Source organism: Cryobacterium breve (assembly GCF_004402375.1).
In the GTDB taxonomy this organism is placed as follows: Bacteria; Actinomycetota; Actinomycetes; order Actinomycetales; family Microbacteriaceae; genus Cryobacterium; species Cryobacterium breve.
The window spans coordinates 1-114,067 of record NZ_SOGJ01000023.1 but is presented as its reverse complement, the minus strand read 5'-3'; the positions used below and the strand labels follow the sequence as shown (position 1 = coordinate 114,067).

General features: G+C 66.6%; 112 protein-coding genes, 7 tRNA genes and 1 pseudogene (1 of these 120 cut by a window edge). 33 read left to right on the top strand and 87 right to left on the bottom strand.

Translation table 11 applies throughout. The annotated features are described in order from the left end of the window. The 32 genes from gltB to cyoE all read right to left on the bottom strand — a co-directional run. Window positions 1-1,893, bottom strand: the beginning of a protein-coding gene (gltB, locus tag E3O65_RS10480; protein WP_134363672.1) for a glutamate synthase large subunit. The gene continues 2,685 nt to the left of window position 1, outside the view; 1,893 of the gene's 4,578 nt are visible here — the first part of the coding sequence; it begins with the start codon at window positions 1,891-1,893; its stop codon lies off the left edge, out of view. Between the two features lie 122 nt (window positions 1,894-2,015). Beyond that, complete coding sequence (gene lgt, locus E3O65_RS10475) at window positions 2,016-3,011, bottom strand: prolipoprotein diacylglyceryl transferase (protein WP_134363671.1); 996 nt, start codon at window positions 3,009-3,011, stop codon at window positions 2,016-2,018. Window positions 3,012-3,075: 64 nt separating this feature from the next. Continuing rightward, complete coding sequence (gene trpA, locus E3O65_RS10470) at window positions 3,076-3,876, bottom strand: tryptophan synthase subunit alpha (protein WP_198411649.1); 801 nt, start codon at window positions 3,874-3,876, stop codon at window positions 3,076-3,078. Between the two features lie 32 nt (window positions 3,877-3,908). Continuing rightward, window positions 3,909-5,126 (bottom strand): tryptophan synthase subunit beta, encoded by a 1,218-nt coding sequence (gene trpB / locus E3O65_RS10465; protein ID WP_134363670.1) that lies wholly within the window; start codon window positions 5,124-5,126, stop codon window positions 3,909-3,911. Further along, window positions 5,127-5,897 (bottom strand): indole-3-glycerol phosphate synthase TrpC, encoded by a 771-nt coding sequence (gene trpC, locus E3O65_RS10460; RefSeq protein WP_134363669.1) that lies wholly within the window; start codon window positions 5,895-5,897, stop codon window positions 5,127-5,129. Between the two features lie 4 nt (window positions 5,898-5,901). Next, on the bottom strand, window positions 5,902-6,126 hold the full coding sequence (locus tag E3O65_RS10455; RefSeq protein WP_134363668.1) for a DUF6704 family protein: 225 nt from the start codon (window positions 6,124-6,126) through the stop codon (window positions 5,902-5,904). A 99-nt stretch (window positions 6,127-6,225) separates the two neighbouring features. Next, window positions 6,226-6,855, bottom strand: coding sequence for a Trp biosynthesis-associated membrane protein (locus E3O65_RS10450; protein WP_134363667.1), 630 nt, complete (start codon window positions 6,853-6,855; stop codon window positions 6,226-6,228). Continuing rightward, on the bottom strand, window positions 6,856-8,394 hold the full coding sequence (locus E3O65_RS10445) for an anthranilate synthase component I (RefSeq protein WP_134363666.1): 1,539 nt from the start codon (window positions 8,392-8,394) through the stop codon (window positions 6,856-6,858). Between the two features lie 2 nt (window positions 8,395-8,396). Further along, window positions 8,397-8,831: a phosphoribosyl-AMP cyclohydrolase gene (hisI, locus tag E3O65_RS10440; protein ID WP_134363665.1), complete on the bottom strand. Its 435-nt coding sequence runs from the start codon at window positions 8,829-8,831 to the stop codon at window positions 8,397-8,399. 36 nt (window positions 8,832-8,867) lie between these two features. Then, on the bottom strand, window positions 8,868-9,629 hold the full coding sequence (gene hisF, locus E3O65_RS10435; RefSeq protein WP_134363664.1) for an imidazole glycerol phosphate synthase subunit HisF: 762 nt from the start codon (window positions 9,627-9,629) through the stop codon (window positions 8,868-8,870). Window positions 9,630-9,659: 30 nt separating this feature from the next. Then, entirely contained in the window at window positions 9,660-10,499 is an 840-nt protein-coding gene (gene hisG, locus E3O65_RS10430; RefSeq protein WP_134363663.1) for an ATP phosphoribosyltransferase, read from the bottom strand. Between the two features lie 79 nt (window positions 10,500-10,578). Then, window positions 10,579-10,842, bottom strand: a complete 264-nt coding sequence (locus E3O65_RS10425; RefSeq protein WP_134363662.1) for a phosphoribosyl-ATP diphosphatase — start codon at window positions 10,840-10,842, stop codon at window positions 10,579-10,581. A 12-nt stretch (window positions 10,843-10,854) separates the two neighbouring features. Next, the gene (rpe, locus tag E3O65_RS10420) at window positions 10,855-11,523 is read right to left on the bottom strand and encodes a ribulose-phosphate 3-epimerase (protein WP_134363661.1); all 669 of its coding nucleotides are present in this window, start codon (window positions 11,521-11,523) and stop codon (window positions 10,855-10,857) included. 138 nt (window positions 11,524-11,661) lie between these two features. Beyond that, the gene (locus E3O65_RS10415; protein ID WP_134363660.1) at window positions 11,662-13,140 is read right to left on the bottom strand and encodes an RsmB/NOP family class I SAM-dependent RNA methyltransferase; all 1,479 of its coding nucleotides are present in this window, start codon (window positions 13,138-13,140) and stop codon (window positions 11,662-11,664) included. After that, a complete protein-coding gene (gene fmt, locus E3O65_RS10410; protein ID WP_134363659.1) occupies window positions 13,137-14,054 on the bottom strand; it encodes a methionyl-tRNA formyltransferase in 918 nt (305 codons plus the stop codon). Before fmt ends, E3O65_RS10415 begins: the two co-directional genes overlap by 4 nt. Next, on the bottom strand, window positions 14,055-16,124 hold the full coding sequence (locus tag E3O65_RS10405; RefSeq protein ID WP_134363658.1) for a primosomal protein N' family DNA-binding protein: 2,070 nt from the start codon (window positions 16,122-16,124) through the stop codon (window positions 14,055-14,057). Window positions 16,125-16,143: 19 nt separating this feature from the next. Next, entirely contained in the window at window positions 16,144-17,337 is a 1,194-nt protein-coding gene (gene metK, locus E3O65_RS10400) for a methionine adenosyltransferase (RefSeq protein ID WP_134363657.1), read from the bottom strand. 121 nt (window positions 17,338-17,458) lie between these two features. Beyond that, a complete protein-coding gene (gene coaBC / locus E3O65_RS10395) occupies window positions 17,459-18,673 on the bottom strand; it encodes a bifunctional phosphopantothenoylcysteine decarboxylase/phosphopantothenate--cysteine ligase CoaBC (protein WP_134363656.1) in 1,215 nt (404 codons plus the stop codon). A 22-nt stretch (window positions 18,674-18,695) separates the two neighbouring features. Then, on the bottom strand, window positions 18,696-18,953 hold the full coding sequence (gene rpoZ, locus E3O65_RS10390; RefSeq protein ID WP_134363655.1) for a DNA-directed RNA polymerase subunit omega: 258 nt from the start codon (window positions 18,951-18,953) through the stop codon (window positions 18,696-18,698). A 61-nt stretch (window positions 18,954-19,014) separates the two neighbouring features. Further along, entirely contained in the window at window positions 19,015-19,935 is a 921-nt protein-coding gene (gene gmk / locus E3O65_RS10385) for a guanylate kinase (protein WP_134363654.1), read from the bottom strand. Continuing rightward, window positions 19,928-20,842, bottom strand: coding sequence for an orotidine-5'-phosphate decarboxylase (gene pyrF, locus E3O65_RS10380; RefSeq protein ID WP_134363653.1), 915 nt, complete (start codon window positions 20,840-20,842; stop codon window positions 19,928-19,930). Before pyrF ends, gmk begins: the two co-directional genes overlap by 8 nt. Beyond that, entirely contained in the window at window positions 20,839-24,126 is a 3,288-nt protein-coding gene (carB, locus tag E3O65_RS10375) for a carbamoyl-phosphate synthase large subunit (protein WP_134363652.1), read from the bottom strand. The genes pyrF and carB overlap by 4 nt, the downstream gene beginning before the upstream one ends. Next, window positions 24,126-25,319, bottom strand: a complete 1,194-nt coding sequence (carA, locus tag E3O65_RS10370; RefSeq protein WP_174722292.1) for a glutamine-hydrolyzing carbamoyl-phosphate synthase small subunit — start codon at window positions 25,317-25,319, stop codon at window positions 24,126-24,128. The genes carB and carA overlap by 1 nt, the downstream gene beginning before the upstream one ends. Then, window positions 25,303-25,836 carry a PH-like domain-containing protein gene (locus E3O65_RS10365; protein ID WP_134363651.1) on the bottom strand — a complete coding sequence of 178 codons (534 nt, stop codon included), beginning with the start codon at window positions 25,834-25,836 and terminating at the stop codon, window positions 25,303-25,305. Before E3O65_RS10365 ends, carA begins: the two co-directional genes overlap by 17 nt. Beyond that, entirely contained in the window at window positions 25,829-27,178 is a 1,350-nt protein-coding gene (locus E3O65_RS10360) for a dihydroorotase (protein WP_134363650.1), read from the bottom strand. The genes E3O65_RS10365 and E3O65_RS10360 overlap by 8 nt, the downstream gene beginning before the upstream one ends. Continuing rightward, window positions 27,179-28,129, bottom strand: coding sequence for an aspartate carbamoyltransferase catalytic subunit (locus tag E3O65_RS10355; RefSeq protein ID WP_134363649.1), 951 nt, complete (start codon window positions 28,127-28,129; stop codon window positions 27,179-27,181). Beyond that, a complete protein-coding gene (gene pyrR, locus E3O65_RS10350) occupies window positions 28,126-28,710 on the bottom strand; it encodes a bifunctional pyr operon transcriptional regulator/uracil phosphoribosyltransferase PyrR (RefSeq protein WP_134363648.1) in 585 nt (194 codons plus the stop codon). Before pyrR ends, E3O65_RS10355 begins: the two co-directional genes overlap by 4 nt. A 310-nt stretch (window positions 28,711-29,020) precedes the next feature. After that, on the bottom strand, window positions 29,021-30,010 hold the full coding sequence (locus E3O65_RS10345) for a thioredoxin domain-containing protein (protein ID WP_134363647.1): 990 nt from the start codon (window positions 30,008-30,010) through the stop codon (window positions 29,021-29,023). 22 nt (window positions 30,011-30,032) lie between these two features. Then, window positions 30,033-30,452, bottom strand: coding sequence for a transcription antitermination factor NusB (nusB, locus tag E3O65_RS10340; protein ID WP_134363646.1), 420 nt, complete (start codon window positions 30,450-30,452; stop codon window positions 30,033-30,035). Further along, window positions 30,452-31,012 (bottom strand): elongation factor P, encoded by a 561-nt coding sequence (gene efp, locus E3O65_RS10335; protein WP_104100509.1) that lies wholly within the window; start codon window positions 31,010-31,012, stop codon window positions 30,452-30,454. The genes nusB and efp overlap by 1 nt, the downstream gene beginning before the upstream one ends. A gap of 111 nt (window positions 31,013-31,123) precedes the next feature. Then, window positions 31,124-31,573 carry a type II 3-dehydroquinate dehydratase gene (locus E3O65_RS10330; protein ID WP_134363645.1) on the bottom strand — a complete coding sequence of 150 codons (450 nt, stop codon included), beginning with the start codon at window positions 31,571-31,573 and terminating at the stop codon, window positions 31,124-31,126. A gap of 54 nt (window positions 31,574-31,627) precedes the next feature. Next, window positions 31,628-32,578, bottom strand: a complete 951-nt coding sequence (cyoE, locus tag E3O65_RS10325) for a heme o synthase (protein WP_166785723.1) — start codon at window positions 32,576-32,578, stop codon at window positions 31,628-31,630. Between the two features lie 152 nt (window positions 32,579-32,730). Here cyoE and E3O65_RS10320 point away from each other — a divergent pair, with 152 nt between their 5' ends. Then, on the top strand, window positions 32,731-32,904 hold the full coding sequence (locus tag E3O65_RS10320) for a YegP family protein (RefSeq protein WP_134363643.1): 174 nt from the start codon (window positions 32,731-32,733) through the stop codon (window positions 32,902-32,904). A gap of 270 nt (window positions 32,905-33,174) precedes the next feature. Next, window positions 33,175-33,870 carry a signal peptidase I gene (gene lepB, locus E3O65_RS10315; RefSeq protein WP_134363642.1) on the top strand — a complete coding sequence of 232 codons (696 nt, stop codon included), beginning with the start codon at window positions 33,175-33,177 and terminating at the stop codon, window positions 33,868-33,870. On the opposite strand, the gene E3O65_RS10310 is transcribed toward lepB, so the two are convergent. The 16 genes from E3O65_RS10310 to E3O65_RS10235 form a co-directional block, all read right to left on the bottom strand. After that, window positions 33,842-34,693 carry a SixA phosphatase family protein gene (locus E3O65_RS10310; RefSeq protein WP_198411645.1) on the bottom strand — a complete coding sequence of 284 codons (852 nt, stop codon included), beginning with the start codon at window positions 34,691-34,693 and terminating at the stop codon, window positions 33,842-33,844. The two genes, lepB and E3O65_RS10310, sit on opposite strands and share 29 nt — an antisense overlap. A gap of 36 nt (window positions 34,694-34,729) precedes the next feature. Next, window positions 34,730-35,134, bottom strand: coding sequence for a hypothetical protein (locus E3O65_RS10305; protein WP_134363641.1), 405 nt, complete (start codon window positions 35,132-35,134; stop codon window positions 34,730-34,732). Window positions 35,135-35,214: 80 nt separating this feature from the next. Continuing rightward, window positions 35,215-35,631, bottom strand: coding sequence for a DUF779 domain-containing protein (locus tag E3O65_RS10300; protein ID WP_134363640.1), 417 nt, complete (start codon window positions 35,629-35,631; stop codon window positions 35,215-35,217). A 111-nt stretch (window positions 35,632-35,742) separates the two neighbouring features. After that, the gene (gene exaC / locus E3O65_RS10295) at window positions 35,743-37,266 is read right to left on the bottom strand and encodes an acetaldehyde dehydrogenase ExaC (RefSeq protein ID WP_134363639.1); all 1,524 of its coding nucleotides are present in this window, start codon (window positions 37,264-37,266) and stop codon (window positions 35,743-35,745) included. An 80-nt stretch (window positions 37,267-37,346) separates the two neighbouring features. Further along, window positions 37,347-38,714: a GAF domain-containing protein gene (locus E3O65_RS10290; RefSeq protein ID WP_134363638.1), complete on the bottom strand. Its 1,368-nt coding sequence runs from the start codon at window positions 38,712-38,714 to the stop codon at window positions 37,347-37,349. A gap of 87 nt (window positions 38,715-38,801) precedes the next feature. Further along, window positions 38,802-39,908, bottom strand: a complete 1,107-nt coding sequence (aroB, locus tag E3O65_RS10285) for a 3-dehydroquinate synthase (protein ID WP_134363637.1) — start codon at window positions 39,906-39,908, stop codon at window positions 38,802-38,804. Further along, complete coding sequence (locus tag E3O65_RS10280) at window positions 39,905-40,420, bottom strand: shikimate kinase (protein ID WP_174722288.1); 516 nt, start codon at window positions 40,418-40,420, stop codon at window positions 39,905-39,907. Before E3O65_RS10280 ends, aroB begins: the two co-directional genes overlap by 4 nt. 17 nt (window positions 40,421-40,437) lie before the next feature. Then, window positions 40,438-41,643, bottom strand: coding sequence for a chorismate synthase (aroC, locus tag E3O65_RS10275; protein ID WP_134363636.1), 1,206 nt, complete (start codon window positions 41,641-41,643; stop codon window positions 40,438-40,440). A 5-nt stretch (window positions 41,644-41,648) separates the two neighbouring features. Further along, entirely contained in the window at window positions 41,649-42,557 is a 909-nt protein-coding gene (locus E3O65_RS10270; RefSeq protein ID WP_241985600.1) for a shikimate dehydrogenase, read from the bottom strand. Continuing rightward, window positions 42,535-43,782 (bottom strand): endolytic transglycosylase MltG, encoded by a 1,248-nt coding sequence (gene mltG / locus E3O65_RS10265; protein ID WP_134363635.1) that lies wholly within the window; start codon window positions 43,780-43,782, stop codon window positions 42,535-42,537. The genes E3O65_RS10270 and mltG overlap by 23 nt, the downstream gene beginning before the upstream one ends. Further along, window positions 43,779-44,303, bottom strand: a complete 525-nt coding sequence (gene ruvX / locus E3O65_RS10260; RefSeq protein WP_174722287.1) for a Holliday junction resolvase RuvX — start codon at window positions 44,301-44,303, stop codon at window positions 43,779-43,781. The genes mltG and ruvX overlap by 4 nt, the downstream gene beginning before the upstream one ends. Window positions 44,304-44,307: 4 nt before the next feature. After that, window positions 44,308-46,962 (bottom strand): alanine--tRNA ligase, encoded by a 2,655-nt coding sequence (gene alaS, locus E3O65_RS10255; protein WP_134363634.1) that lies wholly within the window; start codon window positions 46,960-46,962, stop codon window positions 44,308-44,310. Between the two features lie 42 nt (window positions 46,963-47,004). Continuing rightward, entirely contained in the window at window positions 47,005-47,235 is a 231-nt protein-coding gene (locus E3O65_RS10250; protein WP_134363633.1) for a YtxH domain-containing protein, read from the bottom strand. Window positions 47,236-47,368: 133 nt separating this feature from the next. Next, window positions 47,369-47,743 (bottom strand): DUF948 domain-containing protein, encoded by a 375-nt coding sequence (locus E3O65_RS10245; protein ID WP_134363632.1) that lies wholly within the window; start codon window positions 47,741-47,743, stop codon window positions 47,369-47,371. 133 nt (window positions 47,744-47,876) lie between these two features. Next, window positions 47,877-48,506, bottom strand: coding sequence for a 30S ribosomal protein S4 (rpsD, locus tag E3O65_RS10240; RefSeq protein ID WP_134363631.1), 630 nt, complete (start codon window positions 48,504-48,506; stop codon window positions 47,877-47,879). Between the two features lie 232 nt (window positions 48,507-48,738). Then, complete coding sequence (locus E3O65_RS10235) at window positions 48,739-50,082, bottom strand: replication-associated recombination protein A (RefSeq protein WP_134363630.1); 1,344 nt, start codon at window positions 50,080-50,082, stop codon at window positions 48,739-48,741. A 265-nt stretch (window positions 50,083-50,347) separates the two neighbouring features. On the opposite strand from E3O65_RS10235, the gene E3O65_RS10230 reads away from it, so the two are divergent. From E3O65_RS10230 to E3O65_RS10220, 3 genes are all read left to right on the top strand, one after another. Beyond that, window positions 50,348-51,055 (top strand): peptidylprolyl isomerase, encoded by a 708-nt coding sequence (locus tag E3O65_RS10230; RefSeq protein ID WP_241985601.1) that lies wholly within the window; start codon window positions 50,348-50,350, stop codon window positions 51,053-51,055. Window positions 51,056-51,146: 91 nt separating this feature from the next. Next, window positions 51,147-52,379: a DUF349 domain-containing protein gene (locus E3O65_RS10225; protein ID WP_134363628.1), complete on the top strand. Its 1,233-nt coding sequence runs from the start codon at window positions 51,147-51,149 to the stop codon at window positions 52,377-52,379. Window positions 52,380-52,467: 88 nt separating this feature from the next. Continuing rightward, a complete protein-coding gene (locus tag E3O65_RS10220; RefSeq protein ID WP_134363627.1) occupies window positions 52,468-53,052 on the top strand; it encodes a hypothetical protein in 585 nt (194 codons plus the stop codon). Window positions 53,053-53,475: 423 nt separating this feature from the next. Here E3O65_RS10220 and E3O65_RS10215 read toward each other — a convergent pair whose 3' ends face one another. From E3O65_RS10215 to E3O65_RS10120, 20 genes are all read right to left on the bottom strand, one after another. Continuing rightward, window positions 53,476-55,749, bottom strand: a complete 2,274-nt coding sequence (locus tag E3O65_RS10215) for a RelA/SpoT family protein (protein ID WP_277870394.1) — start codon at window positions 55,747-55,749, stop codon at window positions 53,476-53,478. Window positions 55,750-55,837: 88 nt separating this feature from the next. Next, entirely contained in the window at window positions 55,838-56,851 is a 1,014-nt protein-coding gene (secF, locus tag E3O65_RS10210; RefSeq protein ID WP_134363626.1) for a protein translocase subunit SecF, read from the bottom strand. Beyond that, a complete protein-coding gene (gene secD, locus E3O65_RS10205; RefSeq protein ID WP_134363625.1) occupies window positions 56,851-58,587 on the bottom strand; it encodes a protein translocase subunit SecD in 1,737 nt (578 codons plus the stop codon). The genes secF and secD overlap by 1 nt, the downstream gene beginning before the upstream one ends. A 67-nt stretch (window positions 58,588-58,654) precedes the next feature. Continuing rightward, window positions 58,655-59,020, bottom strand: coding sequence for a preprotein translocase subunit YajC (gene yajC, locus E3O65_RS10200; protein WP_241985602.1), 366 nt, complete (start codon window positions 59,018-59,020; stop codon window positions 58,655-58,657). Between the two features lie 120 nt (window positions 59,021-59,140). Continuing rightward, window positions 59,141-60,190, bottom strand: a complete 1,050-nt coding sequence (gene ruvB, locus E3O65_RS10195) for a Holliday junction branch migration DNA helicase RuvB (RefSeq protein WP_134364087.1) — start codon at window positions 60,188-60,190, stop codon at window positions 59,141-59,143. A gap of 14 nt (window positions 60,191-60,204) precedes the next feature. After that, window positions 60,205-60,828 carry a Holliday junction branch migration protein RuvA gene (gene ruvA / locus E3O65_RS10190; RefSeq protein WP_134363623.1) on the bottom strand — a complete coding sequence of 208 codons (624 nt, stop codon included), beginning with the start codon at window positions 60,826-60,828 and terminating at the stop codon, window positions 60,205-60,207. After that, the gene (gene ruvC, locus E3O65_RS10185) at window positions 60,825-61,427 is read right to left on the bottom strand and encodes a crossover junction endodeoxyribonuclease RuvC (RefSeq protein ID WP_134363622.1); all 603 of its coding nucleotides are present in this window, start codon (window positions 61,425-61,427) and stop codon (window positions 60,825-60,827) included. Before ruvC ends, ruvA begins: the two co-directional genes overlap by 4 nt. Window positions 61,428-61,431: 4 nt before the next feature. After that, on the bottom strand, window positions 61,432-62,196 hold the full coding sequence (locus E3O65_RS10180; RefSeq protein WP_134363621.1) for a YebC/PmpR family DNA-binding transcriptional regulator: 765 nt from the start codon (window positions 62,194-62,196) through the stop codon (window positions 61,432-61,434). A 148-nt stretch (window positions 62,197-62,344) separates the two neighbouring features. Then, on the bottom strand, window positions 62,345-62,887 hold the full coding sequence (locus E3O65_RS10175; RefSeq protein ID WP_134363620.1) for a DUF1697 domain-containing protein: 543 nt from the start codon (window positions 62,885-62,887) through the stop codon (window positions 62,345-62,347). A gap of 9 nt (window positions 62,888-62,896) precedes the next feature. Beyond that, window positions 62,897-63,490: a pyridoxal 5'-phosphate synthase glutaminase subunit PdxT gene (gene pdxT, locus E3O65_RS10170; protein ID WP_134363619.1), complete on the bottom strand. Its 594-nt coding sequence runs from the start codon at window positions 63,488-63,490 to the stop codon at window positions 62,897-62,899. 10 nt (window positions 63,491-63,500) lie between these two features. Beyond that, the gene (gene pdxS, locus E3O65_RS10165) at window positions 63,501-64,397 is read right to left on the bottom strand and encodes a pyridoxal 5'-phosphate synthase lyase subunit PdxS (RefSeq protein WP_134363618.1); all 897 of its coding nucleotides are present in this window, start codon (window positions 64,395-64,397) and stop codon (window positions 63,501-63,503) included. Between the two features lie 68 nt (window positions 64,398-64,465). Continuing rightward, window positions 64,466-65,029: an HIT family protein gene (locus E3O65_RS10160; protein WP_134363617.1), complete on the bottom strand. Its 564-nt coding sequence runs from the start codon at window positions 65,027-65,029 to the stop codon at window positions 64,466-64,468. A 1-nt stretch (window position 65,030) separates the two neighbouring features. Beyond that, window positions 65,031-66,953, bottom strand: coding sequence for a threonine--tRNA ligase (gene thrS / locus E3O65_RS10155; protein ID WP_241985612.1), 1,923 nt, complete (start codon window positions 66,951-66,953; stop codon window positions 65,031-65,033). A 112-nt stretch (window positions 66,954-67,065) separates the two neighbouring features. Next, window positions 67,066-67,803 carry an HIRAN domain-containing protein gene (locus E3O65_RS10150; RefSeq protein ID WP_166785721.1) on the bottom strand — a complete coding sequence of 246 codons (738 nt, stop codon included), beginning with the start codon at window positions 67,801-67,803 and terminating at the stop codon, window positions 67,066-67,068. 165 nt (window positions 67,804-67,968) lie between these two features. Then, a tRNA-Val gene (locus tag E3O65_RS10145) sits at window positions 67,969-68,040 on the bottom strand. 26 nt (window positions 68,041-68,066) lie between these two features. Then, window positions 68,067-68,140, bottom strand: a tRNA-Cys gene (locus E3O65_RS10140). A 50-nt stretch (window positions 68,141-68,190) separates the two neighbouring features. After that, window positions 68,191-68,262, bottom strand: a tRNA-Gly gene (locus tag E3O65_RS10135). Between the two features lie 169 nt (window positions 68,263-68,431). Continuing rightward, window positions 68,432-68,503, bottom strand: a tRNA-Val gene (locus E3O65_RS10130). 26 nt (window positions 68,504-68,529) lie between these two features. Beyond that, window positions 68,530-68,603 (bottom strand) — tRNA-Cys (locus E3O65_RS10125). Window positions 68,604-68,653: 50 nt separating this feature from the next. Continuing rightward, window positions 68,654-68,725 (bottom strand) — tRNA-Gly (locus tag E3O65_RS10120). A 152-nt stretch (window positions 68,726-68,877) separates the two neighbouring features. Between E3O65_RS10120 and E3O65_RS10115 the strand changes: the two genes are divergently transcribed. Continuing rightward, a tRNA-Val gene (locus E3O65_RS10115) sits at window positions 68,878-68,950 on the top strand. Between the two features lie 75 nt (window positions 68,951-69,025). On the opposite strand, the gene E3O65_RS16715 is transcribed toward E3O65_RS10115, so the two are convergent. Next, window positions 69,026-69,187, bottom strand: a complete 162-nt coding sequence (locus E3O65_RS16715; protein ID WP_166785720.1) for a hypothetical protein — start codon at window positions 69,185-69,187, stop codon at window positions 69,026-69,028. 152 nt (window positions 69,188-69,339) lie between these two features. Here E3O65_RS16715 and E3O65_RS10110 point away from each other — a divergent pair, with 152 nt between their 5' ends. Then, window positions 69,340-70,065 carry a M50 family metallopeptidase gene (locus tag E3O65_RS10110; protein ID WP_134363614.1) on the top strand — a complete coding sequence of 242 codons (726 nt, stop codon included), beginning with the start codon at window positions 69,340-69,342 and terminating at the stop codon, window positions 70,063-70,065. Between the two features lie 129 nt (window positions 70,066-70,194). Continuing rightward, window positions 70,195-71,061, top strand: coding sequence for an SDR family oxidoreductase (locus tag E3O65_RS10105; RefSeq protein WP_134363613.1), 867 nt, complete (start codon window positions 70,195-70,197; stop codon window positions 71,059-71,061). Between the two features lie 161 nt (window positions 71,062-71,222). Here the strand turns inward: E3O65_RS10105 and E3O65_RS10100 are convergent, their stop codons facing one another. From E3O65_RS10100 to zapE, 4 genes are all read right to left on the bottom strand, one after another. Further along, window positions 71,223-71,954, bottom strand: coding sequence for a YqjF family protein (locus E3O65_RS10100; protein WP_134363612.1), 732 nt, complete (start codon window positions 71,952-71,954; stop codon window positions 71,223-71,225). A gap of 484 nt (window positions 71,955-72,438) precedes the next feature. Further along, entirely contained in the window at window positions 72,439-73,884 is a 1,446-nt protein-coding gene (locus tag E3O65_RS10095; protein ID WP_134363611.1) for a flotillin family protein, read from the bottom strand. A 478-nt stretch (window positions 73,885-74,362) separates the two neighbouring features. Next, entirely contained in the window at window positions 74,363-75,634 is a 1,272-nt protein-coding gene (locus E3O65_RS10090) for an ammonium transporter (RefSeq protein WP_134363610.1), read from the bottom strand. A 203-nt stretch (window positions 75,635-75,837) separates the two neighbouring features. Beyond that, window positions 75,838-76,887 carry a cell division protein ZapE gene (gene zapE / locus E3O65_RS10085; protein ID WP_134363609.1) on the bottom strand — a complete coding sequence of 350 codons (1,050 nt, stop codon included), beginning with the start codon at window positions 76,885-76,887 and terminating at the stop codon, window positions 75,838-75,840. Window positions 76,888-77,066: 179 nt separating this feature from the next. On the opposite strand from zapE, the gene E3O65_RS10080 reads away from it, so the two are divergent. From E3O65_RS10080 to E3O65_RS10070, 3 genes are read left to right on the top strand one after another with little or no spacing between them, the layout of a single operon-like run. Continuing rightward, window positions 77,067-77,969, top strand: a complete 903-nt coding sequence (locus E3O65_RS10080) for a sulfurtransferase (protein ID WP_134363608.1) — start codon at window positions 77,067-77,069, stop codon at window positions 77,967-77,969. A 60-nt stretch (window positions 77,970-78,029) separates the two neighbouring features. Then, on the top strand, window positions 78,030-78,467 hold the full coding sequence (locus tag E3O65_RS10075; protein WP_134363607.1) for a SufE family protein: 438 nt from the start codon (window positions 78,030-78,032) through the stop codon (window positions 78,465-78,467). After that, entirely contained in the window at window positions 78,464-79,240 is a 777-nt protein-coding gene (locus E3O65_RS10070; protein ID WP_134363606.1) for a dihydrofolate reductase family protein, read from the top strand. The genes E3O65_RS10075 and E3O65_RS10070 overlap by 4 nt, the downstream gene beginning before the upstream one ends. Here E3O65_RS10070 and E3O65_RS10065 read toward each other — a convergent pair. Next, the gene (locus tag E3O65_RS10065) at window positions 79,161-80,345 is read right to left on the bottom strand and encodes an alpha/beta hydrolase (protein ID WP_166785719.1); all 1,185 of its coding nucleotides are present in this window, start codon (window positions 80,343-80,345) and stop codon (window positions 79,161-79,163) included. The genes E3O65_RS10070 and E3O65_RS10065 overlap by 80 nt on opposite strands. A 111-nt stretch (window positions 80,346-80,456) precedes the next feature. Between E3O65_RS10065 and E3O65_RS10060 the strand changes: the two genes are divergently transcribed. The 4 genes from E3O65_RS10060 (at window position 80,457) to E3O65_RS10045 (ending at window position 85,695) form a co-directional block, all read left to right on the top strand. Then, entirely contained in the window at window positions 80,457-81,047 is a 591-nt protein-coding gene (locus E3O65_RS10060) for a DUF3000 domain-containing protein (protein WP_134363604.1), read from the top strand. Continuing rightward, a complete protein-coding gene (locus E3O65_RS10055; RefSeq protein ID WP_134363603.1) occupies window positions 81,040-82,236 on the top strand; it encodes an HRDC domain-containing protein in 1,197 nt (398 codons plus the stop codon). The genes E3O65_RS10060 and E3O65_RS10055 overlap by 8 nt, the downstream gene beginning before the upstream one ends. A 76-nt stretch (window positions 82,237-82,312) precedes the next feature. After that, window positions 82,313-83,518 carry a thiolase family protein gene (locus E3O65_RS10050; protein ID WP_134363602.1) on the top strand — a complete coding sequence of 402 codons (1,206 nt, stop codon included), beginning with the start codon at window positions 82,313-82,315 and terminating at the stop codon, window positions 83,516-83,518. Further along, window positions 83,515-85,695, top strand: a complete 2,181-nt coding sequence (locus tag E3O65_RS10045; protein WP_134363601.1) for a 3-hydroxyacyl-CoA dehydrogenase NAD-binding domain-containing protein — start codon at window positions 83,515-83,517, stop codon at window positions 85,693-85,695. Before E3O65_RS10050 ends, E3O65_RS10045 begins: the two co-directional genes overlap by 4 nt. Before the next feature lie 410 nt (window positions 85,696-86,105). Here the strand turns inward: E3O65_RS10045 and dxs are convergent, their stop codons facing one another. From dxs to dut, 5 genes are all read right to left on the bottom strand, one after another. After that, window positions 86,106-88,058, bottom strand: coding sequence for a 1-deoxy-D-xylulose-5-phosphate synthase (gene dxs, locus E3O65_RS10040; RefSeq protein ID WP_134363600.1), 1,953 nt, complete (start codon window positions 88,056-88,058; stop codon window positions 86,106-86,108). Between the two features lie 115 nt (window positions 88,059-88,173). Further along, window positions 88,174-91,008, bottom strand: coding sequence for an aconitate hydratase AcnA (gene acnA / locus E3O65_RS10035; protein WP_134363599.1), 2,835 nt, complete (start codon window positions 91,006-91,008; stop codon window positions 88,174-88,176). 218 nt (window positions 91,009-91,226) lie between these two features. After that, window positions 91,227-92,030: a DUF3159 domain-containing protein gene (locus E3O65_RS10030; protein ID WP_134363598.1), complete on the bottom strand. Its 804-nt coding sequence runs from the start codon at window positions 92,028-92,030 to the stop codon at window positions 91,227-91,229. A gap of 11 nt (window positions 92,031-92,041) precedes the next feature. Further along, a complete protein-coding gene (locus tag E3O65_RS10025; protein WP_134363597.1) occupies window positions 92,042-92,662 on the bottom strand; it encodes a DUF3710 domain-containing protein in 621 nt (206 codons plus the stop codon). Next, window positions 92,659-93,135, bottom strand: coding sequence for a dUTP diphosphatase (dut, locus tag E3O65_RS10020; RefSeq protein WP_134363596.1), 477 nt, complete (start codon window positions 93,133-93,135; stop codon window positions 92,659-92,661). The genes E3O65_RS10025 and dut overlap by 4 nt, the downstream gene beginning before the upstream one ends. A gap of 38 nt (window positions 93,136-93,173) precedes the next feature. Between dut and E3O65_RS10015 the strand changes: the two genes are divergently transcribed. Beyond that, window positions 93,174-93,629 carry a DUF3093 domain-containing protein gene (locus E3O65_RS10015; RefSeq protein ID WP_134363595.1) on the top strand — a complete coding sequence of 152 codons (456 nt, stop codon included), beginning with the start codon at window positions 93,174-93,176 and terminating at the stop codon, window positions 93,627-93,629. Between the two features lie 6 nt (window positions 93,630-93,635). On the opposite strand, the gene E3O65_RS10010 is transcribed toward E3O65_RS10015, so the two are convergent. After that, on the bottom strand, window positions 93,636-93,929 hold the full coding sequence (locus tag E3O65_RS10010; RefSeq protein ID WP_134363594.1) for a DUF4193 domain-containing protein: 294 nt from the start codon (window positions 93,927-93,929) through the stop codon (window positions 93,636-93,638). Between the two features lie 196 nt (window positions 93,930-94,125). Here E3O65_RS10010 and sepH point away from each other — a divergent pair, with 196 nt between their 5' ends. Further along, window positions 94,126-95,289 carry a septation protein SepH gene (sepH, locus tag E3O65_RS10005; protein ID WP_134363593.1) on the top strand — a complete coding sequence of 388 codons (1,164 nt, stop codon included), beginning with the start codon at window positions 94,126-94,128 and terminating at the stop codon, window positions 95,287-95,289. A 54-nt stretch (window positions 95,290-95,343) separates the two neighbouring features. After that, on the top strand, window positions 95,344-96,384 hold the full coding sequence (locus E3O65_RS10000) for an FUSC family protein (RefSeq protein ID WP_134363592.1): 1,041 nt from the start codon (window positions 95,344-95,346) through the stop codon (window positions 96,382-96,384). A 340-nt stretch (window positions 96,385-96,724) separates the two neighbouring features. Here E3O65_RS10000 and E3O65_RS09995 read toward each other — a convergent pair whose 3' ends face one another. Beyond that, window positions 96,725-97,288: a YceI family protein gene (locus tag E3O65_RS09995; RefSeq protein WP_134363591.1), complete on the bottom strand. Its 564-nt coding sequence runs from the start codon at window positions 97,286-97,288 to the stop codon at window positions 96,725-96,727. 208 nt (window positions 97,289-97,496) lie between these two features. On the opposite strand from E3O65_RS09995, the gene E3O65_RS09990 reads away from it, so the two are divergent. The 8 genes and pseudogenes from E3O65_RS09990 to E3O65_RS17605 all read left to right on the top strand — a co-directional run. Continuing rightward, window positions 97,497-98,165, top strand: coding sequence for a hypothetical protein (locus tag E3O65_RS09990; RefSeq protein WP_134363590.1), 669 nt, complete (start codon window positions 97,497-97,499; stop codon window positions 98,163-98,165). A gap of 73 nt (window positions 98,166-98,238) precedes the next feature. After that, window positions 98,239-99,024: an oxygenase MpaB family protein gene (locus tag E3O65_RS09985; RefSeq protein ID WP_241985603.1), complete on the top strand. Its 786-nt coding sequence runs from the start codon at window positions 98,239-98,241 to the stop codon at window positions 99,022-99,024. 25 nt (window positions 99,025-99,049) lie between these two features. After that, window positions 99,050-99,553 (top strand): Lrp/AsnC family transcriptional regulator, encoded by a 504-nt coding sequence (locus tag E3O65_RS09980; RefSeq protein WP_134363589.1) that lies wholly within the window; start codon window positions 99,050-99,052, stop codon window positions 99,551-99,553. Between the two features lie 110 nt (window positions 99,554-99,663). Continuing rightward, window positions 99,664-100,818, top strand: a complete 1,155-nt coding sequence (gene pdhA / locus E3O65_RS09975) for a pyruvate dehydrogenase (acetyl-transferring) E1 component subunit alpha (protein WP_134363588.1) — start codon at window positions 99,664-99,666, stop codon at window positions 100,816-100,818. Next, window positions 100,815-101,828, top strand: coding sequence for an alpha-ketoacid dehydrogenase subunit beta (locus E3O65_RS09970; RefSeq protein ID WP_134363587.1), 1,014 nt, complete (start codon window positions 100,815-100,817; stop codon window positions 101,826-101,828). Before pdhA ends, E3O65_RS09970 begins: the two co-directional genes overlap by 4 nt. Beyond that, entirely contained in the window at window positions 101,828-103,231 is a 1,404-nt protein-coding gene (locus E3O65_RS09965; protein WP_134363586.1) for a dihydrolipoamide acetyltransferase family protein, read from the top strand. Before E3O65_RS09970 ends, E3O65_RS09965 begins: the two co-directional genes overlap by 1 nt. A gap of 75 nt (window positions 103,232-103,306) precedes the next feature. Beyond that, on the top strand, window positions 103,307-103,714 hold the full coding sequence (locus E3O65_RS09960) for a hypothetical protein (RefSeq protein ID WP_134363585.1): 408 nt from the start codon (window positions 103,307-103,309) through the stop codon (window positions 103,712-103,714). Between the two features lie 4 nt (window positions 103,715-103,718). After that, window positions 103,719-104,087, top strand: a pseudogene (locus E3O65_RS17605) (hypothetical protein); the annotation flags it as partial. 175 nt (window positions 104,088-104,262) lie between these two features. On the opposite strand, the gene E3O65_RS09955 reads toward E3O65_RS17605, so the two are convergent. Next, the gene (locus tag E3O65_RS09955) at window positions 104,263-104,754 is read right to left on the bottom strand and encodes an FBP domain-containing protein (protein WP_134363584.1); all 492 of its coding nucleotides are present in this window, start codon (window positions 104,752-104,754) and stop codon (window positions 104,263-104,265) included. Window positions 104,755-104,819: 65 nt separating this feature from the next. Then, window positions 104,820-105,401 (bottom strand): TetR/AcrR family transcriptional regulator, encoded by a 582-nt coding sequence (locus tag E3O65_RS09950; protein WP_134363583.1) that lies wholly within the window; start codon window positions 105,399-105,401, stop codon window positions 104,820-104,822. A 116-nt stretch (window positions 105,402-105,517) separates the two neighbouring features. Here E3O65_RS09950 and E3O65_RS09945 point away from each other — a divergent pair, with 116 nt between their 5' ends. From E3O65_RS09945 to E3O65_RS09935, 3 genes are all read left to right on the top strand, one after another. Next, window positions 105,518-106,171, top strand: a complete 654-nt coding sequence (locus tag E3O65_RS09945) for an IMPACT family protein (RefSeq protein WP_134363582.1) — start codon at window positions 105,518-105,520, stop codon at window positions 106,169-106,171. A 121-nt stretch (window positions 106,172-106,292) separates the two neighbouring features. Further along, window positions 106,293-107,333 (top strand): hypothetical protein, encoded by a 1,041-nt coding sequence (locus E3O65_RS09940; RefSeq protein ID WP_134363581.1) that lies wholly within the window; start codon window positions 106,293-106,295, stop codon window positions 107,331-107,333. After that, window positions 107,330-107,692, top strand: a complete 363-nt coding sequence (locus E3O65_RS09935) for a GntR family transcriptional regulator (protein WP_134363580.1) — start codon at window positions 107,330-107,332, stop codon at window positions 107,690-107,692. Before E3O65_RS09940 ends, E3O65_RS09935 begins: the two co-directional genes overlap by 4 nt. Before the next feature lie 23 nt (window positions 107,693-107,715). On the opposite strand, the gene E3O65_RS09930 is transcribed toward E3O65_RS09935, so the two are convergent. Next, window positions 107,716-108,210: a MarR family winged helix-turn-helix transcriptional regulator gene (locus tag E3O65_RS09930; protein WP_134363579.1), complete on the bottom strand. Its 495-nt coding sequence runs from the start codon at window positions 108,208-108,210 to the stop codon at window positions 107,716-107,718. 44 nt (window positions 108,211-108,254) lie between these two features. On the opposite strand from E3O65_RS09930, the gene E3O65_RS09925 reads away from it, so the two are divergent. Both E3O65_RS09925 and E3O65_RS09920 read left to right on the top strand, forming a co-directional pair. Continuing rightward, a complete protein-coding gene (locus tag E3O65_RS09925; RefSeq protein WP_134363578.1) occupies window positions 108,255-109,154 on the top strand; it encodes an EamA family transporter in 900 nt (299 codons plus the stop codon). A 52-nt stretch (window positions 109,155-109,206) separates the two neighbouring features. After that, window positions 109,207-109,788, top strand: coding sequence for a hypothetical protein (locus tag E3O65_RS09920; RefSeq protein ID WP_134363577.1), 582 nt, complete (start codon window positions 109,207-109,209; stop codon window positions 109,786-109,788). Window positions 109,789-110,015: 227 nt separating this feature from the next. On the opposite strand, the gene E3O65_RS09915 is transcribed toward E3O65_RS09920, so the two are convergent. Both E3O65_RS09915 and E3O65_RS09910 read right to left on the bottom strand, forming a co-directional pair. Continuing rightward, a complete protein-coding gene (locus tag E3O65_RS09915) occupies window positions 110,016-111,077 on the bottom strand; it encodes a hypothetical protein (protein WP_134363576.1) in 1,062 nt (353 codons plus the stop codon). A gap of 4 nt (window positions 111,078-111,081) precedes the next feature. Next, window positions 111,082-111,441 carry a hypothetical protein gene (locus E3O65_RS09910; protein WP_134363575.1) on the bottom strand — a complete coding sequence of 120 codons (360 nt, stop codon included), beginning with the start codon at window positions 111,439-111,441 and terminating at the stop codon, window positions 111,082-111,084. Window positions 111,442-112,260: 819 nt separating this feature from the next. Here E3O65_RS09910 and E3O65_RS09905 point away from each other — a divergent pair. Further along, window positions 112,261-112,647, top strand: coding sequence for a PadR family transcriptional regulator (locus E3O65_RS09905; RefSeq protein ID WP_134363574.1), 387 nt, complete (start codon window positions 112,261-112,263; stop codon window positions 112,645-112,647). Beyond that, complete coding sequence (locus E3O65_RS09900; protein WP_134363573.1) at window positions 112,644-113,363, top strand: hypothetical protein; 720 nt, start codon at window positions 112,644-112,646, stop codon at window positions 113,361-113,363. The genes E3O65_RS09905 and E3O65_RS09900 overlap by 4 nt, the downstream gene beginning before the upstream one ends. 57 nt (window positions 113,364-113,420) lie before the next feature. Here the strand turns inward: E3O65_RS09900 and E3O65_RS09895 are convergent. Next, window positions 113,421-114,067 (bottom strand): HNH endonuclease signature motif containing protein (locus E3O65_RS09895; RefSeq protein WP_134363572.1); only part of this gene is annotated, 647 nt, incomplete at its 5' end.

Sequence of the window (114,067 nt, the reverse complement as noted above, 5' to 3'; positions counted from 1 at the left end):
GGACAGGACGAGGAACATCGCGCCGTTCTCGATGGCCGCGTCGGCCTCGGCGCACATCGCGGCGATGCGCGCCGCGAGGGCGTCCGGCCCGTCTTCGAACCGGTAGAGACCGCGGATGGTCGTGGTGGTGCGGCTGCCGGGCGCGATGTCGATGTGCTGGATCTTGGCCAACTCGTCGTTGTCGATCACGGGGAAATCGAGCACGACCTGCCGGGCGTGCTCGGGACCCACCGACAGCAGGTTGCGCTCGGGCCCGAGCCCGAGCTTGAGGGAGGTGACGACTTCCTCGCGGATCGAGTCGAGCGGCGGGTTCGTCACTTGGGCGAACTGTTGGGTGAAGTAGTCGAACAGGAGCCGGGGACGTTCGCTGAGCACGGCAATGGGTGTGTCGGACCCCATGGCACCGAGCGGTTCCCCGCCGAGGCGCGCCATCGGAGCCAGAAGAATCCGAACCTCTTCCTCGGTGTAGCCGAACGTGCGCTGGCGACGAACGACGGATGCCGGCGGGTGCACGATGTGCTCCCGGTCGGGAAGGTCCTTGAGGTTGATCCGGCCGTCGTCCAGCCAGGTTCCCCACGGCTCGCTCGCCGCGAGGTCGGCTTTGATCTCGTCGTCTTCGATCAGCCGGCCGGCCACGGTGTCGACGAGGAACATCTTGCCGGGGCGCAAGCGGCCCTTCCGCACGACGTGGCTGGGGTCGATGTCAAGCACGCCGATCTCGCTGGCGAGTACGACGAGACCGTCGTCGGTGATGAGGTACCGGCCGGGACGCAGGCCGTTGCGGTCGAGGGTGGCTCCGACGAGGGAGCCGTCAGTGAACACGATCGCGGCCGGGCCGTCCCACGGCTCCATCAGCATGGAGTGGTACTCGTAGAACGCTCGTCGGTCCTCGTCGAGATCGGTCTGGTTTTCCCAGGCCTCGGGCACCATCATCATGACGGCGTGCGGCAGGGACCGCCCGGACAGGCTGAGCAGTTCCACCACCTCGTCGAAGGAGGCCGAGTCGCTGCCGCCGGGGGTGACGATCGGCAGCAGTGGCGCCAGATCGCCGAGCAGCTCCGACTCGAGCTGGGACTGACGCGCCTGCATCCAGTTGCGGTTGCCCTGCACAGTGTTGATCTCGCCATTATGGGCGATCATGCGGAACGGCTGCGCGAGTGGCCAGGACGGGAAGGTGTTGGTGGAATAGCGCGAGTGCACAAGGGCGAGCTTCGATACGAAGCGGGGATCGGACAGGTCAGGGTAGAACGGCTCCAGCTGCAGCGTCGTCACCATGCCCTTGTAGACCATGGTGCGACAGGACAGGGACGCGAAGTAGATCGCCAGCTCGCGCTCGGCACGTTTTCGCAGACGCAGGGTCTGCCGGTCTAGCGCGATGTCGCCGAGCAACAGACCGGACTCGGTCATGCGAGCGCTCTGCACGAATAGTTGTTGGATGGCCGGCATGGCCGCGCGGGCGAGGTTGCCGACCTCGTCGGGGCGCACGGGCACTTCGCGCCAGCCCAGAAGGACCAGCCCCTCCTCCTGCGCGATCCGGTTGATCTGGCGCTTGATGGCGCTCCGGGCGGTGGGGTCGGTGGGCAGGAAAACATTGCCGACGGCGTATCGGCCTGCCTCGGGCAGGGTGAACTCGGTCACCGCCCGGAGGAATTCGTCGGGGATCTGGGTGATGATGCCCGCGCCGTCGCCGGTGCCGGCGTCCGAGCCGACCGCACCGCGGTGCTCGAGATTGCGAAGCGCATCGAGCGCGAGGGTGATGATGTCGTGGCCGGCGGTGCCTCGCAACGTGGCGACCATGGCCAGACCACAGGCGTCGCGCTCGTCGGCCGGGTTGTAGAGGCCCTGCGGCTTCGGCACGCTGCTGAAGCGCGCGAAGAGGGGTGTTTGCGGCATTGGACCGTCCTCACGAAGGTAACTGTCAAGTGGGGACGACGTTGGCCCGCTCAGGTAGACATTTGCGCGGCGGCCCGTCATACCGGGTCACAAGCCGTGGAACAGGTTGTGGTTACCTGAGCCTAGAGGCGCGAGTTGCTGGTGCTTGTGGCTGCAACGTTGTTCTCGTCGGCGGGACGCACGGCCTCATCACCGTGATCCGCTAAGTCCGAATCAAACTCTTCAGATTCTACCTCAGGGTCGAGGCCCTTCCACTCCCGGCCGGGTACGTACACGCTCACCGGCAGTCCGGTGTGGCGACGACTCTGCACGACGATCAGAATGATCCCCACCAGAATGGCGGCATAGGCAGCCCACACATTGGTGCGGATACCGAAGAACATCTCGCTCGGATCGACCCGAATCGATTCGAAGAAGCTGCGGCCGAGGCCGTACCAGATCAGGTACACGCCGAAAGCCTTGCCCCACTGGAGGGCGACCTTGCGTTCGATCGCCAGGATCAGGACGACGCCGACGACGTTCCAGATCATTTCGTAAAGGAAGGTTGGGTGAAACAGGGTTTCGGGGGGCAGCCCGATCGGGAAGGCAGGGTTGGCCGCGGAGATCTCCAGACCCCAGGGTAGGTCGGTGGGCAGCCCAAAGAGTTCCTCGTTGAACCAGTTGCCGAGTCGTCCCATAGCCTGCGCCACGAGCATCCCGGGCGCCAGGGCGTCGGCGAAAGCCCAGAAACGGATGCCGGACATCCGGCAACCGATGTACGCGCCGACGGCGCCGCCCAGAAGCGCTCCGAAGATGGCGTTGCCGCCCTCCCAGATCGCAATGACGTCCCACGGGTTGGCACCCTCGTAGAAGTAGTCACCCGGGTGGGTGAGCACGTGGTAGATGCGGGCGCCCACGATGCCGAGCGGAACGGCCCAGAGGATGATGTCGAGGACCACGCCCGGTTCGCCGCCCCGCTTCGTCAACCTCCGGGAGGTCATGACGGTGGCGGCGACGATCCCGGCCAGGATGCAGAGAGCGTAGGCGTGGATGGTGAACGGGCCGAGGGTGAAGGAGCTCCAGTCGGGGCTCGGGCTCGGGATGCTCAGAAGAAAAGACACCTGGGAACTACCTTTCATCGTGACGCCGGGCACTCCGGAATGGCCGAGACCGCCTCGGTCAACATACCTTAGCTGGGGGGGCTTAGCTGGTGGGGCGGATGTCCCTGGCCCCGGCGGCCAGGTCGCGGGCGAGGGCGGCAACGGCCGAGACTCCTCCGTCGGACAGCGCTTTGACCAGCGCGGATCCGACGATGGCGCCGTCGGCGTAGGCCAGAATCTCCCTGACCTGCTCCGGGGTGGAGATACCGAGGCCCACACAGGCGCTCGTGGACCCAGCGGCGCGCAGCCGGTCGACGAGCACCCGGGCAGCGGAGTCGACGTCGCCGCGGGCTCCCGTGATGCCCATGGTCGAGACCGCATAGACGAAGCCGCGGCTCGCATCCACTGCCTGGCGCAGTCGATCGTCGGACGAGGAGGGCGCAGCGAGGAAGACCCGGTCCAGGCCGGTGCGTGTGCTGGCGGCAACCCAGGCAGCTGAGTCATCCGGGATGAGGTCGGGGGTGATCAGGCCGGCGCCGCCGACCGCGAGCAGGTCGTCGGCGAACCGATCGACCCCGTACTGCAGGATCGGGTTCCAGTAGGTCATCACCAGGACGGGCACGTTCACCTGCGCGGTGATCGCCGCGACGGCCTCGATCCCGTGGCGGAGGCGGAATCCGTTGGCCAGGGCCTGCTGGGTCGCCGCCTGAATGACCGGACCGTCCATCACGGGATCGGTGTAAGGCAGTCCCAGCTCGAGGATGTCGACGCCGCTATTGGCGATGGCGACGGCAGCATCAATGCTCTCGCTGAGGGTGGGGAAACCGACCGGCAGGTAGCCGATCAGGGCGCCGCCGCCCTCGGAGCGCCGGCGCGCGATGGTCGCCTCGACCATGCTCGTCATTCCGGGTGCCATGCCGTGGCCTGTCCGGGCGCTCATGACTGTTCCGCGCCTGAGTCGAGCAGGTCGAAATATCGACCTGCGGTTTCCATGTCCTTGTCTCCGCGACCACTGAGGTTCACCAGGATGGTGGCCTCAGGGCCGAGCTGCTTGCCGAGCTCGAGGGTGCCGGCGAGGGCATGCGCCGATTCGATGGCGGGGATGATGCCCTCGGTTCGGCTGAGCAGCCGGAGGGCGCTCATCGCCTCGTCATCGGTGACCGGCAGGTAGGTGACCCGCCCGATGCTGGCGAGCCAGGCGTGCTCGGGCCCCACTCCGGGGTAGTCCAGACCCGCGGAGATCGAGTGCGACTCCACAGTCTGACCGTCTTCGTCCTGAAGGAGGAGACTGCGGGCACCATGCAGGACGCCGGGGCGCCCCTTGGTGATCGTCGCCGCGTGGCGGAGAGTCTCCGCTCCGTCGCCGCCGGCCTCGTAGCCGAACAGGGCCACGTCCGGGTCGTCGAGAAAGGCGTGGAAGATGCCCATGGCGTTCGAGCCGCCGCCGACACAGGCCGTGACGGCGTCGGGGAGGCTTCCGGTGAGGTCCAGGACCTGTTGGCGCGCTTCTTCACCGATGATTTTCTGGAAGTCGCGCACCATGGCGGGGAACGGATGCGGACCCGCGACCGTTCCAAAGATGTAGTTGGTGGTCTCGACGTTGGTGACCCAGTCGCGCATGGCGTCGTTGATCGCATCCTTGAGGGTGCGAGAACCCGTCTTGACCGCGACGACCTCGGCGCCAAGGAGGCGCATCCGGGCCACGTTCAGGGCCTGTCGCTCCGTGTCGACCTCGCCCATGTAGACCACGCAGTCCAGTCCGAAGAGGGCGGCGGCCGTAGCGGCCGCCACACCGTGCTGACCGGCTCCGGTCTCGGCGATCACGCGCGACTTGCCGATTCGCTTGGTGAGCAGGGCCTGGCCGAGCACGTTGTTGATCTTATGTGAACCGGTGTGGTTGAGGTCCTCCCGCTTCAGAATGATGCGGGCCCCGCCGGCATGCGCCGCAAACCGCGGCACCTCGGTGATCAACGACGGTCGACCAGTGTAGGTGCGGTGCAGTTCCATCAGCTCGGCCGCGAAGGCCGGGTCCTGCCGGGCCAGCCCGTACTCGTTGGTGAGTTCGTCGAGGGCCGCGATGAGTGATTCCGGCACGAACCTCCCGCCGAAGTCGCCGAAGTACGGGCCTGCTTCTGTTCTGAGAGACGTTGACATTTAAACCGCCAGGAATTCGGAGAGGGTGCGGATGGGATCGCCCGTGACGAGGGCCTCGCCGACGAGCACGATGTCGGCGCCGGCGGCGCGGTAGTGCGCCACGTCCGCCGCGGTTTTCACGGCGGACTCCGCCACGCGCACCACGCCGGACGGAATCTGGTCGGCGAGCCGACCGAAGAGGTTCTGGTCGAGCTGGAACGTGGTGAGGTCGCGGGCATTGACCCCGACCAGGCTCGCACCGATGGAGACGGCTCGGTCGACTTCCTCTGCGCTGTGAGTCTCGACCAGTGCGGTCATGCCGAGCTGGCGCACGAGGTCGTGCAGTGAGACGAGGGTGGCCTGGTCTAGGGCCGCGACGATGAGCAGCACCATGTCGGCGCCGGCTGCCCTGGCCTCGAAGACCTGGTAGGGCTCGCCGATGAAGTCCTTGCGCAGTACCGGGATTCGCACGGCCGCGCGCACCTGTTCGAGGTCGGACAGCGACCCCAGGAACTTGCGGCCTTCGGTGAGCACGCTGATTGCGCTCGCGCCGCCGAACTCGTAGGACACGGCGAGGGAGGCAGGGTCGGAGATCTCGGCCAGGGTGCCGCGCGACGGGCTGGCTCGCTTGACCTCCGCGATGATCTTGACCCGGTCCGCCGGAGCAAGCACGGACAGGGCGTCGATCGCGGGCGAACGGTCGAGCGCTTCCGCCTCGACGAGGCTGAACGGACGTGAGACGCGACGCTGGTGCGCGTCGGCGACCGCCCCGGCTAGAAGGTCAGACAGCACTCGACTAGCGGCCCTGGTGCGAGGAAATGGTCACGCCGTAGCCGACCTTGGACAGGATCCATCCGACCAGGAGGCCTACCACGAGGAGGCCCGCGGAGGCCCAGACGAGCCAGGGGATTACAAGGAAGAAAGCGACGGTACCGATGGTGATGGCCAAAAGCATGATGGTGACGGCGGTCCAGGCCGCGATCGAATGGCCTTCGCCTGGGTCTACCGATTCGAAGCTCATGGTTCTCCTTTTGTGCGTTGACGGGCAGAACAAGTCTAGCGGCCTCGCGCTTCACCGGCCTGCCCGTGAAGCCGGCTAAACCGGGAATCAGGTCTCGATTCAGCGCGGGCCGGTGGGGTCCTCACCGCGGCTCAGTCCGTCCCAGTCGTCAATGGAGTCTCGCTCCTGGCCGGCTGCGTCTGCGGCGCCCGAATCGTCCGGGTCGGCCGGTGCAAAGCGCACGGCCTGGTACCGCGACGTCGGACCGGGCCAGTGGCGGGCGGTGACCAGCACCGACACGCCCGCTCCGGCGATGACCACGCCGGAGAGGAGGGCGACGAACGGCCACGCCGTCAGCGAGGCCGAGACGACGGCGTCGACGACCGACTCGGTGCCGGCGATCCCAGTCACATCGGTGACGGCGCCGGCGCTGGCCGTGGCCGGGTCGGTAATCGCCAGGAACGCCGACAGGAACACGGACGAGCCGAGCAGCACTCCGAGCACACCCAGAACCAGGCGGATCACGGGACCAGCGATGCTCAGGGCTCCGGCGAGGGCCATCCCGGCCAGAGCGAGAGCCGTGACTCCGGGCGCGGCCGTGGCGCCCGCGACCTCGATGGTCTGCCGGGCCGAACCGGACTGCGCCACCTCGGCGTTCACCCACGGCTGCGTCCAGGCCAGCAGAGCCAGTCCGCTGCCAGCGAGGACGACAAGGATATTCACCAGCTTGACGCGGCGTGCGGATGCCACCTACCGCACCCGTTTCATGGCGTTGGCGACGGCGACCGCGCGGAGGGGCGCCGCTGCCTTGTTCTGTGATTCTTGGTATTCGGAGGCCGGGTCGGAGTCGGCGACAAGCCCGCCACCGGCCTGAACCCGCGCGACGCCGTTCATGATCGTCGCGGTCCGGATGGCGATGGCCAAGTCGGCGTCGCCGGCGAACCCGAAGTAACCGACCACTCCCCCATAGACGCCGCGCTGGGTGGGCTCGAGGGCGTCGATGATCTCCAGGGCACGCGGTTTCGGCGCTCCGGAGAGGGTCCCGGCCGGGAACGTGGCACGGAAGACGTCGATGGCGGAACGGCCCGGCAGGAGGTTGCCCTCCACCGAGGAGACCAGATGCATGATATGGCTGAAGCGTTCGATCCGCATGAACTCGGTCACCTCCACCGAGCCGGCGGTGCACACCTTGAGCAGGTCGTTGCGGGCCAGGTCGACGAGCATGAGGTGCTCGGCGCGTTCCTTGGCGTCGCCCGCGAGCTCGGCTTCGAAGTCGGCGTCGGCCTCGGGCGTCGCGCCGCGCGGTTTCGACCCCGCAATCGGATGCGTGAAGACACGGTCGTTTTGCACCTTGACCAGGGCCTCCGGTGAAGAGCCGACGATCCAGTACGTCTCCTTGTCCGTGGATTCCAGGCTCAGCAGGTACATATAGGGCGAGGGGTTCAGGCTCCGCAGCACTCGGTAGACGTCGATCGGGTCAGCCGTGCAGTCCTGGTCGAAACGCTGCGAGATGACCACCTGGAACACGTCGCCGTCGACGATGTGCTCCTTGGCGACGTCGACCGCGACGAGGAAATCCTCGCGGCGGGTGCGGTGGGTCGGAAATGCGGGCGTGGACAGGTCGACCTCGGCCAGCCAGGCCTCCGAGGGTTCTGCCAGTCGGGCCTGCAGCGCGTCGAGCCGCGCCTGGGCGGCCGCCCAGAGGGCATCCGTCTCGTCGTGGCCGTCATTGAGCACGTTGGCAATGAGCTGGACGGTGCCGTATTTGTGGTCGATCACAACAAGGTCGGCGACGAAGCTGAACGCCTGGCCGGGCACGTCATAGTCCGTCGTCGGCCGGTTGGGGAGACGTTCGATCTGACGGATCGCCTCCCAGCCGATGAAGCCGACGAGGCCACCCGTCAGGGGCGGGTGGCCGGGCATCCGCGGGGTTTCCCAGCGTTCGTAGAGGGCGGCGAGGGCGGCCAGGGGGCCGAGGCCGACGGCGGCGCCGAGGGCACGCTCGGCCGAGAGGCCGTAGTCGAGCCAGCGTGTCTCGTCGCCCTTCTGGGTGAGCACTCCGAACGACGACACCCCCACGAAGGAGAACCGGGACCAGATCCCACCCTGCTCTGCGGACTCGAGCAGGAAGCTGCCCGGCTGCCCAGCGGCGAGCTTGCGGTAGATACCCACCGGGGTCTCACCGTCAGCGAAAAGCTCGCGCACCACGGGGATGACCCGGTGGTCGGCGATCAAAGTCGCGAACTCAGCGGCGGTGGTCGACGCGGTGTTGGAGCTGCTCGGGGCCATGGTCAGTCCTTCTGGTCGTCGGTTGAGTCAGGATCGATGGAGACCCTGTCCGATGACGCGCCGCCGGATACGGGGCGGGCACCGGTCACGACCTCGATGCCGCGCCCGTCGAAGCAGGTGCGCGAGCCCGTGTGGCAGGCGGCCCCGACCTGGTCGGCCTGGACGAGGAGGGTGTCTGTGTCGCAGTCCAGGGCGGCTGACTTCACGTACTGGGCGTGACCGGAGGTGTCGCCCTTGCGCCAGAATTCTTGCCGGCTGCGCGACCAGAAAGTCACGCGGCCTTCGCTGAGGGTGCGGCGCAGGGCCTCCCGGTTCATCCAGCCGAGCATGAGCACCTCGCCGGTGTCCCATTGCTGGATTACGGCCGGCAGCAGTCCGTCGGAGTTGAACACGGCCAGGGCCAGGGCGTCGTCGCGGGTGGAGAGCAGATCGGTCATCGGGGAGCCGTTTCGGGTCGGGTGAAGCAGGGCAAATCAGCGCACGGGCAGTCCGGAGCGCCACAGCTCCGCCTTAACGTCGCCCACGGTGAGCTGGCCGCCGTGGAAAACAGATGCCGCGAGCACGGCGTCCGCCCCCGCCGTGATCGCCGGCGGAAAGTCCTCGACGCGGCCGGCACCGCCGGACGCGACCACTGGAACGGTGCTCAGGTCGCGCATCAGCGTGATCAGTTCCAGGTCGAACCCGGCCTTCGTGCCGTCGGCGTCGATGGAGTTGACGAGCAATTCGCCAACCCCGAGTCCGATGGCGGTGCGCGCCCAGGCGAGGGCGTCCAGGTCGGTTTCCGTTCGACCGCCGTGGGTCGTGACGACGAAACCGGACTCGGTGCGACCGCTGCGCTTGACGTCGAGCGAGAGCACCAGAACCTGCGAGCCGAACCGGTCGGCGATCTCACCGATCAGGGCCGGCCGCCGGATGGCGGCGCTGTTCAGGCCGACCTTGTCGGCCCCGCTGGCCTGCAACCGCGACACGTCCTCGACGGTGCGGATGCCGCCGCCCACCGTGAGCGGTATGAACACCTGCTCCGCGGTGGCGCGCACGACGTCGTAGGTGGTGTCGCGGTTGTCCACCGTGGCAGTCACGTCGAGGAAGGTGAGCTCGTCAGCACCCTGCTCGTAGTAGCGGCGGGCGAGCTCGACGGGGTCACCCGCGTCGCGCAGGTTCTGGAAGTTCACGCCCTTCACCACGCGGCCGTCGGCCACGTCGAGGCAGGGGATCACCCGCACCGAAAGACTCACGATCGTGCCTCCATTGTGTGTCGCCGCCCCTTACAACCGGGCGTTGTGGATGGAGCTGATCAGGATGGCGCGCGCTCCGAGTTCGTAGAGCGCGTCCATGACGTGGTTGGTGTTCAGGCGCGGGATCATGACCCGCACGGCAACCCACTCCGGGTCGTGCAAGGACGACACCGTGGGCGACTCGATACCGGGTGCCAGGAGGCACGCGTCGTCGAGGAGCGCCTGCGGGATGTCGTAGTCCATCAGCACGTACTGGCGGGCCACGAGCACGCCCTGCAGCCGGCGCAGGAGCGTCGCGATCCCGGGTTTGTCGTTCTCGGAACTGATCAGCACCGCTGTGGACTGCAGGATGACCGGGCCGAAGATCTCGAGGCCGGCCTTGCGCAGGGTGGAGCCGGTGGAGACGACGTCAGCGACGGCATCCGCGACGCCCAGCTGCACGGCGGACTCGACCGCGCCGTCGAGAGTGACCAGGGTCACGCTGACGTCGTGCTCGGCGAGGAAGGCCTCGACCAGACCGGGGTAGCTGGTGGCGACGCGGAGACCCGACAGGTCGCCCAGGTCGGTGAAGCGGCCGTGCGGGCCGGCGAACCGAAAGGTGGAGTCACCGAAGTCGAGACTGGCGATCTCCTGGGCGGTGGAACCCGAGTCGAGCAGCAGGTCGCGTCCGGTGATGCCAACGTCGAGGGCGCCGGACCCGACGTAGGTGGCGATGTCGCGGGGGCGCAGGTAGAAGAACTCCACGTCGTTGAGCGGGTCGGAGACAACGAGGTCACGCGGGTCACGGCGCCCGGTGTAGCCCGCCTCGAACAACATCTGCGCGGCGGTTTCAGACAACGAGCCCTTGTTGGGCACGGCGATTCTCAGCATTTCAGCACTCTCTGCGTCTTCAGGCTCTGGCAAAACAAGTCTCACGGGCGTGCCCGGGGGTGGTGCGCTTTCGGAGATGTCACAGGTGGCGGTACAGATCGGCGGGGGTCAGGCCCTTCGCCAGCATCATCACCTGCACGTGGTACAGCAGCTGGCTCATCTCGGCGGCGGTTTCGTCGTCGCTCTGGAACTCGGCGGCCATCCACACCTCGGCTGCCTCCTCGACGATCTTCTTGCCGATGGCATGAACGCCGGCGTCGAGTTCACGAACGGTCCCTGAGCCGTCGGGGCGGGTACGTGCTTTGTCGCTCAGTTCAGCGAACAGTTCGTCGAAGGTCTTCACGTCTCTAGGGTACTAGTGCGCGTGCTGGTGTTCGGTCGCGGCGGCGCGCAGCAAGGCGATCTGCTTCGCCGGGTCCGCAGCATTGAACACGCTGGAACCGGCCACGAACGTATTCGCGCCGGCTTCGGCGGCGATCACGATGGTGTCCTCGGTGATTCCGCCGTCGACCTGAAGCCAGACGTCCAGGCCGGACTTCTTCACGGCATCCGACAGCGTGCGGAGCTTACGCATGGTGGAGGGCATGAAGCTCTGCCCGCCGAAGCCGGGTTCGACGGTCATCACCAGCACCTGGTCGAATTCGGGCAGCAGCTCGAGGTAGGGCTCGATGGCCGTGCCTGGCTTGAGGGCGATACCGGCCCGGGCGCCGATCGAGCGCAGCTTGCGGGCCAGGCCGACCGGGTTGGTGGTGGTCTCCGCGTGGAAGGTGACCGAGAAGGCGCCGGCCTCCGCGTAACCGGGCGCCCAGCGTTCCGGGTTCTCGATCATCAGGTGCAGGTCGAACGGGAGCGGGGAGACCTGCGCGAGGCGATCGACGACGGGTGGCCCGAACGTCAGGTTGGGCACGAAGTGATTGTCCATGATGTCCACGTGCACGAGGTCCGCGGTGCGGATGCGCCCCAGGTCCCGTTCGAGATTCGCGAAGTCTGCGGCGAGGATGCTGGGGTTAATCCGGGTGACCATGCTTTTACCCTACTGCGGGCGGGTGGTCGATATAGGTCCGCGGGCCGGGGAACGAATTCGACGGAGACTTCGCCTGGATCGGCCCCGGACCCTCCGAAAAGGAGGTTTCGGACCAGAATCTCCGTCGAATTGGTTCAGCTACCCCGTGCGCTCGAGCAGGGTGATGAACATGGCGTCCGTGCCGTGCCGGTGCGGCCACAGCTGCACGCTGCCACCGTCGCCGGCCAGGTCGAGCGGGGACGTGCTCAGCTGTTGCAGAACGGATGCCGTGTCGAGGGTCCGCACGCGCCCCGCCCACATTTTCAGCGCGGTCGAGACGATCCCCCGCGTTTCCGCGATGTGCGGCGAGCAGGTGACATAGGCGAGCACGCCGCCCGGCTTGAGCGCGCCGAGAGCTGCGTCGATCAGGCCGAACTGAAGGTCTGAGAGCTCGGCGACGTCCTTGGGCTGTTTGCGCCATCGGGCCTCCGGTCGCCGACGTAGCGCGCCGAGCCCTGTGCAGGGGGCGTCGAGCAGGATTCGGTCGAATTTTTCCGCGTGCTCTGCGCCGAACCGGGTGCCGTCCTTTTCCCAGACGGGCACGTCGGCAGGCACTGCGGCCAGCGCCTTGCGCACGAGTGACGCCCGGGCGGGGACCAGCTCGTTGGCGATGAGGCTGGCCCCGCCGACCAGCGCCTCCGAGGCGAGAAGGGCGGCCTTGCCGCCGGGGCCGGCACAAAGGTCGAGCCAGCGCTCCCCCGGCATCACCGGGCGCACCCGGCTGAGGGCGAGAGCAGCGAGCTGGGAACCCTCGTCCTGCACCCGGAGCCGGCCGCCGCTGTCCTGCATCAAATGCACGGGGTCTCCGCCGGCGAGCACGAAACCGGTGGGTGAGTAGTCGTTGGCCCGGCCGAGCCCGTCGGTGTCCTCGGTGTTGCTGAGACCGGGCAGAATCACCATATTGACCCTGGGGGCGGCGTTGTCGGCGATCAGGAGCTCCTCGAGCTCGGCCTCGCGGTCCTCCAGCCGCAGGGACTGGCGGAACGCGCGCACGACCCAGACCGGGTGCGAGTGCTCGGCGGCGAGGCGGTCGTCGTCAGTGGACGCCTCGCTGAGCACGCGGTCTCGCCACTCGTCGGCGCTGGAGCGGGAGATGGTGCGCAGCACCCCGTTGGTGAAACCGGTGGCGGCGCGGGAGCCGACCTGGCGGGCCAGTTCGACGCACTCGTTCACGGCGGCATGGGTGGCCACCCGGGTGGCGAGCAGCTGGTGCGCGCCGAGCCGGAGCACGTCCAGGATGGCCGGGTCGATCGCGGTGACCGGCCGCCCGGCGGCGTCGGCGATCACGCGGTCGTAGAAGCCCTGCATGCGCAGGGTGCCGTAGGTCAGCTCGGTGGCCAGCGCGGCATCCGCGGTGCTCAGCGCCGCCCGCTTGATGCGGGTGGGCAGCAGCAGGTTCGCGTATGCGTCCGACTCCCGCACCGCTGCGATGACCTCGTAGGCAACCCGACGGGCCGGCTGCACGAGGTCGGCCGGAGGGCGTTCCGAGGTGCGCCCGCCGGGTCGGCGCGAACCCGGCGGCCGGTCACCCTGCGGCCGGCCGGCCTGCTGCCGGGCCTGTGCGCGATCGTCACTCATGAGGCCACCACCTCCGTCGCCGCTACTCCACGCCACCAGTCGATTGCTTTCATCTGTGTCTTTCCGGCTGGTTGCACGGTGACAAGCTCGAGTGGCTCCGTCCCCGTTCCAATCAGCACTTTCTTGTCAATCTCGCGGATCACGCCGGCCGGTTGGGGCTCGGCTCCCTGAGTCAGGGCCACGCCCTGGAGTTTGAGGCGGGCATCGCCGATCACCGTGAACGCACCGGGTTCCGGGGTGACCCCACGCACCCGGTTGAACACCACTCGGGCCGGTTCGGACCAGTCGATGCGGGCATCCTCCAGGGTCAGCTTGGGGGCCAGAGTGACCGGGCCGGACTGCGGAACGGCCGGGAGGCCACCGACCTCGAGGGCGTCGATCACCTGCAGTAGCAGCTGCGCGCCGCTGACGCTGAGGTCGTGCAGCAGGCTGCCGGCTGTGTCAAAGCTGCCGATGGTCTGGCTGAACTGCGCGAACACCGCACCGGCGTCGAGCTCCGGCACCAGTTGGAACACGGCGGCGCCGGTCAACTCATCGCCCGCGATGAGGGCGCGCTGCACCGGTGCCGCGCCGCGCCAGCGCGGGAGTAAGGAGAAGTGCAGGTTGATCCAGCCGAGCCGGGGCACCGACAGGAGCGGTTCGCGCACGAGCCCGCCGTAGGCGACGATGACGCCGAGGTCGGGCTGCAGCGCCGCGATTCGGGCGGTCGCCCCCGCGTCGAGACGGTTGGTCTTGATGAGAGGCAGCCCGCGTTCCGCGGCCGCCTGCGCAAGCGCCGAGGGAGTGAGCTGGCGCCTGCGGCCGACCGGGGCATCCTCCCGGCTGATCACGGCAGCCAGTTCGTGCGGGGACTGGGCCAGGGCGACCAGGCTGGGCACGGCCGCCTGGGGCGTGCCGGCGAAGACGAGTTTCATTTACAGCAGCTCCGGGTCGTCGAATCGTACTTTGAGTGTAGGCGCGGGGCGGAAGGCCGCCCCCTTCGGGCGTCGGCGGCGGGCGGCGTTCCGCACGATCGCGGCCTTGAGCGCACGGGCCACCTCGTCGCCGCTGGCATAGGGCAGCCGCACGATTGCGCGCACCAGAGCATCCTCCGTACCGACCGGGCCGAGAACGTCGACACCATCCATTCCGCTGAGGTCAGCCAGGGCGGCAGCGACGTCGGCGTCGGTTCCGGTGACGGATGCCGCCCTCACGGCAGGCGGGAACTTGAGCTGGCGGCGATCGGCCAGCTCCGACGCCGCGAGCATTTCGGGCTGCCAGGAGTTGAGCGCGCGGGCGACCAGCCCGCCAACACCGACCAGGACCACGGCGGCGCCCGGTGCTGCGAGGGCCGCGGCGTTGCACCACCAGCGCAGGCAGTCCTCTCCCACCCGGAGGGACTCTCGGGCGAGCATCCGTTCGCCGTCGAGCAGCAGGATGGCCCGGTAACCGCCCGTGGGGATGGGCTCGGCTCCCCGGGTGGCGATAACCAGGGCGGGGGCATCGCCCAGGTGCTGCAACGGGTGCTCGCCATCGGCGATGATGATGCGCGCGCCGGGGAATGCTCGGCCCAATTCTTCGGCGGTGCGACCCGTGCCGAGGGTGACGACTCGGAGGGCGCGCCCCTCACAGTGCACGCAGCTCCAGTTGGCGGCGAGGGCGCCGCACCAACGGCACGACGGGGTTGAGTTCTTGGCGGCCAGGGCGAGCGGACCCTGGCAGGTGGTGCAGCGGGCTGCTTTCTTGCAGCTCTGGCAGGCGAGCATCGGAGCGTAACCCGGGCTGGCCACCTGCACGAGAACGGGACCGTGGGCGAGCGCCTCCTTGGCGGCGCGCCAGGCGGCCGTCGGGATGCGAGCGGCACGGGCCTGCTGGTCGGGCTCGGACTGAAAATCGGTGGGGATCACCCGCGGATGCCGGCTCCTCTCGGGGTGCACCGCCGTGAGCCAGCCCAGTTCGACCAGCCGCTGCACCTCGACCGTGCGGGAGTGGCCGAGGAAGACGAGGGCACAGCCGGACTGGCCCTGGCGCACGAGCGCCGCGTCGCGGGCGTGCACATAGGGACTGAGCGGTTCGCCGTGCAGAGGGTCACCGTCGTCGAAGAGCGCGATCAGACCGAGGTTCGCAGCCGGCGCGTACACGGCAGAACGGTTGCCGAGAACGATCCGCGGTGCCGGGGCGAGGGCAGCCAGGAAGGCCCTGTAGCGGTCCGCATTCGGCTGGCGCGCGTCGACACGGCTGACCGAACCGGCCGGGGCAAGCAGATCGAGCGCGGCCTGAACCTGGTCTTGGTCGCGGTAGTCGGGCACGACGAGGATAGCGCTCTGCCCGACGGTCAGGCTGGCCACCGCAAGTTCGGCGAGAGTCAGCGCCCAGTGCCCGACCGTCTGCCCGTCGGGCAGTAGTCGCAGGTCGGGCACCGCGGCGACGCAGAGCCGCGCGTGCGCGGCGACGGCCGTGTCCAGTGTGCCGGTCGGATAGTCGGCGCAGGCCCACCCCGCGGGGGTAGCACAGGCGGCAGGGTCGGCCTGGGTGGCGGCTTCCACGGTCGCTGTCCCGGCCCCCGCCACGTCGGCATCCGCCGCCCGGCCCGCCAGCCAAGCCTTCTCCACCCGCACTTGGCGCGGGGGCACGGCGAGTCGGATGACGTCACTCGCGTTCCCGGAGGCCCGGTCGGCCACCCGCCGGGCGAGCTCCCAGACCTCTGGCGTGAGCACCTGGGCGGCGGAGACCACACTTTCGATCGGGCTCAGCGCACCGCGAAAGTCGCTGCCCGCGTCGAGGCCGGACAGCGCCTCCGGGTCTGCGGCCGGTTCAGCCGGCTCCAAGACCTCGATCAGGTACCCGTCGGCCACGCGGCCCGCCGAGCGCAGCGGAACCCGCACGCGCACCCCCGGTCGGGCGATGCCGGCCAGTTCGTCCGGGATGCTGTAGTCGAACAGGTGGTCGAGCTGCGGCAGCGGCGAGTCGATCAGCACCCGGGCCACGAGGCCTGGACGGGTCATCGACGGCGCCCCTGCCGGGTCACAGTCCGGCAGCGCTTCTCAGCTCGTCGACGCGGTCGAGGCGTTCCCAAGTGAAGTCGGGCAGCTCGCGCCCGAAATGGCCATACGCGGCGGTCTGGGCGTAGATCGGGCGCAACAGGTCCAGGGACTGGATGATGGCCGCCGGGCGCAGGTCGAAGACCGCACGGATGGCCCCGGTGATGTCCCGGTCGGGCATGACCCCGGTGCCGAAGGTCTCCACGTAGAGCCCAACCGGCGAGGCCTTGCCGATGGCGTAGGCCACCTGGATCTCGAGTCGCTCGGCGAGCCCGGCGGCCACGGCATTCTTGGCCACCCAGCGCATGGCGTAGGCGGCCGAGCGGTCTACCTTCGACGGGTCCTTGCCGCTGAACGCGCCACCTCCGTGTCGGCTGGATCCGCCGTAGGTGTCGATGATGATCTTTCGGCCGGTGAGACCGGCGTCGCCCTGGGGGCCACCGATCTCGAACCGTCCGGTGGGGTTGATCAGCATGTTCAGCCCCGACGCGTCGAGGTCGATGCGGTCGAGCACCGGGCGAATGACGAGCTCCTCGACCTCCGCGCGGAGTTGCTCGTTGGACACCTTCGGTGAGTGCTGGGTCGACAGAACGACGGTCTCCACCGTGCGCGGCGTGATGCCGTCGTAGCCGATGGTGACCTGGGTCTTGCCGTCGGGCCGGAGGTAGTCGAGCTCCCCGGACTTGCGCACTTCGGCGAGGCGTTCGGCGAGGCGGTGCGCGATCCAGATCGGGATCGGCATGAGCTCGGGGGTCTCCCGGGTCGCATAACCGAACATGATGCCCTGGTCGCCGGCGCCCTGGCGGTCGAAGTCATCGACGCTGGACTCCTCGCGGCGCTCGAAGGCGTTGTCGACTCCCTGGGCGATGTCGGGCGACTGGCCGCCGATGGAGATCTCCACGCCGCAGGAGCGCCCGTCGAACCAGACGTCGGAGGAGTCATAGCCGATGTCCGTGATGCACTTGCGCACGATCGACGGAATCTCGACGTAGGCCTCGGTGGTGACCTCACCCGCGACGTGCACGAGCCCGGTCGTGACGAGGGTCTCGACGGCGACCCGGCTGTGTGGGTCTTCCGCCAGGAGGGCGTCGAGGATGGTATCGGAGATCTGGTCGCAGATCTTGTCGGGGTGACCTTCGGTTACCGACTCCGAAGTGAAGAGGCGTAGTTCGCGCATCTGGCCCGTCTCTGTTGGTGAACAACGTGTAAAAGAAATGAACGTGCTAAGGGGCCGAAACGGTGGAGCCCGGCCGTTGCCGGCAGCCGGAAACGGCTGTGACCGGATGCCCGGGATCGACTCAGGCGATCAGGTCAAGAATGCGGCCGGCCACCGACATTTTGGTTCCGGAGGCCTCACACACTATATCTCCGCTGCGATCGAGCACCGTGATCTCGTTACGGTCCGAAGCGAACCCCTCGGTCCAGCCCACACGGTTGAGCACCAGAAAGTCACAGCCCTTCCGTGCCATCTTGGTCCGGCCGAGGGCAAGCAGACGGTCCGCGTCCGGTTCCGTTTCCGCCGCGAAGCCGATCAGGACCTGCCCAGGCTGTCCCGCTGCGGCGAGCCCGGCGAGGATGTCCGGGTTGCGGATCAGCTCGAGCAGAAGGGTGTCGCCGGTATCGTCCTTCTTGATCTTGTCGGCGCGCACTGCAGCGGGCCGGTAGTCGGCCACTGCGGCCGCCATGATCACGGCGTCAGCCCCGGCGGCGGCATCCGTGACGGCCGCCTGGAGTTCCAACGCCGTGCCCACGAGCCGCACGTCGGCCGACGCGGGGGCGGCAACCTCCAGGTTCGCGGAGATCAGCGTCACCCTGGCCCCCCGGGCCAGGGCGGCCTGAGCCAGGGCGACGCCCTGCTTCCCACTTGACCGGTTGCCGAGGAAACGCACGGGGTCGAGGGGTTCGCGGGTGCCACCTGCGGTGATCACGACATGCTTGCCGGCGAGATCGGAACGGCGCCCCACGGAGAGGTCGGCCGCGTCGAGGGCCACGAGGGCGGCGGCGACGATGGTGTCGGGCTCTTCCATTCGGCCGGCCCCGGTGTCAGAGCCGGTCAGCTGACCGACACCCGGTCCGACGACGATGACGCCGCGGGAGCGCAGGGTGGCCACATTCGCGACAGTGGCCGCGTTGTTCCACATCTCGGTGTGCATCGCCGGCGCGATCACGAGCGGTGCGGTGCTGGCCAGGATGGCGTTGCCGAGCAGGTCGTCAGCGAGACCGGCGGCCAGCTTCGCGATGGTGTTCGCGGTCGCCGGGGCCACAACGATGAGGTCGGCGGACTGGCCGATGGCCACGTGCCTCACCTCCGCGACGCCCTCGTAGAGGTCCGTGTGCACGGGGTTGCGGGAGATCGCCTCCAGGGTGGGCTTGCCGACGAAGCGCAGCGCAGCAGGCGTGGCCACAACATGCACGGAGTCGCCACGCAACACAAAAGCACGCACGACGTTGACGGCCTTATAGGCAGCGATGCCGCCGGTTATCCCGACGACGATCGTGCGACCTGACGACATCCTGCGTGCTTGGTGGGGTGCGTTACTCGACGATGGGGCGTGAGACGAGCTTGTCCTCGTTGATCTCGCGCAACGCGACGGACAGGGGCTTGTCGTCGACGGTCGAGTCAACGAGCGGACCCACGTTGTCGAACAGGCTGCCCTCGTGCAGGTCCGCATAGTAGTCGTTGATCTGACGAGCGCGCTTGGAGGCGAAGACCACGAGGGCGTACTTGGAGTCGACCTTGGTGAGCAGGTCGTCGATGGGCGGGTCGATGATGCCAGTGAGCTTGGTAGCCATTGGTGTCACTCCTTCAGAGCGGTTTGTGCTGCGATACGCGCAGAATCACGGAAAAAGGGCGCTACGGCAGCAGTGGCGCCGTACGCAGATTCATCAAGTCTACGACCTCACGCGCCGCTTCGCCCACGTCGTGGTTGACGACCCGATAATCGAACTCCCCCTGGGCGGCCAATTCAAGCTTGGCCGTCTCGAGTCGGCGTGCCTGTTCGGCGGGCGCCTCGGTGTCGCGCCCGATCAGCCGGCGCACCAGTTCGTCCCAGCTCGGCGGGAGCAGGAACACGAGTCGGGCCTCGGGCATGGCCCGGCGAACGGACCGTGCTCCCTGGATGTCGATCTCGAGGAGCACGCTGTTCCCTTGGCTCAACGCCTCGCTGACCGGGCCACGCGGGGTGCCGTAGCGGTACGCGTTGTGCACGGTCGCCCATTCGAGCAACGCTCCGGCCTCGACCATCCGGTCGAATTCGGCGTCGTCGATGAAGAAGTAGCTCACGCCGTCGATCTCGCCTGGGCGCGGGGCACGGGTCGTGGCCGACACCGACAGGTGCACGCCGGGGTAGTGCTGACGGATGTACCCGGCGACAGTGCCCTTGCCGACCGCAGTCGGTCCGGCGAGAACGACGAGCTTGGCGGAGGAATCGCCACGCCGGGACGAAGTGCGCGTGGTGAGAAAATCTCGCAGCCGATCGCGCTGATGCTTGCCAAGACCTCCTAGGCGCTTCGACGGTGAGATCTCGAGCTTCTCCATGATGCGGTGCATCTTGGTGACACCGATCGCTGGAATGCTGATCAAGAACTCGGTCACACGCAGGCGCCCCTCGACACCTTCCGGACTCTCGGTGGCGGTGGAAAGCACGTCGAGTGCCGTGCGTTTTCCTTGGGCGATCTGGCCTTTCACACCGGCGCGGGCACGACGGGCCGTCACGGCGGCGCGCGAGGCGGCAACCCGATCGACGTCGGGTGGGGTAGGGCGATTCTCAGCCACGGGCAGCTCCTGCTTCAACTACTCGGCGCGCAATCGCCTGTCTGATTCGGTCGGGGCCGGCCGATAAAACGCTGCGCGATTCACTCACGATAACGCCTTGAGCGTACCCCCCGTACAAGTTCCTCAGATCGGCGACTTGCGCGCCCTGATGCCCGAAGCCGGGAGCGAGTATGGGGGTGAGTCCCAGGGCGGGTGCCGCGGAGAGGTCGAGACCAAACGCGGTGAGGTCGAGTGTGGCGCCCAGGACGACACCGAACGAACCGAATGTGTCGGCCCCGGATCGGGCATTTCGCAGGCTGACGGCGTCGAAGACGGCCCCGGCGACGGTGCGACCGGCCTGCGGGCCTTCGGCGAGCACGGCCCGCTGGACGGTCGCCGCTTCGGGGTTGGAGGTGGCCGCCAACAGGAAAAGGCCCTTTCCTGACCGACCGGCCAGGGTGAAAACGGGGTCGAGTGAGCCGACCCCCATGTACGCGTTCACGGTGATGGCGTCGACCTCGAGAGCCGAGCCCGCACTCAACCAGGCCTCCCCGTAGGCCTCCGCACTGGTGCCGAGGTCGCCGCGCTTGACGTCGGCGATCGTGAGCAGGCCGGCCGCACGCGCATCTGTGAGCACCCGTTCGAGGGCCACGTACCCGGCCGACCCGAAACGCTCGTAGAAGGCCACCTGAGGCTTCACCAGGCCGACCTGACCGGCGGCGGCTGCCACCACCTGACGACCGAAGGACTCGGCGCCCCCCGCCGTGTCGGGAAGACCCCAATCGCCAAGGAGCCAGGAGTGCGGGTCGATGCCCACGCAAACCGGTCCCCGGAGGTCGAAGGCGAGACGGAGCCGGTCGCCGAAGGACGGACGTGCAAGAGCGCCGACCGGACTGGTCGACCCGCTCGTATCAGGCGCGCCGGTCACAGTGCCGCGGTACGGGTGGCGGCGTATTCCTGCAGCGAAGTCACCTCGAAGCCGCCGCGGATGGCGTCGATCGAGGCCACGGCGGCGCTCAGCTCGGCGATGGTCGTGAACAACGGCAGGTCCGCGGCCACTGCGGCGGCGCGGATCTCGTACCCGTCGGCCCGGGCGGTGCGCCCGCCGGGCGTGTTGATGACGATCTGCACCTCTTCGCGGCGGATCAGCTCGACGATCGAGACGTCGGCCTCATCGGCCTTCTCACTGAACTTGGTCACGATCGTTGCGCGGATGCCATTGCGCTGCAGCACCTCGGCGGTCCCCTCCGTGGCGGTGATCGTGTAGCCCAGCTGCTGCAGGCGCAGCATCGGCAGGATGATCGCGCGCTTGTCCCGATCCGAGACCGACACGAAGACGGTGCCGGTGAGCGGGATCCCGCCGTACGCGGCGAGCTGGCTCTTGGCAAAGGCTCGCGGGAAGTCACGGTCGATGCCCATGACCTCGCCGGTCGAGCGCATCTCCGGGCCGAGCACGGAATCCACGACGAGGCCCTCGGGCGTGCGGAACCGGTTGAACGGCAGAACGGCTTCCTTCACGGCGACCGGGGCGTCCATCGGCACCCGCGAACCGTCGATCAGGGGCAACCTGCCCTCGGCCTTGAGCTCGGCGATCGTCTTGCCAACCATGATCAGCGCGGCAGCCTTGGCCAGGGTGATGCCCAGAGCCTTGGCCACGAACGGCACGGTGCGCGAGGCGCGCGGGTTCGCTTCAAGCACGTAGAGCACACCGGCGCCGATGGCGAACTGCACGTTGAGCAGGCCGCGCACGCCGATGCCGCGGGCGATGCTCAGTGTGGCCTCACGCACCCGGTCGATCTCGGCGCGGCCGAGAGTCACCGGCGGCAGGGTGCAGCTCGAGTCGCCGGAGTGGATGCCGGCCTCTTCGATGTGCTCCATCACGCCGCCGATGTAGAGCTCGGTGCCGTCATAGATGGCGTCCACGTCGATCTCGATGGCGTCGTCGAGAAACCGGTCCACGAGCAGCGGATGCGACGGGCCGATGATGCCCTGGCCGGCCATCCGGTTGAAGTAGTCGGCCAGCGACGCGGTGTCGTAGATGATCTCCATGCCCCGGCCGCCGAGAACGTAACTCGGGCGTACGAGCACGGGGTAGCCGATCTCCTCGGCCACAACGACGGCGCCCGCGTGGTCGGTGGCGACTCCGTTGCGGGGTGCCAGCAGTCCCGCTTGGTCGAGGATGCCGGAGAACAGTCCGCGCTCCTCCGCCAGGTCGATTGCCGCCGGGCTGGTCCCGAGGATCGGGATACCCTCGGCCTCGAGGCCCTTGGCGAGGCCGAGCGCGGTCTGGCCGCCCAGCTGCACGACCACGCCGACGAGTTCGCCGCTTTGGCTTTCGGCGTGAATGACCTCGAGCACGTCCTCGAGGGTGAGCGGCTCGAAGTAGAGCCGGTCCGAGGTGTCGTAATCGGTCGAGACCGTCTCCGGGTTGCAGTTGATCATGATGGTTTCATAGCCGGCCTCGGAGAGGGCGAACGAGGCGTGCACGCAGGAGTAGTCGAATTCGACGCCCTGTCCGATCCGGTTCGGGCCGGAGCCGAGAATCACGACCTTCCGGCGGTCGCTGGGAACGACCTCCGTTTCCTGGTCGTAGCTGGAGTAGTGGTACGGGGTGAGCGCGGGGAACTCCCCCGCGCAGGTGTCGACGGTCTTGAAGACCGGGCGCACGCCGAGGATGTGGCGCACCGTGCGCACATCCGCTTCTCCGAAGCCGCGCAACTCGCCGATCTGGGCGTCGGAGAAGCCGTGGTCCTTGGCCGTGCGGAGGATGTCGGTGTCGAGGCGCTCTGCGGCTGCGATCTGGTCGGCGATCTCGTTGATCAGCACGATCTGGTCGATGAACCAGGGGTCGATTTTGGTGGCTTCGAAGACCTGCTCGATGGACGCGCCCTTGCGGAGTGCCTGCTGCACGGTCACGATGCGGCCGTCGGTCGGCACTTCGGCGACCGTCAGCAATTCGTCGACCGAGCGGGACTCGGCACCCCAGTGGAAGGACGAGCCGCGCTTCTCGAGTGAGCGGAGCGCCTTCTGCAGGGCGGACGCATAGCTGCGGCCGATGGCCATCGCCTCGCCCACAGACTTCATGGTGGTGGTCAGTCTCTGGTCGGCGGCGGGGAACTTTTCGAATGCGAACCGGGGAACCTTGACCACGACGTAGTCGAGGGTGGGCTCGAAACTGGCCGGGGTGACGCCGGTGATGTCGTTCGGGATTTCGTCGAGCCGGTAGCCGAGCGCGAGCTTCGCGGCGATCTTGGCGATCGGGAAGCCGGTCGCCTTGCTGGCAAGGGCGGAGGAACGGGAGACGCGCGGGTTCATCTCGATCACGATGATGCGACCGTCGGCCGGGTTGATCGCGAACTGGATGTTGCAGCCGCCGGTGTCGACGCCGACAGCGCGGATGATGTCGATGCTGATGTCGCGCAGCTTCTGGTACTCGCGGTCGGTCAGGGTCAGCGCCGGCGCGACGGTGATCGAGTCGCCGGTGTGCACGCCGACCGGGTCGACATTCTCGATCGAGCAGACGACGACCGTGTTGTCGGCCGTGTCGCGCATCATCTCGAGTTCGTATTCCTTCCAGCCGAGGATGGACTCCTCGAGGAGGACCTCGCTGGTGGGGCTCTGATGCAGGCCGTCGCCGACAATGCGGCGCAGATCGTCTTGCGTGTAGGCGAAGCCGGAACCGAGGCCGCCCATGGTGAAGGAGGGGCGCACGACGAGCGGGTAGCCGAGGTCGCCGGCGAACCCGACGGCCTCCTCGACCGTGTGGGCGATGAACGAGCGGGCGACGCCGGCGCCCACGCCCTGCACCAGCTGCTTGAAGATCTGCCGGTCCTCACCCTTCTGGATGGCATCGAAGGAGGCGCCGATCAGTTCGACATCGTATTTGGTGAGGATGCCGCGCTCGTGCAGCTGGATGGCGGCGTTGAGAGCCGTCTGGCCGCCGAGGGTCGGGAGGATCGCGTCGGGGCGTTCCTTCTTGATGATCGTCTCGAGGATCTCCGGGGTGATCGGCTCGATGTAGGTGGCGTCGGCAAAGTCGGGGTCGGTCATGATGGTGGCCGGATTGGAGTTGACCAGGATGACTCGCACGCCCTCGGCGCGCAGCACGCGGCAGGCCTGGGTGCCGGAATAGTCGAACTCGCAGGCCTGGCCGATCACGATCGGTCCCGATCCGATGACGAGAACGCTGTTGATGTCGTCGCGCTTGGGCATTACTTGGCGTCTCCTGCTCCGGTGGTCGCATTGCGCGCGACTACCACGTCCCTGAACCGATCAAAAAGGTACTCGGCATCGTGCGGGCCAGCCGCCGACTCCGGGTGGTACTGCACCGAGAAGGCGGGGACGTCGAGGCAGCGGATGCCCTCGACCACCTGGTCATTGAGGCTGTAGTGGCTCACCTCCACCCGGCCGAAGCCGGTACGGGACTCGTGTACTCCCTCGATGGGCATGTCCACGGCGAAACCGTGGTTCTGCGAGGTGATCTCCACCCTGCCGGTGGTCTTGTCGAGCACGGGCTGGTTGATGCCCCGGTGTCCGAACGGCAGCTTGTAAGTGCGAAAGCCGAGGGCCCGGCCGAGCAGCTGGTTGCCGAAGCAGATGCCGAAGTAGGGCACTCCAGCGCGCAGAACTTCCTGCAGCAGTGCCACGTGGGCGTCGGAGGCAGCCGGGTCGCCGGGGCCGTTCGAAAAGAACAGGGCCGACGGGTTGAGGGACAGCACATGCTCGGCGGTGACCGACTGCGGCAGCACCAGAACCTCGAAGCCGCGGGCGGCGAGATGGTCCAGGGTGGACGTCTTGACCCCGAGGTCCAGCACGGCGACCGAACCGATCTTCTCGCCCTGAGCTGGCACCGAGAACGGTTCGACGGTGGATACCTCGTCGGACAGGTTGCGGCCGCGCATACCGGCGCCGGAGCGCACCAGCTCAAGTTGCTCGCCGTCGGAGAGGGTGAGGCGGTCGCCCGAGAATATGCCGCTCTTCATGGCACCGGCCGAGCGGATGTGACGGGTGACCGCACGCGTATCGATACCGCTGATCCCCACGACTCCCCCGGCCGTCAGGTCGTCGTCGAGGCTGCGGGTGGACCGGAAGTTCGAGGCGATGCGGGCGGGCTCGCGCACGATGAAGCCGGAGACCCAGATGCGGCGGGATTCCATGTCTTCGTCGTTGGCGCCCGTGTTGCCGATATGCGGCGCCGTCATCAGCACGATCTGCCCGGCGTAGGACGGGTCGGTGAGGGTCTCCTGGTAGCCGGTCATCCCGGTGGCGAAGACGATCTCGCCGAGGGCCTGTCCCCTGCTGCCGTAGGCACGGCCTTCGAAGCGGCGGCCGTCTTCGAGCACGAGCACGGCAGGAGTCGGTCGGTCGGGGGTCGTTGCGTTGCTCACGCTACGCCTCGCTTTCATCACGCGCGACCGGGCGCAGGGCATCGGCCGCAATGGTTCGGATGGCGTCGTTCACGCTGACGCGGTCGGAAGGGTCAAGGATGCGGAAATAGCTGTCGACGATCTGGACCGGGGTTCCGGCCAGGCGCCAGCCGAGCAGCAGCAGGCCGTCGGTCTCAACGGCGCGGTCGATCGCGACGCTGGCGTCTTCGAGCACAGCCACGGCTGAGGCGGGGATGAAAACGGCCTCCTCGCCGGCCAGGGCTAGGATCACGCCGGCGTCGGTCACGGTCAGACGGGCGCGAGCCCGGAAGCCCAGGCCTCGGATGTTCAGGCGTTCGAGTGGCTGGGCGCGCAGGGTTGTGGCGACGTAGAGCACCGCGGCGGAGGCGATGACGCGGGCGGTGTCGAACGGCAGTGGGTAGCCTGCCGGCAGCTCGGCGTCGCGTCGGCCGCGTCGGCGCCAGCCGCGCAGCATGAGTCCGAGCACGCCGAGCAGCACCCCGACGGTGATGACGGTGGCGATGGTCCTAGCCATGGGTGCGCTCCCCGTGTGCGGCGATCTCGGCGGCGGGGCGCAGCACGCCGTCGAGCACGGTGGCGTAGCCGCGGTGGAAGGTGGCCTGTACTCGCCCGGGCAGGGTCATCGCCAGGTAGGGCGAATTGGCGCTCCTGCCGGCCAGATTGCCGCGATCGAAGACCCGGCTCGCGGTCGGATCGTACAGCGTGAGCTCGGCCGGTCCGTCAACGAGAAGCCCCTGCCCCTGGCCGGCAAGGCGACCGATCCGGGCGGGTGTACTGGAGAGAACCCGGGCCACGTCCGTCCAGGAGAGCAGGCCGGTGTCGATGACGGAGGCGTGCACCACGGAGAGGGCGGACTCAAGGCCGACCATGCCATTCGCCGCAGCGTCCCACTCGCAGTCCTTTGCCTCGATCGGGTGCGGGGCGTGGTCGGTGGCCACGATGTCGATGGTGCCGTCGGCTAGTCCGGCGCGCAGGGCATCGACGTCTTCCCGGCGGCGCAGCGGCGGGTTGACCTTGAACCGGGCGTCGTAGCCGACCACGAGGTCCTCGGTCAGCAGCAGATGGTGGGGAGTGGCCTCGGCCGTCACCTGAATGCCACGGGCCTTGGCCCAGCGGATGACGTCGACCGAGCCGGCCGTGGACACGTGGCACACGTGCAGGCGTGACCCCACATGCTCGGCGAGCAGCACATCGCGGGCGATGATCGACTCCTCGGCCACCGCCGGCCAGCCGACCATCCCGAGCTCGCTGGAGAGGGCGCCCTCGTTCATCTGGGCCTTCTCGGTCAGGCGCGGCTCCTGGGAATGCTGGGCGACGACGCCGTCGAACGCTTTCACATACTCGAGGGCGCGGCGCATCAGGAGAGGGTCGGACACGCAGAAGCCGTCGTCGGAGAAGACCCGCACCCGGGCGCGGCTGGTTGCCATGGCGCCCAGTTCGGCCAAACGCTCCCCCGCAAGCCCGACGGTGACAGCGCCGACCGGCTGCACGGTGACGTAACCGGCCTGCTCACCGAGCGCCAGCACCTGGTCGACGACGCCGGCGGTGTCCTGGACCGGTGAGGTGTTGGCCATTGCGAACACACTGGTGAAGCCGCCCACGGCCGCGGCCTGACTGCCGGACAGGATCGTCTCGCTCTGTTCCCCGCCGGGTTCACGCAGGTGCGAGTGCAGGTCGACCAGTCCGGGGAGGGCGATCAGGCCGGATGCGTCGATGACGGTGGCACCGGCGCGGGAGAGTCCGGAACCGATTTCCGCGATGCGCCCGCCGGCGAGGACAAGGTCGGTGCGCGTGCCGTCCGGGAGCGTCGCGCCCCGGATCAGGTACGGCGTGCTGGCAGCGCTGTCGCTAGACATCTATGAATCCTCCCGATCGCCGGACAACAGCAGGTACAGTGCCGCCATCCGCACTGAAACACCGTTTGCGACCTGTTCGCGCACGGTTGAGCCGGCCGAGTCGGCCGCCGCTGAAGAAATTTCCAAGCCGCGATTCATGGGGCCGGGGTGCATCACAATGGTAGTCGGAGCCAAACGGCCGAACCGCTCATCGTCCAGTCCCCAGCGGCGCGAGTACTCGCGGCTGTTGGGGAAGAAGGCGGCGTTCATTCGTTCCTGCTGGATGCGCAGCATCATCACCACGTCGGGCCCGGCGTCGATGGCAGCGTCCAGGTCGAAGCCCGACTCGGCCGGCCAGGCGCTCATGTCCATGGGCAGCAGGGTGGGCGGCGCGATGAACGTCACATGCGCGCCCAGTGTGGTGAGCAGCCACAGGTTGGAGCGAGCCACGCGCGAGTGCAGCACGTCACCGACGATGGTGACCGTGACCCCGTCCAGGCCCTTGCCGCGGGCGGCACTCCTGTGCAGCCGGCGCCGGATGGTGAACGCGTCCAGCAGCGCCTGGGTCGGATGCTCGTGCGTTCCGTCGCCTGCGTTGATGATGCCCGCGTCGATCCAGCCGCTTTCGGCGAGCACATGCGGCGCCCCGGAGGCCGGGTGACGGATGACGACCCCATCCGCGCCCATCGCGGCGAGGGTCTGAGCAGTGTCCTTGAGGCTTTCGCCCTTCGACACGCTCGAGCCCTTGGCGCTGAAGTTGATCACGTCCGCGCTGAGCCGCTTCGCGGCGGCCTCGAAGGAGATCCGGGTGCGGGTGGAGTCTTCGAAGAACAGGTTGACCACGGTCTTGCCGCGCAGGGTGGGGAGCTTCTTCACCTCGCGGTTCGCGACATCCGCCATGTCCTCTGCGATGTCGAGCAGCCGGATCGCGTCGCCCCGGCTCAAGCCCTTGGTGGAGAGGAGGTGCCTCATGACGCGTCCTCCGCAGCTCCGTCGTCAGCGACCCTGCCGTCGAGGCGCCCGCCGTCGATGCTGACGAATTCGTCGCCGTCGACCTCCAGCAGGTGCACGTTGATACGTTCCTCGGTCGAGCTCGGCAGGTTCTTGCCCACGAAGTCGGCCCGGATGGGCAGTTCTCGATGGCCTCGGTCCACGAGCACGGCGAGTTGAACGATGGTCGGGCGCCCGTGGTCGCCGAGTGCGTCGAGGGCGGCACGGATGGTGCGGCCCGAGTAGAGCACGTCGTCGACGAGCACGACCGTGACACCGTCGATGCTGCCGGGCACCTCAGTGCGCGTCGGCGTGCGGGTGCGCGTCTGGCCCAGGTCGTCACGGTACATGGTGACGTCGAGCGAGCCGACCCGCACATCTGACGCGGTGGGCTCGATGCGCGCGATGGTCTCGGCAATCCGCCGGGCGAGAGCGACGCCGCGGGTGGGGATACCCAGTATGACGAGGTTCTCCGCGCCTCGATTGGACTCCAGGATCTCGTGGGAGATCCGAGTCAGCGCTCGAGTGATATCAGCCTGGTTCAACACAGTTCGTGCCATCAACCCGACCTCCTTCCCCGCCTCACCGGACGGCTGTTAAAGGATGTCTTTTTCCGTGGTTCATCGTAGCACCTGGCCGGAGCTACTCCGGTCGGCGCACCTCTCCGCACCCAGGTTGGGCGGTGACGGGGTGAGCGCCCCGGCCGGACCCGTCGGCCTGGTATGCCGGCACGAGGCCGACGAGGTCCAGCCCACAGTGAGCTGCCTGCCGCCGCAGTGGAGACCCGGTTTCGCACCCTGCGCACATACTCGGCCTTGGCGGCACCGAGGTGAGCCTGACGCCGCAGGCGAGCCTGCGCTGGCCCGGCGCGGCTCAGCCGAGCGAGTTGGCCGTGAGGAAGGCAAGGAACTCGGCCGGGTCGGTCAACCCGCCGTAGTAGACGCCGCCGTTGACGAGAACCGTCGGGGTGCCCTGGATCTGGCTGATCTCGGCATCCGCGATCGAGCCGTTCACGGCCTGCTCGGTGTTGGCCTGGGACCAGGCCTGGTAGTCACCGGACGCCATGCACCCAGTGATGTCCGCGGGGCCGTCGGCGAGAGCCGCAAGTTCGGAGTCGGTGAGCCCCTCGGTGTCCTCGGCGGGCTGGTTCGCGAAGAGGGCGGCCTGGAAGGCGAGCAGACTGTCCGGATTGAGAGTGGCCTGGCAGGTCAGCGCGGCAGATGCGCGAGTGGAGTAGTCCGTGCCCTGCGACATCCGATCGAGGAAGGTGAGTGAGTGCAGCCGGAGGGTGATGGTGCCGTCGGAAACGAGGGCGGCCAGTTGGGCGCCGTTCGTCTCCTCGAACTGCCGACAATACGGGCACATCGGGTCGAAGTAGACATCGACGAGCTGCGGCCCGGTGCCGACCGAGAGGAAGCCCTCGTCGAAGCGGGCCGCGCCAACCGTGCCCGTGGCCAGGGTCCCGTTCGACTCCCCTGTCTGCGGCTCGCTCCTCTGCGGCTCGCTGGAGGAGGAGGTCAGGGGCAGGCCGGCAGCGGTTCCGCCTGCCACGGCAAGGACGAGCGGGATCACCGTCGCAGCGAAGACGATGACGATCGCGACCACCAGAACCTGGCTCGCGATACCCACGTAGCCCAGCACCAGGCCGGTGACGGCAAGGCCGTGGCCCGATTCGCCCGTGCGCCGGATCTGGCCCAACGCGATGTGGCCGGTGATCACGGCGGCCAGGGAGACGAAGAAGGCGGACACGAGCGAGATGATCGCCAACGTGTTCGTCTTCGGCCCTACCGGGGTCGGCCGCTGCGCGGAAGCCGGCGGATACTGCTCCAGTGACCGTGTCGGATCGTTCTCGGTGTTCGTCATGCTGCCCCCCTGGCAGGCCGGATTACGCGGATGGTGCGGTTTGGGCGATGCGGCCGAGGAGTCCGTTCACAAAGCCGGCCGAGTCATCCGTCGACAGGATCTTGGCGGCCTCGACGGCCTCGTCGATGGCGACGGCGTGCGGAACGGCGTCGTTGAACAGGATTTCCCAGATGCCGATGCGCAGGATGGCACGGTCGACCACAGGCATGCGCTTCAGCGACCAGCCCTGCGAGTATGTTTCGATCAGTTCGTCGATCTCCTCGCGGTGGTCCACGACACCGTCGATGATGTCCCGGGCATACAGCCACGACGCCATCCGCGCCGGCTCGTTCGCGGCGCGCTGCGCCTCGATCGCGAGCGACTCCGGGATGGTGCTCTGCCGTACGTCGGCGGCATACAGGATGTCGATCGCGCGCTTGCGCGCCTTGGTCCGAGCGCTCACTAGTTGACGCGGCCCAGGTAATCGCCCGTACGGGTGTCGACCTTGACGCGGGTGCCCTGTTCGAGGAACAGCGGAACCTGGATCTGGAACCCGGTCTCGACAGTGGCCGGCTTGGTGCCGCCGGTCGAGCGATCACCCTGCAGGCCCGGCTCGGTATAGGTGATTTCAAGGACGACGGATGCCGGCAGTTCCACGTAGAGCGGGTTGCCGTTGTGCAAGGCGATCGTCACGTTCTGGTTCTCGAGCATGAAATTGACGGCATCGCCCACGACGACAGCCGGCACGTGCAGCTGGTCGAAATCGGACACGTCCATGAACACATAGGAGTCGCCGTCCGCATACAGGTACTGGAAGTCCTGGCGGTCCACGTTCTCGGTCTCGATCTTGGCGCCGGCGTTGAAGGTGCGATCCACGGTCTTGCCCGTGACGACGTTCTTCAGCTTGGTGCGGACGAAGGCGCCGCCCTTGCCCGGCTTGACGTGCTGGAAGTCGGTGACGGCCCACAGCTGGCCATCGATGTTGAGTACGACGCCATTTCGGATATCGGCGGTTGATGCCATGAAAGGTGTTCCGTTCACTTGGTTCAATTAGGAAGGTGCGCGGCCGATTCGGCCTCAAACGAGTGTAGTTGCCCCGCAGCCCGTGCACCAACGACGGTACCGGGCCGCGGATCAGGCCGCCGGCGACAGGGAACGCGTGATGAAGTCGAGGGCCAGCCGGTAGGAGTCGAAGCCGAACCCGGCGATCACGCCGGTTGCCACGGCACTGACCACACTCGTGTGGCGGAATGTCTCCCGGGCGTGCGGGTTGGACAGGTGCACCTCGACCAAGGTGATGCCCGCCTTTGTCACCAGGGCCGCGGCATCCCGGAGCGCGTAGCTGTAGTGCGTGAATGCCGCCGGATTCAAGATGACGGGGATGCGCTCATCGACGGCTTCGTAGAGCCAGTGGATGAGTTCGGCCTCGTCGTCGGTCTGGCGTAGGTCCACCGTGACCCCCTCCGGCGCGGCCAGCGTCAGGGTGGTGCGGAGCTGCTCGAGGTCGGCGGACCCGTAGACGTCGGGTTCGCGGCTGCCGAGCCGCCCCAGGTTCGGACCATTCAGAACGAGGACTGTACTCATCCCCACAGCCTAAGGGAGCGCGTGGGTGCTGCTGGTTAGGCAGGGACGGTCAGGTCAGGGCAGGACCGGACCGACCGAGATCATCAGGCAGTAGACCAGGATCATTACCAGCGAATACCGGAACATGCGCCTCGCCCAGGCCGCGGGATCGGCTGCGCGCAGTCCGACGATACCGAGCCAGATCCAGTATGCGCCGAGCACACCCATCATCGCGGTGTAGACGTAGCCGACGTAGCCGAACACCGGCAGGAGCAGGGTCGAGACGACGAATCCGATGGTGTAGACCAGGATCTGCACGGTGGTGTTCGGGATCCCCCGCACCACGGAGATGACCGGAACGCCGGCACGGGCGTACTCGTCATGCCGGTAGATGGCGATGGAATAGAACTCGGGCATCTGCCAGAGGAAGACGGCCAGGAAGGCCAGCACGGCCCCGACGTCGATGTCCCCGGTGACGGCGACGTAGCCGGCCAGGATGGGAGCAGCACCGGAGACGCTGCCGACCAGGGTGCCATGGATCGACAGTCGTTTGGACAGCATCCCGTAGAGCACGACGTAGACCAGGAAGCCGCCGAGGCCGACGACCACGACCAGCCAGTTCGTCCACGCAACGAGCATCGCCATGCCGAGCACGAACAGCACAGTGGAGAAGATGACCGCATTGCGCACGCCGATGCGCCCGGTGACCGTGGCTCGTTTCTTGGTGCGTTCCATGACCGTGTCGATGTCACGGTCGAGAACGTTGTTGAGCACGGTTGCCGAGGCGATCACGAGGGTGGTGCCCACGCACAGCGCGGCAAACAGAAAGAGGTCCACCTGGCCCCGGGCGGCCAGCAGGAAGCCCGCCGCGGCCGTCAGGGCGTTGCCGTACAGCACGCCGGGTTTGGTCAGGGAGTAGTAGCGGGTGACAGTGTCACGCACGCTGGTGCCGTTCGCCCGTCCGGCGAGCGCCCCGTCGGTGCCGTCCACCCGATTGCGAACGAAGAATGGTGCGCGCACAGTCATGCGAAAAGGGTTCCCATCGGGTTGCCGGACGTATCCAATCATAAGCCGCAAACCCTGTGCGCGCCCCGTGCCTCTATCGGGTGTCCGGCACCGGAGGTACGGTGTGAGAACCGGCCGTCCGGCCGGAACGAGGCCAAGGGCAAGGGTGTGACATGGCCGGCAAATTCGAGGTCTACCGGGATGCGTCCGGTAGCTTCCGTTTTCATTTCGCCGCGGACAGCGGCCAGACCATTCCGTCGCCGGAGCGCTACCGCACGGAGGACGAAGCACGAGAGAGAATTGAGTCGCTCCGTGCGAACATAAGCCCGCGCCGGCCAACCAGCTGACCTGGCACCGGTCCCGTCGCATCCTCCTGGAACAGCTGATCAGGTTGCCCCGGAAACCCCGAGCTGGGCCTTCGGCCCTGTGGCGGAAACGGACATCAGTTCGGTCAAACGCACGACATGGCTCGTCAGGGGCGGGAGCTTCATCCGATGCCGGGCCCAGAGAAAGTGCCGCATCGCCCCACAATTGCCCAGCGGGGGCATACTGACCTCTGATTGCCCGCCGTGCCGCTCCCAGCCAGTGCCCCCCTCCCTCATCTCATCAGGGGAAAAATGTCAGATTACAACAGCGTGACGCACCGGCCCCACACCGAGCACCGCGGGCGCCGACTGCTCCGGGACCTGGTCGTCATCGTCGTCGTGGCCGTGTGGATCTCGCTCCTCACCAAGGCGTTCCTGGTGCGCTCGTTCTACATCCCGTCCGGATCGATGCAGGAAACCCTGCAGATCAATGACCGCATCGTCGTCAACGAGTTGGTCCCCGACCTCATCGGGCTGGATCGCGGCGATATCGTGGTGTTCACAGACCCCGGCGGATGGCTCGCTTCGGCGGAGGGGGTCGCGACCCGGCCAGGGAACCCGGTGACCGACGCCATGGGGTGGCTCTTCGATGCTGCCGGCCTGGGTGACGAGGACGCAACAGACCACCTCGTCAAACGCGTCATCGGCCTGCCGGGTGACCGGGTCGCCTGCTGCGACGCCTCGGGTCGCACAACCGTCAACGGCGAGCCGATCACTGAGCCCTACCTCAAGCTGCCCCCGGGGACCACACGCGCCTCCGAGAACGACTTCTCCGTGACCGTGCCGGCGGAGTCGCTCTGGGTAGAGGGCGACAACCGGTACAACTCGGCGGACAGCCGTCTGCAGACCGACACGCCCAGCCAGGGATTCGTGCCCGTTGGCAACGTGGTCGGCCGCGTATTCGTGGTCAACTGGCCTCTCAGTCGCTGGTCCTGGCTGGACGACTAGCCGCCCGCGCCGGCCACCCGTCGCGCAGCGTCCCCAGCCGGCCTGTCCACGCTGCGCCTGATGGCGATGGATGCCAGCTACCTGTGCACCCTGCTGCGCGAATTCGAACCCACCAGCCCGAACCTGGTCGGGGCACCGCCGGCATCCGCCTCCCGTCATCTTCGGCTTCCTGGTAAGCGGCGGGGAGACGGTGATCTCCGTAGTCATCGTTTGCGCCCTCATCATCGCCCTCGTGCAAGGCGCGCTCCCGACCACCACGCTCACCCTCCTCGTGCGCATGATCCTCACCGGCTCTGATCCGCCCGCGCCCGGATGCCAGAAGTGCCGCCTCGGACTGACCGGCGGATGCCCAGGAACCGTCCCAAACGATCACGGCGAGGGCCGAGGTGGGCAGAGCGACCGACATGCGGGTGAGTCGGGCGACCAGTTCCTCAAAACCTGGGTTGTGGCCCACGAGCACGACGGCGTGCGCCTCGTCGGGCAGTGCACGCACCACGTCCAGGAGCTCCCCGCCCGTCGCGGCGTAGACCCGGTCGTCTATCCGGGACGGCGGGACCGCGGGAAGCTCGGCCGCGACGAGTTCCCAGGTCGCCCGCGCCCGCGCGGCCGGCGACACCACGGCCAGATCGATGCGAGAGACGAGGCGGGCCAGCCGCTCCCCGGCCTGCGGGGCCTGCCGGAGCCCCCGGGCGGCCAGCGGTCGATCGAGGTCCCCTTGCCGGCCCTGCCAGTCCGACTTGGCGTGACGGAGCAGGATCAGGGTGCGCTCAGGCATCCGCCGCTCCGCATGTGCAGGGTTCGACTCGGGGCCGGTGTCGGTCATGGTGTCAGTCTGCCACCGCGCTCTCACCGGGCGCAGTCACCCCACGAGTTCACAGACGCCCTCGTCGTGGGCGACGAACAGTCCCGTGATGCGCAGCAGGCTGCCGAAGGATGCGCGGAGTTCCCGGCCCCAGGCCTGGTCGACCGCGGTCAGGGCAGCCGTTCCCGGGCGCTCGAGGGTGAGGATGACGCTGCCTCCCGGGCCATACTCGGCGAGAATCTGGTTGACCGCGGAGGCCAAGACGGCGACGCCACCCGGTTCGGGACGCAACGGGATGCCGCCGACGGGGATGAGCAGGGGGATCTGCCAGCCGCGGGCGTCTAGAAGCATGAACCAGAGCTGATGGCTGGTCGGGTGGCCGACCAGCTCGAGCACGCGTTCTCGCGCCTGCTCGGTGGTCGTCACGGGGGCGGCGTCCTCGACGCGGAGCGGGGTTGTCATACGAAACAGATTGGCCGTCGGGGCAGCCCGAGCGAGCACCCTGCACAGCCCTTCGAGCACCCTGGTTCTGGGGAGGAGCTCTACGCGAACGTGACCATCAGACGCGACCGGATCATGAAACGCACACCGCGGGGCGCCTCGACGGAAAAGCCGCTCCCCCGTCCCGGAACGACATCCACCGTGAGGTAGGTGTGACTCCAGTACTCGAACTGCTCGGCCGAGATCCAGAAGTCAACCACGCGCGGCGTCGCGCCGGCCACCGCCACATCCAACCGACCGAGGAGGACATCCCTGTCCGAGGTGATGAATTCCCCGGCAGGGAAGCACATCGGCGAACTCCCGTCACAGCAGCCACCGGATTGGTGGAACATGAGCGGCCCGTGTTCGTCCCAGAGTTCCCGGAGCGTTTCGACGGCGATGGGTGCGAGTTCGACCCGAGGAACGGTCTCCCCCGGAACGGTGACGGTGGCGATCACCACGGTCGGCAGCGTGGACATGACTGACTCCCTCTTTCGACAACTGGATGTGCGGAGATTCGCTGGAGCAGAGGCGAGGGCCGTCGTCGCCGTCTCGACCGTCGGCGGCCCCCGCAATGGAAAGCGTGCTGGCTAGAAGAAGCCCTGGGCTGTCTCGGAGTATGACACCAACAGGTTCTTTGTCTGCTGGTAGTGACCGAGCGCAAGCTTGTTGTTCTCGCGTCCGATCCCCGAACTCTTGTACCCACCGAACGCCGCGCCGGCCGGATAGTGGTGGTAGTTGTTGACCCAGACCCGCCCGGCGTGGATGTCCCGGCCGGCCCGGAAGGCCACGTTGCCGTTGCGGGACCAGACTCCGGCGCCGAGCCCGTAGAGATTGTCGTTCGCGATCGAGATCGCGTCCTCGTAGTCGGTGAAGCTCGTCACGGCAACGACCGGGCCGAAGATCTCCTCCTGGAAGATCCTCATGGAGTTGTTGCCCTCGAAGATGGTCGGCTGCACGTAGTAGCCGCCACTGAGGTCTCCGCCGAGATCGACCCGCTCGCCGCCGAGGGCGAGTTTGGCACCCTCCTGCTTTCCGATGTCGATGTAGGACAGGATCTTCTCGAGCTGGTCATTGCTTGCCTGCGCCCCGACCTGCGTGTCCGTGTCCAGTGGGTTGCCCTGGATCGCCTTGCGCGTGCGCTCGACGGCGCTGCTCAAAAAGCTCTCGTAGATCGGCTTCTGCAGCAGCGCGCGGCTGGGTGCCGTGCACACCTCACCCTGGTTGAACGCGAAGAGCACGAAACCCTCCTGGGCCTTGTCGTAGAAGCTGTCTTGCTCCTGGGCGACATCGCTGAAGAAGATGTTCGCGCTCTTGCCACCCAACTCGACCGTGGCCGGGATGATGTTCGCGCTGGCGTACTGCAGGATCAGACGACCGGTGGTCGTCTCGCCGGTGAACGCGATCTTGCGGATGCGCGGGGACGATGCCAGCGGCTTGCCAGCCTCCAGCCCGAACCCGTTGACGATGTTGAGGACGCCGGGCGGCAGGATGTCGCCGATCAATTCGATCAGAACCATGATGGACACCGGGGTCTGTTCCGCGGGTTTCATCACGATCGCGTTTCCGGCGGCCAGAGCCGGCGCGAGCTTCCACACGGCCATCAAGATGGGGAAGTTCCAGGGGATGATCTGGCCGACCACGCCGAGCGGCTCGTGGAACTGGTAGGACACCGTGTCGTTGTCCAACTCCGCGTGGTCGCCGTCCTGGGAGCGGATCGCAGCGGCGAAGTAGCGGAAATGGTCGGCGGCCAGTGGCAGGTCCGCGTTCAGCGGTTCACGGACCGGCTTGCCGTTGTCCCACGTTTCCGCGACGGCGAGCAATTCGCGATTGGCGTCGATGACGTCGGCGATCTTGTTCAAGACGGCGGCGCGCTCGGCGGCCGTGGTCTTGCCCCAGGCCGGCGCCGCCCTGTGCGCGGCATCCAGTGCCAGCTCGATATCCTCGGCGGTTCCTCGGGCGACCTCGGCGAACGGTTTTCCGTTGACCGGGGAGATGTCTTCGAAGTACTGACCCCGGACGGGTTTGACCCACCCGCCGTTGATCCAGTTCTCGTAGCGGGGCTTGAAGGTGATTGTGGAGCCCGGTGTTCCGGGGTTGGAATAGACGGTCATGATCTCTCCTCGTCGACGACATTGTCGGTGGGGTTCACCTGCTGCGAACCTGGCCCGAGCCTAGGAAGAAGAACGTTGCTTCAGCGTTGCGGGAGGTTGCGGGGCGCGGAAACCGAAGCCGCGTGATCCAGTTCCGCTTCAATCCGACTGAGCCGGGCCACCACGGATGCCCGTTTCGGCGACCGGGCCGGCAGCAGTTCCAGGCACGCGCGCCAGACCTCGCTGTCGTAGGTGGCCTCGTCGGTGCGGGCATATTCCAGCAGTAGGTCGGCGGAGGCATCGCTGAGCATGGCCTGCCGCAGCCGCGCAGACACTTCGGTACGGATTGCGACGATCCCGGGCGCGGTCGAATTGGGTAGAACTGGCCCTCGGTAGCACCCCAGCGCCACCCGGTGCGCGCCGCGTTCAAGCGAGGAGAGCACGCGCTGCGCGTCCAGTTCCACGGCTGTCTCCAGACGGTAAGGACGGGACGCGATGCTGATCGTGGGGCTGGTGTGCTCGAGGACCCTGCGTAGCCGCACCATCTCGGCACGCAGGTTGTCGACAGCGTTGGCCTGGTCGGTGAGCAGCAGCGACAACCGGTCCGCCGAGAGCCCGTCGCGGTTCCACGCGAGCAGGGTGAGGATCTCGGCGTGCCGGGGGCTGATCTCCATCGAGCCGGCGGCATTCTCCAGCTTGCCGTGATCACCGCCCAGCACGTTGAGCCGGGCCGGGGCCGCCCGGGTGATCGGCGGAGCCGCCGGCGCCCCGAAAAAACGGGCGACCGTGGTCGGGCCCGCCGCCGCGCTCATCCGCTGGATGCGTAATTCGGCTTCTAGGGCCGCAACGGCCGCCTCAACGAGGGGCAGCGTCTGCGGAGCGACCGCCTCGTCGCCACCCGTCACGTCGATCACGCCGAGAATGGCACCGGAGTGCGGGTCGTGGATCGGGACGGCCGTGCAGCTCCAGGGATGCGCTAGTTCGTTGAAGTGCTCGGCCCGTTGAATCTGAATCCCGTGATCGAGGGCCAGTGCCGTACCCGGCGCGCTCGTGCCGACCCGGCGCTCGGACCAGTCGGAGCCCTCGACGAAAAGCATGCCCTCCGCCCGGCTGCGCACGACACGATCTCCATCGATCCAGAGCAGACGACCGAACTCGTCGCCGATGGCGACGATCAGACCGGAGTGGAAAGCGTGACGGATCAGGAGACTGTGCACCACCGGCAGAACGGATGCCAGCGGGTGCCGGTCGCGCAGCTCCCGCAGCGCGTCGAAGCTGAGTTCGGGCTCGGGGGCGAGCCGGGACGGGTCGAGGCTGAGGGACAGCGATCTCTCCCAGGAGTCCTTCACCACTTGGCGAACGCCGGGCCCGACGAACCGCTCCGTGACGGCAGCTTCATGCGCCTGCGCGAGGCTGCCGAAACTGCGACCGGCGTGCCCGGGCGACCGATCGATCCACGAACTCGTCATGAAACCTCCGAACAGCTCTGGTCAGCGGCGACCGGAGGCGGAGCCCGATCAGGGGCCAGTCTAGGCCTACCGGTTGGACACTGCGGTCTAGGAGCCGATCTCCTGGTACGCGGCGAACAGGAGCGACGTGTCGGGTCCCTCGAGCACTGTGGGCTTGCCGATGTCGTCGAGCACGATGAAACGGAGCATGCCGCTGCGGGTCTTCTTGTCTCGCTGCATGGTCGCGAGCAGGGTGCTCCACCGGCCGACCGGGTACGTGGTGGGAAGGGTGAGCGACTCCAGGATGCGACGGTGCCGGTCGACGGCCTCGTCGGAGAGCCGTCCGCTCAGTCGGGCAACCTCCGCCGCGAACATCATGCCGACGGCGACGGCGGCACCGTGGCGCCAGCCATAGCGTTCGGCGTGCTCAACCGCATGGCCGAGGGTATGCCCGTAGTTCAGGATCTCGCGCAGGCCGGACTCCTTGAAGTCCTCCCCCACAACCCGGGCCTTCATACCGACCGCGAGTTCGAGGACGCGCCGGAACTGCGGGGTGTGCGGGTCGGTGACCGCCGTGACATCCGCTTCGACGATGTCGAGGATCTCGGGAAGCTGAATGAAACCGGCCTTCACGATCTCGGCGAAACCGGCCAGGATCTCGTTGCGCGGCAGGTCGTCGAGCACGTCCAGATCGCAGATGACCGCGGCGGGCGCGTAGAACGTGCCGACCAGGTTTTTGCCCTCGGCGGTGTTGATGCCGTTCTTGCCTCCCACGGCAGCGTCAACCATGCCGAGCACGCTGGTCGGGATCTGAACGAGGCGCACGCCGCGCAGCCAGGTGGCGGCGACGAAGCCGGCCAGGTCGGTGACGGCGCCGCCACCGAAGCCGATGACGGCATCGGTGCGACTGAAATCGGCCTGGCCCATGACCTGCCAGCAGAACGCGGCCACCTCCACCCGCTTGGCGGCCTCGGCGTCGGGCACCTCGGCGATCAGCACCTCGAATTTTCCGAGAAGGCTCTCGCGCAGGGCGACGGCGCGGGCGCCGAGGTGGGAGGTGTGCACGATCAGAACCTTCGCCACCTTCGGGCCGAGCTGTTCGACGACATCGGCGATCAGGCTGCGCCCGATGAGCACGGGGTAGGTGTCGACACCCGCGACCGTGATGACGGTGGTGGCAGGCAGTGTGGATTCAGGCACAGGTGCTCCGGTCATGATTTTTTCTTGGTCCAGTTCACGACGTCATCAGCGATGTCGTCCAGGGGACGGTGCGAGGTGTCGAAACCAATGTCGGCCAACGACTCATAGACAGGCCGGCGCTGGGCGTAGATCCGTTTCCAGTCCGCGATCCCATTCCGGAGGAGAGGCCGTTTGCCGCCACCGATCCGAGCTCCAACGGCGCGAGACGACACGCTCAGGTACACCACGGAACATCCGGCCAGGTCGGCCTGGGTGTGCGCGTCGAGCACGGCTCCCCCGCCGAGCGACACGACAGCCTGCTCGGTCAGTGCCTGAGCCACCGCCTGGCGCTCGAGCGCCCGGAAGTAGTCCTCGCCGTGCTGCTCGAAGATGCCCTTGATCGGGCCGTGCTCTTCGACGATGCGATGGTCGGTGTCAATGAACGGCACGTCGAGCGCTTTCGCCACCCTTCGGCCGATCTTGGTCTTGCCGGCGGCCATGGGACCGATGAAGACGAGGGGCAGGATCGGATGCGTCGCCGCGGTCATAGCGAATTCCGGCGTCTCTAGAGGGAGGCGTCGCTGGACGCGCCCGTCTGGAGGTTAACCGGGATGTTGGCTAGGTAGGAGTCCAGATTGCGGCGGGTCTCCAGGACCGAGTCGCCGCCGAACTTCTCCAAGACCGAGTTCGCGAGCACCAGGGCGACCATGGCTTCGGCGACGACGCCGGCGGCCGGCACGGCACAGACATCCGAACGCTGGTGGTGCGCGGGGGCTGCCTCGCTCGTGGCCACGTCCACCGTGCGGAGGGCGCGCGGGATGGTGGAGATGGGCTTCATTCCGGCGCGCACGCGCAGCACGGTTCCCGTGCTCATTCCACCTTCGGTGCCGCCGGCCCTGTCGCTGACCCGCTGAATGCGGCCGTCGGACTGCACGAGTTCGTCGTGCGCCTCCGAGCCGCGGCGGGTGGTGGTCAGGAAGCCGTCGCCGACCTCGACGCCCTTGATGGCCTGGATGCCCATCAGGGCGGCCGCAAGCTGTGAATCGAGACGGCGGTCCCAGTGCACGAACGAACCAAGCCCGGGCGGAAGGTTATAAGCCAGCACCTCGACGACGCCGCCCAGGGTGTCACCGTCTTTATGCGCCTGGTCGACCTCGGCCACCATCAGGGCGCTGGTCACAGGGTCAAAACACCGCAACGGGTCGTCGTCGAGGGTGTCGACGTCGCCGGGCGCGGGCAACAAGGCGTCGTCGGGCACGCGGACCGGGCCGATCGACAGGGTGTGGCTGACCAGGGCGATCCCGAGCTCGGCCAAGAAGGACCGGGCGACGGCACCGAGAGCGACCCGGGCCGCGGTTTCGCGGGCGCTGGCGCGTTCCAGAACCGGTCGCGCCTCGTCGAAGCCGTACTTCTGCATGCCGACGAGGTCGGCGTGGCCGGGCCGGGGCCTGGTCAAGGGGGCGCCGCGGCCGCGAACGGAGGGTGCCTCTACGGGCTCCGGGCTCATCACCTCGGCCCACTTGGGCCATTCGGTGTTGCCGATCCGCAGGGCGACCGGCCCGCCCATCGTGAAGCCGTGGCGCACACCACCGGAAATAGTCAATTCGTCCTGCTCGAATTTCATGCGCGCACCACGGCCGTAGCCGAGTTTGCGGCGCGCAAGATCGAGACGGATCGCATCTAGAGTGACCGGGATTCCAGCGGGTAAACCCTCGACGATAGCGATGAGTTCGGGGCCGTGGGACTCTCCGGCAGTGAGCCAACGAAGCATGTCCACTATCCTGTCACAGCCTTCCGGGTCAGGGTGCCGCGCATGGTCTCCAGCACCGCGTCCTCGTTCGGCAGAGGCTCGAACGGGTCGCCGGTGAGGAAGATGCGTACCTGGATCAGGGCCTGATGCAGCAGCATCCCCTCTCCCGAGACCGCCGTTCCGCCCGCCACAGCCCACGACCGGGCGAGGGCACTGGGCCAGGGCGCGTAGCTGACGTCAAAGAGCAGCGCCGTTCGACGCAGTTCGGCGGGGAAATCGAATGTGAGCACGGTGCCACCGGGCAGTGTGCTGATGACCAGGTCGCTGACCCGGGTGAGGTCGGCCAGCTCGGTCACGGCGCAAACCGTGACGACGACCCCGAGGCTCTGCCCCAGAGCGACCAGGGCGACCGCCTTGGCGGGGTTGCGCACGATCACCTCGACGGTCTCGGCGCCCAGCTCGGCCGCGGCGACCAGCGCGGATGCCGCCGTGGCACCGGCCCCGAGCAGGGTCACGTGCGCCGCACGCCGCACACCGGCGTCGGCCAAGGCGCGCACCAGGCCCGTCACATCCGTGTTGAACCCCTGTAGCGTTCGCCGGCCGCCGGTCTCACCGAACAGCACCGTGTTGACCGAGCCGGTCTGGTCGGCAACCCGGTCACGCCCGTCCAGGTGCGCCTGCACCTCATGCTTGAGGGGCATGGTCAGGGAGAGCCCGCGCCAATCGGCGCCCAGGGAGCCCAGAAAGTCCGCCAGCTCACCGGCCGGAACGCGCACCGCGTCGTAGCGCCAGTCCAGCCCGAGCACCGAATAGGCGGCGCGGTGCAGTGCGGGAGAAAGGGAATGTCCAATGGGCGACCCCAACACGGCCAAGCGACGGGCGCCGGGCGAGGCACGGGCGTATGTGGCGGGCTCAGTCATATTCGGGGTGCTCATCCATCCAGGCGAGCCACTTCGCCACAGCGGCCTCATGCTCCGCGATGGTGGTGGAGAAGATCGTCTCTCCCGTGTCGAGGTTCCATGACACGAAGTACAGCCAGCTGCCCTCAGCCGGGTTGACGGCGGCATCGATCGCCACGTCGCCGGGATTCGAGATCGGTCCGACGGGGAGGCCGGGGTGCACATACGTGTTGTACGCGTTGGCCGAGTCGGCGCGCTCGGCATCCGTGGTCGTCACCCGGTCGGTGGCCCCGGTGCCGTAGGCCACGGTCGCGTCGGACTGAAGCAGACCGCTCTCCCAGCGGGCCGGATCGAGCCGGTTCAGGAATACCCGGGACACCTTGTAGAAGTCCTCGGTCAGGCCGGCCTCACGCTGGATCAGGGCCGCGAGCACGATGGTCTTCCAGCGGTCGGCCGGGGCGACGCCCGCGGAGTCGAGTGCCTCGAACTGGCGATCGACGAGCATCCGGATGGCGTCGGAGCCCGTGGTCCCCTCTGGGAACGTGTACGTGGCGGGGAACAGGAAACCTTCAAGCGTGGTGGCCTCGGCGGGCAGACCGTAGGGCATGACATCGGCGGCGGCCGCCTCAAGGTCGACGAGCGGGACGCTGGTTCCCTCGGAGATCAACTGCAGGATGGCAACGGTAGCCGTTCCCTCGGGGATCACGACCGTCTGCTCGAGCTTGTTGTCCGCGTCAAGCAGGGCGTCGAGGGCCGCGCGGGCACTCATCTGCTCGGCCAGGCGATAGGCGCCCGGCTGGAACACGGCTTCGGGGGACTCATCGCGGAGCACCTGGTAGAAAGCGTCGTAGCTCTTCACGACGTCCTGGGCGACAAGAGAATTTGCAATGTCCTGCCCGGTGTCGCCGTCGTGGATCATCACCACGACCTCAGCACCGCCGGTGCCGTCGTAGTCAGCCGGCCCCTGCACCATGCCCAACACCGTGCCGATGGGTTCCTGCAGCAGAGCGGCGGCTCCGCCGGCGAGGCCGAGCAGCACCAGGGACACGATCAGGCAGCCCCAGGCGCCGCGGCGGCTCTTCTTCTCCCTGGGCGGCGCGGCATCCAGCAAGGCTCGGCGGCTGGACCGCGTGCCCTTGTCCCGCGACTCGCGCAGGGAGCGCCGCGAGTTGGATGGTTCGGGATCGACCGGACTCTCAGAATTTGCCGCGTCGGACGGTTCGAGCGGAGGTCCGGCGGGACCGGCGGGAGGGATCGTCATCGTTGAGGCTGCCCTTCAGGAGGTGCGCCAGCCGGAGGTGTGGCGGCTGGAAGCGAGTCGGGCCCGAGGTCCACGGCGGTTCCTGCGGGTGTGCCCTGGGTGCGTTCGCTGTCGAGAGCATGCTGCAAGATGATGACCGCGGCAACCTGGTCGACCACGGGCTTCTGGGTCTTGGCCTTTCGCCCCGCGGCACGCAGAACCGACTGGGCCGCGACAGTGGAGAGGCGTTCATCGACCAGGCGCACCGGCACGGCCAGGGAGCGGGCCAACACCTCGGCGAATCCCACGGCGTCAGTGGTGGATGCCGTCCGGTTGCCCGACAGGGCCAGCGGCAGCCCCACGACAACCTCGATCGCATCGAGCTCGGCCACCACTGCGGCGATGCGCGCCACATCCAGGCTGCCGGAGTGATCGCGGTTGACCGTCTCGACCGGAGTGGCCAGCATCCCGTGCGGGTCGCTGCGGGCCAGGCCGATCCGGGCCTTCCCGACGTCGACTCCGACCCGCACGCCATGACGCATGCGCTTAGCCTGCTATGGCTGATCGGACGGCGGCGAGGGCCTTCGGGATGGCTGCCACGTCGGTACCACCGCCCTGCGCGAGGTCGTCCTTGCCGCCACCGCCACCGCCCAGAATGCCGGCGACCTGTTTAGCCAGAGCTCCGGCGCGGTGGCCGGCTTCCCGGGCCGCGGGGTTGGTGGCCACGATGACTACGGGCTTGTCGGCGACGACCGCCGCCAGAGCCACCACGGCTGGCGCACTGCCCAGCTGTGTGCGCGTGGCCGTGACCAGCATCCGCAGGTCGTCGGCGGAGCCTAGCGTGCCCACATTCACTGCCACGACGCTGACGGTGCCCGCCATCGCGGCGGAGGCGACAAGGGCCGGAACCTTGCCGGTGAGCGCCTGGGCCTCGAACGCCGCGATCTTCTTCTCCGCTGACTTGAGGTTCAGCACGAGCTCGTTGATGCGCTCGGGCAGCTGGTCCCGCGGCGTCTTCAGGTTCGCGGTCAGCTGGGAGACGAGCGCGCGCTCCGCGGCCAAGTCCCGGAAAGCCTCGAGGCCCACCAGCGACTCCACCCGACGATTCGTCGATCCGACCGAGCCCTCGCTGACGAGGCTGATCATTCCGATCTCCGCGCTGGATGAGACGTGGGTTCCCGCACATAATTCGCGCGACCAGGGGCCACCGATATCGACGACACGCACCCGGTCGCCGTACTTCTCGCTGAACAGTGCCATGGCGCCGAGCGCCTTGGCCTCGGCAAGGGGCAGTTCCCGGGTGAGCACGGGCAGGTTGTCCCGGATGGCGTTGTTGGAGATCTCTTCGATCTCGCTGCGGGTCGCCGGGGACAGCGCCTGGTTCCAGGAGAAGTCGAGACGGAAGAAGCCGGCCTTGTTATAGGAGCCGGACTGGTGCGCGTTCGGGCCGAGAACCTGGCGCAGGGCGGCGTGCAGCACGTGGGTGCCGGAGTGCGCCTGCCGGGCGCCGCGGCGCCAGTCGGGGTCGACGACGCTGGTGGCCGGGTCCCCGACGCCGACCTCGCCGGACCGCACCTGCACTTTATGGCTGATCAGCCCCTTGACCGGCTTCTGCACGTCGAGGACCTCGAGCTCGTACCCGGTGCCGACGATCAGACCGGCGTCAGCCTCTTGGCCACCGGACTCGGCGTAGAGGGCCGTTTCGGCGAGGATGATCTCCGCAATCTCGCCGGACACAGCACGACCGACGGACAGACCGTCGACGATGATGCCGAGCACACTGGATTCAGTCTGCAGGGCGTCGTAACCGGTGAAGACGGTCTCCCCCGTCGCCCGGAAGGCGCTGTACACCGACAGATCGGCGAGGTGCGTCTTCTTGGCCTTGGCGTCGGCCTTGGCCATTGCGCGCTGTTTGCTCATGAGGGTGTCGAATGCCTCACGGTTGACGCTGAGTCCGGCTTCCTCGGCCATCTCGAGGGTGATCTCGATCGGGAACCCGTACGTGTCGTGCAGAAGGAAAGCGGTGTCCCCCGGCAGAACGACCTGCTCGGCCTTTTTGGTCTTCGCCACGGCGAGGTCGAGCACGGCGCTGCCACTGGCGAGCGTGCGAAGGAAGGTCTCCTCCTCGGCATACGCGGCCTGGCTGATCCGGGCGTAGTCCGCCTTGACCTCCGGGTACGCGCCGGCCATGGCGTCGCGCGACGCCGGGAACAGTTCGGGGAAGGTCGCGGCGTCGACGCCGAGGAGGCGCATGGCGCGCACGCTGCGGCGCATCAGGCGGCGCAGGATGTACCCGCGGCCCTCATTGGACGGCATCACGCCGTCGCTCATCAGCATCAGGGACGAGCGCACGTGGTCGGCGACGATGCGCATCCGCACGTCGTCGTCGTTGCTGGCTCCGTATCGGCGACCGGAGAGTTCCGCGGCCCGATCGAGGACCGGGCGCACCTGATCGATTTCGTACATGTTCTGCACGCCCTGCTTGAGGAAGGCGACGCGCTCGAGCCCCATGCCCGTGTCGATGTTCTTCTTCGGCAGGTCACCGAGGATGACGAAGTCGTTCTTGCTGGTGCCCTCGCCGCGCAGGTACTGCATGAAGACGAGGTTCCAGATTTCGACGTAGCGGTCGTCGTCGGTGGCCGGGCCGCCGTCGACGCCGTAGGCAGGGCCGCGGTCGAAGAAGATCTCGGAGCAGGGTCCGGCAGGCCCAGGCTGGCCCGTCGACCAGTAGTTGGTGTCCATGCCAAGGCGCTGGATGCGGTGTTCCGGCAGGCCGAGGGCACGCCAATAGCGGAAGGCCTCGTCGTCGTCGTCGTAGACCGTGACCCAGAGGTCCTTCTCGTCAAAGCCGTAGCCGCCGTCGGCCTCCGCACTGGTGAGCAACTCCCAGGCATACCCGATGGCTTCTTCCTTGAAGTAGTCGCCGAACGAGAAGTTGCCGTTCATCTGGAAAAAGGTGCCATGGCGCGGTGTCTTGCCGACCTCCTCGATGTCATTGGTGCGAATGCACTTCTGCACACTCGTCGCACGAGGGTACGGTGCCGGCACCAGACCGGTCAGGTAGGGCACGAACGGAACCATGCCGGCCACCGTGAAGAGGAGTGTGGGGTCGTCGCTGACCAGCGAAGCAGACGGGACAACGGTATGTCCACGATCGGCAAAGAAGTCGAGCCAGCGCCCGCGAATTTCAGCAGTCTGCATTAGTTCCGTAGTTCGTTGTAGCGGGAAGAAGAGGGGTGTTGCTCACTTCGTGAGGGTGTCGACGGCGTCTTCGGCACCCGACGTCACATCGCCGATCGCATCTCTCAGTTCGGCCTCGCGCTTCCGGTAACCGTCGGAGATGGCCTCACCGAATTCGCGCGCCTTGGTGTCGAGATCGGCGAAGAATTGCTTGCCCTGTCGCGTCTTGCCGGCCTCGCGGGCGATGAGGAGCCCGGTGGTCACGCCGACGACAAACCAGATGAAATTCTTCATGACAATGCTCCCTGACTGAATGTGGAGACCCTGATAGGTGATGAAACTGTTGACTCTCGGCGGCCCGAGTGTTCCGAACGACCGTCTGACCGGTGAATCCCGGACTCAACCGGCCCCTTGCCAGAGTAGCCGACTAGCCGCGCCGACGACGGGCGCCGCGGGGCCGGACAGACCCGAGGGCCGCACGCACGCCGGCGGAGAAGCCGGCCAGCTTGACCAGGGGGCCGCCGACCGTCGCCGCGACGAGCGCCACCAGGGCGGAGACGTTGCCGGTGACATCCGCCACGTTCGCCGTGATGGCGTCGACCCGGGCCAGCTGGGCGTTGGTCTCCTGAATGGTTTTTGTGGATTCCTCCAGGAGCGGGGTCACGGTGTGCGTCAGGTCACGGATGGACCGGGTGGTCTCATCGAAGACCTGGCCGATCTTGAACAGGGGCACTGCCAGGGCCAGAACCAGCACCAGGAATCCACCCGCGAAAACGAGACCGACGATATCTCCACCTGACATTGACCAACCATCCATTCCAGATTCGGCATACGGGGCACCGGTGCATACGCAAAGAGCGGACCACCCCACGGGTGATCCGCTCTCCAGCGTAGTTCAGTTGCAACGCCAGACGGCGGTGCGGGTGAAAAGGAACCTAGCGGGCCGCGTAGTACTCGACGACGAGCTGGACTTCACAGGTGACGGGGATTTCGATGCGCTTCGGGCGACGCACGAGGCGCGCCTGCAGCTTGTCGATCTCGACCTCAAGGTAGGGCGGGAGTTTCGGCAGAACGTCGACGTGACCGCCGGCGGCTGCAACCTGGAACGGCTCCATAGCCTCGCTCTTGGGCTTGACGTGGATGAGCTGTCCCGGCTTCACGCGGAAAGAGGGACGGTCAACCAACTGGCCGTCGATCAGGATGTGACGGTGCACGATCATCTGACGGGCCTGAGCCGTGGTGCGGGCGATCGCGGAGCGAACCAGGAGCGCGTCGAGACGCGTCTCGAGAATCTCGACGAGGTTTTCACCGGTCAGTCCCTGGGCGCGGCGAGCTTCCTCGAACGCAATCTTGAGCTGAGCCTCGCGGATGCCGTACTGGGCACGTAAGCGCTGCTTTTCGCGGAGGCGAACGGCGTAGTCGGAGTCGGTCTTGCGCTTGGTGCGACCATGCTCACCCGGTGCGTATGGACGCTTCTCCAGGTAGCGTGCGGCCTTCGGGGTCAGGGCGATGCCCAGGGCCCGCGACAAGCGGGTCTTACTGCGGGTGCGTGACTTGGTAGACACGGTGTCCTTTCGATGGAACTGCAAACAAGGGGAAACCAGGGCGTAGGTCTAAGCAGCGAGTCGGCACGGGGCAGACCGGGCGCAGGCCGCACGTCATGGGAGTTCAGAGGGGTGGTGCCACGGGACGCTCGGCTACAGAGCGATACCTATCCAAACGGGAATCGGACGCAGCCGCATGCCGATTCCAGTTGTAGGCAGCCTTCAGGTTAGCACAGTGGCACACCCTGGCCTCCTACCGAGCGCGGATGATCTTGCGCAGCTTGGCGAGTCGGGCGGACACCTCACGCTCATGCCCGTGTTCGGTCGGGGCGTAGTAGCGCACGTCGGTCAGCTCGTCCGGAGGGTATTGCTGGGCGAGCACGCCGAGAGCGTCGTCATGAGGATACTTGTAGCCCTTGCCGTGCCCGAGGCGTTTGGCACCAGGATAGTGCGCGTCCCTGAGCGGTTTGGGTACCCGGCCGGTCTTGCCGTTGCGCACGTCGGCGATCGCGGCGTCCAGGGCCACGTACGCTGCGTTGGACTTGGGTGCGGTGGCCAGGTGCACGACCGCCTGGGCAAGCGGAATACGCCCCTCCGGCATGCCGATGTAGGCTACGGCGTCGGCGGCGGCGACGGCGATCAGGAGCGCCTGGGGGTCGGCCATACCGATGTCCTCGGAGGCCAGCACGATGATGCGACGGCAGATGAAGCGGGGATCCTCACCGGCCTCGATCATGCGCGCGAGGTAGTGCAGTGAGGCGTCCACGTCCGAGCCGCGCACCGATTTGATGAATGCGCTGATGACGTCGTAGTGCTCGTCGCCGTTGCGGTCATAACGCAGCAGGGCGCGGTCGACCGCGAGCGAGACGATTTCGGTCGTGATGACCGGCCTCGTGCCGCCATCCGTCGGCACGGTGGAGGACGCTGCCGCCACCGAACCGGCCTCCAGCGCGGTCAATGCCCGTCGGGCGTCGCCCGAGGCGAGCCGGATGATCGCCGCCCGGGCTTCCGGATCGAGCACGAATCGGTCAGCGAGCCCGCGGGGGTCGGTGACGGCACGGTCGACGACCGTCCCGAGATCCTCGTCGCTCAGTGTCTCGAGGGTCAGCAGCAGGGAACGGGACAGCAGGGGCGAGATGACGGAAAAGGACGGATTCTCCGTGGTCGCGGCCACGAGAATGATGACCCCGTTCTCTACCCCGGGCAGGAGGGCATCCTGTTGGGCCTTACTGAACCGGTGGATTTCGTCAAGGAAAAGCACCGTGGACAGACCGTAGAGGTCGCGGCTCGTGCGCGCTTCCTCCATCACCTGGCGCACGTCGCGCACGCCGGCAGACACGGCAGACAGCTCGACGAAGCGGCGCCCTGAACTGCGGGCGATGGCCTGCGCCAGTGTGGTCTTGCCCGTTCCGGGCGGGCCCCACAAGATGACGGAGACCGCACCCTGCTCCCCGGTCTTGTCACTGGCCAGGCTCACCAGCGGCGACCCGGGGGTGAGCAGATGCTTCTGGCCTGCGACTTCGTCAAGGCTCGTCGGGCGCATCCGGACGGCGAGGGGTGTGGCGCCGCTGCGCAGTCCCGGTTGTGAATCCACCATGAGTCCAGAGTAGTTTGTGCCGGTGACCGGGCCGATCCCCTGACGATCCCGACCATGGGGAGTTTTGTCTGGTTTGGCCGGGTTGCGTAGAGTTCAACGAGGTTCGGGTGTCAGCGCCCAGGCCATTCCTGCTCGATCTGGCCTCCGACGGAGGCCGCCTGGAGGCTACGACGTGGTAACGAACAAGAAGCAAGATCGGGACGCCCGCGAAGCGCGAGTGAGAGTGCGCGCGTTCCAGGCACGGCGAGCCGTGAACGAGCACCAGGTGAAGCGGCGTGCACGGGACAACCTCATCGCCGGAGTCAGCGTGGTTGCCGTCTTGGCCCTGGCCGTCGGCGCCCAGGTCCTGTTCTTCGCGGACGGCCCGGGCAACGCGGAGCCTTCCTCCGCAGCATCGGCCACGCCCAGCGCTTCGTCCGAATCGACCGACAACGCCAACAGCGGCGATGTGCCACCCAGCTCCCTTGCCGAGGACCGCACCTGGTCCGGTACGCTGGCCCTCAACGGCATCCCCCTCGAGATCGAGCTGGACGGCGCCCTCGCCCCGCAGGGCGTCGCGTCGACGATCAATCTGATCAACACAGGCTTCTACCAGGACGTGACCTGTCACCGGTTGACCAACGGCGGTTTCTTCGTTCTGCAATGCGGCGACCCGACCGGTACCGGATCCGGCGGCCCCGGCTACACCTACGGCCCGGTCGAGAACGCCCCCTCCGACAACGTGTACCCGGCCGGCACGCTGGCCATGGCCCGCCAGGGCGAGAACGGGTACAGCATGGGCAGCCAGTTCTTCATCGTTTACGACGACACAACCATTTCTTCAGACGCGGCGGGTGGTTACACCGTCCTCGGCCGGGTGACGAGCGGCTTGGACGAAATCAAGGCCCAGATCACGGATGCCGGCGTCGCCAACGGCTCGTCGGACGGCGCCCCCGCGGTGCCGACGAGCATCACTCAGGTATCAGTTCAGTAGAACCGACAAACAGCGGGCAGGCTTGCAATAGGCTTGATCTGGTATTGGCTCATCCGTGGGCACACACAACGACATCAATAAGGTGAGGCTCTTGACTACGACAGATCAGCAACCATGGGGTCGCGTAGACGAAACCGGCACGGTTTACGTGCGCGAAGCAACAGGCGAACGCGCCGTCGGTCAGTATCCCGACGCGACGCCGGAGGAGGCACTTGCCTACTTCGAACGTAAATACGTCGAGCTCAACGGCCAGGTCACGCTCCTCGAACAGCGCGCCAAGGGTGGAGCTCCTGCCGCGGACATCGCGAAGTCAGTCAAGCACCTGACGGAGACCGTGGCGAACGCCAACGCCGTCGGCAACCTGGCAGCACTGGCCACCCGTCTGGGTGCTCTCGGCGGCGCAGTCACCGAGCTTACCGAGCAGCAGGGCGCCGAAGCGAAGGCTGCGGCCACGGCCGCTGTCGCCGAACGGGCCGCCATTGTCGCCGAGGCCGAGGCGCTTGCAGCCGAGGATCCCGCCAAGACGCAGTGGAAGCAGACCAGCGCCGCTCTCGAGGCACTCTTCGCCAAATGGCAGGCGCACCAGCACGACGCCCCGCGCATCCCCAAGGGTGAGGCCAACGACCTGTGGAAGCGGTTCCGGGCGGCCCGCACCACGATCGAACAGAACCGCAAGGCGTTCTTCGCCGAGTTGGACAGCGCCCACAAGGATGTCCGCAACCGCAAGCAGCACTTGATCGAGCAGGCCGAAGCGCTCGCCCCGAAGGGTGCCGACGGCATTCCGGCCTACCGCAACCTTCTCGACGAGTGGAAGCTCGCCGGTCGCAGCGGCAAGAAGCAGGACGACGCCATGTGGGCCAAGTTCAAAGCTGCCGGCGACGTGCTCTACTCAGTCAAGTCCGAGATCGACGCGCAGGACGACGAGGAGTTCGCTGGCAACCTGACTCTGAAGCTCGAGCTGCTCACCGAGGCTGAACTACTGCTGTCCGAGAACGACCGGGCCAAGGCACGCACCGCGCTGAGCTCCATTCAGCGGCGCTGGGACGCCATCGGCAAGGTGCCCCGCGACTCGGTCAAGTCCGTCGAAGACCGCATGCGCAAGGTAGAAGCGGCCGTGCGCAAGCTCGACGATGATCATTGGAATCGCAACAATCCGGAGACCAAGGCTCGCGCCGAGGGTCTGGCCGGCCAACTGCACGACGCCATCACCAAGCTCGAGGCCGAACTGGTCACCGCACAGGCCGGCGGCGACGCCGCGGCCATCGCGGAAGCCACCGAGGCTCTGGAAACCCGCAAGGCGTGGTTGAAGGCCATCGGCCAGTAGCCGGTATACCACAGCATGCAAACGGGGATCTGTCCACAGATCCCCGTTTGCGTTTCCGCAAGCGTGGCCGTTGCCGCACGCTGAGTCGATGAACTCGCGGCTGCGCTCGGTGCTCTCTTCCCTGGACCTTCCCCTCGCCGAACTGTGCAGCGCCCGGCTTGACGGGGAACTGTTCACCCTGGGCGACTTCTGGTGCCCGGTCGACGAGGTCGACGACAGCATGCGTCGCGCCCGTGCGGCAGGGATGCTACCGGCGTCGCCCCGGGCGATCGCCGAACGGATGACCGCAGCCTGGATCTACGGTCTGGCGTCCGAGCCGCGCCGCCACCAGTTCTGCGTGCAGGTGTCCGCCCGGATGAAACTGGTCCCGTCTCCGCGGCTGCACATCCGCGAAATCAGTTGTCCCGCGGACCAGCTCCAGACCATATCCGGCCTGCGCGTCACGCTGCCGCTGCGCACGGCCGTTGACTTGGCACGCTGGCCCGACGACCCGGCTGACGTATCCACGGTCCCCGACCGCATCCCGCTGATCGCCGCGCTCGTGCGGTACGGGGGTCACACCAGCGTCGCACCCGCGCGCGACCTCTTCTCGGCACCCAACCTGCCGTTCAAAGCACAGGCCCTCGCCCGGCTTGACGAGGTGCAGCGTTACCTGGACTCGCACGAGCCCTAGGCCGAGGCTCTGTCCCAGGCCCAGCTACGAGCGAACTAATTCGACGGAGATTCTGAGAAAAAGTTGAGGTTTCCGCTGAACTCCGGGCCGTTTGGGTGAAGTCTCCGTCGAATTCGTTCGGCGCGTCGGGCGGCCGCGTGGTCAGCGCCCGCTCCGAATGATGCGGCGCAGCCGCCGGGTGCTGTGGCCAACTCAGGAGATCCCAGCAGCCACGCCACGCATCCGTACTGGTTCCGCGCCCGCTCCCGGTATCGAAGCCACCCGTTCGTCGAATCTCCTGAATTGGCCACTCAAGCGAGAGCAACAGAAAGCAGAAGGCATAGAGCAGCGGAGAGCAGCGGAATGCAGAAAGCGGAGAGCAGCAGAGAGCGGCCGGGCACGGCTGTCCGCCGCCGGACACCACAGCCTCAGCCCGCTGGAGAATCAGCCGTCGTTGACGCGATACACGTCGTACACGGCGTCGATCCGGCGCACGGCGTTGAGCACACGGTCGAGGTGGGTGGTGTCCCCCATCTCGAAGACGAACCGGCTGATCGCCAGGCGGTCGGTGGAGGTGTGCACGGTCGCCGACAGGATATTGACGTGGTGCTCAGACAGAACGCGCGTGACGTCGGAGAGCAGCCCGGAACGGTCGAGAGCTTCGATCTGAATCTGAACCAGGAACAGACTCTTGGACGTGGGCGCCCAGTCGACCTCGATCATGCGTTCGGGTTCCTTCAGCAGTGACTGCACGTTACGGCAGGATGCCTGGTGGACGGAGACACCGGCCCCGCGCGTGATGAACCCCACAACCTTGTCGCCTGGAACGGGTGTGCAGCAGCGTGCGAGCTTCACCAGAATGTCGGGCGCACCGCGCACGAGGATGCCGGAGTCGCTGTTCCGGAGTGTCTGCGTTCGACCGTGAGGTGCGAACGGCAAATCGGTGGCGTCGCTTTCCTCAACGCTCTGCAGGGTGGCGACGACTTTCTCCAGGACGGACTGCGTGGACACGTGGCCCTCGCCGACGGCAGCGTACAGCGCGGAGACATCTTCGTACTTCATCACCGCGGCGACCTCGGCGAAGGAGTCCTGGTTCATCAGCTTCTGCAGCGGCAGGTTCTGCTTGCGCATGGCGCGGGCGATGGCATCACGGCCCTGCTCGATCGCCTCGTCTCGGCGTTCCTTGGTGAACCACTGCCGGATCTTGTTGCGAGCCCGAGGGCTCTTGACGAAGTTCAGCCAGTCTTTGCTGGGTCCAGAGTCGGGGTTCTTCGAGGTGAAGACCTCGACGACGTCTCCGGTGAGCAAGGGGCTCTCCAGCGGCACCAAGCGCCCGTTGACCTTGGCACCCATCGTTCGATGACCGACCTCGGTGTGCACGGCATAGGCGAAGTCCACCGGAGTGGCGTCGGCCGGGAGGCCGATAACACGCCCCTTGGGCGTGAAGACGTAGACCTCTTTGGCACCGATCTCGTAGCGGAGGGAGTCGAGGAACTCCCCCGGATCGGCCGTTTCGGCCTGCCAGTCGGAGATGTGCGCGAGCCACGCCATGTCGGTGTCACTCTGTGGGCCGGGACCGGCGCTCTTACCGGTGGTCTGCTCCTTGTACTTCCAGTGCGATGCCACGCCGAACTCTGCACGCTGGTGCATCTCCTGCGTGCGGATCTGAATCTCGACCGCGCGGCCACTCGGGCCGAGAACAGTGGTGTGCAGGGACTGGTAGAGGTTGAACTTGGGGGTTGCGATGTAGTCCTTGAACCGGCCGGGCAGGGGAGTCCAACGGGCATGGATCGCGCCGAGCACCGCGTAACAGTCACGAACCGAGTTGACGAGCACGCGGATGCCGACCAGGTCGTAGATCTCGTCGAAGTCGCGGCCGCGAACGACCATCTTCTGATAGATCGAGTAGTACTGCTTGGGCCGGCCGGCCACCTTGCCCCGGATGCGCGCGGCCTTCAAGTCGTCGACGATCGCGTCGATGACGTGCTGCACGAATTCTTCTCGCTGCGGCGTGCGCTGCTTGACAAGGCTGTCGATCTCGGCGTAGAGCTTCGGATACAGCACCGCGAAGGACAGGTCTTCGAGTTCCCACTTGATGGTCTGGATACCGAGCCGGTGCGCGAGCGGGGCGTAAATTTCCAGTGTCTCGGTTGCCTTGCGCACGGCCGACTCGGCTGGCACAAAACCCCAGGTGCGCGCATTGTGCAGGCGGTCAGCGAGCTTGATGATCAGTACGCGGATGTCCTTGGACATCGCCACGATCATCTTGCGCACGGTCTCGGCCTGGGTGCTATCGCCGTACTTGACCTTGTCGAGTTTGGTCACGCCGTCGACAAGCATGGTGATCTCGTCACCGAAGTCGCTGCGGAGCTGGTCGAGGGTGTACTCGGTGTCCTCGACAGTGTCGTGCAGCAGAGCGGCGGATACGGTCTTCGGCCCGATGCCCAGGTCGGCCAGAATCTGGGCGACCGCGACCGGATGCGTGATGTACGGCTCGCCGCTGCGCCGGAACTGCCCCTCATGCGCCTGTTCGGCGACGGCGTACGCACGCTCGATGACGGAGAGGTCCACCTTGGGGTGGTGCGTCCGAACGGTTTTCAGCAGGGTGTCAACCGCGCCGACCGGCTGGGCCCGGGAGAATATCCGGGGCACCAGGCGCCGCAGTGACGCGGGCGGGAGCGGAGCCGGGGAGGCAGGCGGCGTTGTCAGCTCGGTCACCTGGCCACCTCCATCCGTTTGATCAATTATCACTGCTCCCGGGCAACATCCCTACCACGTCGCCCCGGGCAGACTCCGACTCGCGCCGTTAGGCGCTGACTTCCTCAGCCACCTTCGACGCCGAGCCGGCCTTCGCCCGCTGGGCGAGGACCTTCTGGTCGGCCTTGCGCACGTCCGGCTCCGCGGAGCGAATCTGAGCGTAGAGCGGTGAAGCGATGAAGATTGTCGAGTAGGCACCCGCGATGATTCCGATCAGGAGGGCCAGCGAGATATCCCGCAGGGTTCCCGCGCCGAGCACGAGCGTCCCGATGAAGAGGATCGACGCGACCGGCAACACAGCGACAACCGAGGTGTTGATCGAGCGCACCAGGGTCTGGTTCACAGCCAGGTTCACCGATTCGCCGAACATGCGCGTCTCCGAACCTGCTTCGGACGTGTTCTCACGGATTTTGTCGAACACCACGACCGTGTCGTAGAGCGAGTAGCCGAGGATGGTGAGGAATCCGATCACGGCCGCCGGGGTGATCTCGAATCCAGTGATGCCGTAGATCCCCGCGGTGATGACGAGGTCGTGCATCAACGCCGTCATTGCCGCGAGTGACATCTTCCAGGTGCGGAAGTACAGCGCCATGCCGATAGCGGCGAGCACGAGGAAGATGATGAGTCCGCGCACGGCCTGACCGGTGATGTCCTGGCCCCAGCTCGGGCCGATGAAAGAGGCCGTGACCTGCTCGACCGGCACGGCGTAGGCATCCGCTAGAGCGGCGCGAACCTCACGGGTCTCGCCGCTGGTGAGCTGGTCGGTCTGCACGCGGATACCCGTGGAGCTGACGCTCGACACCCGCGGCGCAGCCTGCGGAACGACCTCCGTCACGGCGTCGGCGCCCGCTGCCTGATCCTGTTCGGCGACTTGAGAGATTTTGAACTCGGATCCGCCAGTGAACTCGATGCCGAAGACGAAGCCGCCACGCAACTGGGGTACCACGATGGCAACGAGGAGCGCAACCACGGCGACCAGGTACCAGGTCTTGCGTCGGCCGACGATGTCGAATGACCGCTTACCGGTGTGTAGATCGTTTCCGAACTGAGCGAAACTGGCCATTAGGATTCCTTCCCATCGGTCGATCGATCCGTGCTGGAACCCACGAGTTCCGCCGCTTTGCGTTCGGCGATGGTCTGACGTTTGGCTGCCTCGCGGCTGGCCGATGACAGCTTGGCGGTCGGTGCGCCCGGCGCCGGCTTGAAAGTGGCCCGGCCGCGGTAGGCGGCGCCCAGTGCACGCGGGTCGAGCCCGCTGAACTTGTGGCCCTCGCTGAAGAATTTGGTGCGCGCGAGCAGCTGGAGCATCGGGTGGGTGAAGAGCATGACCACGAGCACGTCGACCAGGGTGGTGAGCCCCAGAGTGAGGGCGAAGCCCTTCACGTTGCCGACGGCGACGATGAACAGGACTCCCGCCGCGAGGATGTTCACCGCGTCGGACGCGAGGATGGTTCGCAGGGCACGCTTCCACCCGGCTTCCACCGAGGACTCGAGTCCGCGGCCGTCACGGAGTTCGTCACGCACTCGCTCGAAGTAGACGATGAAGGAGTCTGCGGTGATGCCGATCGCGACGATCAGGCCGGCGACGCCGGCGAGCGACAGGCGATATCCCTCCCGCCACGACAGGATCGTGATCAAGAGGTAGGTGATGACGGCGGCTACGGTGAGGGACGCGACCGTGACGAGCCCAAGCAGGCGGTACTGGATGAGCGAGTAGATCACGACCAGGATGAGGCCGATCAATCCGGCGATCAGGCCGCCGGTGAGTTGGCTCGAACCCAGGGTGGCCGAGATGGTGTCCTGGCTCTGCACCGTGAAGCTGAGCGGCAGGGCGCCGAACTTGAGCTGGTCGGCGAGTGCCTTGGAGGAATCCTGGTCGAAGTTGCCACTGATCTGCGCGTTGCCGTCGGTGATGACGGCCAGCGTGCGCGGCGCGGAGATGACGTTGCCGTCCAAAACGATTGCAAACTGGTTCTGAGCCCCGGTGAGTCCGCTCAGTCGTGTGCTGACCGTGGCGAAGTCCTTGGTCCCGGTGCTGTCGAAGACGATGTTGACGACCCATTCACCAGTGGTGGCGCCGCTCTGAGTGGTCCGCTGGCCGTTGGTGGCGTCGGAGACATTCTCGCCACTGGCTTCCACGGGTCCGAGGATGTACTTGATCGATCCGTCGGCCTCGCACGTGATCAGCGGCTCGGCGGCCGGAGCCACATTGGTCGAGTCGATCTTGCTGCAGTCGAAGGCCTCGTACTGGGCCTGGAGAGCGGGGGTGATCCAGTTCAGGTCGCTCCCGTCGGTGGGCACCGCGGTGGGGGTGCTCACCAGGCTGGGGTCGACGGTCGGCGTCGGAGCGGGCGTAGCAACACCATCTTCTCCGACGATGTCCTCACCCACGGCGGCGGCGGAGGGCGCTCCGGCGACGAGGACCGGACGGAACTCCAGCTTGGCCGAGGACTCGATCCTGTTGATGGTGGCGTCGTCTGGCACGCCGGGGATGGATACGACGATATTCTGGCCGCCCTGGGTGTTGATCTCCGCTTCGGAGACACCGGCCGAGTCGATGCGCTGCCGGATGATCTTCACGGCTTCGTTCAGCTGTTCCGAGGAGACGGACTGCCCGGATTCGAGCTTGGGCGCGAGGATGATCTGCGTGCCACCCTCGAGGTCGAGGGCCAGTTTGGGGGTCCAGGATCCGCCTCCGGTGAGAACACCGGCCGTGTTGAGTGCGATCAGTCCGGCGATGATCACACCCAGCCACGTGAGGGAACGCCAGGCCTTCTTGGCCGGGGACGACTTTGCCACCAGAGAACTCAGCTTTCTATGCTCATGCTCATGCCCGCGCCGAGGCGCGGGCATGGAGAGGGATTGGTTATGCGTCGCCCTTTTTGGGCTCTTCGTCGGTGTCTGCAACGCGCTGGCCGAAGTCCGGCTCACCCATGACGGCTGCGCTGTCCTGGTTCAGTTCGGCAACGGACTCGTCGTGAGGCTCGACCAGGATCGGCTCGACCACCCGGGCGATGGTCTGGCGGTGCAGCTCGACGACGGTGCCAGGGGCGATCTCCAGGGCGACCTTGTTCGCTTCTTCGTCGATGGATACGATCGTTCCGTACAGGCCGAAGTTGGTCATGACGTCGGCACCGGCAACCATCTGGGACTGCAGGGCAGCCTGGTCCTTCTGGCGCTTGCGGCTATTGCGGAACATGAAGAACACGAGCGCCGCGAGAACGGCAAGCATGACAAGAGTCAACGGATCCATAAAACTGTGAAACCTTTCGGTAGCGGCACGAGGGCCGAAGTCTGTGCGCACAGGTCCCGGAGGAACCCGCACGGATGGTTCTAGGCGAACCAACTCGAATTATAGGTCATCCAACAGGAGGGGAACTGGCGGCCCGCTCGCCTGGGGCCCGCTCAGACCGAAATGCCGCCACGCCTCCGGGGTGGCGACTCGCCCGCGCGGCGTGCGCATCAGGAATCCGATGCGCACCAGGAACGGCTCCACGACTGCCTCGATGGTCTCGGCCTCCTCGCCAACGGAGACCGCAAGGGTGTTGAGGCCAACCGGCCCTCCCCCAAAACGGGTCAGGATGATGCGCATCACCTCCCGGTCGAGCCGGTCGAGGCCGATGGCGTCGACGTCGTAGAGCTCCAGGGCGGCGTGCACCGCGGCCAGGTCGGCGTCTCCGCCGTGCACCAGCGCGTAGTCCCGCACCCGCCGAAGGAGCCGGTTCGCGATTCGGGGCGTGCCGCGGCACCGGCCGGCGATCTCGGCCAGGGCATCCTGCTCGATCACGAGGTCGAGCAATTTGGCCGCACGCCCGAGTACCTGTTCGAGTTCGTGGTCGGCGTAGAACTCCAGGTGGGCGGTGAAGCCGAACCTGTCGCGGAGCGGGTTGGGTAACAGCCCGGACCGCGTGGTTGCCCCCACGAGAGTGAACGGTGCCAGGTCCAGCGGCACGGAGGTGGCGCCAGCACCCTTGCCGACCATGATGTCGATGCGAAAGTCTTCCATGGCCAGGTAGAGCATCTCCTCGGCGGAGCGGGCCATACGGTGGATCTCGTCGATGAAGAGGACCTCGCCCGGCACGAGTGACGAGAGCACGGCGGCGAGATCGCCGGCGTGCTGGATGGCAGGGCCGCTGGACATCCGGAGCGGCCGGTTGCCCTCGTAGGCGATGATCATGGCGAGCGTGGTCTTTCCGAGTCCGGGCGGGCCGGCGAGGAGGATGTGGTCGGGGGTGCGGCTCTGCATGGTGGCCGCCGTGAGAAGCAGTTGAAGCTGGCCGCGCACCTTCTGCTGGCCCACGAACTCGCCCAGGCTACGCGGTCGCAGGGCACCCTCGAAGGCCAGTTCGGCGTCACCTTCGAGTTCCGGGCGGGTCAACTCGACGCCGGGGTCGCCGGCCAGCCCTTGTGCGCCGCTCACGCGCGGCGCTCCGATGCCTGCTGCGCCGGTCCGAGTCTGGAGAGCACGAGGCGGAGGAGGGCGGCCACACCGATCAGTTCCGGTTCGTTCGACTCGGCAAGGGTCTCGTCGACGGCCTGGGCCGCCACCTTCTCGGACCACCCGAGACCGATCAGGGCCGCCTGCACGTTTGCCGAGGCGCTCGTGGGGGCAGGGCGGGTGGCTGCCGCAGCCGTGGTCGTGACGAACACCTTGCCGGCGAGGGACAGCACGATGAGTTTCGCGGTCTTGGGGCCAATGCCGCTCACCTTGCGGAAAGCACCGTCGTCTTCGGACGAAACGGCTTGGGCGATTTGGCTAGGACTGAGCACCGCGAGCACTCCGAGGGCGGATTTGGGCCCGACTCCGGTGACGCCGACGAGTAGTTCGAAGACCTCGAGTTCGTCGGCGGCCGGGAAACCGTAGAGCGTTAGCGAGTCCTCGCGCACGATCAGGGTGGTGGAGAGCAGAGTCTCGGTGCCAACGCGGAGGGACAGCGCGGTCGATGGGGTGACCTGCACGGCCAGACCGACTCCCCCGACCTCGATCACGGCCACGGAACCAATGGCAGACAGGACAAGGCCACGTACGGAAGCAATCACCGCTTCAGACTACGGGGCACCGACGACACCGCGCTGCGCTCGGCGGCGCGCCACGCCCTTTGGGCCGGCGTCAGCGTGCCGGGAGCTACGCCGGCTGCGCCGGGCAGGGTGGTGCCGGAAGCCCCGCTTCGCCAGGCATGGCAGATGGCGATGGCCAGGGCGTCTGCGGCATCCGCCGGTTTCGGTGCCTCGGCCAGGCCCAGAACCCGCGCCACCATGAGTCCGACCTGGGCCTTGTCGGCGGAACCGTAGCCCGTGATCGCGGCCTTGACCTCGCTCGGGGTGTGCAGGGTGACAGTGAGCCCTCGCTGTGCCGCGAGGAGCAGGGCGACCCCGCTGATCTGGGCCGTGCCCATCACCGTGCTGACGTTGTTCTGTGCGAAGACCCGCTCGATGGCGACGACGGCGGGCTTGTGACGGTCGAGCATGTCCTCCAGCCCCCGGCTGATCAGGAGCAGGCGCTGCTCAAGGGGCAGGTCGGGCGAACTGCGCAGCACCGTGACGTCGACGAGTGTCGCGGAGCGGTTGCCGGCCACGTCGACAATGCCCACCCCGCAGCGGGTCAGTCCGGGATCAATACCCAGAACCCGGAGTGACACCGCCCTACTCGGCTTCGGACTGGAGCTCCGCGATGACCTCGGGCGACACGTCGTAGTTGCTGTAGATGTTCTGTACGTCATCGAGCTCTTCGAGCGCATCGATCAAACGGAACACCTTACGAGCGGTCTCGGCGTCGACCTCGACCTTGAGCTGCGGCACGAACGCGATGTCGGCCGAGTCGTAATCGATTCCCGCCGTCTGGAGGGCCGTGCGGGTCGCGACGAGGTCGTGGGCTTCACTGAAGACCTCGAACTTCTCTCCGTCGTCGGCGACCTCTTCGGCGCCGGCGTCGAGCACGGCGAGGAGCACGTCATCCTCCGTGAGGCCCTTGCTCTTCGGCACGACGACGATGCCTTTGCGGTGGAAGTTGTACGCCACGCTGCCCGGGTCGGCCATGTTGCCGCCATTGCGGGACATGGTGGTGCGCACCTCAGCGGCCGCGCGGTTCTTGTTGTCCGTCAGACACTCGATCATGACGGCGACGCCGTTCGCGGCGTAGCCCTCGTACATGATGGTCGTGTAATCGACCACTTCGCCGGACAGGCCGGCGCCGCGCTTGACGGCACGGTCGATGTTGTCATTGGGAACTGAGGTCTTCTTGGCCTTCTGGATGGCGTCGACCAGAGTCGGGTTTCCCGAGAGATCGGCACCGCCCATGCGGGCCGCGACTTCGATGTTCTTGATCAACTTGGCGAAGGCCTTCGCCCGACGAGAGTCGGTGACCGCCTTCTGGTGCTTTGTTGTCGCCCACTTGGAATGTCCGGACATGAGTCTCCCGTTGTCTTTGGCTGTCGTGACTTGGCTGTCGATTGGCACCGGGGCGCTTGCTGCCGCTGGTCGCTGCACTGCCGTGCCACTGGTCGCTGCACCTTGGAGTGCGCCCCATTCTAACCCGCGATGCCTGATGGGACGGGCTTCACGCGCCCGGGGCTGCGGCGAGCAATTTGTTCAGAGTGCGCAGGTTGCGGGTGGTCGTGGTCGAGCGGTAGCGGGCCTTGCCACTGAGCTTGCTGAACGGGCTGTTGATACCGACCTCCCGGAGCACCTGCCAGTAGAGCACGCTCAGCCCGGGCAGCACCTCCTCCGTGTCCGGGTCCAACGGGCCGGCCGCCTCGATCAGCTCGTCGAGGGCAGATTGCCTCGCCCCGAACACGACGTACGGATGCCATCCCTCCCGCTGCGGGTCGAACGGGAACGCCCGCACCACCGCATCAAGGGTGCCGACACCCACGAGCACGATCCAAGCCTGATAGCCGAAGGCCGTAGAGAGGGCACGTTCGATCCGGAGTTTGAGCGCCGCCGCATCCGTTTCACCCGTTGTGAACAGCACATTGCCGCTGGCCAGGACCGTGCGAACACCGGTGAAGCCGATTTCGCGAAAGACACTCTGCAGATCGGCCATCGCAATGGTGATCCCGTTCACGTTGATCCCGCGCAGGAGCGCCACCCAGTCGGCCATCACCGGAGCCTAGTGACCAAAGTTCGCCGCAGCCACCTTCTGCAGGAAATACTCGTGGAAGCGGAATTCCCCGGTGATCTCCGGATGGAACGAAGTGCCGAGCAGGTTATCCTGCTCAACCGCGACGCAGCGCCCGTCGGAAAGCCTCGCCAGTGCCCGGGCGCGCGGCCCGACGGTCTCCACCACGGGAGCCCGGATGAACACGGCATGCACCGGGGAAGCGCCGAGAACGGGCACGTCGAGATCAGTCTCGAACGACAGCGTCTGCGAACCGAAGGCGTTTCGGCGCACCGCGATGTCGAGGCCGCCGATGGTCTGCTGGCCTGTGATCCCGTCGATGACCCTGTCGGCGAGCATGATCAGGCCGGCACAGGTGCCGTACACAGGCAGGCCGCTCCGCACGGCCCCCGCGAGCGGTTCGGCGAGGCCGAACGCCCGCGCCAGTTTGTCCATCACGCTGGATTCGCCGCCCGGAATCACCAGCCCATTGATGCGGGACAGCTCCTCCGGTCGGCGAATGAGTTCGACCTCGGCGCCGAGGTTCCGAAGAACCGCGGCATGCTCGCGAAAGTCACCCTGAAGGGCGAGAACTCCAACGCTCACGAACGGGTGGTCACCAGCCGCGCTCGGAGAGGCGGTGCGGCGCCGCCAGGTCGGACACGTTGATGCCGACCATGGCTTCGCCGAGTCCGCGGGAGACGGATGCGATCACGCTGGGGTCGTCGTAGAACGTGACGGCTTTGACAATGGCGTTCGCGCGAGCCTGCGGGTTGCCCGACTTGAAGATGCCGGATCCGACGAACACGCCGTCCGCACCCATCTGCATCATCAGGGCCGCGTCGGCCGGGGTGGCCACGCCGCCGGCGACGAACAGCACGACGGGGAGCTTGCCCGTGGCGGCGACCTCGGCGACCAGTTCGTACGGGGCCTGCAGTTCCTTCGCGGCGACGTAGAGTTCGTCCTTGCTCAGGGCGGACAAACGTGCCACCTCACCCTTGATGGTGCGAATATGCTTCATGGCCTCGGAGACGTCGCCGGTTCCGGCCTCGCCCTTGGACCGGATCATGGCCGCACCCTCGGTGATGCGGCGGAGCGCCTCACCCAGGTTGGTGGCGCCACAGACGAACGGAACCGTGAAGTTCCACTTGTCGATGTGGTTGACGTAGTCGGCGGGGCTGAGCACCTCGGACTCATCGATGTAGTCGACGTTCAGGGCCTGGAGGATCTGCGCTTCGACGAAATGGCCGATGCGCGCCTTGGCCATCACCGGGATGGAGACCTCGGCGATGATGCTGTCGATCAGGTCGGGGTCACTCATGCGAGCGACGCCACCCTGCGAACGGATGTCGGCGGGTACCCGCTCAAGAGCCATGACGGCGACGGCACCGGCGTCCTCGGCGATGCGTGCCTGCTCGGCGTTGACGACGTCCATGATGACGCCGCCCTTCATCATGTCGGCGAGTCCACGCTTGACGCGGCTCGAACCAAAGGCGGAAGTGGTTTCAGTCATAGCTTTGATTCTATTCCCTGGGACTTGACGGTTCCGCCCGGCAGGTGCCGGTGGAGAGGTTTATTCGGCTAGTTGCCATCCTGAGGCCAGCCTCCTGCGACTTCGCGTCGCACATCGCCGAGCAGTCGGGGAATAGCCTTCGTGCCGGCGATGATCGGGAAGAAGTTCGAGTCCAGCGCCCAGCGGGGAACGATGTGTTGGTGAAGGTGCTCGGCGATTCCGGCCCCCGCGATCCGGCCCTGGTTCATGCCGATGTTGAAGCCTTCGCAGTGCGACACCGACTTGAGCACGCGCATGGCCACCTGGGTCAGGCTACCGATCTCGGCGATCTCCTCCGGGCTCGCCTCGTCATACGTCGCAATGTGCCGGTAGGGGCAGACCAGAAGGTGTCCGCTGTTATAGGGGAACAGGTTCAGCAGCACGTAGGCGTGCGTGCCGCGGGCCACGATCAGGGCTTTCTCGTCGGTCATGTCCGGCGCCAGGCAGAACGGGCAGGAATCCGCATGCGGCTGCTGGCCGTCCTGGATGTAAACCATGCGGTGGGGCGTCCAGAGGCGCTGGAAGGCATCCGGAACCGCGGCGAAGTCAGACGACTGCTCGAGCCCCTCAAACTCGTCGTCGGGTGTCTCCATCTCAGACCTGGCCCTGTGTCGTGACCTGCGCGCGCGTCTCGATTGCGGCGATGATGCGGTGGATGGCCTCGTCAGCCGGCACGCCGTTCTCCTGCGTGCCGTCGCGGAACCGGAAGCTGACCGCACCGTTGTCACGGTCGTCCTCACCGACGATGAGCTGGAAGGGGACTTTCGCCTTGGTGTGGTTGCGGATCTTCTTCTGCATCCGGTCGTCGGAGTGGTCGACCTCCGCACGCACGCCGGCTGTCTTGAGTCGGGCCACAATCTCATCGAGATACGGACCGTACTGCTCGGAGACCGGGATGCCAACGACCTGCACCGGGGACAGCCACACCGGGAACGCCCCCGCGTAGTGCTCGGTGAGCACTGCGAAAAAGCGCTCGATCGACCCGAAGAGGGCTCGGTGGATCATCACCGGGCGCTGGCGTGAGCCGTCGGGGGCGGTGTATTCGAGGTCGAAGCGCTCCGGCAGGTTGAAGTCCAACTGGATCGTGGACATCTGCCAGGTGCGGCCGATCGCGTCGCGAGCCTGCACGGAGATCTTCGGACCGTAGAAAGCGGCGCCGCCCGGGTCGGCCACGAGCTCCAGGCCGGATGCTTCGGCGACCTCGCGCAGGGTGTCGGTCGCTTCCGCCCACGCCTCGTCGGTGCCGACGAATTTCTTCGGGTCTTTCGTGGAAAGTTCGAGGTAGTAGTCCTCGAGGCCATAGTCGGCGAGCAGTTTCAGCACGAAGTTCAGGGTGCTGGTGAGCTCATCCTTCATGCCCTCACGGGTCGTGTAGATGTGCGCGTCGTCCTGCGTCATGCCGCGCACACGGGTGAGCCCGTGCACGACTCCCGACTTCTCGTAGCGGTAGACCGAGCCGAATTCGAACAGGCGCATCGGCAGGTCGCGGTAGCTGCGGCCGCTGGAGCGGAAGATCAGGTTGTGGAACGGGCAGTTCATGGGCTTGAGGTAGTAGTCGACGCCCTGCCGGGTCATGTGGCCGTCTGCGTCGTATTCCGCGTCGAGCTTCATGGGCGGGAACATGCCGTCGGAGTACCAGTCGAGATGGCCGGAGGTCTCGAACAGGTTCGATTTGGTGATGTGGGGCGTGTAGACGAAGTCGTAGCCGGCTTCGGTGTGCCGCTTGCGGGAGTAGTTCTCCATCTCCTGGCGGATGATGCCTCCCTTGGGGTGGAAGACCGGCAAGCCGGAGCCGATTTCCTCGGGGAAGCTGAACAGGTCAAGTTCGGCGCCAAGCTTGCGGTGGTCGCGTTTGGCGGCTTCTTCCTGGCGGGCCTGGTAGGCGCGCAACTCGTCCTTGGTCGGCCAGGCCGTGCCGTAGATGCGCTGTAGCTGCGGGTTCTTCTCGGAACCGCGCCAGTACGCGGCGGCCAGACGGGTCAGGGAATATCCGTTGCCGATCATGCGGGTGTTCGGCAGGTGGGGGCCGCGGCACAGGTCCTTCCAGAGCGTCTCCCCCGTCTTCGGGTCCACGTTGTCGTAGATGGTGAGCTCCGCGCCACCGACCTCGACCGACTCGTTGTCGGCAGTGTCCGCGGCACCGCCCTTGAGCCCGATCAGCTCCAGCTTGTACGGCTCGGCGGCGAGTTCGTCGCGCGCCTGGGCGTCGGTCACAACACGGCGCACGAATCGCTGGCCCTGACGGATGATCCGGTCCATGGCTTTCTCAAGCGACTTAACATCCTCGGGGGTGAAGGCCTCTTCGACGTCGAAGTCGTAATAGAAGCCGTCGGTGACGGGCGGGCCGATGCCCAGGCGAGCGGCCGGATTGACGGTCTGCACGGCCTGTGCGAGCACATGGGCCGCCGAGTGGCGCAGAATGCTGAGACCATCGGGCGAACCGATCGTCACCGGTTCGACGGTATCGGTGGGAGTCACCGTCGTGGCGAGATCCCTGAGCTCGCCGTTGACGCGCATTGCGACAACGGACCGGTCGGTGAATAGCTCAAAGCCGTCAGCCACGTGTATTACTCCTCAGTATTGTTCGAACCCCTCAACTTTAGCGGCGCGCCCGAGCAGTCCTCTCCGCCTACCCGGTGAGGAGCTCGTCGGGCAGGCTCATCTGCACAGTGCCGTGGCTACTGACCGGCTCGAACAGGTGGGAAAGGGTCTGCGGGGATGCGGCCAGCAGCGTGATCAATCCCGGCTGTGAGGAACCGGACCGCGAGCTGAAGGACACGACCACCGCGTCGATCGACGTGCCGGCATCCAGGACCGCGGCCAGGCCTGCCGCGATGCGAGGGCTGACGTACCCCACGAGTCTCCCCGTGACGGAGTGCACGGCGATAGCGTTCGAGTCCGCCGCGTTGCGAGGCTGCCGCACGAGGCGGAGCGCGGCGCCGGAATGGAGCAGCCCCTCGCGGGCGAGGATGGTCCTGGAATCGACAGCGCGAAGCCAGATGCTCCAGATTCCGAGGGCAGGGAGGCGGGCGTCACCGATGCCCACGAGCTTGCCGGAGGTGACCTCGACGAGCCACAGCACGCCGCCGTGCTCCTGCACGCGGAGCGGCGGCAGGCCCTGCGCATCGGCTACCAGGAGCCGGTTGGCGTCGGTGATCGACAGTCGGTCGCGTCCAATACTGAGGCACGGCGGCGCGGGCCACTGTGGCGGCAGGGTGAGCTGGTTCCAGGCACGTGCCGGGGCATCCGTCGCCCGTCGCTGCGGAATCGCGGGTTCGGCAGCCGAGTAGCCGGCCACGCGCGTCAGCCAAGCGGTGATGGCGAGCACGCACGCCAGCACGATCGCAAACGGGCCGAGTAGTTCCATGGCCAAACCTCCTTGACCACAGTGGTTCAGAACGGACCGCACCGGTATCCCCAGTGTGGTGGACAGCCCCACCGATATACCGGCCCCAGCCATAACCGACGGAGAGCATTCGGTACAGGCCAGATCGGGAACGAAAAAACCCCCGAATTACCGGGGGTTCATCTGTGGGCGATACTGGGATCGAACCAGTGACCTCTTCCGTGTCAGGGAAGCGCGCTACCGCTGCGCCAATCGCCCATTTCCTGAAAATTAATTTCCTGGAGTGGAGGTGGGTACGGGATTCGAACCCGTGTACACGGCTTTGCAGGCCGTTGCCTCGCCTCTCGGCCAACCCACCACTTGGGATTCGTACCAAAAAGAACCGGCCTTTCGGCCGATTCAATTTCGAGCGGATGACGAGATTCGAACTCGCGACCCTCACCTTGGCAAGGTGATGCGCTACCACTGCGCCACATCCGCACTTCGTCAGCGTTATTGCTGACTTGAAAGACTCTAGCCGATTCCGGACGGCCTCACCGCACCGGGAGTAGCGATTCGTCGGGCCAACACCGAGAAACGCCCCTCTGCGCCGGCAAATCCCGCCCTCCGCGGGCAAAGAAAAACCCCCGAATTACCGGGGGTTCATCTGTGGGCGATACTGGGATCGAACCAGTGACCTCTTCCGTGTCAGGGAAGCGCGCTACCGCTGCGCCAATCGCCCATTTCCTGAAAATTGCTTTCCTGGAATGGAGGTGGATACGGGATTCGAACCCGTGTACACGGCTTTGCAGGCCGTTGCCTCGCCTCTCGGCCAACCCACCACTTGGGATTCGTACCAAAAAGAACCGGCCTTTCGGCCGATTCAATTTCGAGCGGATGACGAGATTCGAACTCGCGACCCTCACCTTGGCAAGGTGATGCGCTACCACTGCGCCACATCCGCAACTGCACACATCTCTGCGCGCTTGAAGACTCTAGCGGATACTCCGGTGCATATTCAAACCGGGCAACGACGGCGTGTTGCAGGCTCTCGATGTGCGCCATTCGCCGGCTCTCGACTAGTATCAGAACTCGTGGTTGCAGCTCTGGCCACATGGGCGATTGGCGCAGTTGGTAGCGCGCTTCCTTCACACGGAAGAGGTCATCGGTTCGAGTCCGGTATCGCCCACACTAGAGAAGGCCCCGGAACACTGGGGCTTTTTCCATTTCTCCAGGTGTCCCCGGACTCGACGACACAACCTGCTCAGGCTCGGTTGCCCGAAATCACGCGGGCGAGCCAGACAATCAGGGCGATGACGGCAAGAACGATGCCGACCCAGATGAGAAAATTGAGCGACTCAACGAATCCTCCGGTCACGAGTAGAACGATGGCGACGATGGCAACGATGACGAGGACGACATTCATGGATATCCCGTGCCTTTCATAATTGTGCCTTCAGCGGAGTAACGGTCTGAGACGTCAACGCCGGCGCCCGCCGGTCAGTCCGAGGTGGCACCATTCAGCGGTGATTGCGCCCAGTATAAATCCTTCCGTCAAGGTCATCTAGGCTGACAATCATGGACGGGCTGATCGAACTCTGGGGGCAACTCTCCGCCCGAAATGCACCTTTACCCACGGCCACGGCCTGGCTGACCGTCGTTGCCGCAGCAGTGCTCGTAACGGTGCCGACTCTGTGGAGGGTCAGCCGTCATGTCATCACGATCGTTCACGAGGGCGGCCACGCCGTGATCGCGACGTTGAGCGGTCGCCGGCTCGGGGGCATCCGTCTGCACTCCGACACGTCCGGCCTGACCGTGAGCAGTGGACGCCCGCGCGGCCTCGGCATGGTGCTGACCCTGCTGGCCGGCTATACGGCACCGGCCCTGCTGGGGCTCGGCTCCGCACGGATGCTCAGCCTCGGCTACGACATCGGTCTGCTGTGGCTGCTGTTGGCCGCACTGGCCCTGCTGCTGGTGCAGATCCGCAACTGGTTCGGGCTTTGGTCAGTGCTCGTCACCGCCGGCCTGGTGTTCGGGATCACGTGGTTCGGGTCGCCCCTGGTGCAGAGCGTCTTCGCCCTGCTGATCACGGCGTTCCTGCTCTTCGGTGCCGTGCGTACCGTGGTCGAGCTGCAGCGATCCCGGTCCAGGAGCCGCGGCGGCGCATCGGACGCCGACCAGCTTGCCCGGCTGACCCACCTGCCGGGCGCGATCTGGGTGGCCGTGTTCCTCGCCGCGACCATCGCGAGCACCGGGCTCGCCGCACGGTTCCTCGGTCTGCTGGCCCCCTTCGGAGCTGCCTGATCTGGCCCTGGTGCCGCACGCCGGAGGATCGCAGAGCCGGCGGGCAGGCGAGGGTGTCGTTGTCCAACCGTCGAGTACTCCAGACGTCGGCGACAGGTCTGCACTCATCCTCCGATTTAGGCTGGGAGGATGACTGTATTGGTGACCGGGGCAACCGGCAATGTCGGCTCGCTCGTGCTGAAGCTCCTGCGAGAGGCCAAGATTCCCGCTCGCGGCGCCGTCCGTCCGAGGCCGGGTTCGGCTCGGGGACGCGTCGCCGAGGTCGACCCGGGCACCGTGGCTTTCGATTTCCTTGATTCATCGACGTGGAATGCGGCGTTCACGGGCGTGCAGCTGATGTTCCTGGTGCGCCCGCCCGCGCTGTCGAATGTTCCGCGCGACATCGTTCCGGCTCTCGCCGCTGCCAAACGCGCCGGAGTGAAGCACATAGTGTTCCTTTCGCTGCAGGGTGCGGAGTCGAACTCCATCGTGCCGCACGCGAAGATCGAAAAGTGGCTCCGCGCCTCGGGGCTGAGCTGGACGTTCCTTCGGCCGTCATTCTTCATGCAGAACCTCTCAACGACCCACGTGTCCGAGATCCGGGACCACTCACAGATAGTCATACCGGCTGGAAGAGGTCGCACCGCGTTCGTGGACGTCACCGACATCGCAGCCGTCGCGCTGGAGGTGATCCGCCATCCCCAGGCGCACATCAACCGGGCCTGGACCCTGACCGGCCCGAGTGCCGACACCTACGACGAGGTAGCCAAGATCCTCAGCACGGAGCTGGAACGTCCCATCCGGTACACACGACCCGGCATCGGGCGCTACGCGCAGCATGCCCATCGTGACCTTGCGATGCCGTGGGCGATGGTGCTGGTCACGACGGCCATCTACACTGTTGCACGGCTGGGTCGCGCGTCGGGTCTAACGGACGACGTGCGCGCGGTGACGGGTCGCCCGCCCACGACATTCGCGGAATTCGCCCATCGAGAGCGAGCTGTCTGGAATCCGTGACCGGTTCTGATGGATCGTGCCTCCGGTCCCTGGCGTGGTTCATATCGCCCCGAATCAGATCTCTCCCACAACCCCGACGGTGACAGCGCCCGAAGGCCGGGGACACGCAGACCAGAGCACGCCCACTATTCTGAGGTGAAACTTGGCGCCCCGGCCGCGACTCAGCCGGCCGTGCCGAACCAGGTCGTGACGCCGGGCGAGTAGAGCACGGAATCCGGCGCGCGTCCGGCCAGTCCGGGGAAGCCGGCCACGGAGAGCAGGGTGTCATCGAGGCTCACCAGCTCGGCCTGGAAAAGAACCCACGGCTCGTGGTGATTGCGCAGGTGAACCGTTCGCCCCCGCGTGCGAGTGAAAAGAGCCCAGCGCGCGGTGAGAAAGTCAGCAAGCGGGTCGCCCACGACCGGGCGAGCTGTCGGCCGCACCACGATCTCGGTGTGCGCCCCAGCAGCCAGATGCCGACGGGAGGTGTACTTGTACTCCCCCGCGGAAACCCCGAGCCGGGTGCGTGACCACATGTACGGGATCGAGAAAAGCGCCCGGGCGGCCAGCACTGCGGCGAGCCGAGAGGCTTCCAGCGAGACGAAGACCACGCCGCGATGACCGTTCGCGTCGACGGCGTAGAGGCGCACGTTCACCTCGACGAAAGTGCCGAAATACGGGATGGGCGGGCTGCCGAGGACGGTGGCCCGATCAAGCACGAACGGAATCAACCCGACCCAGCTGGTTCCGTCGAATTCGTCCGGCACGAGCCCCTTCGGGAGCAAGGGCGCCACGAGGTCGGCGTCCACCCGCCAGTGCAGGAACATCAGGTTCGACCAGCGTTGGCTTGAGGAGGCTCTCCCCGCGAGCCGGGGCGCGACCGCCGAGATCGGGTCCAACGCGGCATCCGTCATCTGGCAGTCTCCCCATGTTCGCCGTGCGGTTCAGAGCACCCTGAGGAACTCCGTGCGGTAGATGATACCCGCCGGGGAACCGGTCCCACCGGTCGACGCGGACCTGTTTCCGGAATAGACGCGGTAAAGCTTAGGCTTTTGCGGGAAGCGGAGGAAGGCTGCCGCAGAACCCAGGTTGCGGCAGCTCAGCCAGTTTCCACCATTCTGGTTGGGGACCGGCCAGGAACCGCTATCCGCGATGGGCGCGACAGATCCGTCCGCCCTGTGGATTGCCGCCTCACCCAGCGCACGCCTGGGCACACCCCCGCCGCGGACTCGCATGGGCGCGGCGCCCGACGCCGACTCGCCCCTGGTCCCGCAGCTTCGGGCCAGGGAAGTCAACGGTGCGTGAACCAATTCGACGGAGATGCCGGTCCACAACCGATTTTTCGTCCGGTCACGCGCCGCTCCGGGTTGGATCTCCGTCGAATTAGTTCGAGCCGCGCTACGCCTCGACGGCCGGAGCGGCCAGAGCGTGGTCGACGTCGGCCTGCTGGGCGATCGTGAGTGATGGAGCCGCGTTGGCGGCCTTCGCCGCGGCGGCACCGGCGGCAGCGCCCCCGACGAGGTTGCCGAGCATCTCGCGGATACCGATGCCCATGGTGGACTTGAGCACCCCGTCGACCTCGGTGAAACCCGAGGCGACGTTCTTGGTCAGCTGGCTGGCGCCATCCGTGGAGATCACCGTCAGATTGTCAATGTTCGACATCGGGGCGGCCAGCTCGCGGGCGATCTCGGGCAGCATCTCCACCATTCGCAGCTGGATCAGCGCCTCGCTCTGCTCGGCGACGGCCTCGGCGGACAGCCGCGTGGCGGTCGCCTCCGCGGTACCACGGGCGAGGATCGCGTCGGCCTCGGCCTGACCCTCCGCGCGGAGGGCCTCGGCGTTGGCTATGCGGCTGTCGCGATCGGCGTTCGCGCCGGCGACGGCGGCCTCGGCGGCCGCGATGGCGGTCACCCGGATGCGGTAGGCGTCGGCGTCGGCGATGGCGTTGACCTCGGATTCCAGCTCGGCCTTACGCAGCGATGCGCGCCGCTGGGCGGTCAGCTCCTGCTCCTGCACGATGGCCTGCTGGGCCTTGGCCTCGGCCAGCGGTTTGGCCGCGGCGGCTTCGGCGGCTGCTTTGTCGGTGTCAAGCTGCAGGGCTGCCCTGCGCAGAGCGAGCGTGTTCTGGGCCTCGGCGATGGCCTGCTCGGCGAGGATGGCGGCCTCCTGCGCTTCCCGGTTCGCCGCATGCTCGGCGACCTCGGCCTGACGCCGCACCTTGGCCTGCTCGGCGCGGCCGAGGTCACGGATGTAGTCGTTCTCGTCGGTGATGCCCTTGATCTCGAACGAGTCCACGTCGACGCCCTGGTTGGCCAGGGATTCCCGCGCGGTCGCCAGCACGGAGGAGCCGAGCTCATCGCGTTTCTGGATGATGGTCATCACGTTGGTGCCACCGATCGACGACCGCAGGGATCCCGACAGAACTTCCTGGGCGAAACCGTCGATGTTCTTGTCTTGCCCGAGGAATCGCTGAGCCGCAGCCCGGATCGCCGCCGGGTCGTCGCCGACCTTCACGATCGCGACGGCTTCCACAGTGAGGGTGACGCCGTTCTGGTCCTGGGCGACGGCCGTGATCTCGATCGCGCGGCTCCGGAGGCTGATCTTGAACGCCTTTTGGAAAAACGGGGTGATGAACACGCCCTGGCCGTGCACGACCCGCTGCCCGGATTCCTCCAGGGTGGCGCCGTCGACGATGGTCTTCTTCGACTTCTTGCCGGTGATCACCAAGGCCTCGTCGGGCCCGGCATTCTTATAGACGCTCTTGGCGTAGATCAGGCCGACCAGAAAAACGACGACGCCCAGAGTGATGAGGCCGGGGATGGGGCTGAGCAGGAATTCGAACATGGGGTCCTTCCGATCCGCCGGCACACGACGATCATGCGCGTGGGCCCCGTGCCGCGACGCGCGGGTCACGAGACCCTCGAAGCCTACTGGTTGGTCAGAGAAGGGCGCGCTCCTGCGCGACGGCGACGGCGACGGCGACGGCCCGCGTCAGACTCGTCGTCCACGGAGCAGACGCTCCTCGACAGGCAGGCGCACACCGACAGATGGCCGACAGACGGGACAGAACCCCGCCAGGCTCTCAGCCACCGAGAGCCTGGCAGGGTTCTTCTTGCGGGCTTCGGGTCCCCGGCAAGTTCCGTCAGTGTGGCGCGACCCCCGGAACGCGTCAAGGTTGGGCACCGGGCCGCCGGGCTCCGGCAGTGGGGCGCCGACATGCGCCCGGACGGTGGGCGCATCCGGTCCAACCGGTTGCGCCCACATGCATGGATCGGACTGATCGAGCTGGTAACCGCTCTGCAGCGCGCTAATCGCTGTGCGGTTAGACGGCGTCGAGCGCGTAACCCTCTTCACCGTGAACGATGGTGTCCACTCCGGCCACTTCGTCTTCGTTGTTGATTCGGAAGCCGATCGTCTTCTGGATGACCCAGCCGATGCCGTACGCCATCACAAAGGAGAACACTGCAATGCCGAAGGCCGCGATGAACTGCACCCAGAGCTGGTTCAGGCTGCCGGTGTCGAGGAGGCCGATGCCTGATCCGAAGATTCCGATGTAGAGCGTTCCGATCATGCCGCCGATGAGGTGGATGCCCACCACGTCGAGCGAGTCGTCGAAACCCCATTTGAACTTCAGATCGACGGCGACGGCGCAGACCGCGCCGACGAGGAGGCCGAGAACGATCGCCCAGAATGGGGTGAGGATGTTACAGGCCGGGGTGACGGCGACGAGTCCGGCTACTGCGCCCGATGCGGCACCGATCGAGGTGGGCTTGCCGTCCTTGATCTTCTCGACGATCAGCCAACCGAGAATACCGGCGGCGGGACCGACGAGCGTATTGATCCAGGCGAGGGCGGCGACACCGTCGACGGCAGCCTCGGATCCGGCGTTGAAACCGAACCAGCCGAACCACAGGAGCGAGGCGCCGAGGAGGGTGAGCGGAACGTTGTGCGGCTTGGAGATGCCCTTCTTGAAGCCGACCCGCTTGCCTAAGACCAGCGCGAGAGCCAAAGCGGCCGCACCGGCGTTGATGTGCACTGCGGTACCACCGGCGAAGTCATTGACCCCGAGTGCGGCGGGAGCCCAGCCGTCGGCAAGGTTGAAGACCCAGTACGCGACCGGAAAGTACACGAGAGTCGACCACACGGCAGCGAAGATGATCCAGGCACCGAACTTGGCGCGGTCTGCGATGGCGCCGGAGATCAGGGCGACGGTGATGATGGCGAAGGTGGCCTGGAAGCCGGCGAACGCCAGCCCGTTCAGGTCGGGTGAGAGCGAGCCGTCTTCGCCGGCGCCGAGAAGTCCGCTCAGGCCGAGCAGCTCGGACGGATTGCCGAGGAAGCCGGGGATCAGTGGTGGGCCGAAGACCAGCCCATAGCCGTAGAGCACCCAGAGCACCCCGACGACGCCCATCGCGCCGAAGCTCATCATCATCATGCTGATGACGCTCTTGGCCTTGACCATGCCGCCGTAGAAAAAGGCGACACCAGGGGTCATCAGGAGCACGAGGGCTGCCGCGACGAGAAGCCAGAGGGAATTGAGATTCAGAGTTATTTCATCAGTTGTGGCGTCCAACAGGACTGACAGTTCAACCATGGGCATGGTTACCTCTCTCTAACTAACAGTGAGTGCCGTCGACGTGCACAGGGTGAGCAGTAGATCGTGTCTCGGCGGGTACAGAGTCAGTGTGGAGTTGTCAGGTTTCCGCGAACGCGCGCGGATGTTTCGACCGCGTTACGCGGCAACGGACGGTGTTAACATCGCGTTTCCAGCGGGCAGACCACAGGGCCCCGCCCCGATCAGTCGTGCGGCGGCAGCTCCCCCGTGGTCAGCGCCACCAGGCGGGACTGGGACCGCTGGTACTTCTTGCGATAACCGCCGGAGAGCATCTCCTCGTCGAAAACCTCGTTCAGGGGCTGCCCGTTGGCGAGGATCGGAATCTCCGCGTCATAGACCCGGTCGATGAAGGCCACCAGCCGAAGCGCATCCGTCTGGTCGGTCAGCAGGTACACGTCGGTCAGTGCGATGACGTCGATTCCCTGGATCATCTTGATGTACTTCGACGGATGCACCGTGCTCAGGTGACGGATCAGGCTGCCGAAGTCATCCCGGGTCACCATGGAGCCGCGCTGAAGCAGTGCCGGCACCATCTGATCGAGCTCGTCCCGGGGCACCGCAATCGCGTGGCCCTCGATGTCCCGACGTCGGTAGTCGAGACCGTCGATGCGCACGATCTCGAAGTTTGCGGACATCGCCTGGATCTCCCGGAGGAAGTCGATCGCGGCGAAGCGGCCCTCGCCGAGCGAGTTCGGCGGCGTGTTGGAGGTCGCCGCGACCCGCGTGCCCGAGGCCACGAGCTCGCCCAGCAACCGGGTCATCAGCATGGTGTCGCCCGGATCGTCGAGTTCGAATTCGTCGATGCAGATCAGGCAGGCGCCGGAAAGCTGTTTGACGGTGGCCGCATAGCCGAGCGCCCCCACCAGGGCCGTGTACTCGATGAATGTGCCGAAGTACTTCGGCCCCGGTGCGGCATGCCACAGGGCGGCCAACAGGTGGGTTTTGCCCACACCGAAGCCGCCGTCCAGGTAGATCCCGGGCAGCTCCGCCTTGGGTTTGCGAGTGCGGGAGAAGAAGCCGCCGGGCCGCTGAGGCAGCCACGCCGCTGAAAAGGCGTTCAGACGTTCGACGGCATCGAGTTGGGAGGGGAAGTCGAGGTCGGGGCGATATGACTCGAAAGACGCGTGCTCGAACTGGGGCGGCGGAACCAGCTCGGCCACAATCTCGGATCCAGTGATGCTCGGTGAACGGTCGGCCAATCGTTGCACCTGGCTGAGGGCCTGTGGAGCCATGCTGAAATACCCGGTTTTCTGTGTCGGACGCTGGCCACCCGCGGCGCATCATCGCTGAATAACGACCGCGGATGCGATCAGGACCAAGACCGCGTAGATTCGAAAAGCGGGCCGGTAAACAGCCTAAACCGCGTACATTTGATCCGGTGTCCATTGCACGCTCCCAGGAGGATTCCCCTATGCCCGTTGATCTCGATCCGGCAGCGAAGTTCACCGCCTACGCCCATCCCGAACGGTTGGTCACTACCGAATGGCTTCAGCAGCACCTCGGTACCCCCGGCCTCACGGTGGTGGAATCGGACGAGGACGTGCTGCTCTACGAAACCGGTCACATCCCCGAAGCCGTCAAGATCGACTGGCACACCGACCTCAACGACCCAGTCGAACGCGACTTCGTCGGCAGCGCCGCTTTTGCCGACATGCTCGGAGCCAAGGGCATCTCCCGCGACACCACCGTTGTCATCTACGGCGACAAGAACAACTGGTGGGCGGCCTACGCCCTCTGGGTGTTCACGTTGTTCGGCCACGCGGACGTGCGCCTGCTTGACGGCGGCCGTGACAAGTGGGTGGCCGAAGAACGCGAGCTCACCCGGGACAAGCCCGTCATCACTCCGACGGAATACCCGATCGTCGAACGCAACGACGCCCCCATCCGCGCCTTCCGGGAGGATGTCCTGGCCCATTTCGGAAACCCGTTGATCGACGTGCGCTCCACGGAGGAGTACACCGGCGAACGAACCCACATGCCCGCGTATCCGGAAGAGGGTGCCCTGCGCGGCGGGCACATCCCGTCTGCGGCATCGGTGCCATGGGCCCGCGCCGCGGCGCCGGATGCCTCGTTCCGCACCCGTCAGGAACTCGATGCCATCTACCGGGACGAAGCCGGTCTTTCCGATGGAGACAGCGTCATCGCCTACTGCCGGATCGGTGAGCGCTCCAGCCACACGTGGTTCGTACTGACGCACCTGCTCGGTTTCGAGGGCGTGCGCAACTACGACGGATCCTGGACCGAGTGGGGAAACGCCGTTCACGTGCCGATCGCACTGGGCACCGAGCCGGGTGCGGCGCCCCAGCCCCGCTGAGTCGGCCGGCCCACTGGGTTTCTGGGCTCGCTCGGCCCGCGCATGGCAGAATGGTCGGTGATGACTGCCACCGAATTGCCCGCGAAACTAGCCGAGATCCGCGATGAGTTCCTCGAACTCGAGGAGCCCGACCGCCTGCTGTTGTTGCTCGAATTCGCGGACGAGCTTCCGGCGCTGCCATCACGCTACGCGGACCACCCGGATTTACTGGAGCGGGTCGTGGAATGCCAGTCCCCCGTTTTCATGTTCGTCGAGGTCGACGTCGACTTGGCCGTGCACCTCCACGCAACCGCTCCCCGAGAATCGCCCACGACCCGCGGCTTTGCCTCGATCCTCGCCCAGGGATTGGACGGCCTCAGCCGCCAGGAGGTGCTCAACGTTCCGGACGACTACCCGAACACGATCGGGCTGACGAAGGCCGTGTCTCCCCTGCGCATCCGTGGCATGACCGCCATGCTCGCGCGCGCCAAACGTCGCCTGCGCGAGGGCGCTGCGTGACCCTGACCCGGGTCTTCCCGGAGCCTGAGCCGGAACAGGCCGACGCGGCCGACCTGCCCCGGACCGTCGACGGGCTCGATCAGGCCAGTCGGGACTGGCTGCTGCGACGTTACGCCCCGAAGCCGGGACCATACCTGCGGGTCAATATGATCGCCAGCATGAATGGCAGCGTCACCGGCGCGGACAATACCTCCGATTCGTTGTCAAGCAGGCTGGATCGTCGCATCCTGGGCGTGATCCGGCAACTCGCCGACGTGGTCCTGATCGGCGCCGGCAGTGTGCGGACGGAGGGCTACGTCGTTCCCGCGCGCGCGACCCTGGCGGTCGTCACGGCCAGCGGCGACCTCTCCGGTCACCGACTCGAGCCGCCGGCGGTCCAAGCGGTCGACCGGACGAGCCGCGTCCTCGTGCTCTGCCCGCGGACCGCGGTCGCCCGGGCGGAGGACACCACGGCCGGGTCCGGAGCTGTGATCGTCGCTCTCGACGATGACAATGGCCAGATCACTCCCGCCACCGTCGTCGCGGCCCTGAGCCGCCTGAGCCTCACCCGGATCGTCTGCGAGGGCGGCCCGGTGCTGGCCGGGCAGTTCTTCGCGGCGGACCTCGTAGACGAACTCTGCCTGTCCACCAGCCCCCAGATCGTGCTTGGGGCCCGTGGCCTCCTCGAATCGGCGCAGCCTGGCGCCACCGGATTCAGTCTGCGGCAGCTGCTACTGGACGATCAGGGTGCGGTGTTCGCCCGGTGGGAGCGATCTCGTCCAGCCAGTTCGTGATGGCCTGGTTCCAGCCTTCGCGATCGTAGTTCCACAATTTGGTGTGCCGCGCCACCGCGAACGGTAGAAAGGTCACAATATCGGGGCGGCGCCCGGCCAGGGCGCGTGAGCCGGTCGCGGGCACGAAGCCGTCGTCGTCGCTGTGCATCAACAGCACCGGCAGCTCGAGCTCGGCGGCGCGCGTGACGAAGTCGAGGCGTCCGAAGTCGATCGGTTCGGTCCGGCCGGTGAAGATCCCGCCCCACCGCCGGCCCAACACTTCCAGAGCGCCCCTGGCGACGACCGCGGGCAGGCCGAGCAGTCCGCCGTGGAACTTCGCGACGTCCGCCCAATCGAGCACGGGCGAGTCGAGCACGATTCCGACGATCCGGTCACGAAGCATGGACCGAGTCGCCGTCTGCAGCACAATGGCCCCGCCCATCGACCAGCCCATCAGCACAATCTCGGTCGCGCCGCGGGCAACGGCGAACGCGATGGCAGCGTCGACATCCAGCCACTCCGCGTCTCCGAGGGCGTACCGTCCGCCGCCGCTCATGGGAGCTTCCCCGTCGTTGCGATAGGACACCAGCAGGGACGTGAAACCCGCGTCCCGGAAGACCGGAGTCGCCCGCAGGGTCTCCTGCCGCTGCACGCCCCGCCCGTGCACCTGAAGCACCCAGCGCCCGTCCGGTTCCTCCGCCGGTACCAACCAGGCCGGCGCTGCACCGACGTCGGTCGGAACAAGCACGTCCTCGAAGGCAAGGCCAAGGTCCCAGGGACCCAGATAAGAGTAACCGCCGAGACGGCCGCGCTCGGCCAGAGCCAGATCTCCGTGATCCACACGAAGGATGCGCCGTGTCACTCGGGTCGGCGTCAGGCGCAGGACCTCGCCCAGGTGCGCGTGCCCCCGGTCCTGGGAGAACCAGAAACTGTAGTCACCCTGCAGAACGGAGTCCGCCGTGCACGCCAGCGTGATCGTTCCCGCCACCAGGTCGACGCCCTTGACACGCACATCGTCGGTGCGCCGGCCCCCGGGAGTCACGATCCGGCGGGCCATCACGGTCGCGAGAACACCGCCAGCGATTCCGAGCGCCACCGCCGTCCCCGCAACAGCGATCCCGGTCACAGCCACAATTCGCCCTGGGTGCCGCCCTGAACCCATTCCGTCGCGCATGACTACCTTCCCTGTCCGGCGTGCCTGAGCGACACTGCACGGAAAAAACTCTAGTCTGCAGACGTGCCCGAAACACAACACCAGCCCCCTCCGGAGTTCACCGCCGCCCGCGCATCCATCGAGGGTGCACGCATCCGCGCGGAGCTCGTGGTGAACGAGATTTCCGCCCCGGCGAGCATCGCCCCGAACGCCGTCGCCTTCTCCGCCGATATCAATCCGACTCGTCATGGCGGCAACTCCGACTTGGGGACCGGTCGTTTCATTCTGCTCCACGATCCGGACGAACCCGAAGAGTGGGGCGGTGCGTTTCGCGTCGTCTGTTTCGCGCAGGCTCCGCTCGAAACCGACATCGGGCTGGACCCGTTCGTCGCCGGAGTCGCCTGGTCGTGGCTGGTCGATGCCCTCGACTCCCATGGGGCACGATATACCGCGGCCTCAGGCACCGCGACTAAGATCATCTCGTCAGGCTTCGGCGAACTTGCCAGGCAGGGCGATGGTGCGCAAATAGAACTGCGTGCCTCGTGGACGCCGCTGGACCATAATCTCGCCGCCCACGTCGAAGGATGGGGCGAGCTGCTCTGCATGCTCGCAGGCCTTCCACCCACTGGCGAAGGAGTCAGCATGTTGTCCACACGCCGCACCGGTCGTGCTTGATCACCAGGTAATCGATACCCGGCACGCCTACCTGGCAGCAACGGCCGCCATCAGCGCCGGTACGGGCCCGGTCGGTATCGATGCGGAACGGGCATCCGGCTTCACCTACTCGCAGCGCGCCTATCTGATCCAGATCTATCGGCGGGACGCGGGCACCTTCCTCTTCGACCCGCCCGCGATCGGAGAGTTCCACGAACTCAATGAGGCGCTCCACGACGTCGAGTGGATCTTTCACGCCGCCAGCCAGGACTTGGCCTGCCTACGTGAAGTGGGCCTGGATCCCAAGCACATCTTCGACACGGAATTAGCTGCCCGTCTGCTCGGCATCCCCCGGGTGGGCCTCGGCACTGTGGTGGAGGAGCTCCTGGGCATCCACTTGGCCAAAGAGCACTCCGCCGCGAACTGGTCTACCCGGCCTCTACCGGAGGCTTGGCTCGTGTACGGCGCACTCGACGTCGAGCTGCTCCCTGACCTTCGAGACCGGATGGCCGACATGCTCGCCACCGATTCCAAAAGCGACATCGCCGCCCAGGAATTCGCCGCGGTACTGGCCCGGGAGGCCAAACCCGTCGGCCCCGAACCCTGGCGTCGCCTCTCCGGCGTGCACTCCATCCGTAGCCAGCGTGGCCTCGCAGTCGCACGGGAGCTTTGGCTGGCCCGCGACAGGCTGGCTCAGGACCTCGATGTCTCCCCCGGCCGACTCGTTCCCGATGCGTCCCTGACCGCGGCCGCACGGGCCATGCCCGCGTCCCGGCAGGCGCTGGCCGAGCTGCGCGAGTTCAGCGGGCGAGCGAGCCGCACCGAGCTCGACCGCTGGTGGGGCGCTGTTCAGAAGGGGCAGGCATCGAGCGATTTGCCCTCGCTGCGCGCCAGCGGCGACCTGCTCCCTCCCCCGCGCGCCTGGTCAGATCGCAATCCGGAAGCGGACCTGCGCTATAAGGCCGCTCGCGCCGCGCTGACGGAGGTTTCCGAGGCACTCGCCATCCCACTGGAAAACCTCGTTACGCCCGATTACGTGCGGCGGGTGGCGTGGACGCCGCCGGAGACCGTCGACCCCGCATCCGTTGGAGAGGCGCTCGCCCATCTGGGCGCACGCACCTGGCAGATTGAAGCGACCGCACAACGGATTGCCGATGCCTTTGTGGATGTCCTGCAAACGAACGAGGTCTCCCCGCAAACCAGTTCGTAGGAACCGTCCAACGATTCGACCCTCCCCGGGTGCCCCTTTAGGATCGACCGACACCTGATCGATTGATGGAGGCAAAGTGGCCGATAGAGCAGAAGTCGTGTTTGTAGACGGGGTTCGCACCCCGTTCGGACGCGCTGGTGAAAAGGGAATGTACTGGAACACCCGGGCGGATGATCTGGTGGTCAAGGCCATGATCGGACTGCTGGAACGCAACCCCTCGGTTCCCGGGGATCGGATCGATGAGGTGGCGATTGCCGCCACGACCCAGACCGGTGACCAGGGTCTCACCCTCGGTCGCACGGCGGCGCTCCTCTCCGGCCTGCCGAAGTCGGTGCCAGGATTCGCCATCGACCGGATGTGCGCCGGCGCGATGACCGCCGTCACCACTCTCGGAGCGGGAATCGGCTTCGGCGCTTACGACCTGGCCATTGCGGGTGGGGTCGAGCACATGGGCCGCCACCCGATGGGATCCGGCGTCGACCCGAACCCGCGATTCCTCTCCGAGCGCCTCGTCAGTGAGGACGCCCTCAACATGGGTGCCACCGCCGAGCGCATCCACGACCGCTTTCCTTCCTATACCAAGGAGCGCTCCGACCGGTTCGCCCTGCGCAGCCAGGAAAAGGTTGCCGCCGCCTATGCAGCCGAGAAGATCCAACCCGACCTCATCTCAGTGTCGATCCGCAGCGAGTCCGGCTGGGGTCTCGCGACCCGTGACGAGGCTCCGCGACCGGAGACCACGATGGAAGGTCTCTCCTCCCTGAAGACCCCGTTCCGCCCCTTCGGGCGGGTCACGGCCGGCAACGCCTCCGGGCTCAACGATGGTGCCAGCGCCTGCCTTCTCGCCAGCAGCGGGGCCGCCAAGGAACTGGGACTGACCGTCAAGATGAAGATGGTCAGCTTCGCCTTCGCCGGCGTCGAACCGGAGGTCATGGGTCTCGGACCTGTCCCCTCTACGGAAAAGGCGCTGCGCAAGGCGGGCCTCAGCATCACAGATATCGGACTGTTCGAACTCAACGAGGCGTTCGCGGTGCAGGTGATCTCCTTCCTGGATCACTTCGGCATCGACGACGACGACCCTCGCGTGAACGAATACGGCGGTGCGATCGCCATCGGACATCCGCTGGCCTCCTCCGGCGTGCGCCTGATGAACCAGCTCGCACGTCAGTTCAGCGAGCACCCCGAGGTGCGCTACGGCCTCACCGCCATGTGCATCGGCCTCGGCCAGGGTGGCACCGTAATTTGGGAGAACCCGCACTTCAACCGGAAGGCAAGCAAGCGATGACCGACTACTCAGCACTCGATTTCACTCCGCTGGTCGACCTGTCGGCCGACGAGGTCGTTACACACTCTTTCGTGCGCGACGTGCCGTTGTCCGGGGGCCGTACCCTGGCGCTCGTCACGCTGGACAACGGGCGGGACCACACCCGCCCTAATACGCTTGGGCCCATCACCCTGCTCGAGTTCGGCATGACGATGGACCTCCTTCGGGAGCGGGCCGCGCTCGGGGACATCCACGGCGTCGCCGTCACCGGCAAGCCGTTCATCCTCGCTGCCGGTGCCGACCTGAGCAAGGTCAGCCAGATCCCCTCCCTCGAGACAGGTAAGTTGCTCGCGCAGCTCGGCCACTATGCCCTCGGCAAGCAGGCCGAGCTCGGCGTGCCCTCCTTCGTGTTCATCAACGGGCTCGCGCTCGGCGGCGGGCTCGAGATCGCCCTCAACGCCGACTACCGCACGGTCGACGCGTCCGTTCCGGCGATCGCGCTGCCCGAGGTCTCCCTCGGGCTGATCCCAGGCTGGGGTGCCTCCTACCTGCTCCCCAACCTGATCGGCATCGAGAACGCACTCAAGGTGATCATCGAGAACCCGCTGAAGCACCGTACGCTGAAAGCGGCCGACGCCCTCGAGCTCGGCATCGCGGATGTGCAGTTCGACTCGGCTATGTTCCTCGAGCAGTCCATCACGTGGGCAGACGGCGTGATCACCGGAAAGATCAAGGTCGCCAGGCCGAACCTGCCTGGCAAGGTCGAGCGTCTCGTCAAGTGGGACGTCGCCGTCGGCATCGCCCGCAAGATGCTCGAAGGCCGCATCGGCACCGTCGCCCGGGCGCCGTACATCGCGCTGGACCTGGTCAAAGCGGCCAAGAGCGGCACCCGGCAGGAAGGCTTCGAACGGGAAGACGACTGCCTGGCCGAGCTCATCTCCGGCGATCAGCTACAGGCGAGCATCTACTCCTTCAATCTGGTTCAGAAGCGAGCCAAACGCCCAGCCGGAGCACCGGACAAGGCCCTCGCCCGGCCGATCAAGAAGGTGGGCGTCATCGGCGCCGGCCTGATGGCCAGCCAGTTCGCGCTGCTTTTCGTGCGCCGCCTGCGCGTGCCTGTGGTCATCACCGACCTCGACCAGGCCCGCGTCGACAAGGGTGTCGCCTACATCCACGGCGAGATCCTCGCTCTGGAGACCAAGAAGCGCATCTCCCCCGACGAGGCCAACCGGCTGCGCGCCCTCGTGACAGGCACCACCGACAAGGCACAGTTCGCCGATGCCGATTGGGTGATCGAGGCCGTCTTCGAAGAGCTGGGCGTGAAGCAGGATGTCTTCGCCGAGATCGAGAAACACATTTCCCCCGACGCCATCCTCGCCACCAACACCTCGTCGCTGTCGGTCGAACAGATCGGGGCCAAGCTGGCCCACCCGGAGCGCCTGGTCGGTTTCCATTTCTTCAATCCGGTGGCCATCATGCCGCTGATCGAAGTCGTGAACACCCCCCAGACCAACGACACCTCCCTATCCACGGCCATGGTTGTGGCCGCTAAGCTGCGGAAGAACGCCGTCATCACCCGAGACACCCCCGGGTTCGTGGTCAACCGGCTCCTCGCCAAGCTGCTGGGCGAGGCCATGCACGCGGTCGACACCGGCACGCCGTTCGCGGTGGTGGACGGTTCTCTCGCGCCGTTCGGCATGCCGATGACCCCGTTCGAACTTCTCGAACTCGTCGGCCTCAAGGTCGGTGCACACGTGCTGGACACCCACCACGCGGCGTTCCCGGACCGGTTCTTCGACAGCCCGAATCTGCACCGCCTGGCAGAGCACGGCACGATCCTCGAGCGCGATTCGAAGGGCAAGATCAAGGGCTTCGACAAGGGCGCCGTGAAGATCGTCGCCGGCGGGCAGGAACCGATGACGGCCGAGCAGATCCTGCGCCGCGTTGAAGACGGCCTGGCCGATGAAATCAAGCGGATGCTGGACGACGGCGTCGTGCACGCCGCCGAGGACATCGACTTGTGCATGATTCTCGGTGCCAACTGGCCGTTCCAGATGGGCGGGATCACGCCCTACCTGGACCGCGTCGGCGCAAGCGAACGCGTCTTCCAGGGCACGTTCCACACGCCGCCGATCCGCGGAGTCGGCGCGGCCTCCGAGCCCGTTGCACACACGACCGCCACGACAGTAGGCGACTGACCGCATTCACCACGCCGAGCCGTGAGGTCGGTTCCACTTTCTTGAAGAATTGGGAGCTGGCTTCACGGCTCGGCGCTGTGGCGGGTGGTACTGTCGCACGGTCGGCGGGGCCTGTTAAGCCGTCCCCAGTCGACACGGAGTGACAGTTCCCGCCGGTCGACGTGGGCGGAGGCGGACGAGGTCTGCGTGTCAGCCGGTGCGTGTGTTCCGCCCCAAGTCACGAACGAACTCGACGGTGATTTTTGGCTAACACGGGCCGCAAAGCCTGAAAACCCGTTTTTATTGGAAAATCTCCGTCGAATTCGTTAGACGCTGGAGCCGGTACCCCGGCCGTGGTTGGCAGCGGCCATACCTGATTACAGTCCCGCCCTGTCGGGATGGACGCAACCGGTCGTCGGGATCTGACCCGGCTAGTCGTTCTGGCGGCTGGCCGGGATGGATCCGGTATCGACGCTGTCGACCGGTAGCGGGCGCGCGTGCGGGATCTTGCTGCCGAGGACCATGTCCACCACGTCGCGGGCGATCCGCTGTGGGGTCAGTCCGACGCGCTCGAGGATTTCCGCTCGGGTGCCGTGGTCGAGGAACTCGTCGGGCAGACCGAGTTCGGTGACGGCCGTGTCCACACCCGCCTCGCGCAGGTCCTGACGGATGCGGGTGCCGATACCACCGACCCGGATACCGTCCTCGATGCTCACGACGATCCGGTACTCAGCAGCCAGGGAGACGATGTTCCTCGGCACCGGGACGACCCAACGGGGGTCGACGACGGTCGCCCCGATGCCCTGAGCGGCGAGCCGCGCGGCGACATCGAGTCCCATCGAGGCCATCGGCCCGACGGTGACGATGAGCACGTCTTTCTGGGACGCTTCCAGAAGCACGTCGACCCCGTCGTCCAGGCGGCGAACGGCCTCGATCGGGGCGCTGACGCTGCCCTTGGGGAAACGCAGGACAGTGGGCCCATCGTCGACGGCCACGGCCTCCCCCAGTTCCTCGGCCAGGCGCACCGAGTCCCGCGGGGCCGCCAGGCGGATTCCGGGGACGACTTGCAGAATGGCCAGGTCCCAGATGCCGTGGTGGCTGGGACCGTCCGGACCGGTCACGCCGGCCCGATCGAGCACGAATGTGACGCCGGCCTTGTGCAGAGCGACGTCCATCAGCACCTGGTCGAACGCACGGTTGATGAAGGTTGCGTACAGCGCGACGACCGGGTGCAGGCCGCCGAACGCGAGTCCGGCAGCACTGGTCACGGCGTGCTGTTCGGCAATGCCCACGTCGTGCACGCGCGTGGGGAACCTTTCGGCCATCTTGTGCAGGCCCGTGGGGCGCAGCATGGCCGCGGTGATGCCGACGATCTTGGGCTGCAGCGTGGCCAGGCGCAACAGTTCGTCGGCGAAGACGGATGTCCAGGAGGGCGCACCGGCGGATTCCGTGGACTCCCCCGTCTCCGGGTCGATCTGACCAACCGCGTGGAACTGGTCCGCCGTGTCCTGAACGGCAGGGTCGTAACCCTTGCCCTTCTGGGTGATGGCATGCACGATCACCGGGGCGCCGTAGCCCTTGGCCTGCCCGAGCGCTTCGACCATCGCCGCCATATCGTGGCCGTCGATCGGCCCGATGTACTTGATGTCGAGGTTGGAGTAGAGCGCCTCGTTGTTGGTGAACCGGGAGAGGAAACCGTGCATGCCGCCGCGCACGCCGCGGAAGAAGGCCCGGGCGGGCGCGCCCATCCGTTCGAAGGCCTCACGGCTGGTCAGGTAGGCGCTGTGGTACGCCTGGCGGGTGCGCACCGTGTTGAGGAAGCGGGCCATGCCACCGATGGTGGGCGCGTAGGAGCGGCCGTTGTCGTTCACGATGATGATCAGGCGACGGGTGTTGTCATCACTGATGTTGTTGAGGGCTTCCCAGGTCATGCCGCCGGTCAGGGAGCCGTCGCCGACCACCGCAATAACGTGACGGTCGCTCTGGCCGGTCATCTCGAAGGCCCGTGAGATGCCGTCGGCCCAGGACAGCGAGCTCGAGGCGTGGGAACTCTCCACGATGTCGTGCTCGGACTCCCGGCGTTGCGGGTAGCCGGCCAGCCCACCCGTCTGGCGCAAGAGGCCGAAGTCCTGGCGGCCGGTGAGCAGCTTGTGCACGTAGGACTGGTGCCCGGTGTCGAACACGATCGCGTCCCGCGGCGACTCGAACACCCGGTGCATGGCGATGGTCAGCTCGACCACACCGAGATTGGGCCCGAGGTGCCCGCCGGTCTTGGAGACCTCCCGTACGAGGAAGGCCCGGACCTCCGCAGCGAGCTGGACGAGCTGTTCCGCCGAGAGGTGATCAAGATCTCTCGGCCCGGAGATCGTGTCCAGTAGCGCCATCGGTAACACCTTTCACGTTGCGCTATCCGCCACCCAGAGAAACCGGCGCATAGATTCGGTCACACCGAGTCTACGCGCCGGTTTCGGGAGCAAACCGAAAGGCGGCTGGGCGCCGCTACGCGACCAGCGAACGCAGGACGTACTGCAGGATGCCGCCGTTACGGTAGTAGTCCGCCTCGCCCGGGGTGTCGATGCGAACGAGGGCGTCGAACTCCACCGTTGCCTTACCGGCCGCCGACTGCGGGCTCGGGCTGGCGGTCACGCGGACCGTCTTCGGGGTGGTCCCATTGTTCAGCTCATCGAGCCCGGTGATCGTGACGATCTCCGTGCCGTCGAGGCCGAGGGACGCCCAGCTCTGGCCGGCGGGGAACTGGAGCGGGACAACACCCATCCCGATCAGGTTGGATCGGTGAATCCGCTCGAAGCTCTCGGTGATGACGGCCTTGACGCCCAGGAGGCTGGTTCCCTTGGCTGCCCAGTCCCGGGATGAACCCGAGCCGTATTCCTTGCCACCGAAGATGACCAGCGGAGTGCCCTGCGCCTGGTAGTTCTGCGCCGCGTCGTAGATGAACGCCTGCGGTGCACCGTCGACGGTGAAGTCGCGGGTGTAGCCGCCTTCCACTCCGTCGAGCAGCTGGTTGCGCAGACGGATGTTCGCGAACGTTCCGCGAATCATGATCTCATGGTTGCCGCGGCGCGAGCCGTAGGAGTTGAAGTCGGCACGATCGACGCCGTGCTCGAGCAGGTAGGCACCGGCCGGGCTGTCCGCCTTGATCGACCCGGCGGGGCTGATGTGGTCGGTTGTGACCGAGTCGCCCAGTTTGGCCAGCACTCGGGCGCTGACGATGTCGACCACCGGGGTGGTCTCCATTGTCATGCCGTCGAAGTACGGGGGCTTCCGCACATACGTGGACTCGGGATCCCACTCGAAGACCTCGCTGTCCGGCGTCGGCAGTCCACGCCAGCGCTCGTCGCCCTCGAAGACGTGGCCGTACTGCTTCGTGAACATGCCCGTGTCGATGGAGTTGTCGATCGTGGCCTGCACCTCGGCCGAGTCAGGCCAAATGTCCCTGAGGAACACCTCGTTGCCGTCGTTGCCGATGCCGAGGGCATCCGTCTCGAAGTCGAAGTTCATCGAGCCCGCGAGGGCATAGGCGATGACCAGCGGCGGGCTGGCCAGGTAGTTCATTTTGACGTCAGGACTGATCCGGCCCTCGAAGTTGCGGTTGCCCGAGAGCACCGCGGTGACGGCCAGGTCATTGTCGTTGATCGCTGCGGTGACCTCGTCGATGAGCGGACCGGTGTTGCCGATGCAGACCGTGCAGCCGTAGCCGACGGTGTAGAAGCCGAGGGCTTCCAGGTCGTCGGTGAGGCCGGCTTTCTCGTAGTAATCGGTGACGACCTTCGAGCCCGGCGCCAGGGTGGTCTTGACCCACGGCTTGCTCGTGAGCCCCTTCTTGACGGCGTTGCGGGCCAACAGGCCCGCGGCGAGCATGACCGACGGGTTGGACGTGTTCGTGCACGAGGTGATGGCCGCGACGGCGACAGCTCCGTGGTCGAGTGTGTAGTTCGCTCCGCCCTCCGTGGTGATCGCGACGGGCCGCGAGACACTGATCGGAGCGTGGCTGACATGGTTGTGCGAGACCGAGTGGTCGAGGTTCTCGTCCTCGGCGGTGAAGCCGATCGGGTCTGATGCCGGGAAGGATGCCTCGACGGCCGCGTCCACGACGGTCCAGTCCTGCGTCGCGTAGCTCTGCAGGTCCCGTTCGAACTGCGACTTCGCCTCGGTGAGGATGACGCGGTCTTGCGGACGCTTCGGGCCGGCGATCGACGGCACGACGGTCCCCAGGTCGAGCTCGAGGTACTCGCTAAAGACGGGCTCCTTGTCGGCGTCGTGCCAGAGACCCTGCAACTTCGCGTACGCCTCGACGAGGGCGACCTGCTCTTCGCTGCGGCCGGTCAGGCGCAGGTATCCCAAGGTCACATCGTCGATGGGGAACATGGCGGCCGTCGAGCCGAACTCGGGGCTCATGTTGCCGATGGTGGCGCGGTTGGCCAACGGCACCTGGGCGACGCCCGCACCGTAGAACTCGACGAATTTGCCCACGACACCATGCTTGCGCAGGATCTCGGTGATGGTGAGCACGACATCCGTCGCGGTGACGCCGGTGGGAATGGAGCCGTTGAGCTTGAAGCCGACCACCTTGGGGATGAGCATCGAGATCGACTGGCCGAGCATCGCCGCCTCGGCTTCGATGCCGCCGACACCCCAAGCGAGCACGCCGAGGCCGTTGACCATGGTCGTGTGCGAGTCGGTGCCGACGCAGGTGTCGGGGTAGGCCTGCAGCACACCGTTCACTTCCCGCGTCATCGTGACTCGGGCCAGGTATTCCAGGTTGACCTGGTGCACGATTCCGGTCCCCGGCGGCACGACTTTGAAGTCGTTGAATGCCGTCTGGCCCCAGCGCAGGAACTGGTACCGCTCGCCGTTGCGCTCATACTCGATCTCAACGTTGCGCTCGAGTGCGTCGGCGGTGCCGAACAGGTCGGCGATCACGGAGTGGTCGATGACGAGCTCGGCCGGTGCCAGCGGGTTGATCTTCTTCGGGTCGCCACCGAGCTCGGCGACGGCCTCACGCATGGTGGCGAGGTCGACGATGCAGGGAACACCGGTGAAGTCCTGCATGACCACGCGTGCGGGCGTGAACTGGATCTCGGTGTCGGGTTCCGCCGTCGGGACCCACTCACCCAGGGCGCGGATGTGCGCGGGGGTGATGTTGGCGCCGTCCTCGGTGCGGAGGAGATTCTCCAGCAGCACCTTCAGGCTGAACGGGAGCTTCTCGTAGCCCGTGACGGCATCGAGACGAAAGACCTCATAGTCTGTCGACCCGACCCGCAGGGTGTCCTTGGCTCCAAAACTGTTTACGACCGCATTATTAAGTGCCGACACGATGCCCTCTCCTTCGTGGAAACCGACGGGTAACCGTCCGCAATCCTCAATCCTGACGACCGGACGCCTGCGGCTGCCAGCAAGGGTTACCTAACCGGCGGATGCGACGTGCGGACGATGTCCTCCGTCAAACTATCTTGACATAGAGATAACTCTAGCGGTGCCCCGCCGATACGCGTGCCCTTTCGAGCGGTTTCGCGGAATCAAGGTGTCGCGAATCAGTCGCGTCGTCGGGCCGTGTCGTCGTCGGTCGCCCGGTAGACCGTCCGGACGACCAACCACGAGGTCACGAGAAGCGGCGCATAGAGCGGGATCCCCATCAGGAGCTTCGCGGCTCCCAGCCACTCCACGTTGCCGGAATAGTACAGCGGAAGCTGCACGGCCAGTCGCAGCGCGAACAGGCCGGCCCAGCACAGTGTGAGGATGGTCAACACACGTCGCTTGGACGGATTCGCACGCCAGTCGATTCCGTCTCCCATCAGGAACCCCACGGCCAACCCGATCAGCGGCCAGCCGACCAGCGCCGAGACCAGCAGCGCGCCGCCGTAGAGCCCATTGGTCCAGAATCCGGGCAGGAAGAAGTCCTCAGCCCGACCCGTGAACAGGGCCAGCACAGCACTGAAGACCAGCGCCACCAGTCCGCCGACGGCCGGCGTCATCGTCTGGCGACTGACCCGCCGCAGCGCGATGAAGACGACGCCGATCAGAACCGGCACGACCAACGAGACCAGAAGCGAGTAATCGGGCAGCAGCTGCCTGGTGAACGTGTACGTGAGCAGGAAGACCAGGCCGGGCAGGACCGCTTCGACCAGACCGCGGATGCCGCCCATCGCCGCCAGGAGCACACGCCCGCTGATCGGCTCGCCATCGGCTGCCGACGAGAAGCCGGCCCGCCGGGCCGCGGCGGCCATACCCTCGGCCAACGCGCCGGACACCGCTTCGGTTCCAGGCTCGGGCGAGTCCGGCGGATTCCGTGTGACACGGGGACCATGTGCCTCGTTGGGCGGCGGGGTTTCCGTCATCCGGGAATACCTCAGGACTGGCCGGGCTCGGCCGGCGTGGCCGGCATCCGGAGCGGAATGAGGTCGCGCGGAGGCATCGGGGCCGATCCCCGCACCACCACGATGCTGCGGAAAAGGTCCTCGATCTCACTCGCTGCGTCGGGGTTGACGGCACCCTCACCGGCGATAACCCCGCGGAGGAACCAGCGCGGACCGTCGACGCCGATGAATCGAGCCAGCCGGCTCGATCCGTCCGCCCCCTGACCGGCGGCCACGGGAATTTCCGCAACGAGTTCGGGGCCGAAGGGCCCCTCTCGCAGCGTCGTGGTTCCACCCTGCTTGCCGATCTGGTCGGCGATCTGGGCGCGAATCTCGTGCCAGAGACCGCTGGAACGGGGAGCGGCGAACGGCTGCACCTGCAGGGTCGAACCGGCGTAGTCAAGCCCGATCGCGACGACGCGCTTGCTGCCCTCCTCAATTTCGAGTCGCAGGTGCAGGCCTTCACGTGGAAGGATTTTCACCCCACCGAGGTCGACGTAAGGCCGGACCGGGTTGGCTTCGACTTCATCGAGGGGTCCCTCGGTTGCCCGGTCCTCGGGTGCCGACTTGGCCGACACGTCCGCGGTCTCGTCCGTGTTCGCGGTGTCGCTCACTGGTTGTCTCCTGACGTTGTGGTGCCCGTGCTGATCTGCTGGCCTTGGCCGGTCGACCCGAACCCGCCTTCGCCGCGCTGGCTGCCTGGCAGCCGGTCGACGGGGATAAAAGCAGCCCGACTGACCGGCATGATGATGATCTGGGCGATGCGATCGCCGACCGCGATCGAAAAAGCCTCGTTCTGGTCGGTGTTCAGGAGCGTGACCTTGATCTCCCCGCGGTACCCGGCGTCAACCGTTCCCGGGGAGTTCACGATCGTGATCCCGTGCTTGAAGGCGAGACCGCTGCGGGGAACGACGAACGCCGCGAACCCGTCTGGCAAGGCGATGGATACGCCCGTGCCGACCAGAGCGCGTTCGCCGGGGGCCAGGACCAGAGCCTGGGAGGAATGAAGGTCCGCCCCCGCGTCGCCCGGATGCGCGTAGCTCGGGAGGATGGACGCGGTAATCAGGACTTCGACGCTTTCTGCCACGTGTCGAGGCTAGTGCAGAAGTCTGATCGAATAGAGCCATGCCTGAATATCGCGAAAAACTGTGGGCCTCACCCGCACCCTACGTCGCCACCGCACTGATCATCCCGGCCAGCATTCTCGTGTTCGCACCGATTTCGATGTTCGCCGGGATCCTGATCGCCGCGGGGTTGTACGCCGCCTGCGTTCTGACGCTGATTCTGTCGGCTCCCATGATCCAGGTGGCGAACGGAGAGGTCATCGCCGGGCGCGCGCGCATCTCGGCCGAGCTGGTGGGCGAGGTTCTGCCCTTCGAGGGGGATGAGGCCGTACTGGAGCGCGGACGCCGGCTCGATGCCAGAGCGTGGCTGCTGATCCGCGGTTGGATCCGCCCGGTCGTGCGGATTCCGATCGTGGATGAGACCGACCCGGCCCCGTACTGGCTCGTGTCAACGCGGCATCCACAGAAATTGGCCGCCGCGATCAATGGATCGCGACGGCCAGCGTCAGGTGACTAAGCGCGTTTAGGAGTCGCACTCCAGGCAAACCGGGCCGAGCTTGGTCTCGTGCGACATCTGCGAACGGTGCTTCACCAGGAAGCATTCCACGCAGGTGAACTCGTCGGCCTGCGGGGGCAGGACGACGACATCGAGGTCGAGGTCGGACAGATCGGCGCCGGGAAGGTCGAACCCACCGGGGTTGTCCGAGTCGTCGACATCTACGACACCGGACATCTTGTCGGGTACGCGCTCCTTGAGGGCCTCAATCGACTCCGAGTCGTCTTCGGTCTTCCGTGGTGCGTCGTAATCGGTTGCCATACCCATCCATTCAGTTACGCCGAGAAACGATTTCGGCGGCCATAGTTTCCAACAATCCGGGCGGAATAGCAAACTACACGTCGCCGTATCTGTTCGGCACAGTCATCAACTTGCGGCACGCCCGGCGTATTCCCCAGCGATTCGTCTTTTACATGGCAGTCTTGGCTGCACTAATGATCGCGAGAGGGCTTTCAACATGCAGGAATTGAAAGTTATTGGAGTCGAGAACGGTGCGCTGCTCGCAGCGTCAGAAGAGGGTGACAGATTCCGGATCCCCATCGATGAAGTTCTCCAGTCCCGGCTTCGCCAAACCCAGGCGGATCCCACGTCCGGGCCGAAGCTGAGCCCCAAGGAGGTGCAGGCCCACATTCGCGCCGGCATGTCCGCCGAGGATGTGGCTGCCGTCACGGGCGCATCCATCGATTTCGTGCGCCGCTTCGAGGGCCCGGTGGTCGCCGAACGCGACTACATGGTGTCTTGTGCGCTGAGCGTGCCCGTGCATACCGCCATTGACCCTGACCCGATTGACGGCGGAGCCAATTTTGGCACCGTCATCCGGGAACGCCTGGCCTCCCTCGGCGCCACCAACGAACGTTGGGCCAGCTGGAAAGAGCCCGGCGCCGGGTGGATCGTCAAATTGGCCTTTACCGCCGATGACATCGATCATGACGCCCGTTGGGGCTTTGAACCGAAGAAGAATTCCCTCACACCGGTCGGTGGCGAAGCCATCGCGCTCTCCCAGCAGGGCGAGCTCAAGGGCGCCTTGATCCCGCGGCTGCGGGCCGTGGGCGCCGAGACGAGTCCTGCCGACGTGTCCAGGTTCGACAGCGGCGCCTTCACGTTCAGGGAATCTTTGACCGAAGAGCTGCTCAACGACACGGCCCCGCTTCTGGAGCCGGTGCCGTACTCGCGCCAGGCCGGAACGACGGATGCCGTGTCCCGGGCGGCCATCAAGCGCGCCGACGAACCCCCGCAGAGCCTGAGCGAGACCGCTGACCTGCTCGCGTCCCTCCGCCGTCGCCGCGGGGAGCGCGAAGCGGCCGCCTTCGAGAGCAACCAGTCCGAGAGCCACCACAGTAGCCTCACCGAGAACGCCGCGGCTCAGGCGGCGGGACCGGGCATCCGTCTCGTGGGCCAGCCCGTAGAGGCCGGCGCCGAGCCCTCCGGCGTCCATGCCGCCGACGCGTCGGCAGCACCGGCCGAAACTCCTCGCAACGCGTGGTCAGCTCAGGCTGCAGCATCGCAAACGCCGTCTGCAACTCCACGCCAGGCCGGCAACCACGGAAAGCGTGGACGCGCCTCGATGCCCAGCTGGGACGAAATCGTGTTCGGCGCCCGCACCGACGACGACCTGCCCTAAGCCGCAGGTCTCTACCAGCATCAGCACCAGTCCCCGTTCGGCTACCCTGAACACGTGAGAATCAACACCCGGCTGCGATCGACGAACCGGATTCCACTGCTCCAGGCTGCGAAGACATCCGCCGCAGTCGCGCTCGGCTGGATCTCCTCGCAGCTGCTGCTGGACACGGAACAGTTGCCTGTATTCGCCGCGATCGCTGCCCTGCTGGTGGTGCAGCCGAACATCAACCAGACCCTTGGCCGCGCGGTCGAGCGCAGCCTGGGGGTCATCGGCGGGGTGATCATCGCCTACGGCGTCGGTGTCGCCTTCGGCCAGTCGAGCTGGGTCGTGCTGCTGGCGATCGTATTCTGCATCATGTTGGCCTGGGCGCTTCGCCTGGCACCGAGCTCGGCCAGCCAGATCCCGATCAGCGCCATGCTCCTGCTCACGATCGGCACGGCCACGGCCGAGTACGCTCGGGATCGCATCGTCGAAACCATCATCGGAGCGGCGGCAGCCCTCCTCGTCAATGCCCTTATCGTGCCGCCGGTGCTGCTCGCGCCGGCTCACGAGGCCGTCGTGCGGCTGGCCTACGAGGTTGCGGATACCCTCGACCGCATCGTCGACGCCCTGCGGTTTCCGCAGAAAACCAGCCAGATCGAAGAGATGATGATCAAGGTACGCCTGTTGCGTCCCATGCTCGCCAAGGCGGATCAGGCGATCAAGCAAGCCGAGGAGAGCCTCACGCTCAACCCCCGGCATGCGGTCAACCGGCGCCTGCTCGATATCGATGAGGAGCTCTTCGGGCGACTGACCTCGCTCGTGGCACGCACAATCGGCATGACCAGGTCATTGCGTGATCATTACGACCACTCGCTGCACCTCGAGCCCACGGTCCTGGCGATTACGGTGGAACTGAGCCGGGCCGCCCACGACCTGCGTCTGCTCACCGAACAGGTCGATCACCCCGGCGCCCAGCCGATCAGCCTGCCTGCGGAACCACCGACACTGACCGCCCCCCTGATCATTGCGACGCCGCATCCGCAGCACTGGATCCTGATCGGTTCACTGATGGAGGACCTGCGCCGGGTGCGCGAAGAGATCACGGGCGCGTAGTCGGGCCAGCGGCGCCTCGGCAAGACTTCTGGGGTTCAGAAAATGCCCCGTCGGACCGACAACGAGAGCGCAGTTCCGAGCTCGGATGCCTGCGCCCGGCCCGCCAGAAGAGGTCTCTCACGAACGAGCACGGGCCAGGGACGTGGACGAGCGGAGCGGCTGCCCCAGCCGCCTTCAGGATGCATGTGCTCGGCTCCGGGTTGCTGCCGGAATGTCGCGGCTTCCGCCCGGAGGTCGCGGACTACCGGAATAGAACAAAACGAGGGGTCCCACACCTGCGGAACCCCTCGCCGTGTGCGTGCTTTTGTGATGCTCGCGCGCAGACCTCCGCGCGGAACGACTACGCCTGGTTGAGCGCGGCCTGCAGTTCGATGGTGATGGTGACCTTGTCCCCGAGGAGCATTCCGCCGGTCTCAAGGGCCGCGTTGTAGGTGAGACCGAAGTCGGCGCGGGTGACCTCAGCCGTCGCCGTGGCGCCGGCCTTGTAGTTGCCGTACGGGTCGGTGCCGAAGCCACCGAACTCGAAGTCGAAGGTGGCGGGCTTGGTGACGCCCTTGATGGTGAGGTTGCCGTCGACGAGGAACTCGCCCTTGACCTGGCGCACGCCGGTGGACACGAAGTCGATGGTCGGGTACGTCTCGGCGTCGAAGAATTCACCGGTGCGCAGGTGTCCGTCGCGGTCAGCCTGGTTCGTGTTGATCGAGACGACCTGTGCGGAGGCCGTTACAGAGGAGTCGAGCGGGTTCTCGCCGGTGACGAAGGTCGCGTCAAACTTCTCGAACGTGCCTTTGACCTTGCTGATCATGATGTGACGAATGCTGAAACCGACCTCGCTGTGGGTCGGGTCGATGGTCCAGGTTCCGGCCTTGTAGCCGGGGATGGTCACTGCGGTGGTCTCAGTCATGGGTTCTCCTCAATTCGCGGAACGGTGAATTCTCGTCCTCGTTTTCATGCAAGCGCATAGGATCCGTCTTTATTCCGGAGCGGAAAAATCATTTGTGAACGGCATCCCGCCCTCAGCCGTCGAATTCCCTTGACGCCCCGTGAGGCCGCGCGTAGCGTTTGCCCCGCAGAGCGCGGCTTCAGCGGGCGCGCAGTGAACGGAGGCCGAGATGCGTTCCCAGTTCCTGAATACTCTGGGCGTACTCGCACTACTGACCGGATGCACAGCCTCACCGACTCCCACCGCAGGCCCGGCGGCTCCGGCAACCGAGCGCATTGTGGTGCGCCCTGTCACCGAGGACGGACTGCCCGCCGCGGGCTTCACAGCGACCGACGACATGACCGTGACCTTGGAGTGCGGGAGCACTGCACTCAACGCGCGGCCCTCCCCCGTCGCCGTCGATGACAACATCCTGAACTGCTCGCCGTCAAGCGCGTTCGGCGTGGCCTGCTGGCAGGACCCGGATCCCGGTTTCGCAGTCTGCTTCCGCGATCCCTGGGGATTGGAGGTGGTGCGCCTGCCGAGCACAGGAAGCTTTCCCGCATCCGTCGCCTTTGCAGAGGCCCGGCCCCTCGGCCTGCTGCTCAGCGACGGCGAGCGCTGTTTGATCCGCAGCGGCGGGGTCTGGAACGTCCTGGACCAGCATCCCGATTGGTACGGCACCTATGCGTGCACGGGCAACCGTGCACTCTGGGCCGAGAGTGACGACGGGATCGATCGAACCACTCCGCGCTGGACGGTGAATCTCGCACCCCTATCGGGAACCGAGCCGCTGCACATCCGCGACGTGGTCGCGGCCTACTACGTGGGCACGGCGGAGGGCCGACCGAATTCCTGATCTCAGACGGCAGCCGTCCCACCGGATTCCCCGGTGGCGGAGATACACTCGGGGCTTAACCGGGGAGGGCCCCATGCAGATGCGCGACATGGCCGGCGAGGCCGTGCTGATCGCCGCTGGTGGCCGCGCCATCCTGCTGCAGATCGCCGACCCGGCGATCTGCCACGGAGTGGCGCACCACAGCGATTTCGCCTCCCGCCCCCTGGATCGGCTGCGCGGCACCCTGACCTACGTGTACGCAGTGGTGTTCGGCACGCCCGAGGAGGCCACACAGGCGCGACGCCAGGTCGATCACGCCCACGGCCCGGTTTCGGGCCCGGCCACGGCGCAGAGGCCGGCCTACAGCGCCTTCACCCCTGAGCTACAGCTCTGGGTGGCCGCGACCCTCTACGACTCCGCGCTCAGGATGCGGGACCTGGTCTACGGCCCACTGGACGACGCCGCAGCCGACGCGCTATACCGGGAGTACGGCGTGCTGGGAACGGCCTTGCAGATGCCGCCGGAGCTGTGGCCGCGCGACCGTGGCGCATTCGCCGTCTACTGGGATCGCCGGCTCGGACAGCTTCAGACGGATGCTGCCACGCGCGCCGTGGCCCGGCAGCTGCTGCACCCGCGCACCGGGCCGCTCTGGCTGCGCCTGATGATGCCGCTCGGCCGGTTCGTCACCATCGGTCTTCTGCCGCCGTCTGTGCGGTCTCTGTTCGGCCTGCCCTGGTCAGCACGCTCGCAGCGCCGCTTCGACGGGCTGATCCGGGTGACCGCCGCTGTGTACCCCCGACTGCCGCGACGGCTGCGCCACTGGCCCAAGACCCACTGCCTGCGCGCCATGCGGCAGTCGCGTGAGCTGGCAGTAGTCTGAGGTTTTCCACAGTCTGAGGATTTCAATGACGCAGCACTCGGTCCCCGCCACCCCGGCCACGCCCGACGGTCTCGACCCGATCGACCGGCGGATCGTTGCCGAACTCAGCCGCGACGGCCGCCTTTCGATGAGGCAGCTGGCCACGCTCGTGCACATTTCCCGAACGACCGCGCACAGTCGCGTGCAGAATCTCGTTCGGCAGGGTGTGGTCACCGGGTTCGGCGCGCAGATCGATCGCCGGGCACTCGGGCTGCGGGTCTCCGCCCTCGTAATCGTGAAGATCGGCGACGTGTCCTGGGCCGAAATGGCCCGGCGCCTGAGCGAACTTCCCTTCGTCGAGAAGGCACAGGCCGTGAGCGGCGACATCGACATCATCCTCACCGTCAGCGCTCCCGACCACGAGCAGCTCAGCCAGGCCATCCTGCGCGACATCCACAGCATGCCCGGTGTGATCTCCACCCGGTCTCACCTCATCCTCGAGGAGATCACCGGCCTCCCCCCGGCCCGGGCGGCGGACAACTGGCACTGACCGGCTGCTTTTCGCGGACGATCGGCCCGGCGGGACGCCGCTTCTGACCAAACGTTCGCATCCGTCGCCGGGACGTCGCCGAGGTTGCAGAGATGCCCCACCATTGCGACATGAGCCTCAATGTCGAGAGCCTGGTCGAGAGCACCCTCACCGCGCCGCGCCCACTCCGTCTGATCGATGACACCGGCCGCGCCGCGCCGCCCGACGAGGCCGGCGGGTTGGCACTGCCGGACCCGGCCACACTACTCAGCCTCTACCGACGCATGGTCGTCGCCCGCCGGTTCGATGTGCAGGTCACGGCTCTGACCCGCCAGGGGCGCTTGGCGACATACCCGTCGGCCCTCGGCCAGGAAGCCTGCGAGATCGCCGCGGTCGCCGCCCTCGGCACCGAGGACTGGCTCTTTCCCACCTACCGAGACAGCATCGCCCTACTCACGCGCGGCGTTCCGCCCGAGCAGATCCTGGCCTCGTTCCGCGGGGACTGGCACAGCGGCTACGACCAGAACGCCCACCGGATCGCGGCGCAGGCGACCCCGCTGGCGACGCAGGCGCTGCACGCCGTGGGTCTGGCGACCGCGTCCAAGCTCAAGCGCGACAGCACTGTGGCACTGACCCTGCTCGGAGACGGAGCGACCAGCGAGGGCGACGCCCACGAGGCGTTCAACTTCGCCGCCGTCTGGCAGGCTCCAGTGGTCTTCCTGGTGCAGAACAACCAGTTCGCGATCAGCGTGCCACTGGACAAGCAGATGCGCTGCCGCACCATCGCCGACAAGGCCATCGGCTACGGCATGCCCGGCTACTTCGTGGACGGCAACGACGTCGCGGCCATGTACGCGGTGACGTCGGCGGCGGTGGAGAACGCCCGCGGCGGCCACGGCCCGACCCTGATCGAGGGTCTAACCTACCGGATGGAGGCACACACCAACTCCGACGACCCCAGCCGTTACCGCGATGCCGGCGACCTGGAGGTCTGGCGACGCCGCGACCCGATCACCCGCCTGGACACCTACCTCGGCGCAGTCGGGGCGTTGAGCGACGCGGAACGCGCGGACATCCGTGCCGAGGCCGAAGATCTGGCCGCAGACACCCGGGAATGCATGACGCGGTCCGCTCCGGTGGATCCGCTCGAACTATTCGACCACGTCTACGCGACCCCGCACCCCGCTCTGGTGGAGCAGCGCGCCTTCCTGGAGGCCGAGCTCGCCGAGCACGCCGCAGCAGCTTCCTCCACGTCCGGCACCGCCGAAGCAGGAGGAACCCGATGACTCCCCACGAGACGACCGTGGCGCCCGTTCGCGCGCCGGTTATCCTGACCATGGCGGCGGCGCTCAACGCGGCGATTCAGGACGCGATGCGCGACGACCCCACGGTCGTTCTGTTCGGCGAGGATGTCGGCCCGCTCGGCGGCGTCTTCCGGGTGACCGACGGGCTGTACGCCGAATTTGGGGAGAGCCGGGTGAGCGACTCGCCGCTGGCCGAGTCCGGGATCGTGGGCACCGCGATCGGCATGGCCATGTACGGCCTGCGTCCGGTAGTGGAGATGCAGTTCGACGCCTTCAGCTACCCGGCCTTCGAGCAGATCGTGTCGCACGTTGCCAAGATGCGAAACCGCACCCGTGGGCGCGTTCAGCTTCCGCTCGTGATCCGCATCCCCTACGCCGGCGACATCGGCGGGGTGGAACACCACTCGGATTCCTCTGAGGCCTACTGGACGGCCACGCCCGGCCTCACGGTGGTCTCACCGTCGAACCCGGCGGATGCCTATTCGATGCTCCGCGAGGCAATCAGTAGTGACGACCCGGTCATCTTCCTCGAGCCCAAAAGCCGGTATTGGGTAAAGGCGGAACTCAGCCTGCCCGTGCACACCCCGCCGATGAACACCGCGGTCGTGCTGAGGGAGGGAACCGACGTCACGTTGATCGCCTACGGCCCGACCGTGAAAACGGCGCTCGCCACGGCGGAACTCGCCATGGCCGAGGGCCTCTCCATCGAGGTGATCGACCTGCGAAGCCTCTCTCCGTTTGACGACGAGACCGTGGGCGCGTCCGTGCGGAAGACCTCCCGTGCCGCCGTGCTGCACGAGGCGGCGCAGTTCGGTGGCTACGGGGCCGAGGTGGCCGCCCGGCTCACCGAGCGCAATTTCTTTCACCTGGCCGCGCCGATCCTCCGGATCACGGGCTTCGACATCCCCTATCCCTCCCCCAAGCTTGAGGAGTACTTCCTGCCCTCCCCCGACCGCATCCTGGCCGCCCTCGGAATGTGGGAGTGGAACTGATGGGACAGCACTTCATTTTGCCCGACCTCGGCGAAGGACTCACCGAGGCCGAAATCGTCTCCTGGCTGGTTGCCGTGGGGGACACCATCGCCATCGACCAGCCCGTGGTGGAGGTGGAGTCGGCCAAGTCGATCGTGGAGCTGCCGTCTCCGTACGGCGGCGTGGTCGTGGCTCTCAATGGAGTCGCAGGCCAGGTCGTGCACGCCGGCCAGGTGCTCCTGACGGTGGCCGATGGCGCGGACGCTACGGCGGCCGCTGAGGCTTCGGATGCGGCCCCGCCCGTGGCAGTGCCTGTCGCAGTGCCCGTCGCAGTGCCCGCAGGTGGGTCGGCATCCGGTGCCGTGCTGATCGGCTATGGCACGACCGAGAACACGCGTCCGGTGCGGCGCCCGGCGACGGCGCGCTTCGGCGTGCGGCCCGGCTCAGCGGCTCCGATCGACCCGCCCATCGTCGCACCGGTCGCCACGGCGGCGGCTCCCTCCGCTCTAACCGACCCGGCCGTCCGCTCCCCCGTGGTTTCGCCGCTCGTACGGCGTCTGGCCCGCGAGAATGGCCTTGACGCGACCCTGCTTATCGGTACCGGCAGCAACGCGCTCGTGCTGCGCCGTGACGTCGAGTCGGTGATCCGTGAACGCGCGGCGGCGTCGGCCGTGTCCGCGGCAACCACGCCCGCACCGGCGGCCCCGTCTGTCGAGACCTGGGCCGCGCCCACCGTCGACATCCGCATCCCGATCACCGGACTGCGCAAGGTGGTCTCGGAGCGAATGTCCACCTCGCGGCGCGAGATCCCCGAGGCAACCGTCTGGCTCGATGTGGACGCGACCGAGCTCTTCGCCGCGCGGGACCGCCTCTTCCATGCCACGGGTGAGCGGTTCAGCGTGACCGCGCTGATCGCCCGTTTCACGGTGGCCGGGCTGCGCAAGTTCCCACTCCTGAACTCCTCGGTGGACACGGCGAGCCAGGAAATCCTCCAGCGCGGGGCCATCAACCTCGGGTTGGCCGCCCAGACTCCGCGTGGGTTGATGGTGCCTGTGGTGCATGACGCCCACGCGATGACCACCCGCGAATTGCGGGATTCGATCGCGGGCATTGTGATCCAGGCCGCGGATGGCTCGTTCCCGCCGGCCCTACTCACGGGCGGCACGTTCACTCTGAACAACTTCGGCGCGTTGGGAGTCGACGGGTCGGCTGCCATCATCAATCACCCGGAGGCCGCCATACTGGGCATCGGCCGGATGATTGAGCGCCCCTGGGTGGTCGACCACGCCCTCGCGGTGCGCACAGTCGTGGAGCTGTCCCTGGTCTTCGATCATCGGGTCTGCGACGGCGGCACGGCCGCGGGATTCCTCACCTATGTCGCGCGCTGCATCGAGTCCCCGGTGAGTATGCTTGCCGACCTCTGACTCGGCCGTGCCGACGTGGGCTCGAGGTTGCGAGTGGGCTAGCGTTTTGACCATGAGACGACAGCCGATCACGTCATGAACGAACCCACGAGGCGCAGCAGTAGAACCGGCTACACTCCCGTCGACCCGGACAAGTTCGTTCGCATCGGGCGGCCAACCGACGCATCGCTGCGCAGGGCCGCAGGTGTGAGCATCGTGCTGGCATTCGGTGCCGGAGCCATTGGCGGGGCCTGCCTTGTGGCCTGGTTGGCCCCGGACGCGACGATCCTCTACCTGATTGCTGCGGTTATCGGAGCGACACTGGCTACCGTGTGGAGTGTTCGCGGAACAGTGCGGTCCGGCCGGCGCCGCCGGGAGGATTTCGTACGGTGCGGCGGTGACCCGACCGGAATGACCGACATGATGTTCGGCACCATGCGCGGGCGGCGAACCGCTGAGGGCGAGTGGGAGGTCCCCGAGCAGGGCTCCGGCGACTACGTCTAACCTCATGGGCGGCGCGCGCCGAGCAGTGGTTCGACATGCTCAGTGTGAGGCACTAGGGCATCTAGTGTCCCAAACGGGCTCGCCGCATCGAATGCCATTCCAGTCACAGCGCCCTGTCGACAGAGAACCATCCCTGCATAGTCCACGCCGACTTCTACACAATCTCTCGCGAAGCTGGCCAATTACGCTTCCTCTTCGTCGGTGCCGACGGGGACCGAGCGATCTCGACTTGGTGCCGGTCGGGTTCGTCCACGTCATTCCGGCTCCTGACGGCGATCACCTGGAGCAACTCTCCGTCGTTCCTGCAGCGACGCGCCGCGGACATGGGCGCTCTCTCCTGGACGCAGCCAGGAACGAGTCGAGGCGCCGTGGATGCACGCGCCTCACCCGCCCGACCAATGCGGACGTTCCGTGGAACGTTACCTCCACGCCAGCTGTGGGTTCGTCGAGTGCGCTTCCGACACCGCCTTCCTTCGAGGTCTGGCGGCCATCGAACTGCAGCAGGGACTGGCGCACGCACATCGAGTTCACGCGTCCTGCGAGCTGGGCTAGGTTCCGTCACGAACGCTACGGGCTAAGTTCGAAACGCGCACTCCCAGCGCCTCGATGCGTCGCTGGCGCGCTGCCTGCACGTCGAAGCCGACGTAGGCGACCGGGGGAAGCTTGCGAACGTTGGCCGAACATTCGAATCCGGCGCAGGCAAGGGTGCCGACCGTGTCACCGTTGCGTCCTGCCTGACCGGCACGCTTGATGCTGAAGAACACCACCTCGTTCGGGAGGTGCACGTCCTCGCACCATGAGCACTGGGGCCGGGTCCTGGTCTTCCCGTCGGCCTGACGAAGCAGCATCCCGACCGGGCCCTCCGGGAGGTCGACTATGACATAGCCGATTCCAGGGATCTTGGGATCCCGCCAACCGAGGTAGTCGAGGGTGTCCCACGGCAGGGTGTCGAAGTCCCGGGGAAGGGTGAGAGCCTTGCGTTCCCTGAGCGAAGCGTTGATGAACGATGACCGGATGTCGATGGCGGAGAGCTGGAGCATGAAGTGCCATTCCCTTGCGTGTCTGTGGCGCTGAACTGCGGGGTGCGAGTGGTGGTCCGGTGCGTTCAGCGGTCCCGACCGGCCGTCGGCCAGTTGCTCAAGACCATGTCGAGGGCGTCCAGGGAACGCGACCACGATGCATCCGCTGCTCGTGGGGTGTTCAGGAAGGCGCCGGTGCCTTCCAGACTCACGTATCCGTGGAAAACGCTGTGCAGCAGGCGCACGGCGTCGGTCTGGTCGGGTTCCTCGAGCGCATAGCCCCGAAGGATTGCCCGGGTCATCGCCGCGTGCCGCCCCGCCGCGCTGGCGGCAGCAACCTCAGGCTCGAGTTGCAGCCGGGTTGCGGCGTAGCGTCCCGGATGCTCTCCCGCGTATGCCCGGTAGGCGTTGGCGAATGCGACCAGCGCGTCCTTGCCTGCGCGTCCTGCCAAGGCGGCGGCCACGCGCTCGGCGAGTTCGGCCAAGGCCAGCACGGCCACCCTCGCCCGGAGGTCGTGCACATTCTTGATGTGGGAGTAGAGGCTCGCGTCCCTGACGCCGAAGCTGCGTGCGACAGCAGATACGGTCACGCCTTCGAAACCGATCTCGTCGGCCAGGTCAGCCGCGGCGACGGTCACGCGTTGCGTTGTCAGTCCCATCCGTGCCATTTCGGCCACCTTTCCTTCCTGCCTAGTATGTCATTGGTTTAGCCTAATGTTATTAGGTATCGTCGGAATGGCCCGGCAGGTGCAGCGGCCTCGGCGAATGCGCGAGAGACTGGGGCATGCCCGATCTCACTCTGCACGGCGGCGTCGGCAGCCGTCATGACGCCGAGATCGAAGTGAAACGCTCACGATTCCTCTGTCGACTGGTTAGAACCGAGACCGAGGACGCCGCGCGTGCTGCGATCGAGGCCGCACGCAAGGAGCATTGGAGCGCCCGCCACCATTGCTCGGCTTTCGTGCTCGGCCCAAGCGACGCCCCCGACCAGGTGCGTCGCTCGAACGATGACGGTGAACCGTCAGGAACCGCGGGTCGCCCCATGCTCGAGGCGCTGTCCGGGCGCAGTTTCGTCGACTGCGTGGCCGTCGTCACCCGCTACTTCGGTGGCACTCTCCTCGGCGCCGGCGGCCTCGTGCGCGCCTACTCGGAAGCCGTCCTGACCACGATCGACGAGGCCCAATATCTCGGGCTGGTCGTGGAGCGCGAACGACGTGAGCTGTTCACGCTCGCACTGTCCCATGCAGATGCCGGTCGCGTCGAAGCCGAGTTGCGTCAGCGCGGAGTGATCGTCCTGAGTACCGACTACGGGCAGGACGCGGTGCTCCACATTGCCGATGACAACACCGAACGACTCGCCGCCATCGTGGCGCACGTCACGGCCGGAAGCGCGGAACTGCAGGCTCTCGGTCACGAATGGGTCGACGTCTACCGATAACCCGGTTTGTCCGCGAGGCCGAGTGAGCGTCAACTTGCACTGTCTCGATAGAACAAGATTGTGCTAGCTTTGCAGCACAAGCTCGCGGCTCTCGCGAGTGGTTCGATCATTTGGGGCCCAGGTGAACTCACTCTTTCTCTTCGCGCACGCCGTTCAAGATCTACTGCCTCTAGAGGTGGCCATCACCTTCGGCCTGAGCCTGTTCATACTGTCGTGGGTTCGTCCACGGCGGATCGTGGCGCTCCCGCAGACCGGTCGACGCACAGCGACTCTCGTCTGGGCGGGAGTGGCGGGTTCACTGCTGGTGGTTGTCGTGGCGACGGCGGTCAGCGCGATTGCCGTATCAACGAATGACATGTCCGGGTTTGACGGTTGGTGGCGTCGCCCGGCGCCGCTATTCGCGGCGACGTTGGTGGTGGCGGCCGCAGCCCTGGCGCTTCGACGGATACCCCTTCCTGCGCTGGGTGAGCGGTCGATTGTTCCGCGCCGCCCCTGGTGTGCATTCGCGTCTCGAACGCTGCTCTGGATTCTCGGAATCCTGGCCGCGCTGCTCGCACTGACCTCGGTGTGGCAGATTGCGATTGCAACGACCGCGCCCAAGGACGGGCCATTCTTTGGAAACGTTCCCGACTATTCCAGCCTGCCGATCTACATGGCCTTCAATAGTGGCTACGGGTATCTGTCCGGTGCAGGGTGGCCGAACCATCTCGCCACACTCGTGGCGCTCGCCCTGGCCGCCGCCGTCTTTTTCGCCGTTCTGCGCACCGACGCCAATCGACCCCTTTTCACCCGCTCATCCTCCCCCAGCGTGCGCTCGGAACGAGAGCTGACCGCTCGGTTGGTGACGTTCATCCTTCTCGGTGGACTCATCACCACCCTCGGCGCCGTATGGATGTACACCGGCTCCTCCGGGCAAGCGCTGGTCGGGTTGGACGAGCAATGGGTCTCCGACGATCAGGCGTACCCGCGCATTCTCGTAGCGGGTGGCTACGACGCCATCGCCCGCCCGATGAACCTAGTGGGGTATGCCCTCCAGGGTGGCGGGGTCGCGTTCCTGCTTCGGCTTTCGGTCGACACCGCCCGCGCCGCGCTGGCAACACGTCGATCACGGTCCGCACCAGCAGCCGAGTACGAGACATCCACTACCGGACCCCGCCGATGACGGCGACCACACCGAGCACTGCGGACGAAATCGATGCCCTGTTCCGCGGGGCGATCCGGTCCGGACAACTCGGAGACGGCGAACGTTTGCCGACCGTGCGACAAACCGCTCGAGATTTCGGTGTCGCCCAGGCCACAGCGGCCAAGGCCTACAAGGCTCTCGAACGCGACGGACTCATCGTCACTCGCACCGCAGCGGGTACCCGCGTCGCCCCCGGAGCATCCCGTGCACCACAGGCGGTCGTCGAGCAGGCTCGCGCTCTCGCGGATGCAAGCGAAGGCGCACTCATCTCACTGGAAGACACCGTCGCGATCCTCCGCGCCGTCTGGCGACCTGAGGCGACGCATCCGCCCAGCTGACTCACACGACAGCCCGCACCGGACTATTTCAGGGGTCTGGCCGCGTCGTTGATTCTCTGAAGAAGCGCCGCGAGGAGTGTCTTCTCCTCCACGGTGAGGCTCGCCGTGATTGCGCGTTCCGTCTCGAGGTGGGGTAGCAGGGCGGTCTCGATGAGTTTCCTCCCTGCAGCGGTGAGTGCGACGAGTGTTCCGCGGCCGTCGTCCGGATTTGCCTGCCGACTGACCAACCCTCGGGCTTCCAACTTGTTCAGCCGCTGGGCCACGGCACTCGTGGAGATCATGGCGTCGCGTGCGAGTTCCACCGGGGAGATTCGATAGGGGGCACCACTACGCAGCAGCGTGGCGAGCACGTCGAAGGATGAGGCATCCAGACCGTACCGCGCGAAGGTGTTCGCGAGGCGGGCGTCCACGGCGAGGGCCGCACGCGACAACCGCCCGATGATGGCCATGGGTGAGACGTCGAGGTCAGGCTTCTCGGCCTTCCACTGCTCCAGGATTCGATCTACGTGGTCTGCCATCCCTCCAGACTAGCAATTGCTAAGTCCTTAGGTATTATGGCTAAGTGCTTAGCAATCGAACAGCCCTTTTGGCAACCACGGCCCTGGCTCCAACCCTCTGGGGCACCACCTACCTGACGACCACGCTTTTCCTCCCGGAGGATCGGCCCTTGCTCTCGGCCACGCTGCGCGCGCTTCCCGCGGGGGTCCTGCTCCTCGCGCTGTGCCCACGATTGCCGCGCGGCGCCTGGTGGTGGAAGTCCTGGGTTCTCGGCGTTCTCAACATCGGGGCGTTCTTCGCCCTGCTCTTCGTTGCGGCGTACAGGCTCCCCGGCGGCGTTGCCGCCATCGTCGGCGGCCTGCAGCCGCTCCTGGTCGCACTCCTCGCCAGTCGCGTTCTGCACGAACGACTGACCGGGCGGATGCTGGCAGCCGGCGTCGCTGGATTGCTCGGCGTCTGCTTGATCGTGCTGCAAGCCGAGGCGCGTCTGGACGCCCTTGGCGTTCTTGCCGCCGTCGCCGGCACCCTCTCCATGGCCTCCGGGATTGTGCTGACCAAGAAGTGGGGGCAGCCCGCGCCGCCACTGGCCACAACCGCATGGCAGCTCATCACCGGCGGGGTCACCCTCCTACCCGTGATGCTCCTGATCGAGGGACTCCCGGCCACACCGCTGACCACGACGAACCTCATCGGGTACGCCTATCTCTCGCTCGCGGGCACCGCATTCGCCTACTTCGTCTGGTTCCGCGGAATTTCACGCCTTCCCGCGAGCACCACGGCATTCCTCGGCTTACTCAGCCCGGTCGTGGCCATCCTCCTGGGCTGGACGATCGCGGGAGAGCACTTCAGGCCCGTACAGATAATCGGAATCGTCGTTGTCCTGGGTTCGATCTCCGCCGTCATCGTCTCCGCAACCACCAACCCTGCTGTCACCGGGCTAGGGTCGCTTGCGGGGGCTCCATGAGCAGGTGAATGGCAGGGACATCCTGAAAGCACCCCTCGAGGAAGGGCGACCCGTGATTCTTGCCATCATTGTCGGCTGCGAGATCGGTTTCTGGGTACTGATCCTGCTGGGCCTCTGCGCACGGTACGTGGTGCGGCTCAGGAGGACGGGCCTGGTGCTGCTGGCGATGACGCCGGTAGTGGATGTCGTTCTTCTCACGGCGACCGCGGCGGACCTGATGGCAGGGGCCACAGCGACGGTTTTCCATGGCATAGCCGCGATCTATCTGGGATTCTCCATCGCCTATGGGCACAAAATGATCTCCTGGGCAGACTCACGATTCGCCTATCGCTTCGCCGACGGGCCGGCGCCGGTGAAACGGTACGCCAGGGCGTACACGGCCGAGTGCTGGAAAGACGTGGCACGCACCGCACTCGCCGTGCTCATTGCTGCCGGAACCCTCTGGACGTTGACCCTCGTGGTGGACGACCTCGAGAAGACTCAGGCGCTGACCGATCTGTACAGGATTCTTGCCGTGATCGTCGGCGCCGAGGTTTTGTGGGCCATCGGGTACTTTGTCTGGCCGAGGAGTCAGCCTGCCCGGGCTCAGCCGAGCGACCTGCGCTCAGGCCCCGTGTCCGGCCCGACGACCTGATGCCGGCCCCGGGGAGTCCTGCTTCTCGCCCGGGACAGAATTCAGGTCGGACAGCCCTCCTCCGATGAGGGCCGCGCCGATCACCAGCCCGGCCACTTCCACACCGCCAGCACCACGAGCGATGCCCCCACGAGAACGCGCGCCACCGCGACCAGGGGCGAAGCTTCCACTGATCGCTCGACAAGATCCGAAATCGCGGCAAACAGGCCGGCGTTGCCGGCGCGACCTCAGCGGTCGGAGTCGCTCCTTGGCGGGGTCACCCTGACGAGGATCGTTCCGGCCTCGTCTCCGATGGCGAGCACGAAAGTGGTGTCGGTAACCCAGACGGCGGCCTTGGTGCCGCAGGAGAACGGCAACCCCGTCGGCTGTCCAGCCTGCAGGATGGCCAGCCCCCCGTCCGCTGACCGCGAGCAGTCGCCCTTGTCGGCCATGACGTCCCGAGCCTTCGACGAACCGCGCACCAGCGTCCAGGCCAGGTCAGTGGTCTCAGCGGCGGTCGAGCTGCCCACGAGCACCTCCCCGGCGGGACTCACGGCCAACACCGGCACCCGGTTCGAGTGTGTGCCCAGGGACGTGGGAGTTCCGTCGACACTGATCGTGAAAGCCTCCCGGTCCGTGCTGATGTAGACAGTGCCGGTGGAATCGGCGTCGATTGCGACGGCCGTTGCGGCTAGACCGGACTCTGCACCCAGCACCGTGGTTTGCCGCCCGGACGCATCGATGGCTCGAATGGCGAACGGCTTCGGTTGGTCACTGCCGGATAGATCACCGAAGACTCCGGGCACGGTCCCGCCCAGAAAGTCGACGAAGACGATTCGTCCGTCGACCTCGGCGACGACGTCGCCGATCGACGTTGCATCGACCTCGACTCGGGTCCAGGTGCCGGCTTGGGTGTCGAACCGGAAGATCCCCGTGCCGCTGCCGACGGCATCCACTCGATCGGTGCGGGAGACGACGAGGTTGGTGGGTGAGACAGCCGAGATACCGTGCACCGTGCTGAAGCCCTCGTCGTTGAAGCGGCTCCGGGTGTCACCGTTCCGATCCAGGTGCAGCCAGGACCCGGCGGACTCGGTCCAGAATCCGCCCGCGGTATCAGCGGTGATGTTCGCCATGGAATAGGTGACATCGATTCGGTCGTCGACTCCGCCATCCAGTGCATCGTCGTCCAGTGCATTGTCGAACTCGATCGGCGCTACGAGCCAGGAGTCGGGCGAGATCACGGAACACGCGCTGAGGGACACCAGCAGCGCGACGGACCCCCACACCAACATCCATCGTCTGTGCGTCATGCTTTCACGCCCACACCGGCCACACCACGAAGCCGGCGGAGAACAGCACAACGAGGCTGGCGACGAGGCCCGCAACTGCCAGGAGCAGGCTCACGCCGCTCATAATTGCTGCCCGCTGAGCACTCGGCACCAGGTAGGAGGTGACCAGCGCGCCACACAGCAAGAACACCAGAACGCCCGTTGCCACCAGGGCGGGAATCTGCCTGGCATCCGCTCCCGGGCAGGCTGTGACGTTGGAGATGGCGCACACCGTCGACTTGAATCTGAAAAGCCAGACCAGGACGAGCGCCAGCACAACAATCCCAGTATCCAGCGCCGACCACTGTGAGGCCGTGCGCTGCGTCGTGCCCGATGCATCCCCCATGGCTTGATAGTGACCGCCGGCCGGGGGATTGTCCAGCGACCTTGAGATTCGCCGCGATATCGAGATGACCCGCTGGACCGCGCTGAGGTCGCACAACGCGGCGTGAAGGTTGCGGTCGACTCCATGAACGAGCATTCCCTGGTACGTCGGATCGCCCTTGGCCGCGACGGAGCGGATGACGTCACGTTGCTTCTGAACTCGCTTGCGAACGAGCTCAAGGACATCGTTGGTCGTGCCCTCCCACCCGTAGGCATGGAGGAATCTCGCCAGGCGAGGTCTTCGGCGTACGTGGTCGGGCCGTCCATGTCCCAGTCCACAAATCCGACCAGGCCGGCTTTGTTCCACACCGCGTTGCAGGGCGCCGCATCGTTGTCGCGGACGATCAGACCGGGAGCCCACGCCTGACCCTCGCGCCAGACAGGGTCCGCGGGCGGGACGAAGTCAGCCACCGCGGCGTGATAGCGCCTCAGCCAGTCGCCCACATCGAGGAGCGCCTCGTCGCTGTGCGTCCACCGTGGCCACGGGCGATCGTTGCCGACCGTTGAACCCGCGAGAAAGCTCACGACATCGCGTCCCTGGCAGTCGGTCCCGAGCGGCCTCGGCACCCCGAGACACTCCTGGTGAAACAAATGCCGCAAGAGGGCGCTGACCGCCGGCGTCCACGGACCGGGAACCCGGCGCACAGTTCCGTTGACCAGATGCGCACCGCCGACGAATCCGCCATGCAGTTTTCCACTCACGTTGCCCAGCATCCCATGACGACGGTGTCAATGAATTCGCGGAGTTGACACTCTAACTACATAGAGACACAATCTAGTCATGACGCCCAGCACGCAGGACTCCCCCGAATCGTCAGGCGGCGACTGGCCGAGTGACTGGCTCCGGGCGACGCTCGGCCTGTTCGCATTGCGCGCACTGGAGGCAGGCCCGTCCTACGGCTACGCGATCATCGGGGAATTCGAACGCCACGGTCTCGGCACGGTTAAAGGCGGCACGCTTTATCCGCTTCTGACCCGATATGAGGCCGCCGGCCTGGTTGCCACGGAATGGCGTCCGGGCGATGCCGGACCTGGCAGAAAATACTTCGCGCTGACCGAACACGGCCTCGACGAACTCCAACGGCTCCGCACCGAATGGGCGCGCTTCGCTGAAGTGAGCAACAGCTATCTGGGAACCACACAGCCCGGCAAGGAGATAAATCCATGATCGCCACCGTCTCGGACAAGAAATGGTTCGATGAGTTCATTGTGGAGCTACGCCTGCGCGATGTCCTTGGACATGCGATCGGCGACGCGGTGGCGAGTGCCCGGGAACTACTCGCCGACACCGGCCAAAGCGCGGAGGAAGCCTTCGGGCCTGCCCGCACCTACGCCGCTTCCCTCGAACTTCCGCGAGACTCCGGACCCGGGTGGGCAACGCGGGGCCTGTGGCCTACCCTGCTCGGAGTACTCGCCTTCCTGCTGTTCGTGCACGTGTTCGTCGCGTGGGCACAGGATGACCGTTTTCTGGTCTCCCCGGCCCGGCTCGCGCTGCTCGTGGCGCCGGCGGCTCTGGTCGCCTTCTTGCCGCTCTACCTCCAGGCAGCGATGCGGCGCCCCTGGCTGCTCGGCCTGCTCCTCCTCATCGGCGCAGTCCTGGGGTTCCTGTCGTCCGCCGTTGCACCGGCATTGCCCGGTGAGGCCTGGCTCAGCCTCGACCCCGTCCCGTGGCTGCTCGGCAGCACCACCTCAATGGTGCTCCTGTCCCTCTGGAACACCGTGCAAACGCTTCGACGCGGCAATGTCGACGACATCACGACTCCCCTCCCGGACCAGCTCCCGCACCGCTATCGGGCTCGACGAGCGTTCCTAATGCTGACCAACTGGTTCTTCCCCCTCTTCTCCGCGATCATCCTCGGCCTGTTTCTCCTGCTCCAGCGATGAAGGCGTTGTCCCCCGCATCTGACTTCGCCGGATCTGCCATTCCGCGCAGCGCCCGGGTTAGAACGGTGCGGGTTCGGGCGTTTCGTCAGACTCGGGCTCCGGCGTTGGTTCCGCTGATGGCGCCTCCGGTTTCACGGCGGGCGATGCCGAACGGATGACCGTGGCCGGCTCGCTCACGAAGGCGAGCCCCGTCGGCGACGTCCACTCGAGCAGCCCGTCGCCGAGATGCAACACGCGCCACCCGGTCTCGCTCTTGAGCGCATGACACGCCGGACACAGATGCGCGAGGTTGTCGTGCGCGGTCACACCGTCGAACTGCCAATCCAGGGAGTGGTCGAGATCGCAGTGCGCGGCCGACTTGTTGCAGCCCGGGAACCGGCACGTTTTGTCGCGCACCCGCAGGAACCGTTTCAGATCTTTCGGAACCGTGTACCGGTCCCGGCCCACCGACAGCACCGCGCCCGTCTCCGGGTGCACCAGAATCCGGGTGAAGCTCGGCGCCCCGGCCGCGATCTGCCGGGCCGTGTCCGGGCCGATCGGCCCATACCCCTTCAGGAAACCCGGCTCCTCACTCAACCCCATCAACGTCAGCACCGTCAGCACCGGCACGGTCACGTTCACCGCACCCCGGATGCCCTGACCGATTCCGGACGGTGTGACGCCATCGAGGATGATGTCAGCGAAGACGTCCGCCCTCAACTGCG

Coding starts and splice junctions, on each gene's coding strand:
- lgt (WP_134363671.1), bottom strand. CDS start 3,011: ATGAAAGGTAGTTCCCAGGTGTCTTTTCTTCTGAGCATCCCGAGCCCG.
- trpA (WP_198411649.1), bottom strand. CDS start 3,876: ATGACGAGCATGGTCGAGGCGACCATCGCGCGCCGGCGCTCCGAGGGC.
- trpB (WP_134363670.1), bottom strand. CDS start 5,126: ATGTCAACGTCTCTCAGAACAGAAGCAGGCCCGTACTTCGGCGACTTC.
- E3O65_RS10455 (WP_134363668.1), bottom strand. CDS start 6,126: ATGAGCTTCGAATCGGTAGACCCAGGCGAAGGCCATTCGATCGCGGCC.
- E3O65_RS10445 (WP_134363666.1), bottom strand. CDS start 8,394: ATGGCCCCGAGCAGCTCCAACACCGCGTCGACCACCGCCGCTGAGTTC.
- hisI (WP_134363665.1), bottom strand. CDS start 8,831: ATGACCGATCTGCTCTCCACCCGCGACGACGCCCTGGCCCTGGCCGTG.
- hisG (WP_134363663.1), bottom strand. CDS start 10,499: ATGCTGAGAATCGCCGTGCCCAACAAGGGCTCGTTGTCTGAAACCGCC.
- rpe (WP_134363661.1), bottom strand. CDS start 11,523: ATGGTCACCCGGATTAACCCCAGCATCCTCGCCGCAGACTTCGCGAAT.
- E3O65_RS10415 (WP_134363660.1), bottom strand. CDS start 13,140: ATGAGTGACGATCGCGCACAGGCCCGGCAGCAGGCCGGCCGGCCGCAG.
- fmt (WP_134363659.1), bottom strand. CDS start 14,054: ATGAAACTCGTCTTCGCCGGCACGCCCCAGGCGGCCGTGCCCAGCCTG.
- E3O65_RS10405 (WP_134363658.1), bottom strand. CDS start 16,124: ATGACCCGTCCAGGCCTCGTGGCCCGGGTGCTGATCGACTCGCCGCTG.
- metK (WP_134363657.1), bottom strand. CDS start 17,337: ATGCGCGAACTACGCCTCTTCACTTCGGAGTCGGTAACCGAAGGTCAC.
- coaBC (WP_134363656.1), bottom strand. CDS start 18,673: ATGTCGTCAGGTCGCACGATCGTCGTCGGGATAACCGGCGGCATCGCT.
- rpoZ (WP_134363655.1), bottom strand. CDS start 18,953: ATGGCTACCAAGCTCACTGGCATCATCGACCCGCCCATCGACGACCTG.
- carB (WP_134363652.1), bottom strand. CDS start 24,126: ATGCCCAAGCGCGACGACATCAACAGCGTTCTCGTCATCGGATCGGGA.
- carA (WP_174722292.1), bottom strand. CDS start 25,319: ATGAAAGCGAGGCGTAGCGTGAGCAACGCAACGACCCCCGACCGACCG.
- E3O65_RS10365 (WP_134363651.1), bottom strand. CDS start 25,836: ATGGCTAGGACCATCGCCACCGTCATCACCGTCGGGGTGCTGCTCGGC.
- E3O65_RS10360 (WP_134363650.1), bottom strand. CDS start 27,178: ATGTCTAGCGACAGCGCTGCCAGCACGCCGTACCTGATCCGGGGCGCG.
- E3O65_RS10355 (WP_134363649.1), bottom strand. CDS start 28,129: ATGAGGCACCTCCTCTCCACCAAGGGCTTGAGCCGGGGCGACGCGATC.
- E3O65_RS10345 (WP_134363647.1), bottom strand. CDS start 30,010: ATGACGAACACCGAGAACGATCCGACACGGTCACTGGAGCAGTATCCG.
- efp (WP_104100509.1), bottom strand. CDS start 31,012: ATGGCATCAACCGCCGATATCCGAAATGGCGTCGTACTCAACATCGAT.
- E3O65_RS10330 (WP_134363645.1), bottom strand. CDS start 31,573: ATGAGTACAGTCCTCGTTCTGAATGGTCCGAACCTGGGGCGGCTCGGC.
- cyoE (WP_166785723.1), bottom strand. CDS start 32,578: ATGACTGTGCGCGCACCATTCTTCGTTCGCAATCGGGTGGACGGCACC.
- E3O65_RS10320 (WP_134363643.1), top strand. CDS start 32,731: ATGGCCGGCAAATTCGAGGTCTACCGGGATGCGTCCGGTAGCTTCCGT.
- lepB (WP_134363642.1), top strand. CDS start 33,175: ATGTCAGATTACAACAGCGTGACGCACCGGCCCCACACCGAGCACCGC.
- E3O65_RS10310 (WP_198411645.1), bottom strand. CDS start 34,693: ATGACCGACACCGGCCCCGAGTCGAACCCTGCACATGCGGAGCGGCGG.
- E3O65_RS10305 (WP_134363641.1), bottom strand. CDS start 35,134: ATGACAACCCCGCTCCGCGTCGAGGACGCCGCCCCCGTGACGACCACC.
- E3O65_RS10300 (WP_134363640.1), bottom strand. CDS start 35,631: ATGTCCACGCTGCCGACCGTGGTGATCGCCACCGTCACCGTTCCGGGG.
- exaC (WP_134363639.1), bottom strand. CDS start 37,266: ATGACCGTCTATTCCAACCCCGGAACACCGGGCTCCACAATCACCTTC.
- E3O65_RS10290 (WP_134363638.1), bottom strand. CDS start 38,714: ATGACGAGTTCGTGGATCGATCGGTCGCCCGGGCACGCCGGTCGCAGT.
- aroB (WP_134363637.1), bottom strand. CDS start 39,908: ATGACCGGAGCACCTGTGCCTGAATCCACACTGCCTGCCACCACCGTC.
- E3O65_RS10280 (WP_174722288.1), bottom strand. CDS start 40,420: ATGACCGCGGCGACGCATCCGATCCTGCCCCTCGTCTTCATCGGTCCC.
- aroC (WP_134363636.1), bottom strand. CDS start 41,643: ATGCTTCGTTGGCTCACTGCCGGAGAGTCCCACGGCCCCGAACTCATC.
- E3O65_RS10270 (WP_241985600.1), bottom strand. CDS start 42,557: ATGAGCACCCCGAATATGACTGAGCCCGCCACATACGCCCGTGCCTCG.
- mltG (WP_134363635.1), bottom strand. CDS start 43,782: ATGACGATCCCTCCCGCCGGTCCCGCCGGACCTCCGCTCGAACCGTCC.
- ruvX (WP_174722287.1), bottom strand. CDS start 44,303: ATGCGTCATGGCGTGCGGGTCGGAGTCGACGTCGGGAAGGCCCGGATC.
- alaS (WP_134363634.1), bottom strand. CDS start 46,962: ATGCAGACTGCTGAAATTCGCGGGCGCTGGCTCGACTTCTTTGCCGAT.
- E3O65_RS10250 (WP_134363633.1), bottom strand. CDS start 47,235: ATGAAGAATTTCATCTGGTTTGTCGTCGGCGTGACCACCGGGCTCCTC.
- E3O65_RS10245 (WP_134363632.1), bottom strand. CDS start 47,743: ATGTCAGGTGGAGATATCGTCGGTCTCGTTTTCGCGGGTGGATTCCTG.
- E3O65_RS10235 (WP_134363630.1), bottom strand. CDS start 50,082: ATGGTGGATTCACAACCGGGACTGCGCAGCGGCGCCACACCCCTCGCC.
- E3O65_RS10220 (WP_134363627.1), top strand. CDS start 52,468: ATGAACTCGCGGCTGCGCTCGGTGCTCTCTTCCCTGGACCTTCCCCTC.
- secF (WP_134363626.1), bottom strand. CDS start 56,851: ATGGCCAGTTTCGCTCAGTTCGGAAACGATCTACACACCGGTAAGCGG.
- yajC (WP_241985602.1), bottom strand. CDS start 59,020: ATGCTTGCCGTTCTCGCGGCGCTCGTGTTCTTCATGTTCCGCAATAGC.
- E3O65_RS10180 (WP_134363621.1), bottom strand. CDS start 62,196: ATGTCCGGACATTCCAAGTGGGCGACAACAAAGCACCAGAAGGCGGTC.
- E3O65_RS10175 (WP_134363620.1), bottom strand. CDS start 62,887: ATGGCCGACTGGGTGGCGCTCCTGCGCGGGATCAACGTGAACGGGATC.
- pdxS (WP_134363618.1), bottom strand. CDS start 64,397: ATGACTGAAACCACTTCCGCCTTTGGTTCGAGCCGCGTCAAGCGTGGA.
- E3O65_RS10160 (WP_134363617.1), bottom strand. CDS start 65,029: ATGGAGACACCCGACGACGAGTTTGAGGGGCTCGAGCAGTCGTCTGAC.
- thrS (WP_241985612.1), bottom strand. CDS start 66,953: ATGCGCGTCAACGGCGAGCTCAGGGATCTCGCCACGACGGTGACTCCC.
- E3O65_RS10150 (WP_166785721.1), bottom strand. CDS start 67,803: ATGGAACTACTCGGCCCGTTTGCGATCGTGCTGGCGTGCGTGCTCGCC.
- E3O65_RS16715 (WP_166785720.1), bottom strand. CDS start 69,187: ATGAATGTCGTCCTCGTCATCGTTGCCATCGTCGCCATCGTTCTACTC.
- E3O65_RS10110 (WP_134363614.1), top strand. CDS start 69,340: ATGGACGGGCTGATCGAACTCTGGGGGCAACTCTCCGCCCGAAATGCA.
- E3O65_RS10105 (WP_134363613.1), top strand. CDS start 70,195: ATGACTGTATTGGTGACCGGGGCAACCGGCAATGTCGGCTCGCTCGTG.
- E3O65_RS10100 (WP_134363612.1), bottom strand. CDS start 71,954: ATGACGGATGCCGCGTTGGACCCGATCTCGGCGGTCGCGCCCCGGCTC.
- E3O65_RS10095 (WP_134363611.1), bottom strand. CDS start 73,884: ATGTTCGAATTCCTGCTCAGCCCCATCCCCGGCCTCATCACTCTGGGC.
- E3O65_RS10090 (WP_134363610.1), bottom strand. CDS start 75,634: ATGGTTGAACTGTCAGTCCTGTTGGACGCCACAACTGATGAAATAACT.
- zapE (WP_134363609.1), bottom strand. CDS start 76,887: ATGGCTCCACAGGCCCTCAGCCAGGTGCAACGATTGGCCGACCGTTCA.
- E3O65_RS10080 (WP_134363608.1), top strand. CDS start 77,067: ATGCCCGTTGATCTCGATCCGGCAGCGAAGTTCACCGCCTACGCCCAT.
- E3O65_RS10075 (WP_134363607.1), top strand. CDS start 78,030: ATGACTGCCACCGAATTGCCCGCGAAACTAGCCGAGATCCGCGATGAG.
- E3O65_RS10045 (WP_134363601.1), top strand. CDS start 83,515: ATGACCGACTACTCAGCACTCGATTTCACTCCGCTGGTCGACCTGTCG.
- dxs (WP_134363600.1), bottom strand. CDS start 88,058: ATGGCGCTACTGGACACGATCTCCGGGCCGAGAGATCTTGATCACCTC.
- E3O65_RS10030 (WP_134363598.1), bottom strand. CDS start 92,030: ATGACGGAAACCCCGCCGCCCAACGAGGCACATGGTCCCCGTGTCACA.
- E3O65_RS10015 (WP_134363595.1), top strand. CDS start 93,174: ATGCCTGAATATCGCGAAAAACTGTGGGCCTCACCCGCACCCTACGTC.
- E3O65_RS10010 (WP_134363594.1), bottom strand. CDS start 93,929: ATGGCAACCGATTACGACGCACCACGGAAGACCGAAGACGACTCGGAG.
- sepH (WP_134363593.1), top strand. CDS start 94,126: ATGCAGGAATTGAAAGTTATTGGAGTCGAGAACGGTGCGCTGCTCGCA.
- E3O65_RS09995 (WP_134363591.1), bottom strand. CDS start 97,288: ATGACTGAGACCACCGCAGTGACCATCCCCGGCTACAAGGCCGGAACC.
- E3O65_RS09990 (WP_134363590.1), top strand. CDS start 97,497: ATGCGTTCCCAGTTCCTGAATACTCTGGGCGTACTCGCACTACTGACC.
- E3O65_RS09985 (WP_241985603.1), top strand. CDS start 98,239: ATGCAGATGCGCGACATGGCCGGCGAGGCCGTGCTGATCGCCGCTGGT.
- E3O65_RS09980 (WP_134363589.1), top strand. CDS start 99,050: ATGACGCAGCACTCGGTCCCCGCCACCCCGGCCACGCCCGACGGTCTC.
- pdhA (WP_134363588.1), top strand. CDS start 99,664: ATGAGCCTCAATGTCGAGAGCCTGGTCGAGAGCACCCTCACCGCGCCG.
- E3O65_RS09970 (WP_134363587.1), top strand. CDS start 100,815: ATGACTCCCCACGAGACGACCGTGGCGCCCGTTCGCGCGCCGGTTATC.
- E3O65_RS09965 (WP_134363586.1), top strand. CDS start 101,828: ATGGGACAGCACTTCATTTTGCCCGACCTCGGCGAAGGACTCACCGAG.
- E3O65_RS09960 (WP_134363585.1), top strand. CDS start 103,307: ATGAACGAACCCACGAGGCGCAGCAGTAGAACCGGCTACACTCCCGTC.
- E3O65_RS09955 (WP_134363584.1), bottom strand. CDS start 104,754: ATGCTCCAGCTCTCCGCCATCGACATCCGGTCATCGTTCATCAACGCT.
- E3O65_RS09950 (WP_134363583.1), bottom strand. CDS start 105,401: ATGGCACGGATGGGACTGACAACGCAACGCGTGACCGTCGCCGCGGCT.
- E3O65_RS09945 (WP_134363582.1), top strand. CDS start 105,518: ATGCCCGATCTCACTCTGCACGGCGGCGTCGGCAGCCGTCATGACGCC.
- E3O65_RS09935 (WP_134363580.1), top strand. CDS start 107,330: ATGACGGCGACCACACCGAGCACTGCGGACGAAATCGATGCCCTGTTC.
- E3O65_RS09930 (WP_134363579.1), bottom strand. CDS start 108,210: ATGGCAGACCACGTAGATCGAATCCTGGAGCAGTGGAAGGCCGAGAAG.
- E3O65_RS09915 (WP_134363576.1), bottom strand. CDS start 111,077: ATGACGCACAGACGATGGATGTTGGTGTGGGGGTCCGTCGCGCTGCTG.
- E3O65_RS09910 (WP_134363575.1), bottom strand. CDS start 111,441: ATGGGGGATGCATCGGGCACGACGCAGCGCACGGCCTCACAGTGGTCG.
- E3O65_RS09905 (WP_134363574.1), top strand. CDS start 112,261: ATGACGCCCAGCACGCAGGACTCCCCCGAATCGTCAGGCGGCGACTGG.
- E3O65_RS09900 (WP_134363573.1), top strand. CDS start 112,644: ATGATCGCCACCGTCTCGGACAAGAAATGGTTCGATGAGTTCATTGTG.